This is a genomic window from Streptomyces sp. NPDC002935, assembly GCF_040611295.1.
In the GTDB taxonomy this organism is placed as follows: Bacteria; Actinomycetota; Actinomycetes; order Streptomycetales; family Streptomycetaceae; genus Streptomyces.
This window is the reverse complement of the sequence record NZ_JBEXNW010000033.1, coordinates 1-104,003: the sequence shown is the minus strand read 5'-3', so window position 1 is coordinate 104,003 and position 104,003 is coordinate 1. Positions and strand designations below refer to the sequence as shown.

Genomic DNA, 104,003 nt, shown 5'->3' with positions numbered 1-104,003 from the left:
TCGGTGCTTTCCAGGTTCCCGCTTCCGCGTTTCCCTTTCCGGCGAGTCCGACTCTATCAGATCCTTTCGGGCCTGACTCCCAGTCAGCGGGGCTTTGTCTTCCCGGCTGTTCGGCCGTTCCGACGAGTGAGACATTAGCGGATTCCTGGCTCCCGAGCTAATCGGGGTGGCGCCCTTTCGAACGCGGAATCCTCATTTCGCAAACACGCATGAAAACGAGCCGACGACGAGTCGTCGATCGTTGAATGGTGGTGCGGAATGGCTGTCCGGGGACCGACCGGAGTCGGCGCTCACGTCGGACAACTCGGAGAACACTACGGAGCGGCGGGAGTCGTGTCAACTCCGGTCCGGAGGGGGCACCCGAGGCGTACGCTGGGTCCATGACTACGCATACGTGCACCCAGCAGTGGTGGGCCGCCTGACGGCGGCCGTACTCACGTATGTACCCAACGGCCGCCGCCCTCGGCGGCCGTTTTTGTGTCTCCCTCCTGGGGAGCCGGCCGGTGGGTGCGGCGGCTTCGACCAGGAGGAGGAGAGATGACGCGGATCTTCAGTGGGGTCAAGCCGACCGGGCATCTGACGCTGGGGAACTATCTGGGAGCCGTACGGCGCTGGGCCGAAGTCGATCAGCACCGGGCCGACGCCCTGTTCTGCATCGTCGATCTGCACGCGCTGACCGTGGACCACGATCCGGGCCGGGTGCGCAGGCTCAGTAGGCAGGCGGCGACGTTGCTGCTGGCCTCGGGGCTCGATCCGGAGCTGTGCACCGTGTTCGTACAGAGTCATGTGGACGAGCACGCGCGCCTGTCGTATCTGCTGGAGTGCGTCGCGACCGACGGTGAGATGCGGCGGATGATCCAGTACAAGGAGAAGGCCGCGCTGGAGCGGGCCCGTGGTGGGAGCGTGCGGTTGTCGCTGCTGACGTATCCCGTGCTGATGGCGGCCGACATCCTGGCGTACGGGAGCGACGAGGTGCCGGTCGGGGACGACCAGACGCAGCATGTCGAACTGACCCGGGATCTGGCGGTGCGGTTCAACCAGCGGTACGGGCACACGTTCGTGGTTCCTCGGGCGACCCGTCCGGAGGTCGCGGCGCGGGTCATGAACCTGCAGGAGCCGACGTCGAAGATGGGGAAGAGCGACGACGTCGGACCGGGTGTCGTCTATCTGCTCGATGAACCGGACGCCGTGCGGAAGAAGATCATGCGGGCCGTGACGGACAGCGGGCAGGACGTCGAGTACGACCGGGAGGGGCGGCCCGGGGTCTCGAATCTGCTGGAGATCCTCGCCGCTTGTGAGGGTGGGAACCCCGAAGCCTTGAGCGGTGTATATGAGTCGTACGGCGCTTTGAAGAAGGACACCGCCGAGGCCGTGGTCGAACTCCTCAGGCCCGTACAGGAGAGGCATAAGCAGTTGTGCGCGGATCCTGCGTATGTGGAGGGGGTGTTGCGGGACGGTGCGGAGAGGGCCAGGGAGATCGCGCGGCCGAGGGTGGACGCGGCGTACGAGGCGATCGGGTTGCTGCCGGCGACTGGCTGACTGAGGGCTGAGGGCTGAGATGAGACGACTGAGACGGGACTGCTGAGACCCGAGGGCTGAGGGCTGAGGGCTGTCCGCTGCGGGCCGAGGGTTGCGGGCCGAGGGTTGCGGGGCGCCCTCGGCATCGAGCGGCCCTCGGCATCGGGGCGGCTCGATGCCGAGGGGTCGGTCGCTCGGTGCCGAAGTGGGGTGCTCGGTGTCGAGGGACGGTGGCTCGGTCAGCCGTTGCCGGAGGCGAGTTCGCGGCTGCGGTCGCGGGCCGCCTCCAGCGCGGCGATGAGTGCGGCGCGTACGCCGTGGTTCTCGAGTTCGCGGATCGCGTTGATCGTGGTGCCCGCGGGGGACGTGACGTTCTCCCGGAGCTTCACGGGGTGCTCGCCGCTGTCGCGGAGCATCACGGCGGCGCCGATCGCGGACTGGACGATCAAGTCGTGGGCCTTGTCGCGGGGCAGCCCGAGCAGGATGCCCGCGTCCGTCATGGCCTCGACCAGGTAGAAGAAGTACGCCGGTCCCGAACCGGAGAGTGCGGTGCAGGCGTCCTGCTGCGACTCGGGGACCAGGAGGGTCTTGCCGACGGCACCGAAGACCTCTTCGGCGTACGCGACGTGCTCGGCGGTGGCGTGGCTGCCGGCGGAGATGACGGACATGGCCTCGTCGACGAGGGCGGGGGTGTTCGTCATGACACGGACGACGGGGGTGCCCGGGGCCAGGCGCTCCTCGAAGAAGGAGGTGGGGATGCCTGCCGCGCCGCTGATGATCAGGCGGTCGGCGGGGATGTGCGGGGCGAGTTCGTCGAGGAGGGTGCCCATGTCCTGGGGCTTGACGGTGAGGATCAGGGTGTCGGCGGTCTTCGCCGCTTCCGCGTTGCTGACCGGGGTGACTCCGTGGCGTTCCTGGAGTTCCTTGGCCCGCTCCGGCCGGCGGGCGGTGACCAGGAGGTCGGTCGGGGCCCAGCCGGCTCGGATCATTCCGCTGAGCAGGGCTTCGCCGATCTTGCCGGTGCCGAGGACTGCGACTTTCTGGGTCATGGTTGCGGGTGCCCTCCGAGGGTTGGGTCGTCCGGGTTCATCCTCCCACCGAGGTCACGGGGGCGGGTGGGATGTCCGGTGGGCGGACGGCGTCGGAGGGCTGATCCGCCCTGTGTTCAGGCTGCCGTGCGTTCGCGGGAGGTCATGGCGTCCTGCGGCGCAGTGTTGCTGCTCCGAGTCCCAGGACCAGGAGGGCGCTCCCGGCCACGATCAGTGCGTCGCGTACGAAGGTGGCGGTCATGTCGGTGTGCTTGAGGACCTCGTTCATGCCGTCGACCGCGTAGGACATGGGGAGGACGTCGGAGATGGCCTCCAGGACGGGGTGCATGTTGGAGCGGGGGGTGAACAGGCCGCAGAGGAGCAGCTGGGGAAAGATCACGGCCGGCATGAACTGGACGGCCTGGAACTCGGAGGCGGCGAAGGCCGAGACGAAGAGGCCGAGGGCCGTTCCGAGCAGGGCGTCGAGGAGGGCGACCAGCAGGAGGAGCCAGGGAGAGCCCGTGACGTCCAGACCGAGGAACCAGACCGCGAGTCCGGTGGCCAGGGCCGACTGGATGATGGCGAGAGCGCCGAAGGCGAGGGCGTAGCCGGCGATCAGGTCACCCTTGCCGAGGGGCATGGCGAGAAGGCGTTCGAGCGTGCCGGAGGTGCGCTCGCGCAGGGTGGCGATGGAGGTCACCAGGAACATCGTGATCAGCGGGAAGATCCCGAGGAGGGATGCGCCGATGGAGTCGAAGGTGCGGGGGCTGCCGTCGAAGACATAGCGGAGCAGGACCAGCATCAGGCACGGGATGAGGATCATCAGCGCGATCGTGCGCGGGTCGTGCCGGAGTTGACGCAGGACGCGGGTCGCGGTGGCCGTGGTGCGGGAGGCGTTGAGCGCGCTCGGGCGTGACGCCCGCTCCGGCTGCCCGGAAGCGCCGAGGCTCGCGGAAGCGGTCGAGGGAGTGGGGCTCGTGGGTGCGGTGGGGCTCATCGTGCGCTCTCCTCGCGGGGGTGGGCACCGGCGCTCGTGGCGGGCTGGTGTGCGGCTGCGACCGCCTCGTCGACGAGGTGGAGGAAGGCGGCTTCGACGGTGTCGGAGCCGGTCCGCTCGCGGAGGGCGTCGGGGGTGTCGTCGGCGAGGATCCCGCCCTCGCGCATCAGGAGGAGCCGGTGGCAGCGCTCGGCCTCGTCCATGACGTGGGAGGAGATCAGGAGGGTCGCGTCGCGCTGCTCGGCGATGGCGTGGAAGAGGTTCCACAGGTCGCGGCGCAGGACCGGGTCGAGGCCGACGGTCGGTTCGTCGAGGACGAGGAGTTCCGGGGTTCCGAGGAGGGCGACGGCGAGGGAGACTCGGCTGCGCTGGCCGCCCGAGAGGTTGCCGGCGAGGGAGTCGGCGTGGGAGGCGAGGTCGACGTCGGCGATGACCCGGGTGACGTCGGTGTGGCGGCGTTCGGCGGCGGCCCGGCCCGGGTCGAGGATCGCGGCGAAGTAGTCGAGGTTCTGGTGGACGGTCAGGTCGTCGTAGACGGAGGGGGCCTGGGTGACGTAACCGATGCGGGAGCGGAGTGCGCCGTCGCCGGCGGGGACGCCGAGCACGTCGAGGGTGCCGCCGACTCTGGCCTGGGTGCCGACGATCGCGCGCAGCAGGGTGGATTTGCCGCAGCCGGAGGGGCCGAGCAGGCCGGTGATCTGGCCGCGCGGGACGGTGAAGTCGAGTCCGTGCAGGACGGTGCGGGTGCCGCGGACGACGGTGAGGCCTTCGGCGCGGACGGCGGGCTGGGAAGGGGGCACGGGTGTTCCTGTGGGGTCGGGCGGACGTGGACGAATAATCATCACTCGATGAATATTCCTCCTGCGCGAGGCGCCGGTCAATAGCCGTGGCGTGCCGCCCGAACGGCCGGAGCGTCGAGCGGCGCAGGCGCACGTCGGCGCGAACGGAACGGGGCCGTCCGCGGTGCCGCCGAACCATGCGCTCCCGCGTTCGCGTGACGCTTGCGTGGAGGGGCTGCGCGATCAACTGGCTTACCTGACAATGGATTTCAATGTGCGATACGGCTCCGTGCCGTGTCGCCAGTTCTGCCGTGTCCTCCCCCGGCGCGGCACCCACGCATCTCCCGCTGTCGACCGGAGGTGCTGTTGTGATGCGCAAAGCCGATCTGTTCGCGTCCCTCGTCGTCTTTCTGGTGGCGCTGCCCCTGTGTGTCGGGGTCGCCATAGCGTCCGGTGTGCCCGCCGAGCTGGGGCTGGTGACCGGGATCGTCGGTGGGCTGGTCGCCGGGATACTGCCCGGGAGCAGCCTCCAGGTGAGCGGGCCCGCGGCCGGGCTGACCGTGTTGGTGTACGAGGCGGTGCAGTCGTACGGGGTCCGGGTGCTGGGTGTCCTGGTGCTCGGGGCCGGGCTGGTGCAGCTCGGACTCGGGGCGTTACGGCTCGGGCGGTGGTTCCGGGCTGTGTCCGTGGCGGTGGTGCAGGGAATGCTTGCCGGGATCGGGCTCGTACTGATCGCGGGTCAGGTGTACGCGATGGGCGACGCGGCGGCGCCCTCCGGTGGGCTCGGGAAGATCGCCGGGCTGGGTTCGCTGGCCGGTGCCGCGGATCCGGTGGCGCTGGCGATCGGCGGCGCCACCGTGGCCGTACTCCTGCTGTGGCCGCGTTGGCGGCGCGGGGCGCGGGTGGTGCCGGCGCCGCTGCTGGCGGTGGGGCTCGCCTCGGCCGTGACCGGGGCGTTCGATCTGGCGGTGCGACGGGTCGAGGTGCGGGGACTGTTCGATGCCGTACGGCCGCCGTCCCTGACGGACCTGGGCCGGCTCACGGAAGTGGGTGTGATCGGGACCGTACTGGCGTTCGCGCTGATCGCTTCGGCGGAGTCGTTGTTCAGTGCGGCGGCGGTGGACCGGCTGCATCGAGGCCCGCGCACGGACTACGACCGGGAGCTCATCGCGCAGGGCGCGGGAAACGCCGTGTGCGGGATGCTCGGGGCGCTGCCGATGACCGCGGTGATCGTGCGGAGCGCGGCGAATGTGCAGGCCGGGGCGCGGACCAAGGTGTCGAGGGTGCTGCACGGGGTGTGGCTGCTGCTGTTCACGGCCGTGGTGCCCGCGGTGCTCGGGATGATTCCGGTTGCGGCGCTCGCGGGGCTGCTGGTGCACGCGGGGTGCAAGCTCGTGCCGGTTCGGGAGGTGCGGACGCTGTGGCGTGGGCATCGGGGCGAGGTGGTCGTGCTAGGCGTGACCGCGGTGGCGATCGTGGTCGGGAACCTGTTCGAAGGGGTGCTGGTCGGGCTCGCGCTCGCGGTGGCCAAGACCGCCTGGGACATCAGCCATGTCCACGTGGAGACCGAGGACCGGGGCGCCGCGGGAATGGTCGTACGCGTGGTCGGCAACGCCACGTTCCTACGGCTGCCGAAGCTGCTGGACGCTTTGGAGGCGTTGCCGCACGACCGTGACGTACGGCTGGAGTTGGGCGGGTTGCGGCATGTCGATCACGCGTGTGCGACGGCCCTCGACGGGTGGGCCGCCGGACGCGATCACGAACGGGTCGCCACGAGCAGGTCCACGACGTAGGTCTCCTCCAGGAACCCGTCCGGGAACGCCTGGAGAAGGTGGTTCCGTTCCTCGGCGAAGAACGCTCCGGTGGACTCCTCGCCGAGGACCAGGAACGCCGAGTGGCTGCCGATGTTGGCGAGGCGCGTGTCGATCGTGACGCGTCGGCTCCATCGGACCTGGCACCTGTCGAAGGAGAGGACGCCGCCGGGGTCGGCGGTGAGGGAGTGGGCGGCGGCGCGAGCGCCGCTGCCGCTCGGCTGGACCACCTCGTCCCGGCCGAGGAAGCGCTCGGTGCGCCGGGCTGCCGCCGCGATCCACGGGACATCGAGGGCCTCGGTGTTCCACCACAGGGCCAGCGCCCCGCCGGGACGCAGCACGCGCAGCGCCTCCGGCACCGAACGGCTCGGGTCCGTCCAGTGCCAGGACTGGGCGTAGGTGAGGAAGTCCACGGAGGCGGCGGCCAGCGGCAGGGCGTCGCCGCTGCCCCGGACGATCGGGATGCGGGGGTGGACTCGACGGAACTCGGCGGTCATGCCGGGGCCGGGTTCCACGGCGAGGACCTCCGCGCCGCGGGCGTGCAGGAGTCCGGTCGAGATTCCGGTGCCCGCGCCCACGTCGACGACCTTGGCGCCGGCCAGGGAGCGGGCCGCGAGCGCTTCGACGGCGTCGAAGAGGGCGGGCGGATACGACGGGCGGTTCGCGGCGTACTGCCTCGCGGCCGCGTTGAAGGAGTGGGCCCGGGTGGCGTGCGGGGAGGCGGCGGAGGGGGGAAGGGTCATGGGTTCATGGTCGGGGGTGGTGAGGGGGCCGGGGTAGACCTCCCCTTTCCGCTCCGCTGTCCGTCCCTGTCCCCTGTCCGTCGCCGCTTCGGCTCCGGCTCCGGCTCCGGCTCCGGCTTCGGCTTCGGCTTCGGCTTCGGCTTCGGCTCCGAGGGCTGTGTTCCCCGGTCGGCCGTGTCGCACGCGGGATCATCCCGGGTGCGGGTGCGGGTGCGGGTGCCGGTCGGGGTCAGGGGCGGCGGCCTTTTCTGGACGGGTTGCCGGTGCGGCGCGTGGTGCGGCGGGTGTACTGCTCCTTCGCCGCCTCGTACTCCTCGCGGTGGAGCTTCTCGCCCGGGGCCTCGGTGAGGGAGCGGAAGGAGTAGGCGAGGAGCGAGCCGACGAAACCGATGGCGAGCAGACCGCGGAGAGAGGCCTGGCGGTCGGGGTCGGGGCGCTTGGTGAAGGCCTCCGAGGTGTGACGGAACGCGAGGGCGCTGCACACCGCGAACATCACCACGACCAGCACGGTCACGGGCGTTCCCACGTCCGCGATGGCCAGGCCCTGGTAGGCGAAGCGGAGCACGAAGCAGGCGGCCACCGCGGCGGCGAGAGAGCCGACGGCCACGCCGATCCGGCGGCCGGTGTAGCCGCCGTCGTGCTCCACCCAGGTCGTCCCGAAGAAACGCAGGGGCTCGGGCTGGGGCCCCGCGGGGGTGCCGGTTCCGGTGTTGGTCTCGTCGCTCACCCGACGATTATCGCTCCGGTCACTGCTCCGGCGTCCGCCGCGGGTGCCCTGGGCCGGGGGCGTCGGTCAGGAACACGCGGGGGTGACGTAGCCGTCACTGCCCGTTTGCACGTAGGCGTCCGAGACGAACTGACCGTTCGCAATGTTGTCCCAGGTCTTGCTTGTCCCGTAAGGGCCGCTGACGGACTCTCCCGGGCACTGGCAGTAGATCGGAACACGCGACCCTGCCGGCAGGGTGCGGACGATGCTGAAGTGGGTGCCCGGGCCGCTGCGGACGTTCAGAGCCACACCGGGCGCGATGGGGTACGTACGCAACGCGGCCGACGCCTCGGACGTAGCCCCCGCCACCATCAGAAGCGCGGCAGTGGCCCCTCCGACCAGCATGGCCCGTCTGCCTGACACGATCTTCATCATCGTTCCTCCCCCTTGTCGTCAGGAGCAGCGCGGCGCGACATAGCCGTCGCTGCCCGTCTGCACGTAAGCATCCGAAACGAACTGTGCGTTGGCGATGTTGTCCCAGATCGTCGAGGTGCCGTACGGACCAGTGACGGACTCTCCCGGGCACTGGCAGCGGATGGGAATGCTCGAGCCGGCCGACAGCGTGCGGACGATCGGGTAATGGGTGCCCGGACCGCTGCGGACGTTGACGTTGTGGCCCGGTGCGAGCGGGTACGTGCGCAGCGCCTGGGCAGCCAGCGGCTCCGCGTCCGCCGCCTCCGTCGAGCCTGTGACGGCGATGTCTTCCGTGGCCATATCGATCTCCCCCGTTGATTGGTTCACGCCAAAAATATGCCGCGCGCCGAGGCTAGCAAGCCGTCGGGGTTTAGCACGAAGGATCGACTAGGCTCTGCGCGTCGCGCATGCGGTCGATCCCACGGGGGTGAGTGATGCCGCCACAGCGCAGCACCGGTACGAACTCGGAAGCGGAACATCCGCGCTATGCCGGGCAGTACCTGCTGGAGGCGGAACTCGGCTCCGGTGGCATGGGGATCGTGCATCTGGCGCGGTCCGCCTCCGGACTGCGGTTGGCCGTCAAGGTCGTCCACGCCGAGTTCTCTCAAGACCCCGAGTTCCGGGGGCGGTTCCGCCAGGAGGTCGCGGCCGCCCGCCGGGTCAGCGGTGCCTTCACCGCGCCCGTGGTGGACGCCGATCCCGAAGCCGAACACCCGTGGATGGCAACCCTGTTCATCCCCGGCCCGACGCTCGCGGAGCATGTGAAGCGGAACGGAGGGCTGACCTCGGACCGGCTGCGCCATCTGATGGCCGGACTCGCCGAGGCCCTGCGGGACATTCATCGGGCCGGTGTCGTCCACCGCGATCTCAAGCCCAGCAACGTACTGCTGGCCGACGACGGGCCGAAAGTCATCGACTTCGGCATCTCGCGCCCCTCGGACAGTGAACTGCGTACGGAGACCGGAAAGTTGATCGGCACTCCGCCGTTCATGGCGCCGGAGCAGTTCAGCAGGCCACGGCATGTCGGTCCGGCCGCCGACGTGTTCGCCCTCGGGTCGGTGATCGTGCACGCGGCCACCGGAAGCGGTCCGTTCGACTCGGACAGCCCTTATCTGGTCGCCTACCAAGTCGTCCATGACGAGCCGGACTTGACGGGTGTGCCGGAGGACATGGTCGCCATCGTCTCGCGTTGTCTCGCCAAGGAGCCCGAGGACCGGCCCACCCCGGACGAGCTGATGACCGCGCTGCGCTCGGTCTCGGCCGCGTATGACACCCGAGCCTTCATCCCCGAACAGCGCATCGGGAACGGGGAGTCGGTGCCACCCGCGCGGAAGGTGCCTCCGCGGCCGAGGCGCGAACGTCCGGAGGGCGCCGAGGACCGTACCCATGTGGCTGCCGGGAAGAGGGGCGGGCGGCGTTGGCGCCTGCCCGCCGCCCTGGCCCTGACGGGACTCGCCGCCACTGTCGTCGCCGTCGGCGCCTTCGCGCGGTTCGGCCGGACGGAGACCCCGGCGACGGACAAGCACGTGGTGCAGCCGTCGAAGAGCAGCGGCTTCGCGCCGTGGGACGTGAGGCCGACCGGCGCCGGCGCGAAGGTCGCCGGCCAGCCGCAATGCACGTACGGCTCGCACCGGTTGTACTGCATCCGGCCCGGCGTCCTGGCCATGGGCATCGATCCCGCGAACGGCAAGGTGCTGTGGTCCCGGCCCGACCCGGGATGGCGGAGCAGCGACGTGACGAGCGCGCCGGTCCTGTCCGGCGGGCTGCTTCATGTCCTCAGCCGGGGCGGACACCGGCTGACGGCGCTGGATCCGGCCACGGGAAAGACCCGATGGGGACGCGACACCACACGCTACGAGGGCGGGATCGCCCCCATCGGTGCCGTCGTACTGCTCTCCGACGCCGACTCCGAAGTCACGGCGCTCGACGCGTCGACCGGCGAGGAGCTGTGGCAACACGCCCTACCGGGACAGTCGTTGCCGAGATTCTCGTCCTACGGGGACGGAGTCGCGTACGCCGTCTCCTCGGACGGAGGCCCGACCCGAGTGGCGGCGGTCGATCCCAAGAGCGGTGCCATGCGCTGGCAACGGCTCCTGGATCACGGGCTGACCCTCGTCCACGCACATGCCGGCGTGCTCTGGTTCACTTCCACCGACTCGCACCAGTACACGAACGCCATCGTGCGGTACGACGTCGCCGACCGGACGGTCAAGCGGGTCGCGCTTCGCATGCCGCTTCCCGGAGCACAAACCGTCATCCATGGGGACACCGCCTATCTGCTGGCCGACGGCGGCGCGCTGGTGGCCGTGAACACCCGGACCTCGGCGCAGTTGTGGCGGGTGGAAACGTCCGTCAGCTGGTCGTCGGCTCCGACCCTGGCCGCCGACCGCCTCTACCTTAGTGCCGTGGACGGACGGCTCCTCGCGATCGACACCGCCCATGGCGCTCTGCTCGGCCAGACCAGAGCGCGCCTGGGCGGCAAGCAGGGTTCGCTGGTCAACGTGCTCCCAGCGCCACTCGCCGCCGACCACCACATCTACGCCACCGCCCCCGACGGCTCCCTCTTCGCGGTCGACGCGCGGAATCCCTCGGGCTGGTGACACGCGAAGGGGCCGCCCCGGCAGGAGCGGCCCCTCACGGACTTCTGACGCGTGACCGTCGGCCGGGTGTCCGGGTCGACGGTCACGGCCGGTGATCAGCCCAGCTTCGAGACGTCTCGCACCGCGCCCTTGTCCGCGCTCGTCGCCATCGCGGCGTACGCGCGAAGGGCGGCCGAGACCTTGCGCTCACGGTTCGCGGGAGCGTAGACGCCGTTCAGGGCGTCGCGGCGGGTGGCCAACTCCTCGTCGGACACGAGCAGTTCGACCGAGCGGTTCGGGATGTCGATGCGGATGCGGTCGCCGTTCCGGACGAGGGCGATCGTGCCGCCGGACGCGGCCTCGGGGGACGCGTGGCCGATCGAGAGGCCCGAAGTCCCGCCGGAGAAGCGGCCGTCGGTGATCAGGGCGCAGGTCTTGCCGAGGCCGCGGCCCTTGAGGAAGGAGGTCGGGTAGAGCATCTCCTGCATACCGGGGCCGCCCTTGGGGCCCTCGTAGCGGATGACCACGACGTCGCCGTGCGTGATCTCCTTCTTGAGGATCTTGTCGACGGCCTCGTCCTGGGACTCGCAGACGACCGCCGGGCCCTCGAAGGTCCAGATGGACTCGTCGACACCGGCCGTCTTCACGACACAGCCGTCGACCGCCAGGTTGCCCTTGAGGACCGCGAGACCGCCGTCCTTGGAGTAGGCGTGCTCGGCGGAGCGGATGCAGCCGCCCTCGGCGTCCTCGTCCAGGGCCTCCCAACGCTCGGACTGGGAGAACGCCTCGGAGGAGCGGACGCAGCCGGGGGCCGCGTGCCACAGTTCGATCGCCTCGGGGGACGGGGAGCCGGCGCGCACGTCCCACGTCTTCATCCAGTCGGACAGGGACGGGCTGTGGACGGAGTGGACGTCCTCGTTGAGCAGGCCCGCGCGGTGCAGTTCGCCGAGGAGGGCGGGGATGCCGCCGGCGCGGTGCACGTCCTCCATGTAGTACGTGCGGTCCTTCGCGACGTTCGGGGCGACCTTGGCGAGGCACGGCACCCGGCGCGAGACCTCGTTGATCTCGTCCAGACCGAAGGGGACGCCCGCCTCCTGGGCGGCGGCCAGCAGGTGCAGGATCGTGTTGGTGGAGCCGCCCATGGCGATATCGAGGGCCATGGCGTTCTCGAACGCCGCGTGGGTGGCGATGTTGCGGGGCAGGACCGACTCGTCGTCCTGGTCGTAGTAGCGGCGCGTGATGTCGACAACCGTGCGGGCCGCGTCCTCGTACAGACCCTTGCGGGCGGTGTGCGTGGCGAGGACCGAGCCGTTGCCGGGCAGGCTCAGACCGATGGCCTCGGTCAGGCAGTTCATCGAGTTGGCGGTGAACATGCCGGAACAGGAGCCGCAGGTCGGACAGGCGTTCTCCTCGATACGGAGGATGTCCTCGTCCGAGATCTTGTCGTTCACGGCGTCGGAGATCGCGTCGACCAGGTCGAGCGTACGGACCGTGCCGTCGACCAGGGTGGCGCGGCCGGACTCCATGGGGCCGCCGGAGACGAAGACCGTCGGGATGTTCAGGCGCAGGGCGGCCATGAGCATGCCGGGCGTGATCTTGTCGCAGTTCGAGATGCAGATCAGGGCGTCGGCGCAGTGCGCCTCGACCATGTACTCCACCGAGTCCGCGATCAGGTCGCGGGAGGGCAGGGAGTACAGCATGCCGCCGTGGCCCATCGCGATGCCGTCGTCGACCGCGATCGTGTTGAACTCGCGGGCGATGCCGCCGGCCGCCGTGATGGCCTCGCTCACGATCCGGCCGACCGGCTGGAGGTGGGTGTGACCCGGCACGAACTCCGTGAAGGAGTTGGCGACCGCGATGATCGGCTTCCGTCCGATGTCTGCACCCGGTACACCGGAAGCGCGCATCAGGGCGCGTGCGCCCGCCATATTGCGGCCGTGGGTGACTGTGCGGGACCTCAGCTCGGGCATCGTCGCTCGCTCCTTCGGGGAGGCATGAGGAGGGTTATGACTGAAGTCGAGCGTACGCCGGTGCTCCAGGATCCGGACAGGCCGTCCGAATCCCGGGACATACATCTCGACCAGCGGCCGCCTTCGCGCGGCATACGCGCACGTCAGCGGCTTTCCGGTGCAGCGGAACCACCTCGACGGCGGATCCGCTCGCTCATGGTGTCGTCGGGTGTCTCGCTGATGGTGGCGTCAGGTGTCTCGCTGATGGTGGCGTCAGGTGTCTCGCTCATGGGTTCGTCAGGTGTCCCTGCACCACCGGCGCCACCCTGGCCACGATGCGCTCCAGGTCCACCGAGGCCAGTGGCTCGACCTTGATCACATAGCGCAGCATCGCGACCCCGACGAGCTGGGCCGCCGCCAGCTCCGCGCGCAGTTCCGCGTCCGGGACATCGAGCCGGCCCGCGATACGGCGCAGCAGTTGTGCGGCGACGAGACGGCGGAAGACGGCGGCCGCGGTGTCGTTGTTCACGGCCGAGCGGACGATCGCCAGCAGCGGGGTACGGCTCGTGGGGTTCTCCCAGATGCCGAGGACGAAGCGGGTCAGTCGCTCACCGACGCCGTCGAGGGGACCCTCGACGAGCGTCTCGGGCGCGCCGAGCGCGGGGGCGAAGGCGACCTCGATGGCCGCCTCGAAGACCTGTTCCTTGGTGCCGAAGTAGTGGTGCACGAGCGCGGAGTCCACACCGGCGGACTTGGCGATGCCGCGGACCGACGTCTTCTCGTACCCGCGCTCGGAGAACTCCTCGCGGGCCGCCTCCAGGATGCGGTCGCGGGTGGCGGGGCCCGCCTCCGTCTGCGTACGCGTGGGGCGTCCCCGGCCGCGGCGGGGGGCGGCGTCCGTCATCCTCGGGGCACCTTCACGGCGGACGCGAGGTGGAGCCGGGTATAAGCGAGGGCCTCCGCCAGGTCGGCCTCGCGCTCGGCGCTGGACATCGCGCGGCGGGTGTTGACCTCGATGACGACGTGGCCGTCGAAGCCGGACTGTGCGAGACGGTCCAGAAGTTCGGCGCAGGGCTGGGTGCCGCGGCCCGGGACCAGGTGCTCGTCCTTGTTGGAACCGTTGCCGTCGGCGAGGTGGACGTGTCCGAGGCGGTCGCCCATGCGGTCGATCATCTGCAGGGCGTCGGTGCGGGCGGTCGCGGTGTGACTGAGGTCGATCGTGAAGTGCCGGTAGTCGTCCTTCGTCACGTCCCAGTCGGGGGCGTACGCGAGCATCTCGCGGTCGCGGTAGCGCCACGGGTACATGTTCTCGACGGCGAACCGGACGTCCGTCTCGTCCGCCATGCGCCAGATCCCGGTGACGAAGTCCCGGGCGTACTGACGCTGCCAGCGGAACGGGGGATGGACGACGACGGTGCTCGCGCCGAGCTTCTCGGCGGCCGCCCTGGCGCGCTGGAGCTTGATCCAGGGGTCGGTGGACCAGACCCGCTGCGTGATCAGCAGACAGGGGGCGTGGACGGCGAGGATCGGCATCCGGTGGTAGTCGCTGAGGCGGCGCAGTGCGTCGATGTCCTGGCTCACGGGGTCGGTCCACACCATGACCTCGACACCGTCGTACCCGAGGCGCGCGGCGATCTCGAAGGCCGTCGCCGTCGACTCCGGGTACACGGAGGCCGTGGACAGCGCGACCTTCGCATCCGGGATGCGCACCACTGGTTCTGCCACGAGGGACAGCGTACGGGGTGCCTCCGGCAGGTGGGCGAGGGGCGGCGAGCTTGGCCGGGAGGCTCCTGTGGGCCCCCGGCGGGGGTGGGTTGGGCTCCGGCCGGAGCGGTGGTCCGGCCTCCGGCCTGGGCTGGTTCGGCCTCCGGCCCGAGGAGCGGCGGCCGCCGGCCCGGAGTGCGCCGGACCCTGCCGGGGGCACTCCCGTGACCGACGCCACGGACTCCGGCGGTGCTCCCGTGAGCGACGCCACGGACACCGGCGGGGTGCCCGTGACCTACACCACGGACACAGGCCGGGTGCTCCCGTGACCGACGCCACTGAACCCGGCGGGGTGCTCCCGAGGTGATCGGCGGGGCGTGCGCCCCGCCGATCACCGTCGTACACCCATCGCAGTCGGTCGTACGCCCCGTCGCCGTGGGTCGTACGCCCCATCGCCGTGGGTGGGCTGCCGTCGGGCGGCTGTCCGCCGCGCGGGGCCGGTCGCGCCGTTCCCCGCGCCCCTTTGCCGCGCTTCCCCCGAGGCCCGTTCCCTGTCATGGCCGGGTCGGGCGCCCCCCTCCCCTCGGCGGCGCATGCCGGAGGGCGACCGTCCCTCGTACGCGGCCGGTCGCGCCCTTCGACGCGCCTCCCCCGGCCCTCCGCTCCCGTTCTGCTCCGGCTACTCCGATGCCATCTGGTCCAGGCGGCGCAGGATGACGCCCTCGCGCAGGGCCCAGGGGCAGATCTCCAGGGTCTCCACGCCGAAGAGGTCCATGGCGGCCTCGGCGACCAGGGCGCCGGCGAGGAGTTGGCTGGAGCGGCCCGGGGAGACGCCCGGCAGTTCGGCCCGTTCGTCGGCCGTCATGGAGGTGAGTCGGGGGACCCAGTCCTCCAGGGAGCGGCGTTTGAGCTCGCGCTGGACGTACAGGCCGTCCGTGGAGCGTGCGGCGCCGGCGATCCGGGCGAGCTGCTTGAAGGTCTTGGAGGTGGCGACCACATGGTCCGGAGCGCCGAAGCGACTGAACTCGCCGACCGTCCGGGCGATCTGGGCCCGCACATGGCGGCGCAGAGCCCGCACGTCCGCCGGGTCCGCCGGGTCGTTGGGCAGCCAGCCCGCGGTCAGCCGGCCGGCGCCGAGCGGCAGCGACACCGCCGCGTCCGGCTCCTCGTCCATGCCGTACGCGATCTCCAGGGAGCCGCCGCCGATGTCGAGGACGAGCAGCTTGCCCGCCGACCAGCCGAACCAGCGGCGGGCCGCCAGGAACGTGAGCCGGGCCTCCTCCGCGCCGGTGAGGACCTGCAGCTCGACATCGGTCTCGGCCTGCACCCGGGCGAGAACGTCGTCGGCGTTGCTGGCCTCGCGCACGGCCGAGGTCGCGAACGGCAGCATGGCCTCGACACCCTTGTCCTCGGCGGCCTCCAGGGCGTCCTGGACCGTCTCGATCAGCTTGTCGACGCCTTCGGGGCCGATCGCCCCGCTCTCGTCGAGCAGTTGGGCAAGCCGCAGATCGGCCTTGTGCGAGTGTGCGGGGAGCGGTCGGGCGCCGGGGTGGGCGTCCACCACCAGCAGATGCACCGTGTTCGATCCCACGTCGAGGACACCGAGTCTCATGTACGGAACGCTACTGCCCAGAGGCCGAAACACGAGGGGCGGGGCGGAGGCCCACGTCGAACGGTGATCTCCGGGCAGCGGTCGGGGCGTCCCCGAAGCGGGCGGAAGCGACTTACTCTGGACGCGTGCCAAAGACGAAAAAGGCGAAGCCCGACAAATCAGCCATGGGGTCTTCGCAGGCGAAGGCCACGAAGTCCAAGAAGTCCGTGAGGAAGAGCGACGAGAAGGGGCTCGACTTCGCTCGCGCATGGGTGGAGTTCCCTGATCCGGCCGACGACGAGCAGGTCTTCCGGTGCGATCTGACATGGCTGACCTCGCGCTGGAACTGCATCTTCGGAAGCGGCTGCCAGGGCATCCAGGCCGGCCGCGCCGACGACGGCTGCTGCACGCTGGGGGCCCACTTCTCCGACGAGGACGACGAGAAGCGGGTGGCCGGGCACGTGGCCCGGCTCACGCCGGAGATCTGGCAGAACCATGACGTGGGCGTGGAGACGGGCTGGGTGTCGCAGGACGAGGACGGCGACCGCCAGACCCGCCCGTACGAGGGCTCCTGCATCTTCCAGAACCGTCCCGGCTTCGCCGGTGGTGCGGGCTGCTCGCTGCACATCCTGGCCGTCAAGGAGGGGCGCGAGCCGCTGGAGACCAAGCCGGACGTCTGCTGGCAGCTTCCCGTGCGCCGCACGTACGAGTGGATCGACCGGCCCGACGACACCCGGGTGCTCCAGGTCTCCATCGGCGAGTACGACCGCCGCGGCTGGGGCCCGGGCGGCCACGACCTGCACTGGTGGTGCACGTCGGCGACCTCGGCACACGGCGCGGGCGACCCGGTGTACGTCTCGTACCGTCCGGAGCTGGTCGAGCTGATGGGCAAGGCGGGGTACGACCGCCTGGTCGAACTGTGCGAGGAGCGGCTGGCCTCGCAGCTGCCGCTGCTGGCACCGCATCCCGCGGATCCGGTGGACTGAGCCCGAGGCCCGCACCGCCACCCCCTGCCTTATGACGAGGGGCTCGGAGCCTCCGGTGAGGGAAGAGATCGAAGAGATCGAAGAGATCGAAGCCCTACGGCGCGCCCGGGTCGCCAATGTCGCCCGGTGGCGGTGTCGAGCCGCCCGGGTCCGAGGAGGCCGAGTCGGTGGGAGTGGGCGTCGGAGTCGGGTCGGTCGGGGACGGCTCCTGACTGGTCCGGGTCGGAGTCGGAGTCGGTGTCGAGCCCGGCCCTGAGGGGCTCGGGGCGCTCGGGGTGGGGTCGGGGTCGTGGCCGCCGGAGTGGGACGGGCCCGCGTTCCCGAACCCGGCGATGGTGACCACCGCGCCCGCCGGGGTGATCGACACCCGCGCGCTCCAGTGGCCCACCGGCTCGCGAAGATGATCGACGTACACCTTGATCGTCAACGACTCGCCCGGTTCGAGCGTTCCCGAGGACTGGCTGAGGTAGAGCCAGGACGCGCCGGTGCGCGCGGACCAGTGGACCGGTGAACTGCCGGACGCGGTCAGCGTGACCAGGGTGGTGTCGCCGTTGCTGCCGGCGGCCACCGACAGGTGTCCCGCGCCCTTCCCCGGGGTGCTTCCGGGGGCGCTGACGACCTCCACGGAGACATCCGGCGAGCGGCTGCCCTTGGTGAAGTGGGCGCCGGGCCCCGGACTGGCGTTTCCGGCGTTCTCGTAGCCGCCCGCCTGCCCGTCGTCCAGAGCGTCGGAGTCCTGGGCCTCGCTCGTGCTGGCCGGACGGCCGTCCACACCCTCACCGGTCAGGGGCGCGCCCCGGTACGCGGCCCAGAGAGCGAGAACGGGCGCGGCGACGACGGTGGCGACGATCGTCGTCGTGACGGCGCGCGCGCGGAGGCGGTCCCTTCGGGCGGCGTGGTCCTTGGGGTCCATCGGGAAACCGCGCCGGTCGAAGCGCGGAACGCTGCCCCGCGCGCGCGGGGCGTGCGCCATGGCGACGCGCAGGGCCGCGTGCGGGGCCTCCAGGACGGGGAGCGCCGCGGGCGTGACGCTGGTGCCGGGCCAGGCGCCGGGGACCGCGCGCTCGGCGGTGCGGCGGCAGCGAGGGCAGTCGTCGACGTGCCGGACCAGCTCGCCGCGCAGGGTGGTGCTCAGTACGAGCCGGCTGTCGCCGGTGAGCCGGGCGACGCTGGGGCAGGCGCCGGTCTCCACGACAGCGAGGGCCGCGCGGGTGCGTTCGACCTCGCAGGCGGCGGAGGCGAGCAGCTCGCGCGCCGCGGCGGGGTCCATGCCGAGGACGGCGGCGACCTCGTGGGCGGCGAGCTGATGGCGCACGGCGAGTTCGAGCGCCTCGCGCTGCTCGGGGGTGGTTCCCGCGGCCTCCGGCCAGGCCAGCAGGGCGAGTTCGCGCCGGCGGTGTGCCTGGGTCTCCTCGGAGACGGGGGCGACGCTCAGCGCCTCGGCCGCGCGGCGGTCGGCGGCGGCCTTGTGCGCTCCCTTGGCGGCGGCCCCTCTGTGCGTGCCCTTGGAGGCTCCCTGGGGGTCGCTCGGCGGGGGCGCGTGCCGCCCGGAGGCGTGCGCCGCCTGCCGTCTGCGCCGCGCTTCGGTGAGCTTGCGCAGGCAGGACCAGCGGGCGAGCGCGTAGAGCCAGGCCCTGCGGTCGGCTGCCGACTCCGGGCCGCGCGGACCGCGCCGCTCGGCCAGCGCGAGGGCGTCCCCCAGGGCGGCGGTGGCCGCGTCGTGGTCGCACAGCACGGACAGGCAATAGGTGAACAGGCCGTCCAGGTAGGGCTCGTAACGCGCGGGGGGACGCTGGGCCAGGGTGCGGGGGGTCGCACCACGGGGCACGGCCGCCCGCTTGCGCGCGGCTCCGTGCGCCCGGTGTGCGCCGGTGGTGTGCGTGGAGGTCTCCGGACTGCTGCTCATCACCCGTGCGACCGTAGGTGCCCGGGGGTGGCCCCTTCCTCCCCCTTGAGCACATTTAATCCGTACGGGTGAAACGATCCCTCATAAGGGGACAGGAACCCCCGACCCCTGGCCTGGGCCGTCACGGGCGGCGATGGCACTCCGTGGCAGATGGGTCGGAGCGGGCTCCGCGAGGACGCGGTCGCGCGGGGGTGAAAACGAGGCACGGGGGCTCGGGCGCGGCCCTTCGGAGGCCTTGGGCGCGGCCCCCGTGGGCCCTGGGCGGAGCCCCCGTGGATCCTGGGCGCAGCCCCTCGGGGGCCCGGGGCGAGGGAGGACCGGGGCCGGGCCGCACCGGCGCGTGCCGGGTTGTCAGTGGGTCCGGCTACGGTTCGGTCATGGCTGCCCGTACGAAATCCGCGAAGGACCGGCCGTCCTACCGCTGCACCGAGTGCGGCTGGCAGACGGCCAAGTGGCTCGGCCGTTGCCCCGAATGCCAGGCATGGGGGACGGTCGAGGAGTACGGCACGCCCGCTGTCCGGACGACGTCACCGGGGCGGGTCACCACGTCCGCGGTGCCCATCGGGCAGGTCGACGGCCGTCAGGCCACCGCCCGCAGCACCGGCGTGCCCGAGCTGGACCGCGTCCTCGGCGGCGGTCTCGTGCCCGGAGCGGTCGTCCTCGTCGCGGGCGAGCCGGGCGTCGGCAAGTCCACCCTCCTCCTGGACGTGGCGGCCAAGTCCGCGAGCGACGAGCACCGCACGTTGTACGTGACGGGCGAGGAGTCGGCCAGCCAGGTGCGGCTCCGCGCCGACCGCATCAAGGCGATCGACGACCACCTCTATCTCGCCGCGGAGACCGATCTGGCGGCCGTCCTCGGCCACTTGGACGCGGTGAAGCCGTCCCTGCTCATCCTGGACTCCGTCCAGACCATCGCCTCCCCGGAGATCGACGGCGCGCCCGGCGGCATGGCCCAGGTCCGGGAGGTCGCGGGCGCGCTCATCCGCGCCTCCAAGGAGCGCGGCATGTCCACGCTGCTTGTGGGCCATGTCACCAAGGACGGCGCGATCGCCGGACCCCGGCTGCTCGAACACCTCGTGGACGTCGTCCTGTCGTTCGAGGGCGACCGGCACGCGCGTCTGAGGCTCGTCCGAGGCGTCAAGAACCGTTACGGGACGACGGACGAGGTCGGCTGCTTCGAGCTGCACGACGAGGGCATCACCGGCCTCACCGACCCGTCGGGGCTCTTCCTGACGCGCCGCACCGAGCCCGTCCCAGGCACCTGCCTGACCGTCACCCTCGAAGGCCGCCGCCCCCTGGTCGCCGAGGTGCAGGCGCTCACGGTGGACTCGCAGATCCCCTCCCCGCGCCGTACGACATCGGGTCTGGAGACCTCCCGCGTCTCGATGATGCTGGCCGTCCTGGAGCAGCGCGGCCGGATCAGTGCTCTCGGAAAGCGGGACATCTACTCGGCGACGGTCGGCGGCGTGAAGCTCTCCGAGCCCGCCGCGGACCTCGCCATCGCGCTCGCGCTGGCGTCCGCGGCGAGCGACACCCCGCTGCCCAAGAACCTCGTGGCGATCGGCGAAGTGGGGCTCGCGGGCGAGGTCAGACGGGTCACGGGCGTCCAGCGCCGGCTGGCCGAAGCGCACCGTCTGGGCTTCACCCACGCGCTCGTCCCGACCGATCCGGGCAAGGTCCCGGCCGGTATGAAGGTGCTGGAAGTGGCCGACATCGGCGCGGCTCTGAGCGTGCTTCCGCGCTCGCGTCGCAGAGAGGCCCCACGGGACGAGGAACAGCGCCGGTAGACTTTGCCCTGGTCTCGCCCGTCCGTACGAACCGAGTGTGCGCAAAGCGGGCGTCCAGAACCTTCGACCGGAGGAGTGCAGTGGCAGCCAACGACCGGGCAGCAGCTCCCGGAAAGTCCGGTGGGAGCTCCGGTGCCGATGGCCTGATGCGCGCCGCACTGAGCGCCGTGGCACCCGGCACGGCACTGCGCGACGGGCTTGAACGGATCCTCCGCGGCAACACGGGCGGACTCATCGTGCTCGGCTCCGACAAGACCGTCGAAGCGATGTGTACGGGCGGATTCGTCCTGGATGTGGAGTTCACCTCGACCCGTCTGCGTGAACTGTGCAAGCTCGACGGCGGCATCGTGCTCGACAAGGACATCACCAAAATCCTCCGGGCGGGTGTGCAGCTGGTGCCCGACCCGACGATCCCGACGGAGGAGACGGGCACGCGGCACCGCACCGCGGACCGGGTGAGCAAACAGGTCGGCTACCCCATCGTCTCGGTCTCCCAGTCGATGCGTCTGATCGCCCTGTACGTCGACGGTCAGCGCCGCGTCCTGGAGGACTCCGCCGCGATCCTCTCGCGCGCCAACCAGGCCCTCGCCACGCTGGAGCGCTACAAGCTCCGCCTGGACGAGGTCGCGGGAACGTTGTCAGCGCTGGAGATCGAGGATCTCGTCACCGTCCGGGACGTCTCCGCGGTCGCCCAGCGTCTGGAGATGGTGCGCCGCATCGCCACCGAGATCGCCGAGTACGTCGTCGAGCTGGGCACGGACGGGCGTCTGCTGACCCTCCAGCTCGACGAGCTGATCGCCGGCGTCGAGCCCGATCGCGAGCTGGTCGTACGGGACTACGTGCCCGAGCCGACCGCCAAGCGCTCCCGCACGGTCGACGAGGCGCTGTCCGAGCTGGACGCCCTCAGTCACGCCGAGCTCCTCGAACTCTCCACGGTGGCGAAGGCGTTGGGCTACACCGGCTCCCCCGAGGCGCTCGACTCCGCGGTCTCCCCGCGCGGGTTCCGGCTCCTCGCCAAGGTGCCGCGCCTGCCCGGCGCGATCATCGACCGGCTCGTGGAGCACTTCGGCGGGCTCCAGAAGCTGCTCGCCGCGAGCGTGGACGACCTCCAGACGGTCGACGGCGTGGGCGAGGCACGGGCGCGCAGCGTCCGCGAGGGGCTGTCCCGGCTGGCGGAGTCGTCGATTCTCGAGCGGTACGTCTAGCCACACCGGTGGCGTCCGGCTCCCGACCGGGGCCGGGCGCGACCCCGCCCTATTGAGGACCCCGGTTCAGGACCCCGGTTCAGGACCCTCAGTCCTTGGACAGGACGAACGAGGTCTGCGCCTTCGTCAGGCCGGGTGCCTTCGCCTCGACCAGGTAGGTACCGGCGGGGGCCGAGCCCGAAGGGGGCGTCGCGCACTCGGGGGCGCCGGGCTTGCGGTCCCACTTGACGGTGTAGGTGACCTGGCTGCCGGAGGGTACGCGGTAGAGGATGCCCGCGGCGCGCTTCGGGCAGTCGTCCGAGGCCCAGATGTCGTCGTCGCTGCCCGCCTGAGTGATCGTCAGAACGGTGTTCTTCGGGCCGAGATCGACCTTGCAGTCGCTGCCCGAGGAGTTCTTGGCGATGAGCTCGATCGTGGGCTGCTCGCCGGGGGCGTACGTGTTGTGCACGCTCTTCAGCGCCAACTTGACGTTGTTCGCGGTGCAGTTGGCGAGAGTGGAGCCGGCCGGGAGCTGATCGCCCGAGCCGCCACCGTTCTTGGCCCCTTCGTCGGAGCCGCCGCCGGTGCTCGCGCCGGAGCCCGTTGAGCCGTCGCCGGAGCCGTCTCCGGACCCCCCGCCGCTGCCGCTGCCGGTGTCACCGCTGTCGCCGCCACCGCTCGACTCGTCGCGGCCGCCCGGGTGTTGGCTGATCGCGGGGCCCGAACCGGACGGGCCCGGAGTGATCGAGGGCACGGGGTTCTTGCCGTTCGACCCGCCGGCGTCGTTGTTCCCGCCCCCGCCGCCGGTGGCCACCACCCAGACGGTCAGCAGCGCCAACAGCCCTACTACGGACAGCAGAACGGCCCTCCGACGCCAATAGATGGTGGAGGGGAGCGGCCCGACCGGATTGCGCAGAGATCCCACGGCGCAAACTGTACGAGAGATCCGCCGCGCGACTTGCCCCACCCGCCGCCCTGGCCCCAACTTTTCCGGATCATCATTCCGGCAGGCACTCCTTCCGGCGCCGTGACGGCCGCCCGGCACGGTCATTCACCACCGCCCGCCCCCGGCGTCGTCCCCGCATCCCCACCGCCGCATGGCAGGATCGATATCGCCATGACTGCACCCACCAAGCCCACCCAGCCCACCCGGAACGCTCCCGGCGAGAACCTCCACACCCCCGTCATCGCCTGGTTCGACGAGCACGCCCGCGATCTGCCCTGGCGGCACCCCGATGCCGGCCCCTGGGCCGTGATGGTCAGCGAGTTCATGCTCCAGCAGACCCCGGTCAGCCGCGTACTGCCCGTGTACGAGCAGTGGCTGGCCCGCTGGCCGCGCCCCGCCGATCTGGCGAAGGACGCTCCCGGGGAAGCCGTCCGGGCCTGGGGACGGCTCGGCTACCCGCGCCGCGCCCTGCGGCTGCACGGCGCCGCGGTGGCCATAACGGAGCGGCACGGCGGCGACGTACCGACGGAGCACGCGCAGTTGCTGGCGCTGCCCGGTATCGGGGAGTACACGGCGGCGGCGGTCGCGTCGTTCGCGTACGGCCAGCGGCATCCCGTACTGGACACGAACGTCCGCAGGGTCTTCGCCCGCGCCGTCACCGGCGTGCAGTACCCGCCGAACGCCACCACCGCCGCCGAGCGCAAGCTCGCCCGTGCCCTGCTGCCCGAGAGCGAGAGCACGGCCTCGCGCTGGGCCGCCGCCTCGATGGAGCTCGGCGCGCTGGTCTGCACGGCGAAGAACGAGACGTGTCATCGCTGCCCGATCGCCGCGCGGTGCGCGTGGCGGCTGGCCGGCAAGCCGGAGCACGACGGGCCGCCGCGCAAGGGGCAGACGTACGCGGGCACGGACCGCCAGGTGCGCGGCAAACTGCTGGCCGTCCTGCGGGAGGCCCATGTGCCGGTTCCGCAGACCGAGCTGGACCGCGTATGGGACGAACCGGTCCAGCGGGCCCGGGCGCTCGACGGACTCGTCGCCGACGGACTGGTGGAGCCGCTCCCCGGCGGTCTGTATCGGCTGCCGCTGACCTAGGGCCTGTCGGCGACACCGAACCAGGACCAATACGGACGTACGGCCCCTTCGCTTTACCCCGCTCCTACAACCGTTACACAACCGACGGACAGCCGAGTGCTGGCCGCAGGCTGGCTCGGACAACCCCGTGACAACGCCTCCGTAGCTTCATTGCCGTACCGCAGGAACGGCCGCCGACAAGCGGCCGGAGAGCGGCGGTTCGCAGGCAAAGGACAACCGGCAGCAGGCAGGTCGGAAACGGGGATGGAGGCGGTTGATCATGGCGCACGGCGAGGTGCTCGAATTCGAGGAGTACGTCCGCACTCGGCAGGACGCGCTGCTGCGCAGTGCCCGCCGCCTGGTCCCCGACCCGGTCGACGCCCAGGACCTGCTCCAGACCGCGCTCGTCCGGACGTACGGCCGCTGGGAAGGCATCGCCGACAAGCGACTGGCCGACGCCTACCTGCGCCGCGTGATGATCAACACCCGTACCGAGTGGTGGCGGGCCCGCAAGCTCGAAGAGGTGCCCACCGAGCAACTGCCGGACGCGAGCGTGGAGGACGCCACCGAGCAGCACGCGGACCGCGCGCTGCTGATGGACATCATGAAGGTGCTGGCACCCAAGCAGCGCAGTGTCGTGGTGCTGCGACACTGGGAGCAGATGTCCACGGAGGAGACGGCCGCCGCACTCGGTATGTCGGCCGGAACGGTCAAGAGCACGCTGCACCGGGCGCTGGCCCGGCTCCGCGAGGAGCTGGAGAGCCGGGACCACGAGGAGAGCGCCGCCCGCGCGCTCGAAGCGAGTAAGGAGCGGGAGCGTTGCGCCGCCTAGGAGTTCGGGCAAGACAGGCCCTGAAGGCGGGGAGTTCGGCGGCGGCCGGGCTCACCGCCCTCGGCCTTTTCGTGACCGCGTGCGCCACCGGTGGCACCGGCGCTCGCGACGAGGGCCCGGCGGGCAGCGACGCGGTCGCCAAGGGCGCCACGACCCCGGTCGTCTCCGGCTCGCCCAGCCGGGCGCCCGAGCGGGTGGACGCGGTCAGGATCGTCAAGGCCGACCCTGAGGTCAGCGCGGCGGTCAAGCGCGACCTCAAGCCGTGCGTCGCCGACGAGTACCCGGTCGACGTGTCCTACGGGGACCTGACGGGCGGGACTTCCAACGACATCGTGATCAATGTGATGACCTGTGCCGATGCCGTCGGCGTCGGCTCGTACGTCTATCGCGAGGAGCACGGCACGTACGAGAATGTCTTCAAGGCCGAGGAGCCGCCGGTGTACGCCGAGATAGACCGGGGCGATCTGGTGGTCACCCAGCAGCTGTACGAGAAGGGCGACCCGGTGTCGTACCCCTCCAGCGAGGAAGTGATCACCTACGGCTGGTCCGCGACGCGGTTCGTCGAGCAGTCCCGGATCCACAACGACTACAGCAACGCGGTGGGCGGCGCCAGCTCGGCCACCCCCGACGCGAACTGAGAGCGGACGGAACAGCCGGATGGCAGAGCAGACCCACGTCCTGTTCGTCGAGGACGACGACGTCATCCGCGAGGCCACGCAACTCGCTCTGGAACGCGACGGCTTCGCGGTCACGGCCATGCCCGACGGGCTCTCGGGCCTGGAGGCGTTCCGCGCCGACCGTCCCGACATCGCCCTGCTGGACGTGATGGTCCCCGGGCTCGACGGCGTCTCGCTGTGCCGCCGTATCCGCGACGAGTCGACCGTGCCGGTCATCATGCTGTCCGCGCGCGCCGACTCGATCGACGTCGTGCTCGGCCTGGAGGCCGGCGCCGACGACTATGTGACCAAGCCCTTCGACGGCGCCGTGCTGGTCGCCCGTATCCGCGCGGTGCTGCGCCGCTTCGGGCACGCCAACGGCGGCCAGGGCGCGGCGGCCGAGGGGGCCGCTCCGGTGGACGGCGGGATGCTCGCCTTCGGTGATCTGGAGATCGACACCGAGGGCATGGAGGTGCGCAGGAACGGTACGCCGGTGGGCCTGACGCCCACCGAGATGCGGCTGCTCCTGGAGTTCTCCTCGGCGCCCGGGACGGTGCTGAGCCGCGACAAGCTGCTTGAGCGTGTGTGGGACTACGGCTGGGGCGGGGACACCCGTGTGGTCGACGTCCATGTGCAGCGGCTGCGTACGAAGATCGGCCAGGACCGTATCGAGACGGTCCGCGGCTTCGGCTACAAGTTGAAGGCCTGAGCAGGGGTATGCGGGGGATATTTCAGCGCTCGGCTCCGGGGCAGCCCTCGGTTCCGGGGCAGGGGCCGATTCCGGGGAGAGGCCCGGACGCGGGCGGTGGTGTGGGCACGGGCCCGCGCAACGGCACCCGCAGGGGCACCGGCACCCGCAGAGGCACCGGCAGGGGTAGAGGTCTGAGCATCGGTATCGACCGGGGCACGGATTCGGGTACGAGTATTCGTACGGGCATCCGTTGGAAGCTCAGCACGGCGATCGCCCTGGTAGGGGCGCTGGTCGCTATCGCGCTGAGCCTGGTCGTGCACAACGCGGCCCGCGTCTCGATGCTGGACAACTCGCGCGACCTGGCCGACGAGCGCATCCAGCTCGCCGACCGCATGTACGGGCCGGGCCGACAGCCGCCGTTCGGGGCCAAGATCGATGATCCCTCCATTCCGGCGGACCTGCTGGCGAAGGTCTCGGAGGGGCGGCGGGCGACGTACGTCTCCGACAACGCGAGCGGCGTGCCGGACATCTGGGCCGCCGTCCCGCTCAGGAACGGCCAGGTGCTGTCCTGGCACGAACGGTTCACGGACCGCAACGCGGACGTGATGAAGGACCTCGACCAGGCGCTGATCATCGGCTCCATCGCGGTCGTCTTCGGCGGCAGCGCGCTCGGGGTGCTCATCGGCGGCCAGTTGTCGCGCCGGCTGCGCAAGGCGGCGTCCGCCGCGAACCGGGTCGCCAAGGGCGAGACCGACGTCCGCGTGCGGGACGCGATCGGCGGTGTCGTCCTCGACGAGACCGATGACCTCGCGCGCGCCGTGGACGCCATGGCCGACGCGCTCCAGCAGCGCATCGAGGCCGAGCGCCGGGTGACCGCCGACATCGCCCACGAACTGCGCACACCGGTGACCGGACTGCTCACGGCGGCCGAACTGCTGCCGCCCGGCCGCCCCACCGAGCTCGTACGGGACCGGGCGCAGGCCATGCGTACGCTCGTCGAGGACGTCCTGGAGGTCGCCCGGCTCGACGGCGCCTCCGAGCGGGCCGAGCTGCAGGACATCATGCTCGGCGAGTTCGTTTCCCGCCGGGTGGCCGCCAAGGGCGCGGACGTCGAGGTGCGTGTGGTGCACGAGTCGGAGGTCACGACGGACCCGCGCCGCCTCGAACGCGTTCTGCTCAACCTCCTCGCGAACGCCGCCCGGCACGGCAGACCGCCGATCGAGGTCACCGTCGAGGGCCGCGTCATCCGCGTCCGCGACCACGGTCCCGGCTTCCCCGAGAAGCTCCTCGCCGAGGGGCCGAGCCGGTTCCGCACCGGCAGCACCGACCGCGCGGGCGACGGCCACGGACTGGGCCTCACCATCGCCGCGGGCCAGGCCCGGGTGCTCGGCGCGCGTCTGACCTTCCGCAACGTACGGCCCGCCGGGGCCCCGGACGGCGTACCCGCCGAGGGCGCGGTCGCGGTGCTGTGGCTGCCGGAGCACGCGCCGACGAGCACGGGGAGCTACCCGATGCTGCCGGCGTCCGGAAAGTAGCCGGAGGACGAGGTCCTGTCCCCGGGGCTCCCGCGCCGGCTCCTACTGGCTCCAGTCCTTGTCGAGGTCGAGGGCGCCCTCGCGGCGCTGGGTGAAGGAGAACCAGTTCCCCGAGTCGTCGCGGAACAGCGCCTCCGTCCCGTACGGCCGCTCCTGCGGCTCCTGGAGGAACTCCACCCCGCGGTCCTTGAGCTTCTTGTAGTCGCCGTGGATGTCGTCGGTGCTCAGCACCCCCGCGCCGAGCGCGCCCTTGGCGACCAGCTTCTTCATCATCTCGGCGGACTCGGGGTCCATGGCGGGCGGTCCGGGCACCATGAGGGTCAGCTCGACATCGGGCTGCTCCGGGGTGCCGACGGTGAGCCAGCGCATACCGCCGTCGCCCATCGTCATGTCCGTACGGACTTCCAGCCCGAGCTTCTCGGTGTAGAACTCCTTGGCCCGGTCCTGGTCGAGGACCCAGACGGTCGAAATGGCGAGTCCTTTGATCATGGTGTGCTCCAGGTGTGCGGGGGCGCGCGGTGTGCGCGGTCGTACCGGATCGTCGTCCTCTGTGCGTGCTCTGCCACGGTAGGCAGCCTCCGGGTCACTACGCTTCTTCGGAATTGCGCTGCCGCGCGCCCGGCCCCGTCCGGAAGCCGCCGGCCCAGAGCATGGCGTAGCAGCCGGGTATGAGCGCGGCACCCCGCCCCACGTGTTTCGCCCGGTACTCGCTCGGTGTCAGCCCGGTCCATGTCTTGAAGCGCGCCGAGAAGGTACCGAGGCTGCTGAAGCCGACCAGATGGCAGATCTCGGTCACCGAGAGGTTCGCGGTCCGCAACAGGTCCTCCGCCCGGTCGATGCGCCGGTGCGTCAGATACTGGCCCGGTGTCTCGCCGTACGCCGCCTTGAAGGCCCGTATGAAGTGGTACCGCGAATATCCGGCGCGCGCGGCCAGCGCGTCGAGATCGGTGCCGGGCTCGGCCCAGTCCCGATCCATGACGTCCTTGGCGAGCCGCAACTGCCGCATTCGGTCCACGTTCCCGATGGTGGCACGCGGCACTGACAGTCACGCCGACACAAGAGAAGGCCCCCGGGGCGGACAGCGCCGGGGGCCTTCGTTGCGAGGAGTTCAGGGGCCGAAGGAAGGGTCGACCCCGCGATCGGGTCAGACCGGCTCGGCGAGCGGGACCTGGGGTGCCTCGTCCGGCGCGCCGCCCTCGCCGGGCTTGGGCGCGCCCGCTCCCTTGAGGGCGACCTCCTTGACGAACACCGACGAGATCATCACGATCACGGCCACCGACGCGCCCAGCAGGAAGGCCGAGTGCGTACCGGCCGACACCGCGTGCTGGTAGGCCTCGCGCGCCGCCGCCGGCAGCTTCGCCAGGCTCGCCGCGTCCAGCTGCGGGGACTGCTCGGTGATCTTCGAGCCCAGCGCGCCGGCCTTCTCGGCCATGACGTCCTTGACGCGGTTGTTGAACAGCGCGCCCATGACGGCGACACCGAACGACGAGCCGAGCGTACGGAACAGGGTGGTGGAGGAGGACGCGACGCCCATGTCCTTCATCTCGACGCTGTTCTGCGCCACCAGCATGGTGACCTGCATCAGGCAGCCCATGCCCAGGCCGAGGACGGCCATGTAGACGCCGGACATGAAACGGGTGGTGTCCGTGTCCATCGTCGACAGCAGATAGAGGCCGATCACCATCAGCACACCGCCGATGACGGGGAAGATCTTGTAGCGGCCGGTGGCGGTGGTGACCCGCCCGGCGACCATCGACGTCACGAGCATCGCGCCCAGCATGGGCAGCAGCAGCAGACCCGAGTTGGTCGCGGACGCGCCCTGTACCGCCTGCTGGTACAGCGGCAGGAACAGCGTGGCGCCGAACATGGCGAAGCCGGTCACGAAGCCGATGATCGACATCAGGGTGAAGTTGCGGCTACGGAAGATGTGCAGCGGCACGATCGGCTCGGCGGCCTTGGTCTGCCAGAAGACGAACCCGACCAGCGAGGCGACGCCGAGGCCGATGAGCTCCATGATCCGCGCGGACGACCAAGCGTACTCCGTGCCGCCCCAGGTGGTGACGAGGACGATGGAGGTGATGCCGACGGTCAGCAGCGCGGCACCGAGGTAGTCGATGCGCGTCTCGGACCGCTTCTTCGGCAGGTGCAGGACGATGCTGATCGCGGCGAGCGCGATCGCGCCGAGCGGCAGGTTGATGTAGAAGGACCAGCGCCAGCCCCAGTTGTCGGTGATGGTGCCGCCGATCAGCGGACCGCCGATCATCGCCAGCGCCATGATGCCGGCCATCATGCCCTGGTACTTGCCGCGCTCACGGGGCGGAATGAGGTCACCGATGATCGCCATGACGCCGACCATGAGACCGCCGGCGCCGAGACCCTGAATGGCCCGGAATCCGATCAGCTCACCCATGTTCTGGGCCATGCCGCTGAGCGCGGAGCCGATCAGGAAGATCACGATCGAGGTCATGAAGGCGCCCTTGCGCCCGTACATGTCGCCGACCTTGCCCCAGATCGGGGTGGAGGCCGCGGTGGCGAGGGTGTACGCCGTCACGACCCACGAAAGGTGTTCGAGTCCGCCGAGCTCACCCACGATGGTCGGCATGGCCGTGCCGACGATCATGTTGTCGAGCATCGCCAGCATCATCGTGAGCATCAGCGCGAGCAGGACCACGCGCACGCTGCGCTGCCGCTTCTCGCCCTCGACCGCCGGTTGGCCCTCGGCCGGTTTCCCGGCCTGCTCTGCGGCCACTGGGGCCGCATCCGTCTTGTCCGCCATCGTTTCCACTCCCCTAGGTACCACTGCCGCCGTCCGGCTACTTACTTGCCGACCGGCAAGCTGACTACACTCAGGGAAAATAGCCCTGCAACTAGCCGGGCGTCAAGTAAGTTGGACTAGTTTTACCAGCCGGGCGACAGGTAAGTTTTCAGGGAGCGCGAGGAGTACGAGGATGGGCGGCACGATGGACGGCAGCAAGCGGCAGCGCCGGGGCGACACCCGGCAGCGCATCCAGGACGTGGCCCTCGAACTCTTCTCCGAACAGGGCTACGAGAAGACGTCGCTGCGCGAGATCGCCGAGCACCTCGATGTCACCAAGGCGGCGCTCTACTACCACTTCAAGACCAAGGAAGAGATCCTCATCAGCATCTTCGAGGATCTGACGCGGCCTCTCGACGAGCTGATCGAGTGGGGCAAGCAGCAGCCGCACAGCCTGGAGACCAAGCAGGAGGTACTGCGCCGCTACAGCGACGCCCTCGGCGGCGCGTCCCCGCTCTTCCGCTTCATGCAGGAGAACCAGGCGACGGTGCGCGAGCTGAGCATCGGCGAGACCTTCAAGGACCGCATGATCAGCATGCTGGAGATCATCAAGGAGCCCGAGTCGCCGCTGACCGACCAGGTCCGCTGCATCAGCGCGCTCTTCACGATGCACGCCGGCATGTTCGTCCTCAAGGACGTCGAAGGCGACCCCGAGGACAAGCGCAAGGCCGTCCTGGAGGTCGCGATCGATCTGGTGACACAGGCCCACGGGGGCTCGGGCGGGGCGACGCACGGAGGCGGAGCCTCCTAGGGCGCTTTCCGGCGCCGGGGCTCCGCCTCGGGCTCTGCTCAGGTGCCCCGCACCGGGGCTCCGCGCCGGATCACCGGCGCGGACGGATCAGACAGTCACACCCAGGCCGCGCAGGAACGCGACGGGGTTGACGGCCGAGCCGTAGTTGGGGGTCGTACGGATCTCGAAGTGCAGGTGCGGGCCGCTGGAGTTACCGGTGTTGCCGGACAGGGCGATGTGCTGACCGGTGGTGACGACCTGGCCTATCTTCACGTCGATGCGCGACAGGTGGGCGTACTGCGAGTACGTGCCGTTGCCGTGCTTGATGACGATGGCGTTGCCGTACGCGGGGCCGTCACCGGCGCCGTTGCCGCCGGCCTTGACGACGGTGCCACCGTGGGTGGCGACGACGTTGGTGCCCTGCGGCACCGCGAAGTCCTGGCCGGAGTGCTTGTGGGCCCACATGCCGCCGGCCTGGTTGAAGCTGGCGGACAGGGTGTACTTCGCCACCGGGTCGACCCAGGAAGCGGCCTTCTTGGCGACGGCCTTCTTGGCGGACGCCTTCGCTGCGGCGGCCTTCTTGACAGCCGCCGCCTTCTTGACAGCCGCGGCCTTCTGCGCGGCGGCGGCCTTCGCCTGAGCGGCCGCCTGCGTCTGCACGGCGTTGGCCGCAGTGACGGTACCGCTGCTGCTGAGGCCGGTTTCGGCGGCGGTCGCGACCCCTGCGCCCAGCACGACCGAGGCGCCCAGACCGACGGCGAGAACGGCCGCCCGAGTGCGGACCATGGACGTAAGGGACTTGCGGGACGTGACGCGCTTCGACATGAATACCTCGTGGAGACGGGGACAAGGGACTGAGCAACCACTCCGGCGAACTGCCTGCTGCCGTGTTGGCCATTCATTGGTAACCCGCACCCCCAGGGGCACTCAAACAGCCCATCTACGACGCCAGCTAGTACTTCATCGCAAAACTTGATGAACCTTGACACCTCGGACATTCGGGAAGGGATCTTGTCGCTTTCGCGTCGGAAACGAGGTTTAACCCCACTTGGGGCCATCACATCCCTTGCTAAACCTGCCCCCGGCCCACCCGCCCCCGCACCGCGCGAACCACCCCTCGACCCCAGGGCCAAAGGTCCTTTTTGTCCGTTTTGCCATTTCCACTATGCGCCCTAGTAGGGGACAAAACGCCTGTGCCTCATGTCACCGGGCCGCCGGATCCAGGGCCCCCGGAATGTGACGCGGGCTACGCTCCAGCCCCTGGTTTCAAGGCTCTTGGGGAGCCGGCCGGCCGTCCCCGACCGCCGGAATCCCGCCCCGCCGTCGGCGCGGGGTGCAGGGGGTCGTCCCGCTCGGCGGTGATACCGCGCTCCGCTGCGTGGATCAGCTGTCAGAACATACGGTTGTCCCTCAGGCTCATCGTTCTCCCGGGGGGATCGCCATGGACCCAGTAGCCGTCGGCACACGCCTGGCATCGAGCGTGGCCGCGCCTCTCGTCAGGAAGCTCTTCGTGGCGGAGGGCCCGGGAGCCGGGCTCGTGGACAAGCCCGTACGCATATCGGCGTTCGTCTCCTTCAAGGGCGAGAAACGGGTCGTCGGCGAGAAGGAGCTGGCCGCCCTTTCGGCCGAGCTGGTGAGCCGGGCCCTGCGCTCCGGAGAACGCCCGCTCCCCGCCGACGAGGAACAAGCCGTCGTCCACGCCCTCGCCACCACCCTGCACGCTCTGGGCGACGTCACCATGACGGACATCCAGGCGGTGGAACTCGGCCACCAGGCGCTCGCCCTGCACCTGCGCGCGGCGAGCGGAAACCCCGACCGCGACCTGTCCTTCGACGCGACCCTGTTCTACGAGGGCCTGCTCGACACGGCCTGCCTCCACATCCTGCACTTCTTCACCCAGCGCTCGACCTTTGTCCCCCGCACCCTCGTGGAACAGAGCCGCAGGCAGCGCGCTCTCATCGCCAAGGTGGACGAGCTGATCGCGCGCACCCCCATGACGGGCGGCACCGACGAGGCCTTCGAGCAGCGCTATCTCGCCCATGTCGCCACCAAGCACAGCCACCTCACCATCTACGGCATCGACCTCGTCAACTCCCCGGAACGCTGGCCGCTGGACGCCGCCTACCTCAGCCTCCAGGCCGTACGCCCCGCGGAGGACGAGGAGACATCCTCCTCGGGCGGCGTGCGCATCGCCGCCGCGGGCACCTCCCTGCCCGCCGAACAGGCCCTGTCGGAACAGGACCTGGTCCTCCTGCGCGGCGTGGCCGGTTCCGGCAAGACCACGCTCGTGCAGTGGCTGGCGGTGACCGCCGCACGCGGAGAGCGGGGAGACCGCATCCCCTTCGTTCTCCCTCTGCGCACCCTCGTCCGCCGCCCGGACAGCCTTCCGGCCCCCGACGCCTTCCTCTCCGCCGTCCGCGTCCCCTTCCACGCGACCCAGCCGGACGGCTGGACCGACCGGGTGCTCAGCCACGGGCGGGGCCTGCTCCTCGTCGACGGCCTCGACGAGATCCCCGAACGGGACCGCGAGCGCACCCGCCGCTGGCTGCGCGAGCTCCTCGACGCCTACCCCGGCAACCAGTGGCTGGTCACGTCCCGCCCCTCGGCCGTGCGGGAGGACTGGCTCGCGCCCGACGGATTCGCCGAACTCGTCCTCTCGCCGATGACCGGCGACGACGTGGCGGCGTTCATCCGCCGCTGGCATGCCGCGGCACGCCTGGACGCCCCGGACACCGACCGCCTGGACGGCTACGAGCGTTCCCTCCTCGACGCCGTCCGCACCAAGCCGGACCTCGGGCGCCTGGCCACCAATCCGCTGATGTGCGGTCTGATCTGCGCGCTGCACCGCGACCGGCGGGGCTATCTGCCGCACGGCAGGCAGGAGTTGTACGACGCCGCGCTCTCCATGCTGCTGGCGCGCCGCGACGACGAACGTGACATGTTTCCGCAGGGAAGCGGTCCCGACGGCATCCGTCTCACGGAACTTCCGCAGATCCAGCTTCTGCAGCGCCTCGCCTACTGGCTCATCCGCAACAGCCGGGTGGAGATGGACCGCGACCGCGCCGAACGCATCGTCGCCGACGTCCTGCCCTCCCTCCCGGCCGCCGCCCACCAGGGCGACGCCTCGCAGGTACTGCGTCACCTCGTCGTCCGCAGCGGCCTTCTCCGTGAACCCACCCTCGGCACCGTCGAGTTCGTCCACCGCACCTTCCAGGACTACCTGGGCGCCAAGGCCGCGGTGGAGGACGGGGACTTCGGTCTGCTGGTGCGCAACGCCGGGGAGGCCCAGTGGGCGGACGTGATCCGGATGGCCGTCGCCCATGCCCGGCCACGGGAACGGGCCGAGCTGCTGGGCGCCATGACCGACTCGGCGGCACGGCTCGGCGGGCCGTCCGCGACCCGCGTACGGCTTCTCGCCCTCGCCTCGCTGGAACACGCCACGCAACTCGCGCCCGAGGTACGGGCCGCCGTGGAGGGCGACGCGGCCGCGCTCATCCCGCCGAGGACCTCCGAGGAGGCCCGTGCCCTGGCCGAGGCGGGACCCCTCGTCCTCGAACTGCTGCCCGGACCGGAAGGGCTGACCGAGACCGAGGCCCGAGGGGTCGTGGTCACCGCCTCCCTGATCGGCACCGACGCGGCCATCCCCGTACTGGCGCGCTTCCGCTCGCACCCGGCCCTGTCCGTACGGGCCCAACTCACCTGGGGATGGCACAGGTTCGACACGGAGCGCTACGCGTCCGAGGTCATCGCCGAACTGGACCCGGCGGGCCTGTACTTCACCGCGCACTCGGCCGCCCATCTCCATGTGCTGCGCGAGCTGGGCGGCCGGCCCAGGCTGCAGATCGTCGGGGACATCGACTCCGCGGAGCTGCGCTCCAGCCTGCCGTCCGGCCAGGTGACGCATCTGGTGCTGCGGTACAACAACCGTCTGCGGGACCTGGACTTCCTGACCGCTCAGCAGCGGCTGGAGCAGCTCGGTCTCGACCAGTGCACGGAGGTCGACGACCTCGCGCCCCTCACGGAGCTGCCGCTGCGGGCGCTGTCCCTGCTGTCCCATCAAGGACGGACCCCGTCGCCCGGCAATCTGACCGCGCTGAGATCGCTGCGTGAGCTGAACGTCGGACACCGGCTCGCGGGGCCGTCGCTGAGCGGGGCCCTCCCCCCGGACTCACCGCTGGAAGTCCTCTCCTTCGGACTGGACGTCCTGCGGGAGACCGGGCTGCGGGGACTGCGTCAGTGGCAGTCCCTGCACACCCTGTGGCTGAGCCGCGTGCCCGGCGAGCTCTCCCGCGCCGACTGGTCCGAGGTCGCCGCGTTGCCGAGGCTCAGGGAACTGCGGATCCACCGGGCCGCCCTGGGATCCCTCGCGTCGGCCCCGCCGCTGCCGGGCGTCGAGCACCTGGAGCTCAGAAAGCTGGTGGGCAACGAGGACCTGTCCGCGCTCCGGTCCCTGCTGCCGAATCTGCGGACGGTCGATTTCGTCCTCAATTCGGACACCGGCACCGCGCCGGAACATCTCGCGGGCCAATTGCCCGGCGAACACAGGACAACGACGACCCACAACATTCTGTGACTCCTCCCCCTCCTGAAAAAAGGGGCTGCCCCGGGACCGAAGTCCCGGGGCAGCCCCTTTCAGGCGGACCCGGAGGTCACGCCTCCTTGCTCAGGTTGGGACCAGCCCCACCGGCAGCCTGCTCGATCGGCGGGACGTCGGGCAGCGCCGACTTCTCCTCACCCCGGAAGGTGAAGGCCTTGGCCTCGCCCTCGCCCTCCGTGTCGACGACCACGATGTGGCCGGGACGGAGCTCGCCGAAGAGGATCTTCTCGGAGAGGACGTCCTCGATCTCGCGCTGGATGGTCCGGCGCAGCGGCCGGGCGCCCAGGACGGGGTCGTAGCCCTTCTTCGCGAGGAGGGACTTGGCGCTCGGGCTGAGCTCGATGCCCATGTCCCGGTCCTTCAGACGCTCGTCCACCTTCGCGACCATGAGGTCGACGATCTGGATGATGTCTTCCTCGGTGAGCTGGTGGAAGACCACCGTGTCGTCGACACGGTTCAGGAACTCGGGGCGGAAGTGCTGCTTCAGCTCCTCGTTGACCTTGGCCTTCATCCGGTCGTAGTTGCTCTTGACGTCGCCCACGGCCGCGAAGCCGAGGTTGAAGCCCTTGGAGATGTCCCGGGTGCCGAGGTTGGTCGTCATGATGATGACCGTGTTCTTGAAGTCCACGACCCGGCCCTGGGAGTCGGTCAGGCGACCGTCCTCCAGGATCTGCAGCAGCGAGTTGAAGATGTCCGGGTGGGCCTTCTCGACCTCGTCGAAGAGGACGACGGAGAACGGCTTGCGGCGGACCTTCTCGGTCAGCTGACCGCCCTCTTCGTAGCCCACGTAGCCGGGGGGCGAACCGAAGAGACGCGAGACCGTGTGCTTCTCGCTGAACTCCGACATGTCGAGGGAGATCAGCGCGTCCTCGTCACCGAAGAGGAACTCCGCGAGGGTCTTCGACAGCTCCGTCTTACCGACACCCGAGGGGCCGGCGAAGATGAAGGAACCACCGGGACGCTTCGGGTCCTTCAGACCCGCTCGCGTACGACGGATCGCCTGCGAGAGCGCCTTGATGGCGTCCTTCTGGCCGATGACCCGCTTGTGGAGCTCGTCCTCCATGCGCAGCAGACGCGAGGACTCCTCCTCGGTCAGCTTGAAGACCGGGATGCCCGTGGCGGTGGCCAGGACCTCGGCGATCAGCTCGCCGTCGACCTCGGCGACGACGTCCATGTCGCCGGCCTTCCACTCCTTCTCGCGCTTGGCCTTCGCCGCCAGCAGCTGCTTCTCCTTGTCGCGGAGAGAGGCCGCCTTCTCGAAGTCCTGGGAGTCGATGGCCGACTCCTTGTCGCGGCGCACTCCCGCGATCTTCTCGTCGAACTCGCGGAGGTCCGGCGGTGCGGTCATCCGACGGATGCGCATCCGGGAGCCCGCCTCGTCGATCAGGTCGATCGCCTTGTCGGGGAGGAAGCGGTCCGAGATGTACCGGTCGGCGAGCGTCGCCGCCTGCACCAGGGCCTCGTCGGTGATGGAGACGCGGTGGTGGGCCTCGTACCGGTCGCGCAGACCCTTGAGGATCTCGATCGTGTGGGGGAGGGAAGGCTCCGCCACCTGGATCGGCTGGAAGCGGCGCTCAAGGGCCGCGTCCTTCTCGAGGTGCTTGCGGTACTCGTCCAGCGTGGTGGCGCCGATGGTCTGCAGCTCACCGCGGGCCAGCATCGGCTTCAGGATCGAGGCCGCGTCGATGGCGCCCTCGGCGGCACCCGCACCGACCAGCGTGTGGAGCTCGTCGATGAACAGGATGATGTCGCCGCGGGTGCGGATCTCCTTGAGGACCTTCTTCAGGCGCTCCTCGAAGTCACCGCGGTAGCGGGAGCCGGCGACCAGCGCGCCCAGGTCGAGGGTGTAGAGGTGCTTGTCCTTGAGGGTCTCGGGCACCTCGCCCTTGACGATGGCCTGGGCGAGGCCCTCGACGACGGCGGTCTTGCCGACGCCGGGCTCACCGATCAGGACCGGGTTGTTCTTCGTACGGCGGGACAGCACCTGCATGACCCGCTCGATCTCCTTCTCGCGCCCGATGACCGGGTCGAGTTTGGACTCACGAGCGGCCTGGGTGAGGTTCCGGCCGAACTGGTCGAGGACCAGGGACGTGGAGGGGGTGCCCTCGGCAGGACCACCGGCGGTGGCGGTCTCCTTGCCCTGGTAGCCGGAGAGCAGCTGGATGACCTGCTGCCGCACCCGGTTCAGGTCTGCGCCCAGCTTGACCAGGACCTGGGCGGCGACGCCCTCGCCCTCACGGATCAGGCCGAGCAGGATGTGCTCCGTGCCGATGTAGTTGTGGCCCAGCTGAAGGGCCTCGCGGAGCGACAGCTCCAGGACCTTCTTGGCACGGGGGGTGAAGGGAATGTGGCCGGAGGGCGCCTGCTGGCCCTGGCCGATGATCTCCTCCACCTGCTGGCGGACCGCCTCGAGCGAAATCCCGAGGCTCTCCAGGGCCTTAGCGGCGACACCCTCACCCTCGTGGATCAGGCCCAGGAGGATGTGCTCGGTGCCGATGTAGTTGTGGTTGAGCATCCGGGCTTCTTCCTGAGCCAGGACGACAACCCGCCGCGCGCGGTCGGTGAACCTCTCGAACATCGTTAATCGCTCCTCAGAGCGGTCAGGCAGTGAGGGGACGCTCCCCTCGCTGTCCTTCCGCAGCTTAGTCCCGCAAGCGGGGACCGCTCATTCCAACTGCCGACACCGTCCTTGGCCTCCTGACCCCGAACGCCGACATCTGCTCCAACCTGATGGTGCGAGACGATGTTCCCGCAGGCCAGGCAGATACCCTCTCCCGCTGTACGCCGATGGCGAACGTGAGATGCCCAAGCCGTGCGTGTCGCCCCTCCCACTAGGGATGTCTTACCCGTAGGCACGGACAGTCCATGCCGTTCGCACCGGTTCCCTCCGCTACGGGCGAACATCCATGCCCGGCCGAACGCTCCGGCACGCCCCTTTTTCCGGAACTCTGTGCGTTCACGGAAACGCCCAGCGTAACTCCGGGGCACTTCCGGCGGTTGCTCCTTGCATGGTTCCCACCGTTCCTCTCCCCCGTCGGCCGTTCGATCCGGGTGTTCCGGTCGATCCGGTGCTGCATTGGTACGAGAACGAACTGGGCTGGGCAGGCGTGCCCGGGTCGCCGGTACGGCTGGTCACGGGGCTGCGCTTCGACGTCCTGGAGGTGCCGGCGGAGGCGGGGTTCGCGGCGCTGCGGCATCTGGGGCCCGCTTCTCCGGTGGCGTTGCACGGGGAGCGGATGCGGCTGCTGGTTGCCGCGGGAAGTGCGGAGGAGCTGCCGGGGCTGCTGGACTGGCTGGAGTGGGGGGCTCTGGCGCTGGATCTCACGGCGATCGGCGCGGGCGGAAGCATCGAAGCTCCCCCGCCGCCGGATCTCGGCGTCTCGGTATCGCCGGGCTTCGGGGCTCAGGCGTCGCCGGATCTCAGCGCCTCGCCGGTACGGGATCCGGGGGCGCCGGCGTCGCCGGGTGCCCGCGCTCCGCTGCCCTCCGCACCCGGGACCCTGCCCGAGGACCGGCCGCAAGCGGGCCGGCCGTCGGCCGGTCCGGAAACACAGAAGGGCCCGCGAGGGGCCGCCCGCTGGCTGCGACCCCCGGAGCCCGGCTGCGAGGTGGAGCCGGCATTGCCGACACTGTCGGCGCTGGGCGGCAGGGCCGTCGGCGGGGGCGTTGGGGGCGCCCCCGATCTCGTACGACTCGTGCAGACGATGGCGACGCACTGCCACCGGGTACGGCTGCGGCGCGCGTGCGCTCAGCCGTTGGCCTTCTCGTAAGCCTCGCGAATGGACGCGGGAACTCGGCCACGGTCGTTGACCTCGTAGCCGTTCTCCTTCGCCCAGGCGCGGATCTGCGCGGTGTCCTGGCTCCCACCGGAAGCGACACGGGCCTTTCCGCGTCCGCCCGAAGCACGACCTCCGGTACGACGACCACCCTTCACGTAGGCCTCGAGAAGGCCACGGAGCTTGTCCGCATTGGCGGTCGTGAGATCGATTTCGTACGTCTTGCCGTCCAGCGCGAACGTCACGGTCTCGTCCGCCTCGCCACCGTCGAGGTCGTCGACAAGAAGGACCTGAACCTTCTGTGCCACCGGATTTCCTTTCATCGATAACTTCAGGGCAAGGAGGGCCCGCGGCGTCCGCCGTTTCGCCGTCCCTTGTTATATGCAGTACTGCAGTACGTCGGAAAGCAAACCGCTTTTGCTGGAAAAACACAAACCCCTGGCAGAGACTCACTGGGGACTGCCCGCCCGGAAACGTGCGCGTTTCGGACATAGGGAACGTGGGCAACGCACTCCGCCGGAATAGCCGGCCGCGATCACAGATGCAGAAGCATCCGGCTGTTGCCCAAGGTGTTCGGTTTCACCCGTTCGAGACCGAGGAACTCCGCCACGCCCTCGTCATAGGAACGCAGGAGCTCGGCGTAGACATCGGTGTCGACGGGTGTCTCGCCGATCTCCACGAAGCCGTGCTTCGCGAAGAAGCCGACTTCGAAGGTCAGACAGAAAACCCGGCGAACGCCGAGCCAGCGAGCGGTCTGCAGCAACTTCTCCAGCAACTGATGACCGACGCCGAGGCCCTTGACCGCGGGGTTCACCGCGAGAGTGCGCACTTCCGCGAGGTCTTCCCACATCACGTGCAGGGCGCCGCAGCCGACCACCTCAGTACTTGAGCCGGCGCCGCGTTCCGCGACCCAGAACTCCTGGATGTCCTCGTAAAGAGTGACCGTGGCTTTGTCGAGCAGGATACGGCGGCGCACGTTCGCGTCAAGGAGTCCGCGTACGGCCGCGACATCGCTGGTCCTGGCCCGCCGGACGGTGATGGCTTTTGCGGTGACTTCGGGATGCTGTGCCGGAAGCTCCGAGGGAACCTCTGCGGGATGCTCTGCTGGCATGAGCGGACGCTATCGCCCGGAGCCGTCCCCGTCGGCGGCGGGGTTCTCCCCCGAGCGCTCGGGCGCCGGTGGCCTTTCGGCGGCTTCGGAAGCTTGTGGTTCGGGCCCTTGCACCATGCGTACGGCATCCCTGAGCGCAACCCGCTGTTCCTCGCTCATCATCCCGAAGAAGGCGACGAGAGCGGCTGCCGGGTTGTCGCTCTGCGACCAGGCGTCGTTCATCAGCGCCGCCGAGTAGGCCGCGCGCGTGGAGACCGCCTCATATCGATAGGCCCGGCCTTCCGCCTCCCGACGGACCCAGCCCTTCTGATGGAGATTGTCCAAAACGGTCATCACCGTGGTGTACGCGATGGACCGTTCCTGTTGAAGGTCTTCCAGGACTTCCCGAACGGTCACCGGGCGGTTCCACTTCCACACCCGCGTCATGACCGCGTCTTCGAGTTCTCCCAATGGGCGAGGCACAGTTCAGAACAATAGTGGGAGATGGCCAACAAAAAGGGCGTACGACTCGAAGAACGTATGAAACGTCCGAGTCGTACGCCGATGAGAGCGCGGTTCGATGCGGGGCCGCCGGGGGCCGAAGGGTGCGCGGCGGGACTCCGCGCGGGGCGGCGGGTGGCTCAGGCCCCGGTGTCCTTGGGGCCCGGGGCCTGGCGGGCACCCTCCACGCGCGCGAGGGCGGCGTCGACGACCGCGTCCTCCTTGGCCTTGTTGGCGCCGCCCTGGCTCTTCACGATCGTCACGATGAGCCCGACGAAGAACACGGCCATCACGACGGGGGGCACGAGCGCGGAGACATAGTCCATGCCTCCAGAGTAGCTAGCCCGCCGCGAGCTGTTGCGGGGGGTTCGCCGGAGGCGGTCCGGGCTTGCGCCTCGGCGGGAAGACCTCGCCCGGGGTGGGGACGGGCCGGTCCGGGCGCGGGGTCCCGGCCGGCGGCTGGGACTGCGGTTTCGGCTCGGGCTTCTTGTCGGGCTCGTCGGCGGCCCGGCCCCCGGGCAGGGCCAGCAGCCGGGTGCGGGACGAGGGGACCGAGGCGACCGCGCGACCGGCGAGGCGGGCGCGCACGTCCTGCTCGGCGAGGACCCGGCATCGGTCCAGCAGGGCGGCCGCGGTGGGGTTGCCGCGCAGCGCGCGGAGCGCGGCGAGATCGTCGGGGTTCGGCCGGTAGCCCGCCGCGAGGACCTCTTCCAGGAGGACGAGGTAGCCGGCGGCGGTACCCGGCAGCGCGGCCCGGTAGCGGGCGAGGTCGGCCAGCAGGAAGGCCCGGAGTCTGGCTCCCTCGCGGGCCGCATCGTCGACGGACTCGGCGAGGCGGAGGCAGTCCTGGACGTCCTCGGCCGAGGCGGTACTGGGGTGCAGGGCGAGGGCGAGGGCACGACGGAGCACGCGCAGCTCCTCCGCACCGAACGCCATGCCGCCGTGGGATCCGTAGGGCGTGGGCATGCGGCGACGATACGCGCTAATCAGACAAAATCCGCATAGCGGTCATAATGTGGCGCGTCCTGTTTCCGTCGATGCCGGAGGAATGTCGATGCCGGAGGAATGCGGAATCGCATCCCGGAAGCGGTACCGGCCCCGCCGGAGCCCGGCGTCGAAGGGCCCCGCGAACGCGTCGCCCTTCGACGCCGACTCCAAAAAGCACGCGGGGCGAAAGCATGGGCGCACCGTGTGCGGAACGCTCAGGTACGCCGCCCATGGGCGCACGGTTCGGGGAGCGCGATACGCGCCGCACGTGAAAACGCGCTCCGAGGGGGCGCGCACGGCGCCGGCCCTCGGAGCGCGCTCCGCGGAACTCACATGCGCGAGACGTTCCGCTCGTACACCAGGCGCAGCCCGATCAGCGTCAGCCACGGCTCGTGCTCGTCGATCACCGAGGACTCGCCGAGGACCATCGGAGCCAGCCCGCCCGTGGCGATGACGGTGACGTCCTCGGGGTCGTCCGCGAGCTCGCGCGCCATCCGGTTCACGACGCCGTCGACCTGGCCCGCGAACCCGTAGATGATGCCGGACTGCATCGCCTCGACGGTGTTCTTGCCGATCACCGCGCGCGGCCGGGCCACCTCGATCTTCCGCAGCTGCGCGCCCTTGACGCCGAGCGCCTCGACGGAGATCTCGATGCCGGGAGCGATGACGCCGCCGATGTACTCGCCCCGCGCGCTGACCGCGTCGAACGTGGTCGCCGTACCGAAGTCGACGACGATCGCCGGTCCGCCGTACAGCTCGACCGCCGCCACGGCGTTGATGATCCGGTCGGCGCCGACCTCCTTGGGGTTGTCCGTGAGGATCGGCACGCCCGTCTTGACGCCGGGCTCGACGAGGACGGCGGGGACATCGCCGTAGTAGCGCCGCGTCACCTCGCGCAGCTCGTGCAGCACGGACGGAACGGTGGCGCAGATCGCGATGCCGTCGATGCCGTCGCCGAGCTCCTCGCCGAGCAGCGGGTGCATGCCCATGAGGCCCTGGAGGAGCACGGCGAGTTCGTCGGCGGTCCGGCGCGCGTCGGTGGAGATGCGCCAGTGCTCGACGATCTCCGCCCCGTCGAAGAGGCCGAGGACCGTGTGGGTGTTGCCTACGTCGATGGTCAGCAGCATGGCCGGGGTTACTCCGCCGCTCGCAGATCGAGGCCGATGTCCAGGATCGGGGAGGAGTGCGTGAGCGCGCCCACGGCCAGGAAGTCGACGCCCGTCCTCGCGTACGCCCCGGCGTTTTCGATGGTGAGACGCCCGGACGCCTCCAGGAGGGCCCGGCCCTCGACCACGCCCACCGCCTCCTCGCACTCGAGGGGCGTGAAGTTGTCCAGCAGGATCAGGTCGGCGCCCGCGTCCACGACCTCGCGCAGCTGGTGCAGGGTGTCGACCTCGACCTCGACCGGGACCTCCGGGAACAGCTCACGTACGGCCTTGAAGGCCTGTGCCACGCCGCCGGCGGCGACCACGTGGTTGTCCTTGACCAGCGCGGCGTCGGAGAGCGACATGCGGTGGTTGACGCCGCCGCCGCAGCGCACCGCGAACTTCTCCAGGGAGCGCAGGCCCGGCGTCGTCTTGCGGGTGTCCCGCACACGGGCCTTGGTGCCCTCCAGGGCGTCCGCCCACGCGCGCGTGGCGGTCGCGATGCCGGACAGGCGGCACAGGAGGTTCAGCGCGCTGCGTTCGGCCGTCAGTAGGTCGCGGGTGCGCGTGGTGACGCTCAGCAGCTTCTGGCCGGCCTCGACGCGGTCGCCGTCGTCGACGTGCCGCTCGACCTCGAACTCGTGGGTGCAGACCACGGAGAGGACGGCCTCGGCGACCCGCAGACCCGCGACGACGCCCGCGTCCCGGGCGGTGAAGTCGGCGGTGGAGACGGCGTCCTCGGGGATGGTCGCGACCGTCGTCACGTCCACGCCGTGGTCGAGGTCCTCCTGGATCGCCACGTTCGCGATGTCCTCGACCTCCAGCGGGTCGAGACCGGCGTCGGCGAGGAGCTGGGCGAGAGCGGGATCGAGGCCGCACTCCAGGTACGCCTCGTCCATGTCGGCGCCGCAGCCGCAGCCGTCGCCGCAGCCGCCGCTCTGGGCGAGGGGAAGGTCGTGGGTGCTCACTTCGGTCACTGCTCCTGGGGACGGGACTGGGGCGCCGGGTGGGGCTGCCGGGACGTCGGGGGGAAGTCTGCGGTATCGGTGGTGCGAACGGCGAGGGTCCGGTCGGGATTCAGCCGTACGACGATGTGGCGGCGCCAGTCCGCGTCGTCCCGGTCGGCGTGGTCCTCGCGCCAGTGGCAGCCCCGGGTCTCCTCGCGCTGGCGGGCGGCGGCGACCAGGACGCGGGCCACGCACAGCAGGTTGGTGGCCTCCCAGGTGTCGACGCCGGGCTCGGAGGTCTTGCCGTTCTCGTCGAGGGCGTCCCGCGCGTCGGCGTGCAGCCGCTGGAGCTGGTCGGCCGCGGTCGCGAGGGAGTCGGCGGAGCGCAGCACACCGGCGCCCATGGTCATGATCCGCTGGATCGCGAACCGGGCCTCGGGGGCGAGCAGCGGGTGCGCGGGCCTCTCGGGGTGCGGGACGGGTTCGGGCAAGCGCGCGTGGAGACCGTCCTCGGCGTGGCTCGCCGCGATGTCGGCGGCGATGCGCTCGGCGTAGACCAGGCCTTCCAGCAGCGAGTTGGAGGCGAGCCGGTTGGCGCCGTGGACACCGGTGCAGGCGACCTCGCCGCACGCGTACAGGCCGGGGACCGTGGTGCGGCCCCGCGCGTCGGTCCGAACGCCTCCGGAGGCGTAGTGCGCGGCCGGGGCGACCGGGACGGGCTCGGTCACCGGGTCGATGCCGTGGGCGCGGCAGGCGGCGAGGATCGTCGGGAAGCGGTGCTCCCACATTTCGGCGCCGAAGTGCCGGGCGTCGAGGAACATGTGCTCGGCGTCCTGCTCCTGCATGCGGCGCGTGATGCCCTTGGCGACGATGTCCCGGGGCGCCAGCTCGGCCAGCTCGTGCTGGCCCACCATGAAGCGCACGCCGTCACCGTCGACCAGGTGGGCGCCCTCGCCGCGTACCGCCTCGGAGACCAGCGGCTGCTGGCCCTCCGCGTCCGGTCCGAGGAACAGCACGGTCGGGTGGAACTGTACGAATTCGAGGTCGGAGACCTCGGCGCCCGCGCGCAGGGCGAGGGCCACGCCGTCGCCGGTGGAGACCGACGGGTTGGTGGTGGCGGAATAGACCTGGCCCATGCCGCCGGTCGCGAGGACCACGGCGGGGGCGTGCACGGCGCCGACTCCGTCGTGCTGGCCCTCTCCCATGACGTGCAGGGTCACGCCCGCGGTGCGGCCGTCGGCGTCCGTGAGGAGGTCGAGGACGAGTGCGTTCTCGACCGTGCGCAGGCCACGGGCGCGGACCGCCTCGACGAGGGCCCGGGAGATCTCGGCGCCGGTCGCGTCGCCGCCGGCGTGTGCGATGCGGCGGCGGTGGTGGCCGCCCTCGCGGGTGAGTTCGAGTCGGCCCTCGGCGGACTCGTCGAAGTGCGCGCCGGTCGCGATGAGCCGGCGGACGGCGTCGGGGCCCTCGGTGACGAGGATGCGCACGGCCTCCTCGTCGCACAGGCCCGCGCCCGCGACCAGGGTGTCGTCCAGGTGCTGCTCGGGGGTGTCGCCCTCGCCGAGGGCCGCGGCGATGCCGCCCTGGGCCCAGCGCGTCGAGCCGTCGTCCAGGCGGGCCTTGGTGACGACGACGGTCCTCAGCCCGGCGGCCTCGCAGCGCAGGGCGGCGGTGAGTCCGGCGACGCCGGAGCCGACGACCACGACGTCCGCGGTGAGGGCCCAGCCGGGGGCGGGGGCGTGCAGGCGTATGCCGGTGCCAGTGGCTGTTCCTGAACCTGTGCCTTTACCGGTCACGAGGCGGCTCCGAAGGTGAGGGGGATGTTGTCGATCAGCCGGGTCGTCCCGACCCGGGCGGCGACGGCGAGGACCGCCTCGCCTGTGAAGTCGTCCGGGACCTCCGTGAAGTCGGAGGGGTCGACGAGGGCGAGATAGTCCAGGACCAGCGGCGGCCGCGTGCGGGCCGCCTCGTCGAGAACCAGCCGGGCGGCCGCGCGGACGCCGCCGGGCCCGCCGGGGACGGCCTTCGCGACGGCGTGCGCGTCCGCCGCGGCCCGGGACTCGCCTATGGCGCTGAGGGCCTCGGCACGCGCGCGTGTGGCGGGCACCTCACGGGCCCGCGCGCGCAGCGCCTCCTGTGCGGCGTGCCGGTCGCGGCCCGCGAACAGGGCCTGCGAGAGGGCGAGCGCGGTGCGCCGCTCCTCGGCCGAGAGGTAGCGGTTGCGGCTGGAGAGGGCGAGTCCGTCGTCCTCGCGCACGGTGGGAACGCCGGCGATCTCCACACCGAAGTTCAGGTCGCGTGCCATGCGCCGGATCAGGGCCAGCTGCTGGGCGTCCTTCTGTCCGAACAGCGCCACGTCGGGCCGGGTGAGGTGCAGCAGCTTGGCGACGACGGTGAGCATGCCGTCGAAGTGGCCGGGCCGCACGGAGCCCTCCAGGCGTTCGCCCATGGGTCCCGCGGAGATCCGGACCTGGGGCTCGCCGCCGGGGTAGACCTCGTCGACGGAGGGGGCGAACACGACGTCCGCGCCCGCCTGTTCGGCGATCTTCAGGTCGGCGTCGAGGGTGCGCGGGTAGCGGTCGAGGTCCTCGCCCTCGCCGAACTGGAGGGGGTTCACGAAGACGGTCACGACCACTTCGCCTCCGGCTCCCGCGATCTCGCGGGCGGTGCGGATCAAGGTGGCGTGGCCCTCGTGGAGGGCGCCCATGGTCATCACGACGGCTCGGCGGCCCGCGCGGGCCCGCGCGTGCAGTTCGTCGGCGGTGCGCAGCAGGGCGGTGGTCATCGGGTGTCTCCCTCGGTCCCCTGGGTCCCGTCCGTCCCGTTGGCGAGTACCCCCAGGAGGTCCTCGGCCAGTTCCGGCTTGAGCAGTCCGTGGGCGAGCGCGCGGTCGGCGGTCGCGCGGGCCATCGCGAGATAGCCGGCGACGGTCTGTGGGGCGTGCTCGCGCAGCTCGGCGATGTGCGCGGCGACCGTGCCCGCGTCCCCGCGCGCGACGGGGCCGGTCAGGGCCGCGTCGCCCGACCTGAGCGCGTTGTCCAGAGCGGCGCCGAGCAGGGGGCCCAGCATCCGGTCGGGGGCCTCCACGCCCGCGGTGCGCAGCAGCTCCATCGACTCGGCGACCAGGGTCACCAGGTGGTTGGCGCCGAGCGCGAGGGCCGCGTGGTAGAGCGGCCGGGACTCCTCGGCGATCCACTCGGGCTCGCCGCCCATCTCGATCACCAGGGCTTCGGCGGCAAGCCGCAGCGCTTCGGGGGCGGTGACGCCGAAGGAGCATCCGGCGAGCCGCTGGACGTCCACGGGGGTGCCCGTGAACGTCATCGCGGGGTGCAGGGCGAGCGGCAGAGCGCCCGCCCTGAGCGCCGGGTCGAGCACCCGCGTGCCGTACCGCCCCGAGGTGTGCACCAGCAGCTGGCCGGGCCGGACGGATCCTGTCTCGGCGAGCCCCTCGACGAGCCCGGGCAGGGCGTCGTCCGGGACGGTCAGCAGGACCAGGTCGGCGCGCTCCAGGACCTGCGCCGGGGACACCAGCGGTACGTCGGGCAGGAGCTGCGCGGCACGCCGCCGGGAGGCGTCGGAGACACCGGAGACGGCCACCGGGCGGTGTCCGGCGAGCTGGAGTGCCGCTGCGAGCGCGGGGCCGACACGGCCGGCGCCGACAACGCCGACGGTGAGCCGCGCGGGGCGGTCCTTGGGGTCTGGCTGTAGGGATGTACTCACTCGACGGCGGCCTTCCGTTCCAGTCCGCTCGGGGTACCGGACGATTTCTCGTCATGTTAACGCGATTGGTTCCAGGGCTGTTCGGCCGTCCACAGGCTGTGGGTTTCCACGGGCCGCGGGAACAGGATGTGCGCCGACCGTGTGACCGGGATTTCCACAGGTCACGGGCGCGCGGAAATCGGGGTGCCGGGCCGGGCGGGATCGGGACATCATCCTGGGATGAGCGATACGGCGGCAGAGACCGGGACGGAGCCTGCGGAGCAGGCCGGGGAGGAGACGGCGGAGCTGTCTCCCGAGGAGCGATTCGAGCGGCGCGCCGCGGCCTGGAAGGCGGCAGAACGAGTGCTGTGGCGGCCCAGCCACCAGCAGACGCTCCGCGAGCGCCTGACGTGGCTGAGCGAGGCGGCCGGCGGTGTGTACGACCTCGACGAGCGGGTCGACATGTACGGCGACGGCCTTGTCGAGGCTCTGGAGGAGCGGGTCGCCGCGCTGCTGGGCATGGAGGCGGCGGCCTTCTTCCCGACCGGCACCATGGCCCAGCAGGTCGCCCTGCGCTGCTGGGCGGGCCGCACCGGCGACAGCACCGTGGCCCTGCAGCCCCTCAATCACCCCGAAGTCCATGAGCGGCATGCCTTCAGCCAGGTCAGCGGCTTGCGTCCGGTGCACGTGACGGACGCGCCCCGGCTGCCGACCGCCGAGGAGGTGCGGGACTTCCCCGAGCCGTTCGGAGCGCTGCTGCTGGAGCTGCCTCTCCGGGACGCCGGTTTCGTCCTGCCCTCCTGGGAGGAGCTCACCGAGGTCGTGGAGGCCGCCCGGGAGCGCGACGCGGTGGTCCACTTCGACGGGGCCCGGCTGTGGGAGTGCACCCCGCACTTCGGCCGCCCTCTGGAGGAGATCGCGGGCCTCGCGGACAGCGTGTACGTGTCCTTCTACAAGTCGCTCGGCGGCTTCGGCGGTGCCGCTGTCGCGGGGCCGAGGACGCTCGTGGACGAGGCGAAGACCTGGCGGCACCGGTACGGCGGCATGATCATCCAGCAGTTCCCGACCGTTCTGTCCGCACTGATCGGCCTGGAGCGGGAGCTGCCCCGGCTGCCGGACTACGTCGCCCACGCGCGCGTGGTGGCCGGTGCCCTGCGCGAGGGCTTCACGGAGGCCGGGGTCCCCTGGGTCCGTGTCCACCCGGAGGAGCCGCACACCCACCAGTTCCAGATCTGGCTGCCGTACGAGCCGGACGTCCTCGGGGACGCGGCGCTGCGGCACACCGAGGAGACGAGGACGGGCCTCTTCGCGCAGGGCTGGAACCGGGGCGGCCCGGGGCTCGCGTACACCGAGGTCACGGTGGCCGGGCCGAGCCTGGAGTGGACGGCGGACGACGTGAAGGCAGCCGTCCGTGCCTTCGTGGAGCGGCTGCCGGACGGAAGCGCCGGATAGCTCGGCGGAGCGCATCGGCCGGGGCGGCCGGAGGCGGCGGGTACCTCAGCGGGCCGGGTGCCGACGAAGCCCGTGCAGCCACCGGCCCAGAGCGCCGCGTATCCGGCCGTGGGCCGGATGCCCGGCCACGACGGCCAGGAACCGCCGGTAGTCCCGCAGCTCCCGCGCGGTCTCCCAGTCGTGGGCGCCGGGGGCGGGAGGGGCCGCCTCCCCGTGCTGCGAGGCCCGGTAGGCGTCCAGGAGGTACTGCTGGGTGATGCTCATGACGGATCGCCTCTCGGGACGAGGGATGGGATCCGAAGGCCCCGCGCGGACTGCCCCGGTCGTCCCAGGTTGCGCCTGATCACAGCGTCTGTCGCCTCGATTGACGGCCGCCGTCAATCGACGGCGGCCGTTGTCGGTGCCGGGGTGCACCATGGGGACATGAGCGTGCACATCGACATCGGCGGGCTGCGGCCGGAGGGGATCGCCGTCGTGCCGTCACCGCTGGCCGAGCTGGGGATGGCGTTGCACGCGCTGGCGGAGCCCGGGCACCACCCCGGGCTGCAGGGCTGGGTGACCGGGGTGACCGCCCGGCTCGATCCCCATCTCGCGGACCGCATGTGCGAGGCGGACTTCCTGTGGCGTACGACGTTCTCGGACCTGTTCCTGGCGTGTGCGGGCGTCCCGGGCGGGGCCACGCTTCCCGGCGCGACGCTCGCCGAGGACCTGGACCTGCTGGACAAGCTCACGGACGAGCAGTTCGTGGACGCGGCCCTGGAGTTCACCTGCGCGCTGGCCTACGGCTCCGAGGGGCCGCACGCCCTCTCCGATCCCGAGGTGCGCCGGCGTGCCGTGGATCTCGCCGCCTCGCGCGGGCCGCAGCAGACGCGGTTCACCGAGCGGCTGCTGGTGGACCCGCCGGGCGTGCGGGCCTGGCTGAGGCAGTTCCTGATGGACTGCGACGATGCCTTCTTCGCCGAGACCTGGTCCCGGCTGCGCCACCCGCTCGCCGCGGAGGCCCGCCACAAGACGGATCTGCTCCGGCACAAGGGCCTGTCCGAGGCGCTGGCCTCGGTCTCCTCCGCCCTGTTTCTGGACGAGACGGCGGGGCGCATCACCGTCGACAAGCTGACCGAGGGCCGCACGGTCACGGCGGACGGCGGCCTGCTCCTCGTCCCCACCAGCCTGGGCCGCCCGCACCTGATGGTGCTGCACCGGTACCAGTGGCAGCCGGTGCTGCACTACCCGGTCAGCTCCCCCGAGCTCGCCGCCCCGCCCTCCGTCGAGCAGCTGACCCTGCGGATGACCGCCCTGTCCCACCCGGTCCGGATGCGCATCTGCCGTCATCTGGCACGGAGCGCGTACACCACCGGCGAGCTGGCCCAGGCGCACGGCATGACCGCGCCGGAGATATCCCGGCACCTGGGCGTGCTCAAGAAGGCGGGCCTGATCACCACCCGGCGCCGCGGGCGGTATGTGCTGCACCAGCTCGACGTCAGCGTGGTGGCCCGGCTGGGCAGCGACTTCCTGGAGGGCATCCTGCGCTAGGGCATCCCGCGCCAGGTCGTCGGTCGAGGCCGTCGTCAGTCGAGACCGTCGTCAGTCGAAGCGGATGTGGCGCGCGCTGGTCCACGCCCGCCGCAGGCGTCCTCGTACGGCCCCGTCCCGGTTCGGCGTCAGCGCCAGCCCCGCCAGGACGGCTATCCGGTCGGCGGTCTTGGCGACCGTCGTCTGGTCGGTCCACAGATGCTCGGCGAACTCCGGCTCACGCAGCCGCTCCAGGCAGTGGTCGAGCTGCCGCACGGCCCAGCTCTCGCGCCGCAGCGGGGCGTCCTTCCCGGCGACGTACCGCAGGAGGTGCCCGAAGCAGCGCTCGCGCAGCCGCGCCAGTACGGTCTCGCGCTCGGCCAGCAGCGTGAAGTGCCGTACGTCGTGGCCCAGTTCGCCCAGCCGTCCGACCGTCTCCGCGAAGTACACGGGGTTCGTGACCGTCATGGGGGCGACGACCACGCCGTCGTGCTTGCGGAGCGCGAGGTCGAGCACCTCCACCACGCCCTGCCGCCAGGACACCAAGTCCTGGAAATCGCCGCGGAGTTCCGGCGGAAGCATGCGGCGCAGGCCGAAACCGGCGTGTTCCGGATCGCAGACGACGCTGCCGGGCAGCCGGCGCCGGATCTCGTGTGCGGTCTGTGTCTTGCCGCCCCCGAAGGGGCCGTTGATCCACAGGAGCATGCGCAGACCCTAGTGGGCGCCGGTCACGCCCCGGTCACGTCCCCGGTCACGTCCCCGGCCGCCGGCCCGTGCGGCGGTGGTCGTCGGCGCGCACCGCAGCGCGGCGGAGCGCGGCGCCGTGCGTCAGCCGAGCCCGCCCGCCCGGACGATCCCGGTCTCGTAGGCGAGCACGACCACCTGGACCCGGTCACGCAGCCCCAGCTTGGTGAGGATGCGCCCGACGTGGGTCTTCACGGTGGCCTCCGAGAGGACGAGGCGGGCCGCGATCTCGCCGTTGGACAAGCCCTGCGCGACGAGGATCATGACCTCGCGCTCGCGGTCGGTGAGGCGCTCCAGCCCCTTGTGCCCGGGCTCCTTGCCGGCGTTGGGCAGCATCGGCGCGAAGCGGTCGAGCAGCCGCCGGGTGGTGGACGGCGCGACCACGGCGTCGCCGCTGTGCACGGAACGGATCGCGGCGAGCAGCTCACCCGGGGGCACGTCCTTGAGCATGAAGCCGGAGGCGCCCGCCTTCAGCCCGGAGAAGGCGTACTCGTCGAGGTCGAAGGTGGTGAGGATCAGCACCTTCGGCGGGTTCGGGTCCGAGCAGATGCGGCGGGTGGTCTCCACGCCGTCCAGCTTCGGCATGCGTACGTCCATCAGCACCACGTCGACCGCGGTGGCCCGCAGGACCTGGAGGGCCTCGACGCCGTCGCCCGCCTCGGCCACGACCTCCATGTCCGGCTGGGCGGCGAGCACCATCCGGAAGCCGGTGCGCAGCAGCACCTGGTCGTCGACGAGCATCACGCGGATCGCCATCGGGGTCCTTTCACTTCGTACGGTTGACATGTGTACAGGTGTCAGTGGGCCGCTTTGAGCGGCAGCAGGGCGCTGATGCGGAAGCCTCCACCTGGCCGCGGCCCCGCGTCCAGGGTCCCGCCGACCATGCCGACGCGCTCCCGCATACCGATCAGGCCGTGGCCCTGCCCGTCGGCGCCGCCCTCCTCGTACAGCTCGTGGGGCGCGCCCTTGCCGTCGTCCTCGACGAGCAGTCCGAGGCCGTCGTCGAAGTAGACCAGGCGGACGCTCGCACCCGCGTTCGGGCCCCCGTGCTTGCGGGTGTTGGTGAGCGCCTCCTGCACGATGCGGTACGCCGTCAGTTCCACGCCGCTGGGCAGGGGGCGCGGGGTGCCCTCCACCTTGAAGTCGACGGGGAGGCCGGAGGTGCGGCACTGCTCGATGAGGTCGTCGAGCTGCTCGACGTCGGGCTGCGGCACGTACTCGCCGCCCTCCTGGTGCTCGCCGGTGCGCAGGACGCCGAGCAGGCGGCGCATCTCGGCGAGGGCCTGCCGGCCGGTCCCCGAGATGGTCTCCAGCGCCTTCTTGGCCTGGTCCGGGGCGGTGTCCATGACGTACGCGGCGCCGTCGGCCTGGACCACCATCACCGAGACGTTGTGCGCGACGACGTCGTGCAGCTCGCGCGCGATCCGGGCGCGCTCGGCGGCGACGGCGACCTTGGCCTGTGCCTCGCGCTCCTTCTCCAGGCGGGCGGCCCGTTCCTCCAGCTGCGCGAGGTAGGCGCGGCGGGTGCGGATCGAGTCGCCGAGCACCCAGGCGAGCGCGAACGGAACCGTCTGGAAGATCGCTATGAGGACGCCGCCGAGACCGCCGGCCTCGTGCGCGGGCCAGCGCATCTGCGAGAGCGTGCCCGCGCACAGGCCGCCGATCAGCGCGAACCGGGAGGCCCAGCGGGCGCCGTCCGCCGCGACCGTGTAGATGATCACCAGCATCGCGAAGTCCTCGGGCGCCGACGGGACGTCCAGGACGAGCTGTGCGAGGCCTGCCGCCACGGCCAGGATCAGCATCTTCTCGGGCATACGGCGGCGCAGCGCGACGACCAGGCTCAGTACCACGGCGATCGGGAGCGCCGCGGCGACCGACCCCCGCTGGTCCGCGGCGCCGTTTACATTGCTGAGGCTCACGCCGGAGATCCCGAGCAGGGCGACGGCCCAGAAGCTGTCGACCCATGTCGGGTGCCTGCGGAGAAAATCATAGAGGCGCTGCACGTAACCCAGAGTAGGGAAGCGTGCAGTGTGCAGGGGTCAACCGGAGGATCGATCCGGGACCGCCCCTCGTACTCCCCAAGGTGGAGGCCGCCCGCTCCGGGACGCTTAGCCTGACCCCGTGAGACATGCGGCGGCGGGCGAATGGCGAGGGTGGCGCGAGGCGACGGAGGAAGCGCTGTACGGCCCCTCCGGCTTCTATCGCGCGCCCGAGGGACCCGCCGGACACTTCCGGACCTCGGTGCACGCGTCCCCGCTGTTCGCCGGAGCCGTGGCACGGCTGCTGTGCCGGGTCGACGCGGCGCTCGGCCGGCCGGACGCGCTGGACTTCGTCGACATGGCGGCCGGCCGGGGCGAGCTGGTGACCGGCGTCCTCGCCGCTCTCCCCGCCGACGTGGCCTCCCGCACGCGCGGCCACGCGGTCGAGCGCGCCGACCGCCCGGTCGGCCTCGATCACCGGATCGCCTGGCTCGGCGAGCCCCCGGAGGGGATCACCGGGCTGCTGTTCGCCAACGAGTGGCTGGACAACGTGCCCGTGGACGTCGCCGAGGTCGGCCCGGACGGGGTGCCGCGGCTCGTCCTCGTACGCGGCGACGGAACCGAACGCCTCGGGGAGGCCGTGACCGGGGCGGACGCGGAGTGGCTGCGGAACTGGTGGTGGCCGCCGGCCGGCACGCGGCTCTCCCGCACGCCCGCACCAGGGGCGCGGCCGGTCCGCACGCCCCCACTTGAAGCTCCGCCTCCACGAGGGGCGCGCACGTCTCCCGAAGAGCCCCCCGCGCCCGCCGAAGGCGCCCGTGCCGAGATCGGGCTGCCCCGGGACCTCGCCTGGGCGTCCGCCGTGTCCGCGCTCGACCGGGGTCTCGCCGTCGCCGTCGACTACGCGCACTTCGCGGGCGGACGGCCGCCCTTCGGGACGCTCACCGGTTTCCGGGAAGGACGCGAGACGGTTCCGGTGCCGGACGGGTCGTGCGACATCACCGCGCATGTGGCGCTCGACGCGTGCGCGGTGCCCGGAGGGCGCGTGGTGACCCAGCGCGCGGCGCTGCGCGCCCTGGGCGTGAGCGGCGCGCGCCCTCCGCTCGCACTGGCGTCCACGGACCCCGCCGCCTATGTGCGCGCCCTCGCGGGCGCCGGCGCGGCGGCGGAGCTCACGGCGCCGGGCGGCCTGGGCGACTTCGGCTGGCTGCTCCAGCCCGTCGGCCTCCCGGAACCGCTCCGGGACACCCAGGCCGCCGAGGACGCCCTCCTCCGCGGTGCCCTACTTGTCGATGTCCCCGACCACGAAGAACAGTGACCCGAGGATCGCCACCATGTCCGCGACCAGCGTCCCCGGCAGCAGTTCGGCGAGCGCCTGGATGTTGTTGTACGAGGCGGAGCGCAGCTTCAGCCGGTAGGGGGTCTTCTCGCCCTTGCTGACGAGGTAGTAGCCGTTGATGCCGAGAGGGTTCTCGGTCCACGCGTACGTATGCCCCTCGGGCGCCTTCAGGACCTTGGGCAGACGCTGGTTGATCGGCCCGGGCGGCAGCTCGGCGAGCCGGTCGAGGCAGGCGTCCGCGAGATCCAGGGAGACGTGCGTCTGCTCCAGGAGGCACTCGAAGCGGGCCAGGCAGTCGCCCTCCTGGCGGGTGACGACCTTCAGGGTGTCCTGGAGCTCGCCGTACGCGAGGTAGGGCTCGTCGCGGCGCAGGTCGAAGTCGACGCCGGAGGCGCGCGCGATGGGACCGCTCACGCCGTACGCGTGCACGGCCTCCGGCGCGAGGACGCCCACATCGCGCGTACGCCCCCGGAAGATCTCGTTGCCGAGCACCAGGTCGTCGTACACGCCCATCCGCGAGCGCAGCGCGGCGACACAGGCACGCGCGCGTGTGGCCCATCCGGCCGGGAGGTCCTCCTTGAGGCCGCCGACCCGGTTGAACATGTAGTGCATGCGCCCGCCGGAGATCTCCTCCATGACGTGCTGGAGTTCCTCGCGCTCGGTGAAGGCGTAGAAGATCGGGGTGATCCCGCCCAGCTCCAGGGGATAGGAGCCGAGGAACATCAGGTGGTTGAGGACGCGGTTGAGCTCCGCGAGGAGCGTGCGGGTCCACACCGCGCGCGGGGGGACCTCCATGCCGAGCATCCGCTCCACGGCGAGGACGACGCCGAGCTCGTTCGAGAAGGCTGACAGCCAGTCGTGGCGGTTGGCCAGCATGATGATCTGGCGGTAGTCGCGCGCCTCGAAGAGCTTCTCCGCGCCGCGGTGCATATAGCCGATGACCGGCTCCACGTGCTGGATCCGCTCGCCGTCGAGCACGAGCCGCAGCCGCAGCACGCCGTGGGTCGAGGGGTGCTGGGGGCCGATGTTGAGCACCATGTCGGTGCTCTCGGCAGCTCCGCCGATGCCGACCATGGTCTCCGTCGTAGGAGTCATGGACACAGTCTCTCGTACGTACGCTTGCTCCATGGAGACGGGGAGCACGCAGACCGCGGAGAACGCGATGCCGGAGCCTGTCTGGACCGGACTGCCCCCAGGGCTGCTGCGGATGCGACGGCTGTTGCTGGTGGTGTGGCTGGGACTCCTGACGATCGCCGTCGGGGTGCTCCTGGGACTGTTCGCCGGTCCGGGCTGGGCGGCCTTCGCCCTGCTGCCGCTCGCCCTGACCGTATGGGGCTGGCGCATGCTGGGGCGCAACTGGCGCTCCTGGCGGTACGCCGAGCGCGCGGACGACCTGCTGATCAGCCGGGGTGTGCTGTGGCGTGAGGAGACCGTGGTGCCGTACGGGCGCATGCAACTGGTCGAGGTGACCTCCGGGCCCGTCGAACGCCACTTCGGGCTCTCCAGCGTCCAGCTGCACACGGCCGCCGCGGCGACCGACGCGTGCATCCCGGGTCTCGACCCGGCCGAGGCCGAGCGGCTGCGGGACCGGCTGACCGAACTGGGCGAGGCACGATCGGCGGGACTGTGAGCACGGCTTCCCCGGACTCCTCGGGATCCATGGGGAACACCCCTGCCGCGCCCCTCGGTCCGGCCGGTACGACGGTCCCGCCGGGCGACGACGATTCCGTACGGGAGGAAAAGCCGCTGTTCGAGCGGCGGTTGCACCCCGTCACCCCGTTCCGGCGCGCCTGGGCGCCGGTCGCCGTGCTGGCCGGCTGGGCCGTCCACGACCCCAACCAGGCGCAGGAGCAGCTGACCCGGCTCACCACGACGGCGCTGCTCGTCGGGCTCGCCGTGATCGTCCCGGGCGCCGCCCTCTACGGCTTCCTGAGCTGGTGGTTCACCCACTTCGCGGTGACCGACACCGAACTGCGCATCCGTACCGGCCTGTTGTTCCGCCGCACCGCGCACATCCGGCTCGAACGGCTCCAGGCCGTCGACATCACCCAGCCGCTGCTGGCCCGCGTCGCGGGCGTCGCCAAGCTCAAGCTCGATGTCGTCGGCGCGGACAAGAAGGACGAGCTCGCGTACCTGGGCGAGGGCGAGGCCCGGATGCTGCGCGCCGAACTCCTCGCCCGCGCCGCCGGTTTCGCGCCCGAGTCCGCCCACGAGGTCGGCGAGGCCCCGGTGCGGCGGCTGCTGCACGTCCCGCCCGCCGTCCTCGCCGTCTCCCTGGTGCTCACCGGAGCCACCTGGGGATCCCTGGCCGCCGCGCTCGTCGTCCCCCCGCTGCTGTGGTTCGCGACGCACAGCGTGTGGACCGTCCTCGCGACCGGAGTGCCGCTGCTCGGCGCGGCGGGCGCGAGCAGCGTCGGACGGTTCGTCGGCGAGTACGACTGGACGGTGGGCGAGTCGCCCGACGGACTCCGCATCGACCACGGGCTCCTGGACCGTACGCACGAGACGGTGCCGCCCGGACGGGTGCAGACCGTACGGATCGTCGAACCCCTGCTGTGGCGGCGGCGCGGGTGGGTGCGTGTCGAGCTGGACGTGGCCGGGTCGTCGAACTCGGTCCTCGTGCCCGTCGCTCCGCGCGAGGTCGCCGAGGCCGTGATCGCCGCGGTGCTGCCCGGGGTGATCGTTCCGGCATCCCTGGACCGGCCGCCGCGGCGGGCCGGCTGGTGCGTGCCGTTCTGGTGGCGCGGGTACGGACTCACCGTCACCGACACCGTCTTCGTGGCGCGCCACGGACTGCTGCGGCGCAGCCTCTCCCTCGTTCCGCACGCGAAGGCACAGAGCGTACGGCTGACGCAGGGGCCGTGGGAGCGCCTCAAGGGGCTCGCCGACGTCCATATCGACACCGGCGCGGGCAAGACCGTGACGGCGCGGCTGCGGGATGCCGTGGAGGCGACCGAGCTCCTCCAGGCCCAGGCGGACCGGTCCCGCACGGGGCGGCGGGAAGCCCGGCCGGACCGCTGGATGGCCTGAGGGCGCGCACAGAAGGAGTGAGGGCAGTGGCGCGATGCCACTGCACTCACTCCGTGGTGCCTGCTCGGGAGGCGGGCGGCTCAGGAAGCCGCGCTCCGCAGCCCCGCCATGTCGATGTGCTCGGTCTCGTCGTGCGCGGTCAGGTCGATGACCTGGCGGCCGCGCGAACCCTCGCTCGCGGGCTTGAACCCGGACTCGGCCTCGGCCTTGTGCAGGGCGAGCGCCTCCTGGCCGACCACGTCGGCCAGGTCCTCGTTCTGTACGGCCTCCATCGCGGCGGCGTCGGACGACTCCTTCTGCGTACCGAAGAAGTCGAACCCGCCCTCGACCGAGGGGCGTCGCACCGACGTGGTGGCCGGGACGACAGCCACCGCCGTCGGCACGGTGAAGTGCCCGGACCGCTGGGAGGGCTTGGCGGGATGCGACGCCCGCGCCGACAGAGCCACCTCGGCCCCGGGCGACGTGGCGGCCGTGCCAGACGTGGCGGACTGCGACGGCTCGGCCTCGGCGGCCGCGCGCTGGTGCTCGCCGACCGCCTCGGGCTTCCCCTGCGCCCCACCCGCCTCCGCGACGGCGTCCGAGGACGGACCCGCCTCATCGGCCGGAGCGCCCTTCGGGGACTCGCCGTTCACGGCCGTGTTCCTCGCCGCGACCGCGGACTTCCGCGTCGCCGCGCTCTTCTTCGCCGCCGCGTCCCTCTTGACGGCCGCGTCCAGCGCGGACTCGCGGTGCTCGGGCACACCGTTCAGGGGCTTGGCCGTCGCCGAACCCGCGTCGGCGTCGGGGGCGCCGTCCGGAACGGCGGCGGAGTCGGGGTCCGTATCGGGGTCCGTGTCGGGGAGCGCCAGGGCCACGGACGACGAGACCACGACGCCCTTGACACTCTCCGCCTCCCGAGGGCCACCCGCTATCCGGCTCAGCGCCGCACCGGCCCGCAGGAAGAGCGACGACCCGGTCGGCGAGAACACCTCGGGGGACTCGTCCGCCTCGGCACCGGCCTCCGCCTTCGCCTCCGCGTCCGCATCCGTGGAAACCGTGTCGTCGTCGGGCGCGATGAAGGCCTCGACGGCGTCGACGGCGTCCGTCCCGCTCCCGGACACCGCGCCCTCGGGTTCCTCGGACGTCTCGGACTCCTCCGGCTCCTCGGACGACCCGACCGTCCCGGGCTCGTCCGGCGAATCCACCGCGTCGGAGGAGTCCTCCGCGCCCGGGGATTCCGGCGTGTCCGGGGAATCCGGCATGTCCGGGGAATCCGGAGTCGTCACCTCGTCCGGAGTCGTCACCTCGTCCGGAGCCGTGCGCGCGGCCGGCAGGGCGGGCGTGGGCACCGACGCCTCTATCGCGAGCTGCCGACGGCCCTCCAGGGCCGTCGCCCGCTCCGTCTCCGCCGTGGCGTACCGCCGAAGCAGCGCCGCGTGCTCGTTGCGCAGGCCGGCCAGCTCGGTGCGCTTGGCGCGCAGCTTCTGCTCCAGCTTGACGCGCAGCTCGCGCGACTCGTCGAGGTCGGTCTCCAGTTCGGCGACGCGCTCCTCGTGACGCCACTCGTCGCTCGCCCGCGCGCGCGTGAGGTCGGCGACGCGTTTACCGGCCGCGGTGTCCCAGCGGCGCATGACGACCGCACCGGCGACCGCCGTCACCGCGGCACCCGCGGCCAGGACACGGAGCACGAAGGCCTCCGTGAACAGCCAGGGCCCTACGGCACAGACGAGCGACACGCCGGCGATCGCCGAAGGAGGCAGCACCCTGTGCAAGGGCGGGGAATGGCGGTGGCGTCCACGTGGCATGGCCAGAAACTTACCGCGCGTAGGCGAATCTTGGTGCCCCGCCCGGTAAAAACACAGTCACCCCGGAACCTTTGTCCCGTACCAGCCGTCGGCAGGGCACACCTCTTGTCCCACAAGGCCCGTCCCGCCCCCCGGCCACCCCCGCTCCTCGATCGATTCCGCCGGCTCCGGACGGTTCACCGAATCGGAATGCTCGGGGCGCGACATTTCTCCGAGGGACGGCATTCTTCTCCGTGCCGGGCACCGAACGGCTCGCGTCAGCGGTCGCTCAGCCGGCCGCTCATCCACTGCAGCGTCGCCGGGATCTCCCGCCGCCACGTGTTGAAGTTGTGGCCGCCGCTGTCGAGGATGATCGACGAGATCCTGGTGCGCCCGTTGGACTTCACGAGGTCTATGAAGTCCAGCGTCTCCTTGTAGTTGGATTCACCCGCCCTGCTGCTGCTGACGAGGAGTGAGGTGTCGGGCGCGGGCTTGTTCTTGAGGTACCAGCGCAGGTCCGCGCTGTCGCGCAGCGCCTTGTCGCCGCGGAAGAGGTCTCCCGTCGTACGGTCGACCGGCGCCTTGTAGTACGGCGACAGGCCCGCGCCGGCGGCGTACACCTCGGGGTGGTGGACGGCCAGCTTCAGCGCGCAGTAGCCGCCGGTCGAGTCGCCGACGATGCCCCAGCTCCCGGGCTTCCTGCCCACTCTGTAGTGGGCCGATACGGCGTCGGGGAGATCCTCGGCGAAGAAGGACTCGGTCCGCGGACCACCGGGGATGTCCACGCACTCGGTGTCCCGCGGGGGCGCGACGGTCGGCCGCAGCATGACCAGGATCATCGGCTGGATCTTGCCGTTCTTGGCCAGCCGGTTAGCCGTCTGCGGAAAGTGCAGGGCCTTGATGAGCGCCTCGGCCGTGCCGGGATAGCCGGTCAGCACCGTGACGGCCGGGAACGTACGGGTGCGGTACCGCGGCTGGAAGTACTCCGGCGGCAGGTAGACGTACGCCGGTGTGGCGATACGCGTCGTACGGCCCACGATGTCAATCTTCTGGATCTGGCCACCGGTCCGCGGCCGGGACCCGCCCGAGACGGCCACCTGCTGGGTGTCCACCACCTGGAGAGGGCCGCCGCCCGGACCGCCCGCGCCGTTGTGGTCGACGACCACGCCCTCGCCCTTCTCCCGGCCGAGGAGGTCCGCCCAGCTGGCGTAGAACCCGAACGCCTGGTTGGCGGACAGTCCGATCGACGCGAACAGCGTCACCTGGGTGGCCAGCAGCAGCCCCACGCGTCCGCTGACGGACCACCAGCCGCGCCGGGCCAACCGGGGCCACCACCAGACCGTGCCGACGAACAGCAGCACGGCGAGTAGGACCGCCACCACCAGCACCTTGTTGCTCGTGAGACCCATGAGCTGTTCCCGCCTGCGCTTTCCGCCCGGGCCCGCCCCACCCTTTCGCGAGGCCTTGCCCTGGACTTTCCTTGCCCTTTGAACCGGCTTTCCGGAGAGGAGTGAACCTGTCTCCCCAAGACACCGTCCTAGAGGGCGCAATGTCGCCGGATGCCGGATTGGCACCGGGTTCAAGGTCTCTCGCAGAACCACGGGATGCGATGTCTGTCAGGATAGATGGGGAAATGTCGGGTGGGGTTCCGAGCCGAACAGGCCGAACGCGGCGCATATTCCGCGGTCCGAGCCCGGAGGCCGTCCCCGCCCTGATCGCCAGGGCCTGCACGCTCGTGGGTCTCCTGGACATCGCCGCGGGCGTCTTCCCGCGCTTCCGTCACAGCCGTATGCACGCCCTGGCCGAGGTGCTGCCCGGCTCGTTCGGCCCGTTCGCCGCGGCCCTGTCGCTCAGCGTCGGAGTGCTTCTGCTGCTGCTCGCCCACGGACTGCGCCGCCGCAAACGGCGGGCCTGGCGCGCCGCGGTGCTGCTGCTCCCGGTGGGCGCCGCCGCGCAGTTCGCGTACCGCCACTCGGTGATCGGCGTCGTCATCTCGGCCGCGCTGCTCGCACCGCTGCTGCGCCACCGCGACGAGTTCACGGCCCTGCCCGATCCACGCAGCCGCTGGCGCGCGCTCGCCAACTTCGTTCTCATGGGCGCCGGTTCCCTCGTCCTCGGACTCGTCATCGTCAGCGTCCACGAGAACCGCATGATCGGCGACCCGAGCCTGGCCGACCGCATTACCCATGTCCTGTACGGCCTGGTCGGCTTCGAAGGCCCCGTCGACTACGCGGGCCCCACCTCCTGGACGGTCGCGTTCTCGCTCGGCGCGCTCGGCTGGCTGACCGCCGTCACCACCGTGTACCTCGCCTTCCGCCCCGAACACCCCGCCGCCCGCCTCACCGAGAACGACGAGGCCCGGCTGCGCGTCCTGCTGGACAGGCACGGCGGCCGCGACTCCCTCGGCCACTTCGCGCTCCGCCGCGACAAGGCGGTCGTCTTCTCCCCCAGCGGCAAGGCGGCGGTGACCTACCGGGTCGTCTCCGGAGTGATGCTCGCCAGCGGCGACCCCATCGGCGACGTGGAGGCCTGGCCCGGCGCCATCGAGCGCTTCATGGACGAGGCCAGGGCGCACTCCTGGACGCCCGCCGTCATGGGCTGCTCCGAGACCGGCGGCGAGGTGTGGACCCGCGAAACCGGCCTCGACGCCCTCGAACTGGGGGACGAGGCGGTGGTGGATGTCGCGGATTTCTCCCTGTGCGGGCGCGCGATGCGGAACGTCCGCCAGATGGTGAAGCGCATCGAACGGGCTGGATACGAGACCCGGGTACGGCGCATCCGTGACCTCGGCGAGGGCGAACTGGACCGGATACGGCGCGCCGCGGAGGACTGGCGCGGCACCGACACCGAACGCGGCTTCTCCATGGCGCTCGGCCGCATCGGCGACCCGTCCGACGGGAACTGCCTGATCGCCACGGCGCACAAGACGGACGACCCGCCGGGCCCGTACGGCGACCTGAAGGCCGTCCTGCACTTCGTCCCATGGGGCACCGACGGTGTGTCGCTCGACCTCATGCGCCGCGACCGCGCGGCCGACCCCGGCATGAACGAACTCCTCATCGTGGCGGCGCTCCAGGCGTCGCCCCGCCTCGGCATCGACCGGATCTCGCTCAACTTCGCGATGTTCCGCGCGGCGCTCGCCCGCGGCGAGAAGATCGGTGCCGGACCCGTGCTGCGCGCCTGGCGCGGACTGCTGGTCTTCCTGTCCCGCTGGTTCCAGATCGAGTCGCTGTACAAGTTCAACGCCAAGTTCCGCCCGCGCTGGGAGCCGCGCTTCGTCGTCTACGCCTCCCCGCGCGACCTCCCCCGCATCGGCTTCGCCGCCATGCAGGCCGAGGGCTTCGTGAACCTCGCCCTGCCCCGGGTACTGCGCCGCCGCGCACCGGCCCCGCGTCCCTGCACACACGCGGTCGCGGAGCGAGGGGTCAGGGCGGCCTAGCCGACGAGCCGGGCGGCGCCCCACGAGGGGACCCGCCCGCCCGGCCGACACGGACCTGCCGGCACAGGGCCGGCCGACACAGGCGGCGGGCGGGAAACGGGCCGCGCGGCGTCCGAGGGCCCGGCGGGGGACAACCCGCACCCGCCTCCGGGAACCACTGACACCGGCAGGGGGCGATGAGGCCCCCCGCGGGAGGCCTAGGCTGGACGTATGACTATTGAGCGCGGGCGCGGCCGAGTCGCGGGACTGCCGACCTGGGACCGCTGCGCGGTCATGGGGGTCGTGAACGTCACCCCCGATTCCTTCTCCGACGGCGGCCGCTGGTTCGACACGACGGCCGCGGTCAAGCACGGCCTCGGCCTGGTCGCCGAGGGCGCCGACCTCGTGGACGTGGGCGGCGAGTCCACCCGCCCCGGAGCCACCCGCGTCGACGAGGCGGAGGAACTCAAGCGCGTCATCCCCGTCGTCCGCGGCCTCGCCTCCGAGGGCGTCACCGTCTCCGTGGACACCATGCGCGCCTCCGTCGCCGAGCAGTCCCTGGCCGCGGGCGCCGCCCTCGTCAACGACGTCAGCGGCGGTCTCGCCGACCCCGCGATGATCCCGGCCGTCGCGGCCGCGGGCGCCCCCTTCGTGGTCATGCACTGGCGCGGCTTCCTGGCAGGCGGAAACGTCCGGGGGACGTACGAGAACGTGGTCTCCGAAGTCCTCGACGAACTGCACGCACGCGTGGAGGCCGTTCTGGCGGGCGGCATCGCCCCCGACCGCGTCGTCGTCGACCCCGGGCTCGGCTTCTCCAAGGACCCCGAGCACGACCTGGCCCTCCTCGCCCACCTCGACCGCCTCCGCGCCCTCGGACACCCTCTGCTGGTCGCCGCCTCCCGCAAGCGTTTCCTCGGCCGTGTCCTGGCCGGCCCCGAGGGCGCCCCGCCGCCCGCGCGCGAGCGCGACGCCGCCACCGCCGCCGTCTCGGCGATCGCCGCCCAGCAGGGCGCCTGGGCGGTCCGCGTGCACGAGGTACGGGCCACCGCCGACGCCGTACGGGTCGCACGCGCCGTCGAGGGTGCCCGGACCGGCGGGGCATCGGCCGCCGCCGGTGGTCCGGCCGCAGAGGGAGCCCGGTGAGCACACCGCGTACCGACGTCGAGCAGGTCGAACTGGCCAACACCGCGTTCTACGAGGCGATGGAACGCGGTGACTTCGAGGAGCTGTCCTCGCTGTGGCTGGCCCCGCTGGACACCTCCGACGACGACTTCGAGGGCGAGGGCGCGATCGTCTCCTGCGTCCACCCCGGCTGGCCCGTCCTCAACGGCCGCGGCGAGGTCCTCCGCTCCTACGCGCTGATCATGGCGAACACGGAGTACATCCAGTTCTTCCTCACCGACGTGCGCGTCTCCGTCTCCGGCGACACGGCCCTGGTCACCTGCACCGAGAACATCCTCAGCGGTGGTCCCGCCCCCGACGACGGCGACGAGCTCGGCCCGCTCGTCGGCCAGCTGGTCGTCGCCACGAACGTGTTCCGCCGTACCGCCGACGGCTGGAAGATCTGGTCCCACCACGCCTCCCCCGTGCTGGCCGAGTCCGGCGAGGAAGAGGACGAGGACACCGCCGGTTGAGTGGGTGTACGGCCCGCAGGGACCAAGGGGTGGTTGGAATCACCGGCCCGGGGTAGGTGCGGCTACCAACCCGTGAGCCGCCGTGTTCCCCAGGGGAAACGCCCGGTGAAGCCTCGTGGCCTTCGCCCGGACGCCGTGCCCGTGGGCGAGCGATGTCAGTGCCCGCAGGTAGATTCGTTCGAGGCCGGTGTGCCGACCGCATTCGGTGCATGACGGCCGTTACCGACGATTGCAGGAGTGATTCGCGTGGATCGTGTCGCGCTGCGCGGCCTCAAGGCCCGCGGGCACCACGGCGTATTCCAGAAGGAACGCGAGGAGGGCCAGACCTTCATCGTGGATCTGACGCTGGGCCTGGACACCCGGCCGGCCGCGGCCGACGACGACCTGGCGAAGACCGTGCACTACGGCATCGTGGCGGAAGAGGTCGTCGCCGTCGTCGAGGGCGAGCCCGTCGATCTCATCGAGACGCTTGCCGAGCGCATCGCCCAGACGTGTCTCAAGCACAACGGCGTCCAGGAGGTCGAGGTCTGCGTCCACAAACCGGACGCGCCGATCACGGTCCCCTTCGACGACGTGACCGTCACGATCATCCGGAGCCGAGTATGACCGCGTTCTTCACCGAGGGTCAGAGCGACCCGACCGTCCAGCCGGTGCCCGCCTCCGTGGTCGAGCAGGTGGACGCCGCCGACACGACGCTGTCCAACCCCAGACTCGCGGTGATCTCCCTCGGTTCGAACCTGGGCAACCGCCTGGAGACGCTCCAGGGCGCCATCGACGCCCTGGAGGACACTCCCGGCGTCCGGATCAAAGCGGTCTCCCCCGTCTACGAGACGGAGCCGTGGGGCGTCGAACCGGGCAGCCAGCCGTCGTACTTCAACGCGGTCGTGATGCTCAGGACCACCCTCCCCCCGTCCTCGCTCCTGGAGCGGGCGCACGCGGTCGAGGAGGCATTCCACCGTGTACGGGACGAGCGCTGGGGCCCGCGCACGATCGACGTGGACATCGTGGCCTACGCCGATGTCGTCTCCGACGACCCGGTGCTGACCCTCCCTCACCCGCGCGCCCACGAGCGGGCCTTCGTCCTCGCCCCCTGGCACGACGTGGATCCCGACGCACAGCTCCCCGGCCGCGGCGCCGTCGCCCAGCTCCTCGCCACCCTCACCCGGGACGGTGTCGCTGCCCGCGCCGACCTGGAACTCCGGCTGCCCGAGTAGTCGTTAAGGTCAAGACGACCACAGGCCGGCCGGCCCGACACAGGGCCCGGCCACAGGCGGGCTACCGAAGGGGCATCGTGAAAGAGCTGCGTATCAGGACACTGGCCGCCGTGTTCTTGGTGGCCGGAGTGCTGTCCTGGGCGGGCGCCCGCCTGTGGAACGCATTGGGCACGCTGCCCCGGGTCCCGCTGGCCGCCCCCATCGTCCTCGCCCTCATCGCGATCGTCCTCCTCGCGACGGCCCTCTCGCTGCGCTCCCGCCTCAAGGCGCAGCGCGAGCGCCGCCCCGGCGCCAAGGGCGTCGATCCGCTGATGGCAGCCCGCGCGGTCGTCTTCGGTCAGGCGAGCGCCCTGGTGGCCGCCCTGGTGGCGGGCATGTACGGCGGCACCGGCGTCTTCCTCCTGGGATCGCTGGAGGACCCCGCCCGCCGCGACCAGGCCATCTACGCCGGCCTGTCCGTCATCGCCGGAATCGGCGTGATAGCGGCCGCCTTCTTCCTGGAACACGTCTGCAAGCTCCCGGAGGACGACGACGAACACCACGGCGGGGCCGCTCCGGTGGCGTAACCCCGCAGCGGCCCGGGCCGGCGTGCTTCCCGGGCTAGCGGGCCATGATGAGGCTCATCGCCTCGTTGCGCGTCGCGGCGTCCCGCAGCTGTCCGCGGACCGCCGACGTGATGGTCTTCGCGCCCGGCTTGCGGATGCCGCGCATGGACATGCACATGTGCTCGCACTCGACGACCACGATCACGCCGCGCGGCTCCAGGATCTCCATCAGGGAGTCGGCGATCTGTGTCGTCAGCCGCTCCTGCACCTGGGGGCGCCGGGCAAAGACGTCGACGAGGCGGGCCAGCTTGGACAGGCCGGTGATCTTGCCGCTGGTCGCCGGGATGTAGCCGACGTGCGCGACTCCCCGGAACGGGACCAGGTGATGTTCACACGTGCTGAAGACCTCGATGTCCTTCACCAGGACCATCTCGTCGTGGCCCAGGTCGAACGTCGTCGTCAGCACGTCCTCCGGCTGCTGCCACAGGCCCGCGAATATCTCCTTGTACGCCCGCGCCACCCGCCCCGGCGTCTCCCGCAGGCCCTCGCGATCCGGGTCCTCGCCGACTGCGATCAGGAGCTCGCGTACGGCGTTCTCGGCACGCTTCTCGTCGAACTCGCCGATCACGCCCTCGCCGTCCAGCGTCACGGGGTCGGTCATCTGGTCCTCGTTCCTGTGCATCCTGCGCGTGCCTCGACGCGTCCAAAAGCTGCGGGCACACGAAAATGCCGCGCCCCCCAGGCTAGAACCTGGGGGGCGCGGCATCCATTCCGGGCCTGGTGAGGCCGCCGGGAGCCGAGCGATGTCAGCTCTCGGTGCGGTCCTCCGGGGCCGCCTCCGTCGCCGGGACGGACTCCGTCGCGGCGGCGATGGCCGCCGCCGAGCCGTTCGCCCCGTTCGTCAGTGACAGCTCCTTGGGGGAGAGCACCGGCGGGCGGGTGGACGGCGTGCGACGGGAGGAGCCGGTCCACGCGGGGCGGGCCGGGCGCTTGACGATGGGAGCGAAGACCTCGGCGATCTGCTCCTTGCTCAGCGTCTCCTTCTCCAGCAGCTGGAGCACCAGCGCGTCGAGTACGTCGCGGTTCTCGACCAGGATTTCCCAGGCCTCGTTGTGCGCGTTCTCGATGAGCTTCTTGACCTCTTCGTCGACGAGCGCGGCGACCTCTTCCGAGTAGTCGCGCGGGTGCGACATCTCCCGGCCCAGGAAGGGCTCGGTGTTGTCGCCGCCGAACTTGATCGCGCCGAGACGCTCGGTCATGCCGTACTGCGTGACCATCGCGCGAGCGGTGGCCGTGGCCTTCTCGATGTCGTTCGCGGCGCCGGTGGTCGGGTCGTGGAAGACGAGCTCCTCGGCCGCGCGGCCGCCCAGCATGTACGCGAGCTGGTCCAGCATCTCGTTGCGCGTCGTGGAGTACCTGTCCTCGTCCGGCAGGACCATCGTGTAGCCGAGAGCACGGCCTCGCGAGAGGATCGTGATCTTGTGGACCGGGTCGGAGTTCGGGGAAGCCGCCGCGACCAGGGCGTGGCCGCCCTCGTGGTACGCGGTGATCTTCTTTTCCTTGTCCGACATGATCCGGGTCCGCTTCTGCGGGCCCGCGACCACACGGTCGATCGCCTCGTCGAGCATGTCGTTGTCGATCAGCTTCCCGTTGTTGCGCGCGGTGAGCAGCGCAGCCTCGTTCAGCACGTTCGACAGGTCCGCGCCCGTGAAGCCCGGCGTGCGCCGGGCGACCGCCGACAGGTCGACGCCCGGGGCGACCGGCTTGCCCTTCTGGTGAACCTTGAGGATCTCCAGACGGCCCTGCATGTCCGGGCGGTCGACCGCGATCTGGCGGTCGAAGCGGCCGGGGCGCAGGAGGGCCGGGTCGAGGATGTCGGGCCGGTTCGTGGCGGCGATCAGGATGACGCCGCCCTTCACGTCGAAGCCGTCCATCTCGACGAGCAGCTGGTTGAGGGTCTGCTCGCGCTCGTCGTGACCGCCGCCGAGGCCGGCGCCGCGATGACGGCCGACCGCGTCGATCTCGTCGACGAAGACGATCGCCGGAGCGTTCGCCTTGGCCTGCTCGAACAGGTCACGGACTCGGGAGGCACCGACACCGACGAACATCTCGACGAAGTCGGAACCGGAGATCGAGTAGAAGGGAACGCCGGCCTCGCCCGCGACAGCACGTGCGAGCAGCGTCTTGCCCGTACCAGGAGGCCCGTAGAGCAGAACGCCCTTGGGGATCTTCGCTCCGACGGCCTGGAACTTCGCCGGCTCCTGGAGGAACTCCTTGATCTCGTGGAGCTCTTCGACCGCCTCGTCCGAGCCCGCGACGTCCGCGAAGGTCGTCTTCGGGGTGTCCTTGGTGATGAGCTTGGCCTTGGACTTCCCGAAGTTCATGACTCGGGAGCCGCCGCCCTGCATCTGGTTCATCAGGAACAGGAAGACGACGACGATGAGGACGAAGGGAAGCAGAGACAGCAGGATGCCCACGAAGGGGTTCTGCTTGGACGGAGCGACGGTGTAGCCGTCCGGGATCTGCTTGTTCTCGTACTTGTTCTGGAGTGTGTTGGCCAGGGTCACGCCCTGGTCGCCGATGTAACTCGCCTGGATCTTCGAGCTGCCGTCAACCTTCTCGCCGTCCTTCAGCGAGACCTTGATGACCTGCTCGTCGCCAGTGGTGATCTTGGCCGACTCGACCTGGTTGTCGTTGATCGCCTTGACGACCTGGCCGGTGTCCACCGTCTTGTAGCCGCCGGACGAACCGACGACCTGCATCAACACGACCACGGCAAGGACGGCCAGCACGATCCACATGACCGGCCCACGGAAGTATCGCTTCACGTCCATCCATACGGAGCGGTGTCGCCCCGTCCCTCCTGCCATAGTGAGTTTGATAAAGACTGTTCTTCGGACGGTACCCCAGCATTGTCACCCGAAGCCGCAGGGGACTGCTGGCAATCCCGTCCACGCATGCTCCAACGGCGCGAAACCCGCTGGGGTTCCCGAACGTCCTACAAGGACTGAGCCGCCCTCAGAAAGGGGGCGCTCAGCCGCCGTAGACGTGAGGCGCGAGCGTACCGACGAACGGGAGGTTGCGGTACTTCTCGGCGTAGTCCAGGCCGTACCCGATGACGAACTCGTTCGGGATGTCGAAGCCGACCCACTCCACGTCGATCGCGACCTTGGCCGCGTCCGGCTTGCGCAGCAGCGTGCACACCTTGAGCGAGGCGGGCTCGCGGGAGCCGAGGTTGGAGATCAGCCAGGACAGGGTCAGCCCCGAGTCGATGATGTCCTCGACGATCAGGACGTGCTTGCCCTTGATGTCGGTGTCGAGGTCCTTGAGGATCCGCACCACGCCGGAGGACTGGGTGCCCGCGCCGTACGAGGACACGGCCATCCAGTCCATGGTGACGGCGGTGGACAGCGCACGCGCCAGGTCCGCCATGACCATCACGGCGCCCTTGAGCACTCCGACGATCAGCAGGTCCTTGCCCGCGTACTCCGCGTCGATCTTCGCGGCCAGCTCAGCCAGCTTCGCGTCGATCTCTTCCTTGGTGATGAGCACCGACTTGAGGTCGGTGCCCATGTCTTTCGCGTCCACCCGCATCACTTTCGGTCGTCCGTCCCACTTTTTTGGGCTCGTTCACCTTTGGGGCGCCGGTGCCACTGGCGACGGTCCCCTTCGGTTCACCCGCGCGGCCACGCGGACCGCCCGCGACCCGAGTGAAGGGGTCCCGGGGAGCCGCGTGAGCGGCCCCGGTGGAGGGTCCGGTTTTCAGCCTTGCCGAATCACCAGTCTGCCACCCTGGCGCTGAGCGACGACTTTGCCCGGGAGATTGATGGCCCCCTGACCGCGCCATCCGGTGATCAGCCGGTCGATCTCCTCGATGTGGCGGGCGAACAGCGAACCGGCCGGAGCACCCGCCTCGATGGCCGCGCGGCGCAGGATCCGGCGGCGTACGGCGGGTGGCAGGGCGTAGAGCTTGGCGCACTCCAGGAGGCCGGCCGCGTCGCGTACGGACGCTTCCGCCTGGCTGGCCCACGCGTCGAGGGCGTCGGCATCGTCCCGGGAGAGCTGGGCCGTACGGGCGAGTGCCTCGACGACTCCCTTGCCGAGCGCCTTTTCGAGGGCGGGCAGACCCTCGTGGCGGAGCCGCGAGCGGGTGTAGGCGGGATCGGCGTTGTGCGGGTCGTCCCAGACGGGCAGCGACTGGACCATGCACGCCTTGCGGGCGGTCTGCCGGTCCAGGTGCAGGAAGGGACGCCGGTAACGGCCGTCGGCCCCCGAGACCGCCGCCATTCCGGACAGGGAGCGGATGCCGGAGCCGCGGGCGAGGCCGAGCAGGACCGTCTCGGCCTGGTCGTCGCGGGTGTGGCCGAGGAGGACGGCCGTGGCGCCGTGCCGCTCGGCGGCGGAGTCCAGGGCGGCGTACCGGGCGTCGCGGGCGGCGGCCTCGGGGCCTCCGTCGCGGCCGACGGTGACGGCGATGGACTCGGCCGGGGCCAGCCCCAGTTCGGTGAGGCGCAGCACGACTTCGTCGGCGCGCAGATCGGAGCCGGGCTGCAGACCGTGGTCGACGGTGATGCCACCGGCGCGGATGCCGAGTTTGGGGGCTTCGAAGGCGAGGGCGGAGGCGAGGGCCATGGAGTCGGCGCCGCCGGAGCACGCGACGAGTACGAGCGGCGCCGGGAGTACGTCCCCGCCCGGTCGCCGGGAGCTCGCGGGGGGTTCGTCGTGCCGGGCCCTCGCGGGCGTGGGCATGCTGCGTCGCGTTCCGGGTGCGGGTACGCGCTCCGCGTCGGAGGTGCAGGGGCGCGCGGCACCGCGTGCGGGCGTACGCCGGGTGTCGGGGGCGGGCGGTTGCTCGGTGAGGATGTCGTGGAGTACGCGGCGGACCGCCAGGCGTATCGCCGCGACCGCAGGATGGGGACCCATGTCCGGTTCCCTTCATGAAGTTTTCGGGGGGTTAGCCCGGGATCGGTCACTCAGAGTGTGTAGATGGTGACAGAACCGGGGCGTTCCCCGAGCATTGCACGCCTACCCATGCCCTACGGTCCCTCGGACGGGTGATTGGAGGGGCGTTTGCCTGCCATCGGCCGGATTCGTTTCACGACGGTCCCGTAGGGTTCACGACTCGGCCTTGCGGTGCACCCGCGCGACCCAGTCCGCCGGTTTGGCGATCTCCGCCTTGGTCGGGAGTGTGTTCGGAGAGGTCCACACACGGTTGAAGCCGTCCATGCCGACCTCGTCGACGACCGCCCGTACGAACCGCTCGCCGTCCCGGTACTGCCTGAGTTTGGCGTCCAGGCCGAGCAGTTTGCGCAGGGCCAGGTCGAGGCGGGAGGCACCCTTGGCACGGCGCTGCTGGAATTTCTCGCGGATCTCGGCGACGGAGGGGACCACGGCGGGCCCGACGCCGTCCATCACGAAGTCGGCGTGTCCTTCCAGGAGGGACATCACGGCGGTGAGCCTGCCGAGGATCTCCCGCTGGGCGGGCGTCTGCACGATTTCCACGAGGGAACGGCCTCCGTCGTCCTCCTCGGTGTCGGGGCGGGAGCCGGAGAGCGACTGGGCGGCCTCCCTGATGCGTTCCAGGACGGTCATGGGGTCGACCTCGGTCTCCGCCAAGAAAGACTGGATTTCGCCCTCCAGGTGGTCGCGCAGCCAGGGCACGGCGGTGAACTGGGTACGGTGCGTCTCCTCGTGGAGGCACACCCACAGGCGGAAGTCGTGGGGCTGGACGTCGAGTTCGCGCTCCACGTGCACGATGTTCGGGGCGACCAGCAGGAGCCTTCCGCCGCCGTTGCCCGAGCCGGTGGGGCCGCCGGCGGGCAGGTCCCGGGTCGCGGGGGCGAACGTCTCGTACTGCCCGAGGACCCTCGACGACAGGAACGACAGCAGCATGCCCAGCTCGACGCCGGTGACCTTGCCGCCGACGGCGCCGAGGACGGCGCCGCCCGGGGTGCTCCCGCGCCGTTCCTGCATCTTGTCCAGAAGAGGCTTGAGGATCTCCCGGAACCCGGCGACGTTCGCCCGGACCCAGCCGGGGCGGTCGACGACGAGGACGGGGGTGTCGTGCAGGATGTCGCCACCCATACGAGTAAAGCCCCGGACGTGCCCCTCCGAGGCCTTCGCGTGCCGGCGCAGCTCCGCGACGATGGCCCGGGCCTCGTCACGGCTCACTTCGGGTCCCGGCCGCACCAGCCGGGTCGCGGTCGCCACCGCGAGATTCCAGTCGACCATCCCAGTAGATGCAGCACCACCGATGCTCGTCATGCGTCAACCGTACGTGAGCGGGTCCGACTGCGGTGAGGGGTACGGCGCCGTATGCCCCCGCCCGTGGGGCTGGTGGTGCTTGTGGTGCCTGCGGGTCGGGCGGGTCGGGGCTCTCCGCTGGGCGTGCGGCTACCGGCAGCCGCACGCCGCCAGTGCCGTCGCCGTGTGGTCCAACGCCGCCCGCGCCTCCAGGGGGTTCGGGGGGTGGGCCGCGTCGGAGGTCAGGAAGGCGAAGGCCAGGAGGCGGCCGTCCTTGTCGACGACCGTGCCGGCGAGGGTGTTGACGCCGGTCAGGGTGCCGGTCTTGGCGCGGACGACCCCGGTGGCGGTGGGGGCGTCGGCGTAACGGGTGCTGAGGGTGCCGGTGAAACCGGCGACGGGCAGGCCGGTGAGGACCGGACGGAGTTCGGGGTGGGCCGGGTCGCCGGCCTTGGCCAGCAGGGCGGCGAGCAGGGCGGCGGAGAGCTTGTCGGCGCGGTTCAGACCGCTGCCGTCCGCGAACTGCGCTCCGGACAGCGGGAGTCCGAGCTTCTTCAGCTGGGCGCGGATCGCCTTCGCGTCGCCGTCGAAGCTGGGTTCCTCGCCGGTGGCGAGGGCGACCTGGCGGGCCAGGGCCTCCGCGATGTCGTTGTCACTGTTGGTCAGCATCCGCTCGACCAGGGCGGACAGCGGCGGGGAGGAGACGGAGGCGAGGGCCTGCGAGCGGCTCGTCGCCTTCGAGGGGCCGGGCGATGTCGCCGTGATGCCGCTGTCGTGGAGCAGGTCCGCGAACTTCCGCGCGGCGTCCGCCGCCGGGTCCTGGGCGCGCATGGCCGTGCCGCTGGTCGAGTCGTCCAGGCGGCCCTCGTCGGCCATCAGGGCGGAGACCTTCGCGATGTTCTCGTTGACACCGATGGGGTGAAGGTCTGGGCCGCGGTACAGCGAGGTGTCGTAGGAGAGCGTCACGTGGTCCATGTGACGGGCCTTCAGGGCGGTGGCCGTGTCCTCGGCGAGGGTGCGCAGGTCCGCCCAGCCGTCGGCGGGCTTGCGGGCGGTCAGCGTCGGGTCGCCGCCGCCGACGAGCACGAGCTCCTTGGTGTCGGGCTCCAGGACCGTACGCGTCCGGATGCGGTGGTCGGGGCCCAGCGCCGCCAGGGCGGCCACGGCGGTGGCGATCTTCGTGGTGGAGGCCGGTGTCTGGACCTCGCCGGCGCCCTTGCCGTAGAGCCGCTCGCCCGTCGCCACGTCGACCACGACGGCGGTGCGCAGCGAGCCGAGGACGGGGTTGTCCAGGAGCGGGTCGAGGACCTTCGCGAGGGCCTTCTCGGCGGGCGCGGGCACGGTGCTCGTGGAGCCGCCGAGTCCGGCCAGTACGGAGGCGGCGCTGGGGGCGGGCCGGGGTGACGTTCGGGGCGTACGGGATTTACGTGCGTGATCTGTGCCACCCTCCGGCTCCCGCGATGCGGCCCAGTCGTGCTCGGCCGTACGCTGACCGGTGGAGTCCCAGGGACCGGCCGCGGTCACCGCCCCGGCCGCGAGAGCCAGGCCCACGACGGCGGCGACGGCCGTGAGCTGCGGTGTCGTGAATCGAACGGCACGCGGCCGCATGGCTCGGGTGACCCGCGCCACACGCGGTTTCACCGTCCGCGCGACCCGCACCACATGCGGTCTCGCGGCCCGCCAAGCCCTCAGCTCTGGCACGACCACCAGCCCCTTTCGCGATCACCCACCTGCGTGAGGGACACTTAACCACCAGAACTATGTGCTGATCATGGAGGAGCCACCGGTGGAGTTCGACGTCACGATCGAGATTCCGAAGGGTTCACGGAACAAGTACGAGGTGGACCACGAGACCGGTCGGATCCGTCTGGACCGTCGACTCTTCACCTCGACCAGCTACCCGGCCGACTACGGCTTCGTCGAGAACACCCTCGGCGAGGACGGCGACCCGCTGGACGCCCTGGTCATCCTGGACGAGCCGACCTTCCCGGGTTGCCTCATCCAGTGCCGCACGATCGGCATGTTCCGTATGACGGACGAGGCCGGCGGCGACGACAAGCTGCTGTGCGTCCCGGCGCACGACCCGCGGGTGGAGCACCTGCGCGACATCCACCACGTGTCGGAGTTCGACCGCCTGGAGATCCAGCACTTCTTCGAGGTCTACAAGGACCTGGAGCCGGGCAAGTCCGTCGAGGGCGCCAACTGGGTCGGCCGCACGGAGGCCGAGGCCGAGATCGAGCGTTCCTACAAGCGCCTCAAGGATCAGGGCGGTCACTGACCTCCCCCTCGGGTGGTCGTTGACCTCCCCCGCTTCCGAACGGGCCGCGTGATCCCCCTGGGGGTCGCGCGGCCCGTTCGTGCGTCCGTACGCATACTGAGGCATACGGAGGGCAGGTAGGAGAACCACACAGACGCGAAAGGCGAGGCTGGAGCTGGTGGCGGACCCGGAAGCGGAAGACCGCAAGCCGCACTCGGACGAGGCGAGGAGTGCTTTCAGCCCGCCCGCCGGTGTGGCGGCGCCGGGACCGGCGGCGGCCGACGAGGAGTCGTCGACCACGTCGGAGTTCGCGCTCCCCGTGGGCCTCGACGCCCCGCAGCCGCCCGGGCCGGAGCAGGAGGGCTCGGCGTTCAGCACTCCGCGCACGTACAGCGCCAGGCAGGCCCCGCCCGCCTTCACGCCGGCGACCGGCATCCCCCTGGTCAGCCTGACGAAGGACGCGCCGTGGCAGGACCGGATGCGCACGATGCTGCGCATGCCGGTGACCGAGCGGCCCGCGCCCGAACCGGTGCACAAGGAGGACGAGTCGGGACCCGCCGTCCCGCGCGTGCTCGACCTGACCCTGCGCATCGGCGAGCTGCTGCTCGCGGGCGGTGAGGGCGCCGAGGACGTGGAGACGGCGATGTTCGCCGTCTGCCGCTCCTACGGGCTGGACCGCTGCGAGCCGAACGTCACCTTCACCCTGCTGTCGATCTCGCACCAGCCGTCCCTGGTGGACGACCCGGTGACGGCGTCACGGACCGTACGCCGCCGGGGCACCGACTACACGCGTCTGGGGGCCGTCTACCGGCTCGTCGACGACCTCAGCGACCCGGAGACCACGATCTCCCTGGAGGAGGCCTACGGGCGCCTCGCGGAGATGCGGCGCAACCGGCACCCGTATCCGGGCTGGGTGCTGACGGCCGCCGGCGGACTGCTCGCGGGTGCGGCCTCCGTGCTCGTCGGCGGTGACGCGATCGTGTTCGTCGCCGCGGCGCTCGGCGCGATGCTGGGCGACCGGCTCGCCTGGCTGTGCGCGGGACGCGGGCTGCCGGAGTTCTACCAGTTCACGGTGGCCGCGATGCCGCCGGCGGCGATAGGGGTCGCGCTCACGCTGGCGCACGTCGACGTGAACGCGTCCGCGGTGATCACCGGTGGGCTCTTCGCGCTGCTGCCGGGGCGGGCGCTCGTCGCGGGGGTGCAGGACGGACTGACCGGCTTCTACATCACCGCGTCCGCGCGGCTGCTCGAAGTCATGTACTTCTTCGTAGGGATCGTTTCCGGCGTCCTGCTGGTGCTCTATTTCGGCGTGAAGCTGGGCACGCAGCTCAACCCGGACGCGGCGCTGAGCCTCTCCGAACGGCCGCTGATCCAGATCGCCGCGTCCATGCTGCTGTCGCTCACCTTCGCGATCCTGCTCCAGCAGGAACGATCCACCGTCCTCGCGGTGACGCTCAACGGAGGCGTGGCCTGGTCGGTGTACGGGGCGATGCACTACGCGGGCGGCATCTCGCCGGTGGCCTCCACGGCCGTCGCCGCGGGCCTGGTGGGTCTCTTCGGGCAGCTGCTCTCGCGCTACCGGTTCGCGTCCGCCCTGCCGTACACGACGGCCGCGATCGGGCCCCTGCTGCCCGGTTCGGCGACCTACTTCGGGCTGCTGTCGATCGCCCAGAACGAGGTCGACAAGGGCCTGGTGTCGCTCACCAAGGCGGCTGCCCTCGCCATGGCCATCGCGATCGGCGTGAACCTGGGTTCGGAGATCTCGCGGCTGTTCCTGCGCCTGCCGGGCGGCTCCGCCGGAGGGCGGCGGGCCGCCAAGCGGACGCGCGGGTTCTGAGAGCCTCAGTTCTGCGTGGGGCCCTGGCCGTAGGGATACTGCTCCGAGCCGTACTGCTGCTGGGAGTGGCCCTGGGGGCGCTGCTGCCGGGGCGGGTGCGCCGGGCCCTGGTCGTAGCCCTGCTGGTAACCCTGGTCGTACTGCTGGTCGTAGCCGTAGCCCTGATCCGAGCCGTACGGCTGCTGGTACGGCTCCTGGTGCTGCTGCTGGTGCTGGGGCGGATAGCCGTTGCCCTGATGGCCGTAGCCCTGGCCCTGGTTCCCGTACGCGTCGTGGCCCTGGTTCCCGTACGAGGCGTCGTGGCCCTGGTTCCCGTACGACTGGTCGTGGCCCTGGCTGCCGTACGACTGGCCGTGACCCTGGTAGCCGTACGTCGGGTCCTGGGCCTCGTGGACCGGCGGCACGCGCAGCGGCCTGGTCGCGTCGTCCATGACGGGCGCGGCGTGGCGGGTGCGGTCGGCCGTGGGCTGGTCCGGGACGGGCTCCTGGGGCGGGTTCTTCTTGGCCTGGGAGCGGGCGCGCAGGAACTCGAAGATGATCGGGACCACCGAGACCAAGACGATCAGGATCAGGATCAGCTCGATGTTCTTGTTCACGAACTCGATCTTGCCGAGCCAGGAACCGAGCAGCGTCACACCCGCTCCCCACAGGACGCCGCCGATGACGTTGAAGGTGAGGAAGGGGCGGTACTTCATGCCGCTGACGCCGGCGATGATCGGCGTGAACGTGCGCACGACGGGCACGAAGCGGGCCAGCACCAGGGACTTGGGCCCGTACTTCTCGAAGAACTCGTGGGCCTTGACCACGTTCTCCTGCTTGAAGAGGCGGGAGTTCGGGCGGGTGAAGAGCGAGGGCCCGACCTTCTTGCCGAACAGGTAGCCCGCCTGGTCGCCGAGGATCGCGGCGAGGCAGATCAGCACGATGGCCGCCCACAGCGGGAAGTCCATGGCGTCCGTGGCGATGAGTAGACCGCAGGTGAACAGCAGCGAGTCACCCGGCAGGAAGAAGCCGATGAGCAGGCCGGACTCGGCGAAGACGATCAGCAGCAGGCCCCAGATGCCGAAGTTGTCCAGGAGCGTGTTCGGATCCAGCCAGCTGGGACCGAGGGCAAGCGTCGTCACGGTTCCGGGCTCCTGAGGGGTGAAGGGAGGTACGGCGGTCCTGTACGGCCGACCAAAGCTATCAACGCAATGTGTCCACGCCAGGTTCCACCCGTGACTCCAGGATGCACTGTGCGGCGACTGGGACAAAGCTGTGAGCCATGGGCATCGATGAATACGGCGGCGGCCAGGCTCCCCACGCGGACGTCCTGGTCGTGACGACGAACGACGTACCCGGCCATCGCGTCGAGCAGGTCATCGGCGAGGTCTTCGGACTCACCGTGCGCTCGCGTCATCTGGGCAGCCAGATCGGCGCGGGCCTGAAGTCGATGATCGGCGGTGAGCTCAAGGGGCTCACCAAGACGCTCGTGGAGACCCGCAACCAGGCCATGGAGCGGCTCGTCGAGCAGGCACGCGCGCGTGGTGCCAACGGCGTGCTCATGTTCCGCTTCAACGTGTCGGAGGCGGCGGACGTGGGCACGGAGGTGTGCGCGTACGGCACGGCCGTGGTCCTGGCGAAGGAGTAGCGCGTACGGGTAAGGGGCGCCCGCATTGGCGGGCGCCCCTTACCGGCGCTGACGGCGCGTGCCCGCGTCGGCGGCCTGTCTCCTGCTGCGACAGCCCTCGTCCGCAGCAGCACCCGTCGTCCGTCGCCCCCACGAGGGTCGTCCGGTGTCAGGCTTCCCGGGTGTTCCGGTCGGCGTTCGCCCTGATCGCGTCCCTCAGGTGCTCGGCCAGCCCCGGCCGCATGGAGTCGTAGAACTCCTTGAACCGCTCGTCGGCGACGTACATGTCGCCGAGCCCCTGGTGGATCTCGTAGGTGCACGCGTAGAACCACCGGGTGATGTGCAGCCGGTGCTCCTCGGCCATGTCCATGGCCCGCTCGCCGTCCGGCAGCTCCCCGGCCTCCATCAGGGCGTCGTACCGCTCGCCCCAGGAGGCCACCTCGGCCTGCATGCGCTTCCAGTCGTCCTTGGTATAGCGGGCGGCGCGGCGCTGCGACTCCGCGTACGTGTCCGTGCCGCCCCAGCGGCGCTCGGCCTCCTCCGCGTGCGCCTCCGGGTCCTTGTCCCCGAAGACCTCGAACCTCTCCTCGGGTGTGAGGTTGATACCCATCGTGCGTGCCTCCATGGCGTGCTCCACGGCCGCGGCCATCTTCTGCAGCTTCTCGATCCGGGCGGTCAGCAGGTCGTGCTGGCGGCGCAGATGCGCGCGCGGGTCCGCTTCCGGGTCGTCGAGCAGGGCGGCGACCTCGTCGAGCGGGAAGCCGAGCTCCCGGTAGAACAGGATCTGCTGCAGCCGGTCGAGATCGGCGTCGTCGTAGCGCCGGTGACCCGCATGGCTGCGTCCGCCGGGCGCGAGGAGACCGATCTCGTCGTAGTGGTGCAGCGTGCGCACCGTGACGCCGGCGAACCCGGCGACCTGGCCCACTGAGTAGCTCACTTCCGCTCCTTCCTCGGTACGCCCTTCACGATGAGGCCTGACGTGACGTGAGGTGCAAGCCCCGAGATCCCGGGGTCCGGCGCCGACACTCGGGGTGTTATGTCCGTTTCGCGCGCTTAGGGTGAGCCCGTGACCGACGACGCGGCTCCCCCGGAGCCGGCCCTCGCCCGGGCGACGCCCGCACGCACCCTGTTGCCGCTGTTCCTCCCGTCCGTCGTGGTCGGCGCGGTCTCGAGCCTTCTCTACGTGGGGGTGAGCAAGCTCGCCGACCAGCTCAAGGACGTGTTGTGGACGGACCTGCCGGACGCGCTCGGCATCGGCGGGTACTCCTCCCTCTGGATGATCGTCATGCTCACCAGCACCGGCATCCTGGTCGGCCTGGTGGTCTGGAAGGCGCCGGGGCACGCGGGACCCGACCCGGCCACCGTGGGCCTCCAGGCGGAGCCGATGGCCCCCTTCATCCTGCCCGGGCTGCTGGTGGCGACCGCGCTGATGCTGGCGGGCGGCCCGAGTCTCGGCCCCGAGAACCCGATCATCGCCACCAACGTCGCGCTGGCGTTCTGGGCGGGCCGCAGGTTCGCGCCCGCGGCGCCCGGCGCGCTCTGGGTGATGCTGGCCGAGGCGGGGACGATCGGCGCCCTGTTCGGTACGCCGATCGCGGCGGCTCTGGTCATCTCCGAGGCGCTCGCCGGACGCCAGATGAAGGGCCTGCTGTGGGACAACCTCTTCGCTCCGCTGACGGCGGCGTCCGTGGGCTCGATGACCACGGCGCTGCTGGGCCACGCCAGCTTCGACCTCGGTCTGCCCCCGCTCGGCAGTCCCGGCTGGGCCGATGTGCTGTCCGCCCTGGTGATCGCCTCCGCGGCGGCGGTGCTCGGCTTGGCCGCGGTCTACGTCTTCGCCTCCGTCCACAAGGTCTTCTCGTTCCTGCGCCACCCCATGGTCGCGCTGCCCGTCGGCGGGCTCGTCCTCGGCCTGCTGGGCTGCCTGGGCGGGCCGCTGACGCTGTTCAAGGGCCTGGACCAGGTCGCCCAGATCGCCCAGCACCCGGACGACTATTCGGCGGGCCGGTACGCGCTGATGGCCGTGGTGAAGCTGGCCGCGCTGGTCGTCGCGGCGTGCTGCGGGTTCCGCGGCGGCCGGATCTTCCCCGCCGTCTTCGTCGGTGCCTCGTTCGGTCTGTGCGCCCACGCGCTCGTGTCCTCGGTCCCGGCGTCACTCGGTCTGGCCGCCGGGGTGCTGGGCGTGCTCCTCGCGACCACCCGGCAGGGCTGGGTGAGCCTGTTCACGGCCGCCGTCCTGGTGTCCTCGCCCACGATCATCGCCCTGCTCTGCATCGCCTCGCTGCCGGCCTGGCTGCTGGTGACCGGACGGCCGCAGATGCAGCTGAACAAGGACGGAAGCCCGATCAGATGAACCACCGGAGAACGGCATCCCCGATGAACCACCGGGAACCCCCCATCCGATGAACCATGGGGACGCCCCGTCCCGCTGAACCGTTGGGAGAAGCCCGTGCCGCTCCACCAGGGCCACCAGACGCCCGATGAACGCCCCGCCTCCGTCAACCCGTTCTACGGGGAGACCAATCCGGTCAGTGGCATGGTCGAGGCGCCGCCGAAGCACCGGCTCCCGGACGGCCCGCTGCCGCCCACGACGGCGCTCCAGCTCGTCCACGACGAACTCATGCTGGACGGGAACTCCCGGCTGAACCTGGCCACCTTCGTCACCACCTGGATGGAACCGCAGGCCGGGATACTGATGGCGGAGTGCCGGGACAAGAACATGATCGACAAGGACGAGTACCCACGCACGGCCGAGCTGGAACGGCGCTGCGTGGCGATGCTCGCCGACCTGTGGAACGCACCGGATCCGTCGGCCGCGGTGGGCTGTTCGACGACCGGGTCGAGCGAGGCCTGCATGCTCGCCGGCATGGCTCTGAAGCGGCGCTGGGCCCAGCGCAACGCGGACCGCTACCCGGGCGCGCGGCCCAACCTGGTCATGGGCGTGAACGTCCAGGTGTGCTGGGACAAGTTCTGCAACTTCTGGGAGGTCGAGGCCCGCCAGGTCCCCATGGAGGGCGACAGGTTCCACCTCGACCCCGAGGCGGCGGCCGAGCTGTGCGACGAGAACACCATCGGCGTCGTCGGCATCCTCGGCTCCACCTTCGACGGGTCGTACGAGCCGATCCAGGAGCTGTGCGCGGCGCTGGACCGGCTCCAGGAGCGCACGGGCCTGGACATCCCGGTCCATGTCGACGGCGCGTCCGGGGCGATGGTCGCGCCGTTCATCGACGAGGACCTGGTCTGGGACTTCCGGCTGCCCAGGGTGTCGTCGATCAACACCTCGGGGCACAAGTACGGCCTGGTCTACCCGGGTGTCGGCTGGGCGCTGTGGCGGACGGCGGCCGAACTGCCCGAGGAGCTGGTCTTCCGGGTGAACTACCTGGGCGGCGACATGCCGACCTTCGCGCTCAACTTCTCGCGCCCCGGAGCACAGGTCGTCGCGCAGTACTACACGTTCCTGCGGCTGGGCCGGGAGGGCTACCGGGCCGTGCAGCAGACGACCCGGGACGTGGCGCGCTCGATCGCCGAACGCGTCGACTGTCTGGGCGACTTCCGGCTCATCACCCGGGGCGACGAGCTGCCGGTGTTCGCCTTCACGACCGCGCCCGAGGTGAAGGCGTTCGATGTCTTCGACGTGTCCCGGAGAATGCGTGAGAGGGGCTGGCTGCTGCCCGCGTACACCTTCCCCGAGAACCGCGAGGACCTGTCCGTGCTGCGCGTGGTGTGCCGCAACGGTTTCACCTCCGACCTCGCCGACCTCTTCATCGAGGACCTGACCCGGCTGCTGCCCGAACTGCGCCGCCAGCCGCATCCGATGACCGACAAGGGCGCGGCGACGGCTTTCCACCACTAGAGCCTGGACGGGTTCCGTCACCGGCCGAGCAGTGCGTCCGGGCCGGGCGGCGCTCCGGGAGATACCGCGAGCGCCGCCCGGCGCACGGCGCCGGGCGGGCAGCGAGTTTCCGTCGGCGGGCAGGGTGTTCCGCTAGCCGGCAGGGTGTTCCGCTAGCGGCCCAGGCGGGCGAATCGGCGTACCGCCAGCGGGAAGAAGACCGCGAGGAGGGCCAGGGGCCAGAGAACCGCCGCCCCGGCGTGGCCCGGCTCACCGCCCGGTCCGCCGAAGAGGTCGCGTACCGCCGTCGCCGTGTGGGACATCGGGTTCCACTCGACCACCGTGCCCAGCCAGCCGGGCATGGAGTCGGGGGTGGCGAAGGCGTTGGACAGGAAGCCGACGGGCCAGACCAGGATCTGCACGGCCTGCACCATCTCCGGCTTCCCGGCCACCATCGCCAGGTGGATGCCGATCCACAGCATCGCGAAGCGGAAGAGCAGGAGCAGGCCCATCGCTCCGAGGAACGCGCCGGGCGTGCCGTGGGCGTGCCAGCCGATCGCGTACCCGACACCGGTGAGCACGGCCAGGCCCACCGCCGACTGGAGCATGTCGGCGGCCGAACGGCCCACCAGGACGGCGCCGTTGGCCATCGGCAGGGAGCGGAAGCGGTCGATGACGCCCTTGTCGAGGTCCTGGGTGACGGCCAGCATCGTGCCCTCCAGGCCGAAGGCCATGGTCAGGGCGAGCATGCCCGGCACCAGGTAGTCGACGTAGGCGCCCTCGACGCCCCGGCCGCCGCCGACCAGGTAGCCGAACATCAGGAGCAGCATCACGGGGAAGACCAGACCGACCGCGGCCTGGACCGGTTGCCGTGCCCAGTGGGCGAGTTCGCGGCGGGTCATGGTCCAGCAGTCGGAGAGGAGGCGCGCTCCCGCACCGGGCTCCCGTGGCTCCCGGGATCCCCCGCGCCGCCAAGGCCCCCGGTTCCTTTCGCGAGTGGTGTCGTACGTCGAATCGCGGGTGGTGTCGTACGTCGAACTCACACGGCCTCCTTCACTCGCTGCTCGTCTCCGGTGAGGTGCAGGAACACCTCGTCCAGCGTCGGGCGTCGCAGCGCGATGTCCTCCGCCTCGATTCCGGCCTCCTCCAGGACCCGTACGGCCGCGGCGAGGGCCGCCATGCGGTCGGTGACCGGGGCGCTCAGCAGACGGCGGTCGGCGTCGACCGAGACACCCTCGCCGGCGAACGGCAGCAGGGCCACGGCGGCGCCCAGCAGACCCGCGTCGCGCAGCACCACGTCGATGCGGTCGCCGCCCGTCCGGGACTTCAGTTCGTCCGCCGTGCCGTCCGCGATGACACGCCCGCGGTCGACGACCGAAATGCGGTCGGCGAGCTGGTCCGCCTCCTCCAGGTACTGCGTGGTGAGCAGCACCGTCGTACCGCCGCCGACCAGGGAGCGCACCGCCGCCCACACCTCCGCCCGGCCGCGCGGGTCGAGCCCGGTCGTCGGCTCGTCCAGGAACAGCACCTCGGGTTCGGTGATGAGAGACGCGGCGAGGTCCAGGCGGCGCCGCATGCCGCCGCTGTACGCGCGGACCGCCTTGCGGCCGGTGTCGGCGAGGCCGAAGCGCTCCAGGAGCTCGCCGGCCCGCACGCGGGCCGCGCGGGCGCCCAGGTGGTGGAGGCGCCCGAACATCTCCAGGTTCTGCCGGCCGCCGAGTTCCTCGTCGAGCGCCGCGTGCTGGCCGAGCAGGCCGATGCTCGACCGCACCCGGCGGGCCTCGCGCAGCACGTCGTGCCCGGCGACCTCGACCCGGCCGCCGTCCGGCCGCAGCAGGGTGGACAGGACCCGGACCAGGGTCGTCTTGCCCGCTCCGTTGGGGCCGAGCACCCCGTGCACCGTGCCGCGCCCGACCAGCAGGTCCAGCCCGTCCAGCGCGTGCCGGTCCCCGTATCGCTTGCGTACGCCTTCGACGACGATCGCCTCGGCCATCCCGCTCCCTCCGCTCATTCCGCACCCTCCGCCACCTCGCGCCGGCTCACGCCCGTCCCACACCCCGGCAGCGCTAATCAAACTTGACTACTGATCCACGTCGACGGAGGGTATGCCCGGCCGGGGCATTAGTCAAACTTGACGAACGAGGGACTCGGTGCGCGGATCGGTGCGCGGATCGGCGTCGGCGCGCCGATCGGCGCGCGGATCAGCGAGCGTCCTCCGGATGCCGCTCCCCCGTCGCGTACGGGTTCTTCTCGTCCTCCCCGAGGACTCCGACGAACGGCTCGCCCTCCCCCGCGAAGGTGTACGCGCCGCCCTCGACGCGGGCGATCAGGCCGCGTGTCCACGCGGCGTCGGCGTCGGCGGAGTGGACCCAGAGGTTCATGATCTCGCCGATGTGGCCGAGCTGTTCGGGGCCGCCCTCGGGCACGTAGTGCTCGGTGACGGCGCCCCGCCACTCCTCGATCCCGCGGATCCGCTCCTTCAGGAGGGCCACCGCCTCGTCCCTCGGCAGGTCGACGATGAAGCCGATGCCCGCCGACCGGACGTCCATCTTCTGGTCGTACGACGTCAGGGACTCGCGCAGCAGCGCCAGGAACTCCTCGGTGCCCTTGTCCGTGATCTCGTACTCGGTGCGCGGCGGACCGCCGGCCGTGGACGGCGCGATCTCGTGCGCGTGCAACAAGCCCTGCTTGGCCATCTGCTTGAGCGCGTGGTAGATCGAACCGGGCTTGGCGTTGGACCACTCGTGCGCGCCCCAGTACTCCAGGTCGTTGCGCACCTGATAACCGTGGGCCCGCCCGTGCTGGCGGACCGCGCCGAGCACGAGGAGACGGATCGCTGACATGCCGTCCAGCCTAGGGCGCGCGGGCTCAGCCCCAGGAGGTGCCCTGCTCCGTCGCCACCAGCTCGAAGGCGGTCTTCCCGTCCAGGGACTCCCGGATGATGTCGGCGTGCCCGGCGTGGCGGGCCGTCTCACGGATCAGATGCAAGGCCAGCCAGCGCATCGAGACGCGGCTCTCGGGCGGGAACCAGGGGTCGTTCGGGAGCGCGAAGGTGTCGTCGAGGCTCGGCACCGAGCGCAGGAACGCGTCCGTCTCGGCGGCGACCTTCTCCCAGTACGCGAGCTGCGAGGCGACCGTCTCTCCGTCGGCGAGGACGAAGCACTCGTGCCAGTTCGACTCGTCCCGCTTCACCGCGGGCTGCTCGCCCTTGGCACGGGCCACCCAGCCCTGCTCGACCTCGGCGACATGCTTGAGCAGACCGGAGAGGGAGAGTTCGCTGGCGCTCGGCCTGCTCGCCGCCTGCTCCTCGGTAAGCCCGAGCAGCGCCCGGCGGATGCCGCCGCGCTGCTCCTCGATGAAGGCGAGCAGCGCCCCGCGCTCGTCGCCCTGCTCTTCCGCTCGCACATGCGTGACCATGACCGGCCGCCTCTCATCGGGTCCTCTTGCCTGACACCGATGACGCTACGGACCCTTGCGGTCAGCTTCTGTCCGCAAGGGTCCGGGGCGCGAGGACGTGTCTCGAGAACGTGTCTCGGGACGGCCGGGGCGCGAGAACGTCTCAGAAGGGGAAGCGGCTCCGCCCGTGCTGGACCGAGATCCACTTCGTCGTGGTGAAGGCGTCGACCGTCGTCTCGCCGTTCAGGCGGCCGATGCCGGAGTGCTTCTCGCCGCCGAAGGGGACGAGGGGTTCGTCGTGGACGGTGCCGTCGTTGACGTGGAACATCCCGGTGTCGATCTGCTTGGCGAAGTTCACGCCGCGCTCGATGTCGGCGGTGTGGACGGCGCCGGAGAGGCCGTACGGGGTGTCGTTGACGATCCGGACCGCCTCTTCCTCCCCGTCGAACGGGACGAGGAAGACGACCGGGCCGAAGATCTCCTGCTGGAGCAGGCCCGAGTCGGCGGGGACGCCGGTCAGGACGGACGGCTCGACCAGGTTGTCGGTGGTCGTGCCGTGCAGCAGGGCGGTGGCGCCCTCCGCGATCGCCTGCTCGACGGCGCTCGAAAGCACGTCCGCCTGCGAGGAGTTGATGACCGGGCCGATGACCGTCTGCGGGTCGCTCGGGTCGCCGGTCTTCAGCGTCGCGACCTTGGCGACGAACTTCTCGGTGAACTCGGCCTCGATCGACCGGTCCACGAGGACACGGTTCGCGGCCATGCAGACCTGGCCCTGGTGGACGAATCGGCTGAAGACCGCCGCGTCGACCGCGTAGTCGATGTCCGCGTCCTCCAGGACCACCAGGGCGCTGTTGCCGCCCAGTTCGAGCACTGAGCGCTTGAAGTTCGCGGCGCAGACCGTGGCGACGTGACGGCCGACCTTGTCGGAGCCGGTGAACGAGATGACCTTCGGGACCGTGTGCTCGATGAAGGCGTCGCCGATCTCGGCGATGTCGGTGATGACGACGTTGAGGAGACCGCCGGGCAGGCCCGCGTCCTCGAAGATCTTCGCGACCAGGGAGCCACCGACGATCGGGGTGTTCTGGTGCGGCTTCAGGACCACGCCGTTGCCGAGCGCGAGGGCCGGCGCGACGGACTTGACCGAGAGCAGGAAGGGGAAGTTGAAGGGGCTGATGACACCCACGACGCCCACCGGGACGCGGTAGAGGCGGTTCTCCTTGCCGTCGACCGGCGAGGGGATGATCTTTCCCTCGGGGCGCAGCGCAAGCTGGACCGACTCGCGCAGGAACTCCCGGACGAGGTGCAGCTCGAAGGCCGCCTTGAGGCGGGTGCCGCCGAGCTCGGCGATGATCACCTCGGAGATCTCCGCCTCACGCTCGTCGATGATGGCGAGCGCCTTCTCGAAGACCGCACGCCGCGCGTACGCGTTCGTCGCGCCCCACTTCTTCTGGGCGCGCTCGGCGGCGCGGTAGGCGTCATCGACCTCGTCGACTGTGGCTATGGTGATCGACGCCAGCTTCTCGCCGTCGTACGGGTTGAAGTCGATGATGTCCCAGGAGCCCGTTCCCGGGCGCCACTCTCCGTCGATGTACTGCTGGGCCAGGTCGGTGAAGTAGGACGACATGTGCTCCCTCAATCCCTGTGCTGCCGAGGCAGTCCTGGCCCGGGTCAGCAGACATCCGATCACGGTCTGATCACACGTCATCGTACTTGTGTTTCAAGGGAGTTGAAGAAGGCCGGAGAAGTCTGTGGACACTCTCAGGAGAGCTGGAGCAGCCCCCGCAACAGGTCGCGGCTCTCGGACGGCCCCGGGCTGTCCTGCTGCAGCTGCTTGAGCGCGCCCTCGTACTGGGTGACGTCCTCGCGCTTGTCCAGGTAGAGCGCGCTGGTGAGCTGCTCCAGATAGACGACGTCCGACAGGTCGGACTCCGGGAAGCTCAGGATGGTGAAGGAGCCGCTCTCGCCGGAGTGCCCGCCGAAGCTGAACGGCATGACCTGAAGCCGTACGTTGGGCTGCTCCGAGACCTCGATCAGATGCTGGAGTTGTCCGCGCATCACCTCGCGGTCGCCGTAGGGGCGGCGCAGCGCGGCCTCGTCGAGGACGATGTGGAACTCGGGAGCGTTCTCGGAGACGAGGTACTTCTGCCGCTCCAGACGCAGGGCCACGCGCCGGTCGATGTCGGCGGCGGAGGCCCCCTTCATCCCGCGCCGGACGACCGCGTGGGCGTACGCCTCCGTCTGCAACAGGCCGTGCACGAACTGCACTTCGTAGACCCGGATCAGGTGGGCCGCGCCTTCGAGGCCGACGTAGGTGGGGAACCAGCTGGGCAGGACGTCGGAGTAACTGTGCCACCAGCCCGCGACGTTGGCCTCTTTGGCGAGCGAGACCAGGGAGGTGCGCTCGGCCTCGTCGTTGATGCCGTAGAGCGTCAGCAGGTCCTCGACGTCGCGCGTCTTGAAGCTCACCCTTCCCAACTCCATGCGACTGATCTTCGATTCGGAGGCACGGATCGAGTAACCGGCCGCTTCACGGGTGATGCCACGCGCCTCACGCAGGCGCCGTAGATGGGACCCCAGCAGCATGCGCCGCACCACCGAGCCGCTCGACTCACCAGCGCTCACGTTCGTCAGCCTCCCCAACGGTCTTCCAGACGCCGAAGTCTGCCACTAAAACACTTCAAGCAGTACTCGTACGGTTACGGAAACGGAAAGTAGCCAAAGGAGCCGCACAGGAAAAGATCAGTTGGACGTCAACAACTGGGAATAAGGTGACAGAAGAAATGAGTAAGAAGTAGGAGAGGAAGGTCCAATTCGGGCGCGTGCACGTGCATCTGCCCTTGCATCTGCTGTACGCATTCGGAACCATGGTCCCCGCGCCACCGCTGCATCGCAACGACCGCGAACACCCGGGAGTGCCTCGCATGGGGACGAATGGATCGACCATGCTCGAACCCTTACGGCAGGGACTTCCGCCTCTCGATCCCGCGGCCGTGTCCAGCGCCGCCTCGTGCGCCTTGCCCGCCCGCTACGAAGCGGTGCGCGAGGCCCGGCAGTTCACCCGCGGGACGCTGGACCAGTGGGAGATAGGCGACCGTTTCGACGACGTCTGCCTGGTGGTCTCCGAACTCGTCACCAACGCCCTGCGGCACGCGCTGCCCTCGGACACGCCCCGCAAGGATGACCAAGGGCCGCCCGTACGGCTGCACTTGATGCGGTGGACCTCGCGACTGGTGTGCGCCGTGCGCGACCCCAGCCACGACAGTCCGGTCGCCGGCGACTCGGACGACTTCTCGGCGGAGTCGGGGCGCGGCCTCTTCCTGGTCGACTCGTTCGCCGACAGCTGGGGCTGGCATCCGCTCGCCGGAACGCTCAGCGGCAAGGTCGTGTGGGCGCTGTTCCGACTGGGGCCGCAGCCGGGGCCGGCGGCACTGCCCACCGAATGACGAACCGCGGCGCCTTTTGGCGCCGCGGTTCTACGCGCGTTACTGAACGACGAGTGAACGACTACCCTCGGTTGGCGCCGCCGCGCCCGCCGACGCTCCCACGGTCGGCCGACCCGGAACGGCCCGCGATCACGGCCGTCAGCTCGCGATCAGGTGATCGAACTCGCCGTCCTTGATACCCAGCAGCATCGCCTCGATCTCGGCGCGCGTGTAGACGAGCGCGGGCCCCTCGGGGAACCGCGAATTCCGCACGGCCACGTCACCGCCGGGCAGCCGCGCGAACTCCACGCAGGAACCCTGTGAGTTGCTGTGCCGGCTCTTCTGCCAGGCGACGCCGTTCAGCTCGGTCGCGGCCATGCCGTTGTACACGTCTTCAGCCATGCCGTTGTACACGTCATCCACGTCGAACACGTCGTGGTCCACAGGTCGCTCCCCGGTCGTGCAGTGGCTGAGGTGGCCATAGATGCAGTAGTCAACTGACTCGGATCATAGCTCTGTTCATGTGCAGATGCATGGGCATATGCACGTGCACGCGGGGTGGTCCTGCGGTTACAGCTTTTACCGGCCCTTGACTACCGGTTGTCGTTCGCCCGACTACGGCCTGCAGCTCACCGGGGTGCAGAACGAACTACATCCGGTCCAGCGCATTCCCCAGAGATCGCATCACATGCGACCTCCAGCCCCCGTCCATGATCTTCCGCGCCATCATCTGTGCGGGATCGTCCGGATCGAATCCCTCGTGTACTAGGAAGAGACGCGTACCGCGCCCTTCCTGTTCCAGTGTCCAAGTAATGGTCCACTCGGCGGGACGGACCGCGTTCGCGTCAGCCCACCGGACGCTCAGCATCCGCTGCGGTTCGTAGGCGAGAACGCGCACGTCAACGGTGCCGGAGAAGTTCGCGTTGGGGCGCGGGACCGCGGTCAGCGTGTACTGGTGGCCGACTTCGAGCCGGAAGTTCTCGGACCCCGGCATCTGCCACTTCGCGAGCAGTTCGGGCTCGGTGAGCGCCCGCCAGACCTTGGCGGGCGGATGCGGCAGGAACTGGGCGACGCGGATGGTCGTGAGGTCATCCTCGGGAACCGGGGCCATGTCCTGCGGATCGGGGTTCATGTCCTGCGGATCGGGGTTCATGTCCTGCGGATCGGGGTTGGTGTCACGCGGATCGGGGTTGGTGTCACGCGGGACGGAGGTCTCGCCGTTGGGATGGGAGTTCACGTCTCGCGGCGGGACGGGGTTCTCGCCGTGCGGATCGGTGCTCATGTCCCGGCATCGTCTGGCATGCGGTCCAGGAGGTCGCCGAGACCCTTCAGCCTGTCCCGCCAGAACCGCTCGTACGGATGGAGCCAGTCCTGCACGTCAGCGAGCGGGGCGGCCTCCAGGCGGTAGATGCGCTGCCGGCCCGCGCGTTCCTCGGAGACGAGTCCGGCCTCCCGGAGCACCTTGAGGTGTTCCGAGAGGCTGGGGCGCCGCATGGCGAAGTGGTCGGCCAGGGCCTGGACGGGCTGGGGCCCCTGCTCGCGCAGCAGCCGGAGCACCTCGCGCCGGGTGGCGTTGGCGAGCGCGGCGAAGAGCTGGTCCTCGTGGGCACCGGCGGGAGCTTCGTCGGGCGCTCCCGACGCGCCCGACGCTCCCGCGAGAACTCCGGCGGAAGGTCGAGCAGGAACTCCGGCGGGAGTCCCGGCGGAAGCTACGGCGGAAGCCGCCGCCCCGCTCTCCGGCCCGACCCCGGTTCCCGTTCCGGTCACAGTCATGGCGCGCTCAGCACCCTTCACTCCTACTCCGAGGCCGTCTCCAGGGCCTTCTCCGTGATCAGCATCAGACCGTTGCCGTCCGGGTCGCGGAACGAGGCCATGCGGCCCCAGGGGAGGTCGTCGGGACCCTCCACCGCGACACCCGCGGCGGTGAGCCGCGCGCAGTCGGCGTCGACATCGGTCGTGACCAACATGATCCCCCGGGTCTCGCCCGGCGTGAAACTCCCCATCCCCGGACCCGAGAGGGTGAAGACGGTCTGCGCCCCCTCGGGCGCGACCTGGAGCCACCGGCCGGGCGGCATGTCCAGGTCGGCGGTGACCTCGAAGCCGAGGACGTCCGTGTAGAAGCGCAGGGCCCGGTCCTGGTCGGCGACCGGGAGGGTGACGAAGGAGGCGTGGGTGATGTTCATGGACGACAGAATAGGTAGGTGATTCCCTACGCGTCAATCGTAGGGAATCACCTACGTATGGCATCTCCCGCCGGTGTGCGGCTCCGGAGGCGATCACCGGCCCCCGACCCGGGCGCGTTCGCGTGAGCAAGCGCACCCGGCGTTCCCGCCGGGAGTCCGCGCGTCCTCCTGATAGCTTGCTGCGATCGCTCGGGCGACCCGCATCCATCCCACCCTTGGGGGCTTCAGTGACTACGGCGACCTTCCCGTCCCTCCAGGCGAGCATCGCGGCCGCGGCCTTGGGTCTGGCGGCGGCGCTCGTGCTGACCGGTTGCAGCAGTGGCGACGACGACGCCGGGGACCCGTCGGCGAGTCCGAGCCAGAGCGCGTCCGCCACGAAGGGCGCCGGTACGGGCGGCGGCTCCGGAAGCACCTCCTCGGCGGGCGGCAAACTCCAGGGCAGTTGGCTCACCACCGCGGGCGGCAAGGCCGTGGTCCTGATGATCAACGGCAAGCAGGTGGGGCTCTTCGCGACGGGCGGCACCATGTGCAGCGGCACCGCGTCCGAGGAGGCGAGCATGCGGATGATCCGCCTCACCTGCTCGGACGGCAGTAAGAGCCGCGCCGTCGGCATGGTCGACTCCGTCAGCGGTACGACCCTGAAGGTCACCTGGGAGGGCGACCTCGGCAAGGAGACGTACACCAAGAGCGAGGGCGGACAACTCCCCACGGGGCTGCCCACGGCGAGCTTGGGCTCCTGATCCGGCCAATGTTCACGAGCGGGCCATGGAATCCGTCGGATTCGGCGGCCCGCTCGGCGGTAGGCCCTCTCGGCCGTCGGCCCCGCTCGACGATCGGACCCTGCTCTGCCGCCAGACCCTGCTCGACCCTCGGAGCCACTCGGCCGTCGGAGCCCACTCGACCGCGGAGCCCGCTCGACCGTCAGGCGCGGACAAAAACTGGCGATACCGGTCCCGGGCGGGTGAACCGTCAGGGGTGCGCAACCTCGGTGGGCCCGCGTGCGTGATGATCCATGCACATCCTCACGACCCCCAGGGGAACCCATGCGCGCTCTGCCCATCGCCGTCACCGTCCTCGCGGCGGCCCTCGCCCTGACCTCCTGCGACGACGGCGGCTCCGGCGACTCCGGGAAATCCGGAGGCTCCTCCGCCCCCGCGAAGAAGGCCGCCGTCGCGGCCTGCGGGATCGCTGACGCCGGCATCCAGGTCGGCCCCGCGAACGCCGCCACGGCCGCCGGGGACACGGGCAACATCCCGGTCACCCTCACCAACAAGGGCGCCCGGTGCACCCTCAAGGGCTTCCCCGGGCTCTCCGTACAGGCGGGCGACACCTCCGCCGACATCGTCGCGGACGAGGCCGCGCAGCCGGAGCAGCTGACCCTCGCCAAGGGCGACACCGCGTCCTTCACCATCACCTACGTACGCGGCGCGGACGGCGACGCGAAGACCCTCGCCGTGAAGACGCTGAAGATCGGCCTGCCCGGCGCCGACACCACCCAGAACTTCCCGTGGTCGTACGGCCCCGTCGCCGGCAAGGGCTCGGCGGGCGAGCCGAACGCCTCCACGACGCCGTTCCAGCACGCGGGCGACTGAGGGGCGAGCGTCCTGTCGGGCGCCTGAGCTCTTGAGCTCTTGAGCTCTTGAGCTCTTGAGCTCCAGGGGCGGGCGCCCCGGAAGAGCGGGGCGTACTCCTTGTGGGGGCGGGCGGCCGGCTTCTAAGGGAGCGGGCGTCTGTCCCGGACCTGTGCCCGGTCCGCCGCCGCGGCACCCTCGTACCACCCGGCCTCGTCGGTGACCCCGCGCAGCCGGGTCGTCACCGTTTCCGGGAACATCTGGTCCAGGTGGTCCGCGACCGCCACGTCACGGGCCGCCAGCACCGGCAGCAACTCCCCCTCCGTGGCGGTCACCTGGCCCTCGGCGACCGACGCGAGCCGGTCGCCGATCCGGTGCGCGTACGCGGCGAGGAACGACTGCCGGAAGGTCTTCGTGCGCTTGCGGCCGCCCGCCCGCTGCGCCGCCTCCGCCTTCGTCATCGCCGCCGTGGCCTGTACGAGGAGCGAAGTGTAGAGGAGCTCGACCGCCTCCAGATCGGGTTCGAAGCCGACCACGGTGGAGAAGCCGAGGGCCTCGTTCCACACGGCCCGGCAGCGGTTGGCCCCCGACACCGCGTCCAGGAGCACCGCCTTGGCCGTCTCGTACGGCGGCTCGACGCCGATACGGCAGGCGCCCGGCGCGTCCTTCGCGTGGGTCCGGGCGGCGAGCAGTGCCTCGTCGATGCTGTGCCGCGCCATCAGCTCCTGCGCCTTGGCGCTGAGCGCCTCCGCCTCCTCCGGGAACCCGGTCGCCTCGGCCTTCGCGAGCAGGGCGCGGATGCGGGTGAGCATGCGCGTCTCCTGCGGGGCGGCCGCCGTGGCCGACACCCTCGGCTCCAGCGGCTCGATGGCGGGCAGGCGCAGGAGCAGGCGGTAGAGCTCCAGGGCGGCGGTGGCGAAGGAGAAGCGGTCGGTGCGGACGTCGTGGGGCTCGGCCTCCAGTTCGTCGAGCTGGGCCGCCCAGCGCGCACCCCGGGGTGAACGGTCGGCTTCCCTCTCCTTGAGGATCAAGGACGTCACCAGGCGTACGTGCACGTCGTCCAGGTCCCGCCGCACGATCCGTACGACATCGGCCGGCTGCCAGCCGCGCCGCCAGGCCGCCGCGACGAACTCCTCACCGCGCCGGGAGAGTTCGGCGTCGGAGGCCGGGTCGGCGGCGAGCAGGGAGGCGCCGGTGTCGAGGGCCGTGTCGGAGGCGGCGTAGAGGGCGGCCTCGAAGGCGCGCTCCACGGTGCTGGACGTACTCATTCCCCGATCGTGTCACGGGCCCGTCGGGGCCCGGAGGTATGGCCTGCCCTACCCCCGGGACACCCCCTGGTGGTCGTGTCCGGGCGGCCCGCGAACGGTTCGCTGGAACCATGACGATCACCGCCCCACGCACCTCCGCCGCCGCGCCGACCTCCGCCACTGCCGCGCCGATCTCCACGGCCGTACACCGTCCCGCCGCCCCGCCGGACGCGGTGACGGCGGACCGGCCGACCGGGAAGGCCGGGACGACGGGGTCGATGCGGGCTATGAGGGCTATGGGGGCGGAGTGGGTGGCGTGCTGAGTATCGCGTCGCTGCGGTCGCGTTGGCCGTCGCTTTTCGGGTGTTTCGTCGCCGTCGCGCTCGGGGTGGCGGTGATGACGGCCATGGGGCTGGGCCTCGCCGCCGCGCTCGATCCACCCGCCCGCCCGCCGACCCGGTTCGCGGCCTCGCCGGTCGTGGTGATGGGCCGGGACACCCTCACGATGGAGGTGCGGCGGGGGCCGGGCACCGCCCTGGTGTCGAAGCCGCTCGCGCATCCACACCCTGTGGACAGCGAATTGATCGCCGGACTGCGGACCTTGGGCCCGGTCCGGACCGACGGCGCCGCCCGGGACGCGGTCGGCGTGGACGCACCCGTCGCGGCCGTACGACGGCTCGTCGGCGACCGCGCCCTCGTGCTCACCGGCGACGACCGGCACCGGGCCGACCCGTCCGCCGCGCGGGACGCCGAGGCACTGGTCGGGGTCGACGCGCTGCTGGGCACGGCGGCCGGGGTGACGGCCTTCGTCTCGGTCTTCGTGACGGCGTCGACGTTCGCCTTCGTGGTGGCCCTGCGGCGAAGGGAGTTCGGGCTGCTGCGGCTTGCCGAGGCGATGCCCGGGCAGGTCCGGCGGGCGGTGCTCGGGGAGGCGCTCGCGGTGGGGCTCGCGGCCTCGGCGGTCGGCTGTGTGCTGGGCGGCGGTGAAGCGCCTTTGCTCGTACGGGCGTTGGTGGACGGCGGGGTGGCGCCGCCGTGGTTCGTCCTGCGGGACGGGACGCACTGGCCGTACGAAGTCGCCTTCTGCACCGGGGTGTCGGTGGCCCTCGCGGGCGCCTGGGCCTCCGCGCGGCGGGCGGGGCTGACCGGCCCCTTGGAGGCGCTGCGCGAGGCGTCGGTGGACACGGGCGTGATGCCGCGTTCCCGACGGGTGACCGGGGCGGTCCTGCTGGCGGCCGGACTCGGCCTCACGGCCTGGACGCTGTACGCGGACCCGGCGGCGCTGCTGAAGCGCAAGACCTACGCGACGCAGCCGATGGTGCTGGTCACGGCGGTGGCCGTGCTGGCGCCGATGCTGGTCGGTCCGGCCGTACGGCTGCTTCCGCTCCGGCGGCTCCCGCGCGCGTACGGGCTGCTGATCCGCGAGAACGCGGCGGCCTCCGTCCGGCGCACCGCCGCCGTGGCGGCTCCCGCGCTGGTGACGGTCGCGCTGGCCGGATCGCTGCTCGGCTCGGCGGCGACCGTGACCGGGGCGCGGGCGACGGAGGCACGTGAGCACACGCGGGCCGAGTTCGTTGTCACCGGGGAGCACTTGAGGAAGGTGACGGCGCCCGGCGCGACGGTGTCCGCGACCGCGTCGACCGCCGTGTTCGTGCGCGAGGAAGGGGCCGCGCTCATACGGTCGGACGCGCGGGCGGTGAGCGACGTGGCGGCGTTCGTGTCGGTGACCCGGCTGCCGGTGGTCGCGGGCGACGTCCGGGATCTCGACGACCGCTCGATCGTCGTCAACGAGGAGTGGGAACGCCACGAGGTGGGTTCCTGGGTCCCGGTCCGGCTCGGCGACGGACGGCCCGCCCGGCTGCGGATCGCGGCGGTGCTGGCGCGCGGCACCGGCGACAACGGGGCCTACGTCACGGCGGCCAACGCGCCGGGCTCGACCGTCGACCGCCTCGACGCGCGGGTGCGGCGCGGGGCCGACCCGGCGGCGGTCGCGAAAGCGCTGCGGCTGTCCGGTGGCACCGTGCGCACCACCCCGGCCTGGCTGGCCGCGACCCACCCCCGCAACGGCCCGCAGACCCGGCTCGGGCTCCTGGTGGTCCTGGGCATCGCCCTCGTCTACGCCGGGATCTCCCTCGCGGGCACCTGCCTGATGGCCACATCCGCGCGGGGTGCGGAACTCCGGTCCCTGCGCCTGGCGGGCGCCACCCGGGCGCAGGTGCTGGGCGTGGTCGCGGGCGAGACGGCGGTCGCGGTCTGCGTGGGGGCGGCGCTCGGAGCCGCGGTCGCCGGGGTGAACCTCGCGGGACTGGCGGGGGCGCTGGCCAGGTTGTCGGCGCCGGTGGCGGTGACCGTGCCCTGGGGGCTGCTGTCCGGGTGCGTGGGGGTCTGCCTGGTGATCGGGGTGGGGGCCTCGGTGGCGGGGGCATGGCGGCGGACGGACCTGACCGGGGGCGGCACGGACATGGCCGGGGGTGGCAGGGACCGGACCGGGGGCGGCGGCGGGAGGTGGCCCGGGTGGGCCTCCTCTCCCGGGTGACCGAAGCAGGGAAGATGTCAACCTCGGGTTGACACTCCGGGACTGTCAACCTACCGTTGACACATGACGACGAATCCACCCGGCAAGGCATCCGTGCGTCTCGACGACCTCATCGAGGCCATCAAGAAGGTGCACAGCGACGAGCTCGACCAGCTCCAGGACGCGGTGATCGCGGCAGATCACCTGGGCGACGTGGCCGACCACCTGATCGGACACTTCGTGGACCAGGCCCGACGTTCAGGGGCGTCCTGGACGGACATCGGCAGGAGCATGGGCGTCACCCGGCAGGCCGCGCAGAAGCGGTTCGTACCGAAGGCGGAGGCGGACCTCGACCCCAGCCAGGGGTTCGGCCGCTACACCGAGCAGGCCCGCAAGGTGGTCATGGTCGCGCACGACGAGTCCAAGGCCGCGGGCGGCACCGAGGGGCTGCCCGAGCACCTCGTCCTCGGCCTGCTCAGCGAACCCGACGCGCTCGCCGCACGGGCGATCACCGCGCAGGGCGTCTCCCTGGACACCGTCCGCGCAGCGGCCGTCGCCGCGCTCCCGCCCGCCGCCGACGAGGTCCCCGAACTGGTCCCGTACGGCCCAGCCGCGAAGAAGGTCCTGGAGCTCACCTTCCGCGAGGCCCTGCGCCTCGGCCACAACTACGTCGGCACCGAGCACATCCTGCTCGCCCTGCTGGAGTTCGAGAACGGCGAAGGGGTCCTCAGCTCCGTCGGCGTCGACAAGGCGGCGGCCGAGGCACACATCGGACGCATGCTCGATGAGGTCGTGCGGCAGAAGACGGCCGCGCAAGAGGCGACGGACGGGAAGCCGGACGGGAAGCCTGCGGCGGAGGGGAACGCATAGGGGAGGCGGCTGGGCCCTGGCAAAGGGAACCGGCTGGTGGGCCCGAGGAAAGGGAACCGGCCGGCCCCGGGGGACGGAGGCGCCGGCCTCGGCGCACCAAGGGCGCGCCGCGTCGCCGGACGGGATTGTCAGACCCTCCTGCGAGACTCGGAAGCATGACCGAGCGCTGGGCTCTCGCGCCGGCCGAGGACGGTGGTGCGGAGATCGCCGCCCTCGGCCCGGACGGGCTGCCCACGGGGCCGGTCCGCCGGGAGGCGGACCTCGCGGAGGCCGTGCGCGCCCGACCGGACGTGAGCCGGTGGGTGTGGCGGTCGACGGCCGATGTCTATCCGCGACTGCTCGCCACGGGGGTGCGAGTGGAGCGGTGTTACGACATGGAGGCCGCCGAGACCCTGCTGCTCGGACACGAGGGGCGGCTCGGCGAGCCCCGGTCGGCGGCCGCCGCGCTGGCGAGACTGCGCGGCGGCCCCGTGCCGCCGGACCCGCCGCAGCGTTCCGCCGAGCCCGGTTCGCAGTCCTCCCTCTTCGAACCGCGCCCGGTCCACCTACCGCTGGCGGATCTCCTCACGGTGTACGCCGACCAGCAGCGCCGCCATGGCGCGACCGCGCACCCGGAGCGGATGGGGCTGCTGACGGCCGCCGAGTCCGCGGGGATGCTGGTCGCCGCCGAGATGAACCAGGCAGGGCTGCCATGGAGCGCGGACGTCCACCGGGACCTGTTGCACGAACTGCTGGGCGAGCGGTACACCGGGGGCGGTGAGCCCCGGCGCCTCGCCGAGCTCACCGACGAGGTGTCCGCCGCCTTCGGGAGACGGGTGAGACCCGATCTGCCCGCCGACGTCGTCAAGGCGTTCGCGCAGGCCGGGATCAAGGTCAAGTCCACCCGGCGGTGGGAGATCGAGTCGATCGACCATCCGGCCGTGAAGCCGCTGCTGGAGTACAAGAAGCTGTACCGGATCTGGGTCGCGCACGGCTGGTCCTGGCTCCAGGACTGGGTGCGCGACGGACGCTTCCGGCCCGAGTACCTGCCGGGCGGGACGGTCACCGGACGCTGGGTGACGAACGGCGGCGGCGCCCTCCAGATCCCCAAGGTGATCCGGCGTGCCGTCGTCGCCGACCCCGGCTGGCGGCTGGTCGTCGCCGACGCCGACCAGATGGAGCCCCGCGTCCTCGCGGCCATCTCGCGCGACCCCGGTCTCATGGAGGTCGCGGGCCGCGAGAGCGACCTCTACCAGTCGGTGTCGGACCGGGCCTTCTCCGGCGACCGCGCACAGGCCAAACTCGCCGTGCTCGGCGCCGTCTACGGCCAGACGTCCGGTGACGGGCTGAAGAACCTCGCACTGCTGCGCCGCCGTTTCCCCAAGGCCGTGGCCTACGTCGACGACGCGGCCCGCGCGGGCGAGGAGGGGCGCCTCGTACGGACCTGGCTGGGGCGGACCTGCCCTCCGGCGGCCGGGGCGGGCGACGACAGCGGGGAGGAGGCGGGCATCCCCCAGGACGATCCCGTCGACACCGCCGTCGACCAGGGCTGGGTACCGGGCTACGCCTCGTCCAACTCCCGTGCCCGCGGACGGTTCGCGCGCAACTTCGTGGTGCAGGGCAGCGCCGCCGACTGGGCCCTGCTGGTGCTGGCGGCACTGCGCCGCGCCTGCTCCCGGCTCGCCGCCGAGCTGGTCTTCTTCCAGCACGACGAGGTGATCGTGCACTGCCCCGCCGAGGAGGCCGACACCGTCGTGGCCGCCATCCGCGAAGCGGCCGAGCTCGCGGGCCGCCTCACCTTCGGGGAGACACCGGTGCGTTTTCCGTTCACGACGGCGGTCGTACGGTGCTACGCGGACGCGAAGTAGGGCGTCCGCGGGGAATCGGAAGAGACGCAACCTTCGCTGTCGCCGTCGTTGTCGACATCGGCATCCGTATCCGTATCCGTATCCGTATCCGCATCCGCATCCGCATCCGCATCCGCAGCGACATCGGGTGCGCTACCGCGCGAGCAGTTCCCGCAGCTCGCCCGCCACCGGGCTGTCCGTCTCCTCCAGCGCCTCCAACGCCGACGCCCACTCCCGATACGCCGCTTCGGCGTCACCCCGTTCCCGCAGGAGCAGCCCCCGCTGGTGGCGGGCGAGGCCTCCGGTGTACCGGTCGGCGCGGCGGTCGGCGCGGCACCGCAGCAGATCGCACTCGCGCGCGGCCCGTTCCCAGTGGCCGACACCCCGCAGGGCGCGCACCAGGCCGAGCCGGGTCTGTGACTCGCCGTGCCAGTCACCATGGCCGCCCAGGATGCGCAGGCTCTCCTCGAAGTGCGGTACGGCGGCGGCCGGTTCGCCTAGCGTGAGGTGGGCGTAGCCGATGTTGCAGTGCGCGGAGTGCCGGATGATCACGTCCTGCACGGCGTCGCCGATCGCGAGACTGCGCTTGTGGTGGTCGATGGCGGCCCGCGGATCGGTGTGCTCGTACAGGTTGCCGAGGTGGCTGTAGGTGATGGCCTCCATGTGCCGGTCGCCCAACTCCCGCGAGAACTGCAGACTTTGGAGCAGGGCGTCACTGGACTCCGCGTAACGGCCCAGGCTTTCGAGAAGCATGCCCCGGTTGCTCAGCCCCCGTCGCATCCAGGACAGCACCCCGAGGCGCCGCCAGATCGCGAGCGCCTCGTCGTTCAGGGCGAGGGCCTCGCCCACCCGGCCCGTCACGAAGTGCAGGCCCCCGAGGTCGCCGAGCGCGCACGCCTCGGCGGCCCGGTCCCCGAGCAGCCGGGCCGCGTCGAGCGCGGCCCGCTGGAGGACCTCCAACTCGGCCACACGGCCGCTGCGTTGGACGTACGGGTGGAGCATGCGGGCCAGCAGCGGAACGTACGGCGAGGTCTGCGCGTACCGCTCCGCCAGCGCGACCACGTTCGCCAGTTCCGTGTCGCCCCAGGCGAAGGCCTCCCGCGCGGAGCAGAACGGGGGCGTGGCCGCGACGTCCGCCGCGTGCCCGGCCGGCTGGGAGGCCGTCGGCCTGCTGCGGTCCTCCCGGTCGAGACCGGGTTCGAGGATCGCCTCCAGGGAGCGGGCGGCGACACCGGCGTACCAGCGCAGGGCGCGCTCGGCGACGACCGCGTCATGACCGAGGGGAACGGCACTGCCGTGACTGCCCGGGAAGGCCGGACGGTCACAGCCCGAGCCGACGACGACGCACTCCACCGCGCCCGCGATCTCCCGGGCGAAATCCCGTACGAGATCGTGGGGCGCGTAGCGGCCGTAGGCGGTCTCCTCCAGCAGGGCGACATCGACGAGGCGGTCGAGCGCGGCCTCGGCACGGCGTTCGTCGGTGCCGGTGAGGCGGGCTACGAGGGCGGCTCCGTAGGCGGGCAGGTCGAGCGCGCCGATACGGCACAAGGCTAGGGCCGCGTCCCGGTCGGCCTCACGCTCGGAGGCGCGCAACGCGTCGTGCGCCACGGCGAGCGAGCGGCGCACGCTCAGGTCGTCGTACTCCAGATGGTGCAACCGCCCTTCTGTGGCGGCCAGTTGACCTGCCAGAACATCCGGGGTGAGGGCGCGGCGGGCGGCGAGGCGGGCCGCGACGACCCGGAGGGCGAGCGGCAGCCGGCCGGTGAGTTCGACGAGGGGGTGCCCGCTGTCGAGTCCGTCCCTGCGGCCGGAGACCGCGCGGAGCAGTGCCGCGCTGTCCTCGTCCGTCAGCGGCGCGAGCGGGAAGCGGTCGGCGCCGTCCAGGGCGGTGAGCGGCGAGCGGCTCGTCACGATCACCGCGCAGCCCGGGCCGGCCGGCAGCAGCGGCCGCACCTGCGCCGCGTGCGCCGCGTCGTCCAGCACCATGAGGATGCGGGTGGGCGCGAGCATCGAGCGGAGCAACGCCGCTGCCGCGTCCGGGTGTTCGGGGATGCGTCGGGGTTCCGCACCCAGGTCGCGCAGGAGTGCGGCGAGCGCCTGACCGGCGGTGAGGGGGGTCATGCCGGGGGTGGCGCCGTGCAGGTTGACGTAGAGCTGGCCGTCGGGGAATCGTTCCCTCAGCCCGTGCGCGACGTGCAGCGCGAGCGCGCTCTTGCCGACGCCGGCCATCCCGCTGATCACCGCGACACGAGGCATCCCGGCGTGCCTCCCGCCGACTGTCCCGTCAGCCGTCCGGTCCGCTGCGCGGTCAGCCGTCCCGGTGCTCGCCCCGCGGTTCGTCCCGCCGACACGGCTGTCGGCGGTCCCGGCGCTCGCTCCCGCGACCGTCGCGTCACGGGACGCACCTCCCGGCTCGCCCCCTCCGGACTCGGCCCCTCCGGACGCGGCGCTACCGGTCGCGGTGCTGCCCACCCCCACGCCAGGGCGCGCCGCGCTTTCCAGGCCCGCCGAACGGGCCGGGTGCGAGAGGTGTCCTGGGACTTCTGGGGGTTCCGGGTGTGCCGGATGCCTCGGGTCGAGGACCAGTCGCAGTCGGTCGTGGATGTCTTCGCGGCCTGTGAAGTGCGCCGGGGGCGGCGGGAGTTGGGCGGGGCGAGGCGGCACAGCCGTGTCCCGGCCGCCCCACGTGGAGCCCGCCGTGGTCTCCGCTCCGCCGTTCCCGTCCCGACCGGCGCTCCGGTCGGCGTTCCCGTCCCGGCCGGCGCTCCGGTCGCTGTCCCGGTCCCGGTTCCCATCCATGTTCCGGTCCCGGTCCATGTTCCGGTCCCGGTCGCCGGCCGTCCTCGGGTCCAGGCCCTCGCCCGGAGCCCCGCCCCCGCCCCGGCCTCCGCCACCGGCCCGGCCCCGGCCCGTGTCACCGTCCCCGCGCCCGCCCGGGGCCCGGTTGTTGTCCCGCAGGATCTCCAGGTGGGCCTTGCGGACCGCGGGTCCCGGCTCGATGCCGAGTTCCTCCACCAGGCGGGCCCGCAGGTCGCGGTGGACGGCGAGGGCCTCGGCCTGGCGTCCGGTGCGGTGCAGGACCAGCATGAGAAGCCGGTGGAAGGACTCGCGGAGCGGATGCTCGGCCGTGCGGGCGGCCAACTCGGGTGCCAGCCGGTCGAGTCGGGAGGCCGTCGGGGCGAGGAACAGCTCCGCCTCGTACCGCCACTCCAGGACCAGCAGCCGGGCCTCCTCCAGGCGCTGGACGAAGGCGTGTCCGCCGGTCTCGGGCGGCAGGCCGCTCAGCGGGGTGCCACGCCACAGCGCGAGCGCGGCGGTGGATTCCCGGAGCGCCCGTTCCCAGTCGCGCTCGGCGTGCGCGTCGCGCGCGTCGGTGGCGTGCCGCTCGAAGACCCGGACGTCCAACTCGCCCTCGCCGACCCGCAGGACGTAACCCGGTGGCACCGCGCGCAGCCGGTCCGGATCGTCGAGGAGACGGCGCAGCCGGGTCACATGGTTCTGCAGGGATGCCTGGGCGGAGGCGGGTGGCGCCCCGCCCCACAGCGCGTCCCTGAGGACGTCGACGGAGACCACCCGGCCCGGTTCGAGGAGCAGCGCGGCCAGCAGGGCGCGCATCTTGCCGCTGCCGATCGAGCCGACCCCGCCGTCGGCGTCGTACAGCACCGGCGGCCCCAGCAGCCCGAACCGCAGCCCGTTCCGCATCACGCCGCCCCACTGCCTTTCCGCCCGACCGCTCCGGCCGCGCACCACGGCGAGTTCCCGCCTTTTCCAGACGACTTCACGCCGACCGACTGATCGTTCCCGAAAGAACCGTTGGCCTCATGTTAGCGATCCGTTGGCGCGGCCTGATGTGATCAGTCCATCGGATCTGGCCCGACGGTGCGCGCGTACTACGCGTAACTCGGGGGAGTGTCGCCGCCGTGCCGGATCCGGGGACGTGAGAGGCCCCGGTCGTCGATGTGATCCGACCGGGGCCTCCGTCCGTTCAGCGGCCTGTGAGCTGGGACCAGGGGTTTTCGTCCGGATCACCCCGGGGCCGCGACACCTGGCCCGATCCGTCGGCGATCCGAACGAAATCCCCTACCCAGACAAATCCACTGGCTAAATGACCGGCGGGCGCCCGAGGCGGGTCAGCCGCCACACCGTGCGCCACCGCATGGGGCGTCGCTCTCCGCCGGACTGCCGCAGCCCCTCGGCGAAGCCGCCGAACCAGGCCCGCAGGCCGCCGACGGACCGCGTGCGCAGGAGCGTGAGCAGGATCCAGATCCCCAGGTGCACCGGGATCAGCGCCAGGGGCAGCCGGCGGCGGGTGAGCCAGACCCGGTTGCGGGCGGTCACGCGGTAGTAGATGGCGTGCCGGGCGGGCGAGGTCTTCGGGTGCTGGAGAAGCAGTTCGGGGCGGTACAGAACAGTCCACCCCGCGTCTATGGCCCGCCAGGCGAGGTCGGTCTCCTCGTGCGCGAAGAAGAACTCGGCGGGCCAGTCCCCGGTCTCGGCGAGCATCGGCATGGACAGCGCGTGGCCGCCCCCGAGGAAACCGGTGACCGGTCCCCCGCGCATCGGGTCCTTGGCCCCGACCCTCGGCACATGGCGGCGCTGCGTCTCGCCGTGCTCGTCGGCGATGCGGAAGCCGACGATGCCGAGCCGCGGCCGGGCGGCGTACAGGTCGCGCACCTTGCGCAGCACGTCGCCGTCGACGAGCAGTCCGTCGTCGTCGAGCTCGACGACGACGTCCACCTACCCCAACTCACCGAGCCCGGGCAGTACGACAATTAGGCCACCCGGGCAGCCGAGGGTGTGGTCCAGTTAGATTA

Annotated in this window: 92 protein-coding genes and 2 pseudogenes; 37 read left to right on the top strand and 57 right to left on the bottom strand. The window is 71.2% G+C overall.

Annotated elements, in window-relative coordinates; translation table 11 throughout:
* Positions 1–537 precede the first annotated feature (537 nt).
* Positions 538–1,539, top strand: a complete 1,002-nt coding sequence (gene trpS, locus ABZX90_RS33980) for a tryptophan--tRNA ligase (protein WP_355211379.1) — start codon at positions 538–540, stop codon at positions 1,537–1,539.
* Between the two features lie 218 nt (positions 1,540–1,757).
* Here the strand turns inward: trpS and proC are convergent, their stop codons facing one another.
* The 3 genes from proC to ABZX90_RS33965 all read right to left on the bottom strand — a co-directional run bounded on the left by proC (position 1,758) and on the right by ABZX90_RS33965 (position 4,385).
* A complete protein-coding gene (gene proC / locus ABZX90_RS33975) occupies positions 1,758–2,567 on the bottom strand; it encodes a pyrroline-5-carboxylate reductase (protein ID WP_355211376.1) in 810 nt (269 codons plus the stop codon).
* Positions 2,568–2,709: 142 nt separating this feature from the next.
* Positions 2,710–3,543: an ABC transporter permease gene (locus ABZX90_RS33970; protein ID WP_351135277.1), complete on the bottom strand. Its 834-nt coding sequence runs from the start codon at positions 3,541–3,543 to the stop codon at positions 2,710–2,712.
* The gene (locus ABZX90_RS33965; protein ID WP_355211372.1) at positions 3,540–4,385 is read right to left on the bottom strand and encodes an ABC transporter ATP-binding protein; all 846 of its coding nucleotides are present in this window, start codon (positions 4,383–4,385) and stop codon (positions 3,540–3,542) included. Before ABZX90_RS33965 ends, ABZX90_RS33970 begins: the two co-directional genes overlap by 4 nt.
* 308 nt (positions 4,386–4,693) lie before the next feature.
* Between ABZX90_RS33965 and ABZX90_RS33960 the strand changes: the two genes are divergently transcribed.
* Positions 4,694–6,115, top strand: coding sequence for a SulP family inorganic anion transporter (locus tag ABZX90_RS33960; RefSeq protein ID WP_355211369.1), 1,422 nt, complete (start codon positions 4,694–4,696; stop codon positions 6,113–6,115).
* Here the strand turns inward: ABZX90_RS33960 and ABZX90_RS33955 are convergent.
* From ABZX90_RS33955 to ABZX90_RS33940, 4 genes are all read right to left on the bottom strand, one after another.
* On the bottom strand, positions 6,079–6,876 hold the full coding sequence (locus tag ABZX90_RS33955; RefSeq protein WP_355211366.1) for a class I SAM-dependent methyltransferase: 798 nt from the start codon (positions 6,874–6,876) through the stop codon (positions 6,079–6,081). The two genes, ABZX90_RS33960 and ABZX90_RS33955, sit on opposite strands and share 37 nt — an antisense overlap.
* A 229-nt stretch (positions 6,877–7,105) precedes the next feature.
* Positions 7,106–7,603, bottom strand: a complete 498-nt coding sequence (locus ABZX90_RS33950; RefSeq protein WP_355211363.1) for an EamA/RhaT family transporter — start codon at positions 7,601–7,603, stop codon at positions 7,106–7,108.
* 66 nt (positions 7,604–7,669) lie between these two features.
* Positions 7,670–7,987 (bottom strand): hypothetical protein, encoded by a 318-nt coding sequence (locus tag ABZX90_RS33945; RefSeq protein ID WP_351126424.1) that lies wholly within the window; start codon positions 7,985–7,987, stop codon positions 7,670–7,672.
* A gap of 48 nt (positions 7,988–8,035) precedes the next feature.
* Complete coding sequence (locus ABZX90_RS33940; RefSeq protein ID WP_351126204.1) at positions 8,036–8,356, bottom strand: peptidase; 321 nt, start codon at positions 8,354–8,356, stop codon at positions 8,036–8,038.
* A gap of 134 nt (positions 8,357–8,490) precedes the next feature.
* On the opposite strand from ABZX90_RS33940, the gene ABZX90_RS33935 reads away from it, so the two are divergent.
* On the top strand, positions 8,491–10,656 hold the full coding sequence (locus ABZX90_RS33935; protein ID WP_355211360.1) for a serine/threonine-protein kinase: 2,166 nt from the start codon (positions 8,491–8,493) through the stop codon (positions 10,654–10,656).
* Positions 10,657–10,751: 95 nt separating this feature from the next.
* On the opposite strand, the gene ilvD is transcribed toward ABZX90_RS33935, so the two are convergent.
* The 5 genes from ilvD to ABZX90_RS33910 form a co-directional block, all read right to left on the bottom strand.
* The gene (gene ilvD, locus ABZX90_RS33930) at positions 10,752–12,605 is read right to left on the bottom strand and encodes a dihydroxy-acid dehydratase (RefSeq protein WP_355211357.1); all 1,854 of its coding nucleotides are present in this window, start codon (positions 12,603–12,605) and stop codon (positions 10,752–10,754) included.
* A 143-nt stretch (positions 12,606–12,748) separates the two neighbouring features.
* Positions 12,749–12,874, bottom strand: a complete 126-nt coding sequence (locus ABZX90_RS33925) for a hypothetical protein (protein WP_355211354.1) — start codon at positions 12,872–12,874, stop codon at positions 12,749–12,751.
* A complete protein-coding gene (locus tag ABZX90_RS33920) occupies positions 12,871–13,488 on the bottom strand; it encodes a TetR family transcriptional regulator (RefSeq protein ID WP_351126211.1) in 618 nt (205 codons plus the stop codon). The genes ABZX90_RS33925 and ABZX90_RS33920 overlap by 4 nt, the downstream gene beginning before the upstream one ends.
* Positions 13,485–14,309 carry a sugar phosphate isomerase/epimerase gene (locus ABZX90_RS33915; RefSeq protein ID WP_351126213.1) on the bottom strand — a complete coding sequence of 275 codons (825 nt, stop codon included), beginning with the start codon at positions 14,307–14,309 and terminating at the stop codon, positions 13,485–13,487. Before ABZX90_RS33915 ends, ABZX90_RS33920 begins: the two co-directional genes overlap by 4 nt.
* A gap of 658 nt (positions 14,310–14,967) precedes the next feature.
* A complete protein-coding gene (locus ABZX90_RS33910) occupies positions 14,968–15,900 on the bottom strand; it encodes a Ppx/GppA phosphatase family protein (RefSeq protein ID WP_351126215.1) in 933 nt (310 codons plus the stop codon).
* A gap of 125 nt (positions 15,901–16,025) precedes the next feature.
* Between ABZX90_RS33910 and ABZX90_RS33905 the strand changes: the two genes are divergently transcribed.
* The gene (locus ABZX90_RS33905; RefSeq protein WP_355211349.1) at positions 16,026–16,865 is read left to right on the top strand and encodes a hypothetical protein; all 840 of its coding nucleotides are present in this window, start codon (positions 16,026–16,028) and stop codon (positions 16,863–16,865) included.
* Between the two features lie 94 nt (positions 16,866–16,959).
* Here the strand turns inward: ABZX90_RS33905 and ABZX90_RS33900 are convergent, their stop codons facing one another.
* Positions 16,960–18,771, bottom strand: coding sequence for a hypothetical protein (locus ABZX90_RS33900; protein WP_355211346.1), 1,812 nt, complete (start codon positions 18,769–18,771; stop codon positions 16,960–16,962).
* 377 nt (positions 18,772–19,148) lie between these two features.
* Between ABZX90_RS33900 and radA the strand changes: the two genes are divergently transcribed.
* On the top strand, positions 19,149–20,558 hold the full coding sequence (gene radA / locus ABZX90_RS33895; protein WP_351126220.1) for a DNA repair protein RadA: 1,410 nt from the start codon (positions 19,149–19,151) through the stop codon (positions 20,556–20,558).
* Positions 20,559–20,638: 80 nt separating this feature from the next.
* Complete coding sequence (gene disA / locus ABZX90_RS33890; RefSeq protein WP_351126221.1) at positions 20,639–21,763, top strand: DNA integrity scanning diadenylate cyclase DisA; 1,125 nt, start codon at positions 20,639–20,641, stop codon at positions 21,761–21,763.
* A gap of 88 nt (positions 21,764–21,851) precedes the next feature.
* Here disA and ABZX90_RS33885 read toward each other — a convergent pair whose 3' ends face one another.
* Positions 21,852–22,667: a hypothetical protein gene (locus ABZX90_RS33885; RefSeq protein WP_351126223.1), complete on the bottom strand. Its 816-nt coding sequence runs from the start codon at positions 22,665–22,667 to the stop codon at positions 21,852–21,854.
* Positions 22,668–22,859: 192 nt separating this feature from the next.
* On the opposite strand from ABZX90_RS33885, the gene ABZX90_RS33880 reads away from it, so the two are divergent.
* The 5 genes from ABZX90_RS33880 to cseC all read left to right on the top strand — a co-directional run bounded on the left by ABZX90_RS33880 (position 22,860) and on the right by cseC (position 27,470).
* Positions 22,860–23,777, top strand: coding sequence for an A/G-specific adenine glycosylase (locus ABZX90_RS33880; protein ID WP_355211341.1), 918 nt, complete (start codon positions 22,860–22,862; stop codon positions 23,775–23,777).
* Between the two features lie 259 nt (positions 23,778–24,036).
* A complete protein-coding gene (locus tag ABZX90_RS33875; protein ID WP_351126227.1) occupies positions 24,037–24,588 on the top strand; it encodes a SigE family RNA polymerase sigma factor in 552 nt (183 codons plus the stop codon).
* Positions 24,576–25,226, top strand: a complete 651-nt coding sequence (locus ABZX90_RS33870; protein ID WP_351126229.1) for a hypothetical protein — start codon at positions 24,576–24,578, stop codon at positions 25,224–25,226. Before ABZX90_RS33875 ends, ABZX90_RS33870 begins: the two co-directional genes overlap by 13 nt.
* Before the next feature lie 19 nt (positions 25,227–25,245).
* Positions 25,246–25,953 carry a two-component system response regulator CseB gene (gene cseB / locus ABZX90_RS33865; protein ID WP_355211337.1) on the top strand — a complete coding sequence of 236 codons (708 nt, stop codon included), beginning with the start codon at positions 25,246–25,248 and terminating at the stop codon, positions 25,951–25,953.
* Between the two features lie 8 nt (positions 25,954–25,961).
* Positions 25,962–27,470 (top strand): two-component system sensor histidine kinase CseC, encoded by a 1,509-nt coding sequence (cseC, locus tag ABZX90_RS33860; RefSeq protein ID WP_351126233.1) that lies wholly within the window; start codon positions 25,962–25,964, stop codon positions 27,468–27,470.
* Positions 27,471–27,512: 42 nt separating this feature from the next.
* Here cseC and ABZX90_RS33855 read toward each other — a convergent pair whose 3' ends face one another.
* The 3 genes from ABZX90_RS33855 to ABZX90_RS33845 form a co-directional block, all read right to left on the bottom strand.
* Entirely contained in the window at positions 27,513–27,959 is a 447-nt protein-coding gene (locus ABZX90_RS33855) for a VOC family protein (RefSeq protein WP_351126235.1), read from the bottom strand.
* A gap of 97 nt (positions 27,960–28,056) precedes the next feature.
* A complete protein-coding gene (locus ABZX90_RS33850) occupies positions 28,057–28,476 on the bottom strand; it encodes a helix-turn-helix transcriptional regulator (RefSeq protein WP_355211390.1) in 420 nt (139 codons plus the stop codon).
* Positions 28,477–28,614: 138 nt separating this feature from the next.
* Positions 28,615–30,246, bottom strand: coding sequence for an MDR family MFS transporter (locus ABZX90_RS33845; RefSeq protein WP_355211333.1), 1,632 nt, complete (start codon positions 30,244–30,246; stop codon positions 28,615–28,617).
* Between the two features lie 172 nt (positions 30,247–30,418).
* Between ABZX90_RS33845 and ABZX90_RS33840 the strand changes: the two genes are divergently transcribed.
* Positions 30,419–31,036 (top strand): TetR/AcrR family transcriptional regulator, encoded by a 618-nt coding sequence (locus tag ABZX90_RS33840; protein ID WP_351126239.1) that lies wholly within the window; start codon positions 30,419–30,421, stop codon positions 31,034–31,036.
* A gap of 87 nt (positions 31,037–31,123) precedes the next feature.
* On the opposite strand, the gene ABZX90_RS33835 is transcribed toward ABZX90_RS33840, so the two are convergent.
* The gene (locus tag ABZX90_RS33835; protein WP_351126240.1) at positions 31,124–31,840 is read right to left on the bottom strand and encodes a M23 family metallopeptidase; all 717 of its coding nucleotides are present in this window, start codon (positions 31,838–31,840) and stop codon (positions 31,124–31,126) included.
* A 616-nt stretch (positions 31,841–32,456) separates the two neighbouring features.
* Between ABZX90_RS33835 and ABZX90_RS33830 the strand changes: the two genes are divergently transcribed.
* Complete coding sequence (locus tag ABZX90_RS33830; protein ID WP_355211330.1) at positions 32,457–35,588, top strand: NACHT domain-containing protein; 3,132 nt, start codon at positions 32,457–32,459, stop codon at positions 35,586–35,588.
* Positions 35,589–35,664: 76 nt separating this feature from the next.
* On the opposite strand, the gene ABZX90_RS33825 is transcribed toward ABZX90_RS33830, so the two are convergent.
* Entirely contained in the window at positions 35,665–38,190 is a 2,526-nt protein-coding gene (locus tag ABZX90_RS33825) for an ATP-dependent Clp protease ATP-binding subunit (protein ID WP_351126244.1), read from the bottom strand.
* A 430-nt stretch (positions 38,191–38,620) separates the two neighbouring features.
* On the opposite strand from ABZX90_RS33825, the gene ABZX90_RS33820 reads away from it, so the two are divergent.
* Positions 38,621–39,382, top strand: coding sequence for an SCO3374 family protein (locus ABZX90_RS33820; RefSeq protein ID WP_351126246.1), 762 nt, complete (start codon positions 38,621–38,623; stop codon positions 39,380–39,382).
* Here the strand turns inward: ABZX90_RS33820 and ABZX90_RS33815 are convergent.
* The 10 genes from ABZX90_RS33815 to ABZX90_RS33770 all read right to left on the bottom strand — a co-directional run bounded on the left by ABZX90_RS33815 (position 39,361) and on the right by ABZX90_RS33770 (position 47,778).
* Complete coding sequence (locus tag ABZX90_RS33815; protein WP_266584564.1) at positions 39,361–39,696, bottom strand: Lsr2 family protein; 336 nt, start codon at positions 39,694–39,696, stop codon at positions 39,361–39,363. The two genes, ABZX90_RS33820 and ABZX90_RS33815, sit on opposite strands and share 22 nt — an antisense overlap.
* A gap of 227 nt (positions 39,697–39,923) precedes the next feature.
* On the bottom strand, positions 39,924–40,499 hold the full coding sequence (locus ABZX90_RS33810) for an amino-acid N-acetyltransferase (protein ID WP_351126248.1): 576 nt from the start codon (positions 40,497–40,499) through the stop codon (positions 39,924–39,926).
* Between the two features lie 9 nt (positions 40,500–40,508).
* Positions 40,509–40,949 (bottom strand): BlaI/MecI/CopY family transcriptional regulator, encoded by a 441-nt coding sequence (locus ABZX90_RS33805; RefSeq protein WP_351126250.1) that lies wholly within the window; start codon positions 40,947–40,949, stop codon positions 40,509–40,511.
* A gap of 170 nt (positions 40,950–41,119) precedes the next feature.
* Complete coding sequence (locus ABZX90_RS33800) at positions 41,120–41,305, bottom strand: hypothetical protein (RefSeq protein ID WP_355211325.1); 186 nt, start codon at positions 41,303–41,305, stop codon at positions 41,120–41,122.
* Positions 41,306–41,318: 13 nt separating this feature from the next.
* On the bottom strand, positions 41,319–41,915 hold the full coding sequence (locus tag ABZX90_RS33795; protein WP_351126428.1) for a hypothetical protein: 597 nt from the start codon (positions 41,913–41,915) through the stop codon (positions 41,319–41,321).
* A gap of 380 nt (positions 41,916–42,295) precedes the next feature.
* Positions 42,296–43,093, bottom strand: a complete 798-nt coding sequence (locus tag ABZX90_RS33790) for a type III pantothenate kinase (RefSeq protein WP_351126254.1) — start codon at positions 43,091–43,093, stop codon at positions 42,296–42,298.
* 8 nt (positions 43,094–43,101) lie between these two features.
* Positions 43,102–44,079 (bottom strand): carboxylating nicotinate-nucleotide diphosphorylase, encoded by a 978-nt coding sequence (gene nadC / locus ABZX90_RS33785; protein WP_351126256.1) that lies wholly within the window; start codon positions 44,077–44,079, stop codon positions 43,102–43,104.
* Between the two features lie 5 nt (positions 44,080–44,084).
* A complete protein-coding gene (locus ABZX90_RS33780) occupies positions 44,085–45,854 on the bottom strand; it encodes an L-aspartate oxidase (protein ID WP_355211320.1) in 1,770 nt (589 codons plus the stop codon).
* On the bottom strand, positions 45,851–46,843 hold the full coding sequence (panC, locus tag ABZX90_RS33775) for a pantoate--beta-alanine ligase (RefSeq protein ID WP_351126260.1): 993 nt from the start codon (positions 46,841–46,843) through the stop codon (positions 45,851–45,853). Before panC ends, ABZX90_RS33780 begins: the two co-directional genes overlap by 4 nt.
* Positions 46,840–47,778, bottom strand: a complete 939-nt coding sequence (locus ABZX90_RS33770) for a DUF2520 domain-containing protein (RefSeq protein ID WP_351126261.1) — start codon at positions 47,776–47,778, stop codon at positions 46,840–46,842. Before ABZX90_RS33770 ends, panC begins: the two co-directional genes overlap by 4 nt.
* Positions 47,779–47,997: 219 nt before the next feature.
* Here ABZX90_RS33770 and ABZX90_RS33765 point away from each other — a divergent pair, with 219 nt between their 5' ends.
* Entirely contained in the window at positions 47,998–49,209 is a 1,212-nt protein-coding gene (locus ABZX90_RS33765) for a beta-eliminating lyase-related protein (RefSeq protein WP_355211316.1), read from the top strand.
* Positions 49,210–49,254: 45 nt separating this feature from the next.
* Here the strand turns inward: ABZX90_RS33765 and ABZX90_RS33760 are convergent, their stop codons facing one another.
* Positions 49,255–49,473, bottom strand: coding sequence for a hypothetical protein (locus ABZX90_RS33760; RefSeq protein ID WP_351126265.1), 219 nt, complete (start codon positions 49,471–49,473; stop codon positions 49,255–49,257).
* A gap of 159 nt (positions 49,474–49,632) precedes the next feature.
* Here ABZX90_RS33760 and ABZX90_RS33755 point away from each other — a divergent pair, with 159 nt between their 5' ends.
* Positions 49,633–50,739, top strand: coding sequence for a DUF5937 family protein (locus ABZX90_RS33755; RefSeq protein ID WP_355211313.1), 1,107 nt, complete (start codon positions 49,633–49,635; stop codon positions 50,737–50,739).
* A gap of 51 nt (positions 50,740–50,790) precedes the next feature.
* Here the strand turns inward: ABZX90_RS33755 and ABZX90_RS33750 are convergent, their stop codons facing one another.
* The 3 genes from ABZX90_RS33750 to ABZX90_RS33740 all read right to left on the bottom strand — a co-directional run bounded on the left by ABZX90_RS33750 (position 50,791) and on the right by ABZX90_RS33740 (position 53,465).
* Positions 50,791–51,423, bottom strand: coding sequence for an AAA family ATPase (locus tag ABZX90_RS33750; RefSeq protein ID WP_355211310.1), 633 nt, complete (start codon positions 51,421–51,423; stop codon positions 50,791–50,793).
* Positions 51,424–51,546: 123 nt separating this feature from the next.
* The gene (locus ABZX90_RS33745; protein WP_351126271.1) at positions 51,547–52,218 is read right to left on the bottom strand and encodes a response regulator transcription factor; all 672 of its coding nucleotides are present in this window, start codon (positions 52,216–52,218) and stop codon (positions 51,547–51,549) included.
* A 41-nt stretch (positions 52,219–52,259) separates the two neighbouring features.
* Positions 52,260–53,465: a sensor histidine kinase gene (locus ABZX90_RS33740; protein WP_351126273.1), complete on the bottom strand. Its 1,206-nt coding sequence runs from the start codon at positions 53,463–53,465 to the stop codon at positions 52,260–52,262.
* A gap of 118 nt (positions 53,466–53,583) precedes the next feature.
* Here ABZX90_RS33740 and ABZX90_RS33735 point away from each other — a divergent pair, with 118 nt between their 5' ends.
* Positions 53,584–54,759 (top strand): SAM-dependent methyltransferase, encoded by a 1,176-nt coding sequence (locus tag ABZX90_RS33735; RefSeq protein ID WP_355211306.1) that lies wholly within the window; start codon positions 53,584–53,586, stop codon positions 54,757–54,759.
* On the opposite strand, the gene ABZX90_RS33730 is transcribed toward ABZX90_RS33735, so the two are convergent.
* Positions 54,724–55,875, bottom strand: a complete 1,152-nt coding sequence (locus ABZX90_RS33730) for an NADH-quinone oxidoreductase subunit D (protein ID WP_355211303.1) — start codon at positions 55,873–55,875, stop codon at positions 54,724–54,726. The genes ABZX90_RS33735 and ABZX90_RS33730 overlap by 36 nt on opposite strands.
* A gap of 31 nt (positions 55,876–55,906) precedes the next feature.
* On the opposite strand from ABZX90_RS33730, the gene ABZX90_RS33725 reads away from it, so the two are divergent.
* The gene (locus ABZX90_RS33725) at positions 55,907–56,410 is read left to right on the top strand and encodes a PH domain-containing protein (protein WP_351126278.1); all 504 of its coding nucleotides are present in this window, start codon (positions 55,907–55,909) and stop codon (positions 56,408–56,410) included.
* A gap of 29 nt (positions 56,411–56,439) precedes the next feature.
* Positions 56,440–57,810: a PH domain-containing protein gene (locus ABZX90_RS33720; RefSeq protein WP_355211300.1), complete on the top strand. Its 1,371-nt coding sequence runs from the start codon at positions 56,440–56,442 to the stop codon at positions 57,808–57,810.
* 80 nt (positions 57,811–57,890) lie between these two features.
* On the opposite strand, the gene ABZX90_RS33715 is transcribed toward ABZX90_RS33720, so the two are convergent.
* Together ABZX90_RS33715 and ABZX90_RS33710 are read right to left on the bottom strand one after the other, a co-directional pair.
* A complete protein-coding gene (locus ABZX90_RS33715; RefSeq protein ID WP_355211297.1) occupies positions 57,891–59,594 on the bottom strand; it encodes a hypothetical protein in 1,704 nt (567 codons plus the stop codon).
* Positions 59,595–59,851: 257 nt separating this feature from the next.
* Positions 59,852–60,982, bottom strand: coding sequence for an alpha/beta hydrolase-fold protein (locus ABZX90_RS33710; protein WP_355211294.1), 1,131 nt, complete (start codon positions 60,980–60,982; stop codon positions 59,852–59,854).
* Between the two features lie 224 nt (positions 60,983–61,206).
* On the opposite strand from ABZX90_RS33710, the gene ABZX90_RS33705 reads away from it, so the two are divergent.
* From ABZX90_RS33705 to ABZX90_RS33680, 6 genes are all read left to right on the top strand, one after another.
* Complete coding sequence (locus tag ABZX90_RS33705; RefSeq protein ID WP_355211291.1) at positions 61,207–63,012, top strand: phosphatidylglycerol lysyltransferase domain-containing protein; 1,806 nt, start codon at positions 61,207–61,209, stop codon at positions 63,010–63,012.
* Positions 63,013–63,222: 210 nt separating this feature from the next.
* The gene (gene folP, locus ABZX90_RS33700; protein ID WP_351126288.1) at positions 63,223–64,134 is read left to right on the top strand and encodes a dihydropteroate synthase; all 912 of its coding nucleotides are present in this window, start codon (positions 63,223–63,225) and stop codon (positions 64,132–64,134) included.
* Positions 64,131–64,625 (top strand): nuclear transport factor 2 family protein, encoded by a 495-nt coding sequence (locus ABZX90_RS33695; RefSeq protein WP_351126290.1) that lies wholly within the window; start codon positions 64,131–64,133, stop codon positions 64,623–64,625. The genes folP and ABZX90_RS33695 overlap by 4 nt, the downstream gene beginning before the upstream one ends.
* Before the next feature lie 246 nt (positions 64,626–64,871).
* The gene (gene folB / locus ABZX90_RS33690; RefSeq protein ID WP_351126292.1) at positions 64,872–65,231 is read left to right on the top strand and encodes a dihydroneopterin aldolase; all 360 of its coding nucleotides are present in this window, start codon (positions 64,872–64,874) and stop codon (positions 65,229–65,231) included.
* Positions 65,228–65,839, top strand: a complete 612-nt coding sequence (gene folK, locus ABZX90_RS33685) for a 2-amino-4-hydroxy-6-hydroxymethyldihydropteridine diphosphokinase (protein WP_351126294.1) — start codon at positions 65,228–65,230, stop codon at positions 65,837–65,839. The genes folB and folK overlap by 4 nt, the downstream gene beginning before the upstream one ends.
* 77 nt (positions 65,840–65,916) lie before the next feature.
* Complete coding sequence (locus ABZX90_RS33680; RefSeq protein ID WP_351126296.1) at positions 65,917–66,405, top strand: DUF3180 domain-containing protein; 489 nt, start codon at positions 65,917–65,919, stop codon at positions 66,403–66,405.
* A gap of 34 nt (positions 66,406–66,439) precedes the next feature.
* Here the strand turns inward: ABZX90_RS33680 and folE are convergent, their stop codons facing one another.
* The 6 genes from folE to dacB form a co-directional block, all read right to left on the bottom strand.
* Entirely contained in the window at positions 66,440–67,045 is a 606-nt protein-coding gene (gene folE / locus ABZX90_RS33675) for a GTP cyclohydrolase I FolE (RefSeq protein ID WP_351126298.1), read from the bottom strand.
* Positions 67,046–67,190: 145 nt separating this feature from the next.
* Complete coding sequence (ftsH, locus tag ABZX90_RS33670) at positions 67,191–69,218, bottom strand: ATP-dependent zinc metalloprotease FtsH (protein ID WP_351126299.1); 2,028 nt, start codon at positions 69,216–69,218, stop codon at positions 67,191–67,193.
* A gap of 199 nt (positions 69,219–69,417) precedes the next feature.
* Positions 69,418–69,978, bottom strand: a complete 561-nt coding sequence (gene hpt, locus ABZX90_RS33665) for a hypoxanthine phosphoribosyltransferase (protein ID WP_351126301.1) — start codon at positions 69,976–69,978, stop codon at positions 69,418–69,420.
* 168 nt (positions 69,979–70,146) lie between these two features.
* Positions 70,147–71,307 (bottom strand): tRNA lysidine(34) synthetase TilS, encoded by a 1,161-nt coding sequence (gene tilS, locus ABZX90_RS33660; RefSeq protein ID WP_355211285.1) that lies wholly within the window; start codon positions 71,305–71,307, stop codon positions 70,147–70,149.
* A gap of 192 nt (positions 71,308–71,499) precedes the next feature.
* Positions 71,500–72,648 carry a zinc-dependent metalloprotease gene (locus tag ABZX90_RS33655; protein ID WP_351126305.1) on the bottom strand — a complete coding sequence of 383 codons (1,149 nt, stop codon included), beginning with the start codon at positions 72,646–72,648 and terminating at the stop codon, positions 71,500–71,502.
* A 129-nt stretch (positions 72,649–72,777) separates the two neighbouring features.
* Complete coding sequence (gene dacB / locus ABZX90_RS33650; RefSeq protein ID WP_355211281.1) at positions 72,778–74,334, bottom strand: D-alanyl-D-alanine carboxypeptidase/D-alanyl-D-alanine-endopeptidase; 1,557 nt, start codon at positions 74,332–74,334, stop codon at positions 72,778–72,780.
* A gap of 79 nt (positions 74,335–74,413) precedes the next feature.
* On the opposite strand from dacB, the gene ABZX90_RS33645 reads away from it, so the two are divergent.
* Positions 74,414–74,905: an inorganic diphosphatase gene (locus ABZX90_RS33645; RefSeq protein WP_266761211.1), complete on the top strand. Its 492-nt coding sequence runs from the start codon at positions 74,414–74,416 to the stop codon at positions 74,903–74,905.
* 157 nt (positions 74,906–75,062) lie between these two features.
* Positions 75,063–76,721: a threonine/serine exporter family protein gene (locus tag ABZX90_RS33640; RefSeq protein ID WP_351126309.1), complete on the top strand. Its 1,659-nt coding sequence runs from the start codon at positions 75,063–75,065 to the stop codon at positions 76,719–76,721.
* A 5-nt stretch (positions 76,722–76,726) separates the two neighbouring features.
* On the opposite strand, the gene ABZX90_RS33635 is transcribed toward ABZX90_RS33640, so the two are convergent.
* Positions 76,727–77,842, bottom strand: a complete 1,116-nt coding sequence (locus ABZX90_RS33635; RefSeq protein ID WP_355211278.1) for a VTT domain-containing protein — start codon at positions 77,840–77,842, stop codon at positions 76,727–76,729.
* 140 nt (positions 77,843–77,982) lie between these two features.
* Between ABZX90_RS33635 and ABZX90_RS33630 the strand changes: the two genes are divergently transcribed.
* The gene (locus ABZX90_RS33630; RefSeq protein ID WP_351126313.1) at positions 77,983–78,348 is read left to right on the top strand and encodes a YbjQ family protein; all 366 of its coding nucleotides are present in this window, start codon (positions 77,983–77,985) and stop codon (positions 78,346–78,348) included.
* A 148-nt stretch (positions 78,349–78,496) separates the two neighbouring features.
* Here the strand turns inward: ABZX90_RS33630 and ABZX90_RS33625 are convergent, their stop codons facing one another.
* The gene (locus tag ABZX90_RS33625) at positions 78,497–79,264 is read right to left on the bottom strand and encodes a MerR family transcriptional regulator (protein WP_351126315.1); all 768 of its coding nucleotides are present in this window, start codon (positions 79,262–79,264) and stop codon (positions 78,497–78,499) included.
* 129 nt (positions 79,265–79,393) lie between these two features.
* Between ABZX90_RS33625 and ABZX90_RS33620 the strand changes: the two genes are divergently transcribed.
* Together ABZX90_RS33620 and ABZX90_RS33615 are read left to right on the top strand one after the other, a co-directional pair.
* Positions 79,394–80,680, top strand: a complete 1,287-nt coding sequence (locus ABZX90_RS33620; RefSeq protein ID WP_355211274.1) for an ion channel protein — start codon at positions 79,394–79,396, stop codon at positions 80,678–80,680.
* Between the two features lie 96 nt (positions 80,681–80,776).
* Entirely contained in the window at positions 80,777–82,180 is a 1,404-nt protein-coding gene (locus tag ABZX90_RS33615; protein WP_355211271.1) for a glutamate decarboxylase, read from the top strand.
* A gap of 152 nt (positions 82,181–82,332) precedes the next feature.
* On the opposite strand, the gene ABZX90_RS33610 is transcribed toward ABZX90_RS33615, so the two are convergent.
* The 6 genes from ABZX90_RS33610 to ABZX90_RS33585 form a co-directional block, all read right to left on the bottom strand.
* Entirely contained in the window at positions 82,333–83,061 is a 729-nt protein-coding gene (locus ABZX90_RS33610; protein ID WP_355211387.1) for an ABC transporter permease, read from the bottom strand.
* 137 nt (positions 83,062–83,198) lie between these two features.
* Positions 83,199–84,152 (bottom strand): ATP-binding cassette domain-containing protein, encoded by a 954-nt coding sequence (locus ABZX90_RS33605; protein ID WP_355211384.1) that lies wholly within the window; start codon positions 84,150–84,152, stop codon positions 83,199–83,201.
* A gap of 208 nt (positions 84,153–84,360) precedes the next feature.
* Positions 84,361–85,002, bottom strand: coding sequence for a PadR family transcriptional regulator (locus ABZX90_RS33600; RefSeq protein WP_355211268.1), 642 nt, complete (start codon positions 85,000–85,002; stop codon positions 84,361–84,363).
* Positions 85,003–85,027: 25 nt separating this feature from the next.
* The gene (locus ABZX90_RS33595; RefSeq protein ID WP_351126323.1) at positions 85,028–85,576 is read right to left on the bottom strand and encodes a DinB family protein; all 549 of its coding nucleotides are present in this window, start codon (positions 85,574–85,576) and stop codon (positions 85,028–85,030) included.
* A gap of 142 nt (positions 85,577–85,718) precedes the next feature.
* Positions 85,719–87,179 (bottom strand): aldehyde dehydrogenase family protein, encoded by a 1,461-nt coding sequence (locus ABZX90_RS33590; RefSeq protein WP_355211265.1) that lies wholly within the window; start codon positions 87,177–87,179, stop codon positions 85,719–85,721.
* A 134-nt stretch (positions 87,180–87,313) separates the two neighbouring features.
* Entirely contained in the window at positions 87,314–88,138 is an 825-nt protein-coding gene (locus tag ABZX90_RS33585) for a helix-turn-helix transcriptional regulator (protein WP_351126434.1), read from the bottom strand.
* A 359-nt stretch (positions 88,139–88,497) separates the two neighbouring features.
* Between ABZX90_RS33585 and ABZX90_RS33580 the strand changes: the two genes are divergently transcribed.
* Positions 88,498–88,998, top strand: coding sequence for an ATP-binding protein (locus ABZX90_RS33580; RefSeq protein ID WP_351126326.1), 501 nt, complete (start codon positions 88,498–88,500; stop codon positions 88,996–88,998).
* Between the two features lie 138 nt (positions 88,999–89,136).
* Here ABZX90_RS33580 and ABZX90_RS33575 read toward each other — a convergent pair whose 3' ends face one another.
* The 4 genes and pseudogenes from ABZX90_RS33575 to ABZX90_RS33560 all read right to left on the bottom strand — a co-directional run bounded on the left by ABZX90_RS33575 (position 89,137) and on the right by ABZX90_RS33560 (position 91,160).
* Positions 89,137–89,379 (bottom strand): DUF397 domain-containing protein, encoded by a 243-nt coding sequence (locus ABZX90_RS33575; protein ID WP_351126436.1) that lies wholly within the window; start codon positions 89,377–89,379, stop codon positions 89,137–89,139.
* Between the two features lie 247 nt (positions 89,380–89,626).
* The gene (locus ABZX90_RS33570) at positions 89,627–90,088 is read right to left on the bottom strand and encodes an SRPBCC domain-containing protein (RefSeq protein ID WP_351126438.1); all 462 of its coding nucleotides are present in this window, start codon (positions 90,086–90,088) and stop codon (positions 89,627–89,629) included.
* 167 nt (positions 90,089–90,255) lie between these two features.
* A pseudogene (locus ABZX90_RS33565) lies at positions 90,256–90,579 on the bottom strand (metalloregulator ArsR/SmtB family transcription factor); the annotation flags it as partial.
* Positions 90,580–90,773: 194 nt separating this feature from the next.
* Positions 90,774–91,160, bottom strand: a complete 387-nt coding sequence (locus tag ABZX90_RS33560) for a VOC family protein (protein WP_351126328.1) — start codon at positions 91,158–91,160, stop codon at positions 90,774–90,776.
* Positions 91,161–91,387: 227 nt separating this feature from the next.
* Here ABZX90_RS33560 and ABZX90_RS33555 point away from each other — a divergent pair, with 227 nt between their 5' ends.
* Together ABZX90_RS33555 and ABZX90_RS33550 are read left to right on the top strand one after the other, a co-directional pair.
* A complete protein-coding gene (locus tag ABZX90_RS33555; RefSeq protein ID WP_355211260.1) occupies positions 91,388–91,900 on the top strand; it encodes a hypothetical protein in 513 nt (170 codons plus the stop codon).
* 303 nt (positions 91,901–92,203) lie between these two features.
* Positions 92,204–92,752: a DUF4232 domain-containing protein gene (locus tag ABZX90_RS33550; RefSeq protein WP_351126331.1), complete on the top strand. Its 549-nt coding sequence runs from the start codon at positions 92,204–92,206 to the stop codon at positions 92,750–92,752.
* A 122-nt stretch (positions 92,753–92,874) separates the two neighbouring features.
* Here ABZX90_RS33550 and ABZX90_RS33545 read toward each other — a convergent pair whose 3' ends face one another.
* A complete protein-coding gene (locus ABZX90_RS33545) occupies positions 92,875–93,999 on the bottom strand; it encodes a DUF2786 domain-containing protein (RefSeq protein ID WP_355211257.1) in 1,125 nt (374 codons plus the stop codon).
* A 110-nt stretch (positions 94,000–94,109) separates the two neighbouring features.
* Here ABZX90_RS33545 and ABZX90_RS33540 point away from each other — a divergent pair, with 110 nt between their 5' ends.
* From ABZX90_RS33540 to ABZX90_RS33525, 4 genes are all read left to right on the top strand, one after another.
* Positions 94,110–94,301, top strand: coding sequence for a hypothetical protein (locus ABZX90_RS33540; RefSeq protein ID WP_355211254.1), 192 nt, complete (start codon positions 94,110–94,112; stop codon positions 94,299–94,301).
* Entirely contained in the window at positions 94,295–96,514 is a 2,220-nt protein-coding gene (locus ABZX90_RS33535; protein ID WP_355211251.1) for an FtsX-like permease family protein, read from the top strand. Before ABZX90_RS33540 ends, ABZX90_RS33535 begins: the two co-directional genes overlap by 7 nt.
* A 63-nt stretch (positions 96,515–96,577) precedes the next feature.
* Positions 96,578–97,363 carry a Clp protease N-terminal domain-containing protein gene (locus tag ABZX90_RS33530; protein WP_355211248.1) on the top strand — a complete coding sequence of 262 codons (786 nt, stop codon included), beginning with the start codon at positions 96,578–96,580 and terminating at the stop codon, positions 97,361–97,363.
* Between the two features lie 155 nt (positions 97,364–97,518).
* Positions 97,519–99,210 (top strand): bifunctional 3'-5' exonuclease/DNA polymerase, encoded by a 1,692-nt coding sequence (locus ABZX90_RS33525; RefSeq protein WP_351126341.1) that lies wholly within the window; start codon positions 97,519–97,521, stop codon positions 99,208–99,210.
* Between the two features lie 132 nt (positions 99,211–99,342).
* Here the strand turns inward: ABZX90_RS33525 and ABZX90_RS33520 are convergent, their stop codons facing one another.
* Together ABZX90_RS33520 and ABZX90_RS33515 are read right to left on the bottom strand one after the other, a co-directional pair.
* Complete coding sequence (locus ABZX90_RS33520) at positions 99,343–102,891, bottom strand: BTAD domain-containing putative transcriptional regulator (RefSeq protein WP_355211244.1); 3,549 nt, start codon at positions 102,889–102,891, stop codon at positions 99,343–99,345.
* 399 nt (positions 102,892–103,290) lie between these two features.
* Positions 103,291–104,003, bottom strand: a pseudogene (locus ABZX90_RS33515) (glycosyltransferase family 2 protein); the annotation flags it as partial.

Excerpts from the sequence above, each read along its gene's own strand:
- ABZX90_RS33600 (WP_355211268.1), bottom strand. The coding sequence starts at position 85,002 with ATGTCAGCGATCCGTCTCCTCGTGCTCGGCGCGGTCCGCCAGCACGGG.
- hpt (WP_351126301.1), bottom strand. The coding sequence starts at position 69,978 with ATGCGGGTGGACGCGAAAGACATGGGCACCGACCTCAAGTCGGTGCTC.
- cseC (WP_351126233.1), top strand. The coding sequence starts at position 25,962 with ATGCGGGGGATATTTCAGCGCTCGGCTCCGGGGCAGCCCTCGGTTCCG.
- ABZX90_RS33875 (WP_351126227.1), top strand. The coding sequence starts at position 24,037 with ATGGCGCACGGCGAGGTGCTCGAATTCGAGGAGTACGTCCGCACTCGG.
- ABZX90_RS33850 (WP_355211390.1), bottom strand. The coding sequence starts at position 28,476 with ATGCGGCAGTTGCGGCTCGCCAAGGACGTCATGGATCGGGACTGGGCC.
- ABZX90_RS33570 (WP_351126438.1), bottom strand. The coding sequence starts at position 90,088 with ATGGCCCCGGTTCCCGAGGATGACCTCACGACCATCCGCGTCGCCCAG.
- ABZX90_RS33820 (WP_351126246.1), top strand. The coding sequence starts at position 38,621 with ATGGTTCCCACCGTTCCTCTCCCCCGTCGGCCGTTCGATCCGGGTGTT.
- ABZX90_RS33830 (WP_355211330.1), top strand. The coding sequence starts at position 32,457 with ATGGACCCAGTAGCCGTCGGCACACGCCTGGCATCGAGCGTGGCCGCG.
- ABZX90_RS33840 (WP_351126239.1), top strand. The coding sequence starts at position 30,419 with ATGGGCGGCACGATGGACGGCAGCAAGCGGCAGCGCCGGGGCGACACC.
- ABZX90_RS33705 (WP_355211291.1), top strand. The coding sequence starts at position 61,207 with ATGTCGGGTGGGGTTCCGAGCCGAACAGGCCGAACGCGGCGCATATTC.
- ABZX90_RS33790 (WP_351126254.1), bottom strand. The coding sequence starts at position 43,093 with ATGCTGCTGACCATCGACGTAGGCAACACCCACACGGTCCTCGGCCTC.
- ABZX90_RS33955 (WP_355211366.1), bottom strand. The coding sequence starts at position 6,876 with ATGACCCTTCCCCCCTCCGCCGCCTCCCCGCACGCCACCCGGGCCCAC.
- tilS (WP_355211285.1), bottom strand. The coding sequence starts at position 71,307 with ATGGGTCCCCATCCTGCGGTCGCGGCGATACGCCTGGCGGTCCGCCGC.
- ABZX90_RS33550 (WP_351126331.1), top strand. The coding sequence starts at position 92,204 with ATGCGCGCTCTGCCCATCGCCGTCACCGTCCTCGCGGCGGCCCTCGCC.
- ABZX90_RS33520 (WP_355211244.1), bottom strand. The coding sequence starts at position 102,891 with ATGCGGAACGGGCTGCGGTTCGGGCTGCTGGGGCCGCCGGTGCTGTAC.
- ftsH (WP_351126299.1), bottom strand. The coding sequence starts at position 69,218 with ATGGACGTGAAGCGATACTTCCGTGGGCCGGTCATGTGGATCGTGCTG.
- ABZX90_RS33605 (WP_355211384.1), bottom strand. The coding sequence starts at position 84,152 with ATGGCCGAGGCGATCGTCGTCGAAGGCGTACGCAAGCGATACGGGGAC.
- ABZX90_RS33900 (WP_355211346.1), bottom strand. The coding sequence starts at position 18,771 with ATGAGCAGCAGTCCGGAGACCTCCACGCACACCACCGGCGCACACCGG.
- ABZX90_RS33970 (WP_351135277.1), bottom strand. The coding sequence starts at position 3,543 with ATGAGCCCCACCGCACCCACGAGCCCCACTCCCTCGACCGCTTCCGCG.
- ABZX90_RS33880 (WP_355211341.1), top strand. The coding sequence starts at position 22,860 with ATGACTGCACCCACCAAGCCCACCCAGCCCACCCGGAACGCTCCCGGC.
- ABZX90_RS33630 (WP_351126313.1), top strand. The coding sequence starts at position 77,983 with ATGGGCATCGATGAATACGGCGGCGGCCAGGCTCCCCACGCGGACGTC.
- cseB (WP_355211337.1), top strand. The coding sequence starts at position 25,246 with ATGGCAGAGCAGACCCACGTCCTGTTCGTCGAGGACGACGACGTCATC.
- ABZX90_RS33580 (WP_351126326.1), top strand. The coding sequence starts at position 88,498 with ATGCTCGAACCCTTACGGCAGGGACTTCCGCCTCTCGATCCCGCGGCC.
- ABZX90_RS33585 (WP_351126434.1), bottom strand. The coding sequence starts at position 88,138 with ATGCTGCTGGGGTCCCATCTACGGCGCCTGCGTGAGGCGCGTGGCATC.
- ABZX90_RS33720 (WP_355211300.1), top strand. The coding sequence starts at position 56,440 with ATGGGGAACACCCCTGCCGCGCCCCTCGGTCCGGCCGGTACGACGGTC.
- ABZX90_RS33960 (WP_355211369.1), top strand. The coding sequence starts at position 4,694 with ATGCGCAAAGCCGATCTGTTCGCGTCCCTCGTCGTCTTTCTGGTGGCG.
- ABZX90_RS33540 (WP_355211254.1), top strand. The coding sequence starts at position 94,110 with ATGACGATCACCGCCCCACGCACCTCCGCCGCCGCGCCGACCTCCGCC.
- folP (WP_351126288.1), top strand. The coding sequence starts at position 63,223 with ATGACTATTGAGCGCGGGCGCGGCCGAGTCGCGGGACTGCCGACCTGG.
- ABZX90_RS33730 (WP_355211303.1), bottom strand. The coding sequence starts at position 55,875 with ATGACTCCTACGACGGAGACCATGGTCGGCATCGGCGGAGCTGCCGAG.
- ABZX90_RS33845 (WP_355211333.1), bottom strand. The coding sequence starts at position 30,246 with ATGGCGGACAAGACGGATGCGGCCCCAGTGGCCGCAGAGCAGGCCGGG.
- ABZX90_RS33725 (WP_351126278.1), top strand. The coding sequence starts at position 55,907 with ATGGAGACGGGGAGCACGCAGACCGCGGAGAACGCGATGCCGGAGCCT.
- ABZX90_RS33545 (WP_355211257.1), bottom strand. The coding sequence starts at position 93,999 with ATGAGTACGTCCAGCACCGTGGAGCGCGCCTTCGAGGCCGCCCTCTAC.
- ABZX90_RS33825 (WP_351126244.1), bottom strand. The coding sequence starts at position 38,190 with ATGTTCGAGAGGTTCACCGACCGCGCGCGGCGGGTTGTCGTCCTGGCT.
- ABZX90_RS33655 (WP_351126305.1), bottom strand. The coding sequence starts at position 72,648 with ATGACGAGCATCGGTGGTGCTGCATCTACTGGGATGGTCGACTGGAAT.
- ABZX90_RS33595 (WP_351126323.1), bottom strand. The coding sequence starts at position 85,576 with ATGGTCACGCATGTGCGAGCGGAAGAGCAGGGCGACGAGCGCGGGGCG.
- ABZX90_RS33745 (WP_351126271.1), bottom strand. The coding sequence starts at position 52,218 with ATGGCGATCCGCGTGATGCTCGTCGACGACCAGGTGCTGCTGCGCACC.
- folE (WP_351126298.1), bottom strand. The coding sequence starts at position 67,045 with ATGACCGACCCCGTGACGCTGGACGGCGAGGGCGTGATCGGCGAGTTC.
- ABZX90_RS33525 (WP_351126341.1), top strand. The coding sequence starts at position 97,519 with ATGACCGAGCGCTGGGCTCTCGCGCCGGCCGAGGACGGTGGTGCGGAG.
- ABZX90_RS33795 (WP_351126428.1), bottom strand. The coding sequence starts at position 41,915 with ATGGCGTTCGGTGCGGAGGAGCTGCGCGTGCTCCGTCGTGCCCTCGCC.
- ABZX90_RS33750 (WP_355211310.1), bottom strand. The coding sequence starts at position 51,423 with ATGCTCCTGTGGATCAACGGCCCCTTCGGGGGCGGCAAGACACAGACC.
- ABZX90_RS33910 (WP_351126215.1), bottom strand. The coding sequence starts at position 15,900 with ATGAGACTCGGTGTCCTCGACGTGGGATCGAACACGGTGCATCTGCTG.
- radA (WP_351126220.1), top strand. The coding sequence starts at position 19,149 with ATGGCTGCCCGTACGAAATCCGCGAAGGACCGGCCGTCCTACCGCTGC.
- ABZX90_RS33715 (WP_355211297.1), bottom strand. The coding sequence starts at position 59,594 with ATGCCACGTGGACGCCACCGCCATTCCCCGCCCTTGCACAGGGTGCTG.
- ABZX90_RS33855 (WP_351126235.1), bottom strand. The coding sequence starts at position 27,959 with ATGATCAAAGGACTCGCCATTTCGACCGTCTGGGTCCTCGACCAGGAC.
- ABZX90_RS33945 (WP_351126424.1), bottom strand. The coding sequence starts at position 7,987 with ATGCTGGTCGGAGGGGCCACTGCCGCGCTTCTGATGGTGGCGGGGGCT.
- ABZX90_RS33765 (WP_355211316.1), top strand. The coding sequence starts at position 47,998 with ATGAGCGATACGGCGGCAGAGACCGGGACGGAGCCTGCGGAGCAGGCC.
- ABZX90_RS33560 (WP_351126328.1), bottom strand. The coding sequence starts at position 91,160 with ATGAACATCACCCACGCCTCCTTCGTCACCCTCCCGGTCGCCGACCAG.
- ilvD (WP_355211357.1), bottom strand. The coding sequence starts at position 12,605 with ATGCCCGAGCTGAGGTCCCGCACAGTCACCCACGGCCGCAATATGGCG.
- ABZX90_RS33575 (WP_351126436.1), bottom strand. The coding sequence starts at position 89,379 with ATGGCTGAAGACGTGTACAACGGCATGGCCGCGACCGAGCTGAACGGC.
- ABZX90_RS33810 (WP_351126248.1), bottom strand. The coding sequence starts at position 40,499 with ATGCCAGCAGAGCATCCCGCAGAGGTTCCCTCGGAGCTTCCGGCACAG.
- ABZX90_RS33590 (WP_355211265.1), bottom strand. The coding sequence starts at position 87,179 with ATGTCGTCCTACTTCACCGACCTGGCCCAGCAGTACATCGACGGAGAG.
- ABZX90_RS33835 (WP_351126240.1), bottom strand. The coding sequence starts at position 31,840 with ATGTCGAAGCGCGTCACGTCCCGCAAGTCCCTTACGTCCATGGTCCGC.
- ABZX90_RS33710 (WP_355211294.1), bottom strand. The coding sequence starts at position 60,982 with ATGGGTCTCACGAGCAACAAGGTGCTGGTGGTGGCGGTCCTACTCGCC.
- ABZX90_RS33760 (WP_351126265.1), bottom strand. The coding sequence starts at position 49,473 with ATGAGCATCACCCAGCAGTACCTCCTGGACGCCTACCGGGCCTCGCAG.
- ABZX90_RS33965 (WP_355211372.1), bottom strand. The coding sequence starts at position 4,385 with ATGATTATTCGTCCACGTCCGCCCGACCCCACAGGAACACCCGTGCCC.
- ABZX90_RS33755 (WP_355211313.1), top strand. The coding sequence starts at position 49,633 with ATGAGCGTGCACATCGACATCGGCGGGCTGCGGCCGGAGGGGATCGCC.
- ABZX90_RS33935 (WP_355211360.1), top strand. The coding sequence starts at position 8,491 with ATGCCGCCACAGCGCAGCACCGGTACGAACTCGGAAGCGGAACATCCG.
- ABZX90_RS33925 (WP_355211354.1), bottom strand. The coding sequence starts at position 12,874 with ATGAGCGAGACACCTGACGCCACCATCAGCGAGACACCTGACGCCACC.
- ABZX90_RS33530 (WP_355211248.1), top strand. The coding sequence starts at position 96,578 with ATGACGACGAATCCACCCGGCAAGGCATCCGTGCGTCTCGACGACCTC.
- proC (WP_355211376.1), bottom strand. The coding sequence starts at position 2,567 with ATGACCCAGAAAGTCGCAGTCCTCGGCACCGGCAAGATCGGCGAAGCC.
- folK (WP_351126294.1), top strand. The coding sequence starts at position 65,228 with ATGACCGCGTTCTTCACCGAGGGTCAGAGCGACCCGACCGTCCAGCCG.
- ABZX90_RS33800 (WP_355211325.1), bottom strand. The coding sequence starts at position 41,305 with ATGGACTATGTCTCCGCGCTCGTGCCCCCCGTCGTGATGGCCGTGTTC.
- ABZX90_RS33920 (WP_351126211.1), bottom strand. The coding sequence starts at position 13,488 with ATGACGGACGCCGCCCCCCGCCGCGGCCGGGGACGCCCCACGCGTACG.
- ABZX90_RS33940 (WP_351126204.1), bottom strand. The coding sequence starts at position 8,356 with ATGGCCACGGAAGACATCGCCGTCACAGGCTCGACGGAGGCGGCGGAC.
- trpS (WP_355211379.1), top strand. The coding sequence starts at position 538 with ATGACGCGGATCTTCAGTGGGGTCAAGCCGACCGGGCATCTGACGCTG.
- panC (WP_351126260.1), bottom strand. The coding sequence starts at position 46,843 with ATGACCACCGCCCTGCTGCGCACCGCCGACGAACTGCACGCGCGGGCC.
- ABZX90_RS33610 (WP_355211387.1), bottom strand. The coding sequence starts at position 83,061 with ATGACCCGCCGCGAACTCGCCCACTGGGCACGGCAACCGGTCCAGGCC.